General features: G+C 60.7%; 103 protein-coding genes, 1 tRNA gene and 3 pseudogenes (1 of these 107 only partly in view). 47 read left to right on the top strand and 60 right to left on the bottom strand.

Translation table 11 applies throughout. The features are described from left to right. Nucleotides 1–44: 44 nt before the first annotated feature. The 6 genes from QMX89_RS06715 to QMX89_RS06690 form a co-directional block, all read right to left on the bottom strand. Nucleotides 45–779 carry an amino acid ABC transporter ATP-binding protein gene (locus QMX89_RS06715; protein ID WP_043185416.1) on the bottom strand — a complete coding sequence of 245 codons (735 nt, stop codon included), beginning with the start codon at nucleotides 777–779 and terminating at the stop codon, nucleotides 45–47. Beyond that, nucleotides 776–1,444, bottom strand: coding sequence for an ABC transporter permease subunit (locus QMX89_RS06710; RefSeq protein WP_049862144.1), 669 nt, complete (start codon nucleotides 1,442–1,444; stop codon nucleotides 776–778). Before QMX89_RS06710 ends, QMX89_RS06715 begins: the two co-directional genes overlap by 4 nt. Beyond that, the gene (locus tag QMX89_RS06705) at nucleotides 1,441–2,187 is read right to left on the bottom strand and encodes an amino acid ABC transporter permease (protein ID WP_282347553.1); all 747 of its coding nucleotides are present in this window, start codon (nucleotides 2,185–2,187) and stop codon (nucleotides 1,441–1,443) included. Before QMX89_RS06705 ends, QMX89_RS06710 begins: the two co-directional genes overlap by 4 nt. An 84-nt stretch (nucleotides 2,188–2,271) precedes the next feature. Beyond that, nucleotides 2,272–3,186, bottom strand: a complete 915-nt coding sequence (locus QMX89_RS06700) for a glutamate/aspartate ABC transporter substrate-binding protein (RefSeq protein ID WP_056843762.1) — start codon at nucleotides 3,184–3,186, stop codon at nucleotides 2,272–2,274. 348 nt (nucleotides 3,187–3,534) lie between these two features. Further along, nucleotides 3,535–4,809: a glucarate dehydratase family protein gene (locus QMX89_RS06695; RefSeq protein ID WP_282347552.1), complete on the bottom strand. Its 1,275-nt coding sequence runs from the start codon at nucleotides 4,807–4,809 to the stop codon at nucleotides 3,535–3,537. 60 nt (nucleotides 4,810–4,869) lie between these two features. Next, nucleotides 4,870–6,174 carry an MFS transporter gene (locus QMX89_RS06690; RefSeq protein WP_282347561.1) on the bottom strand — a complete coding sequence of 435 codons (1,305 nt, stop codon included), beginning with the start codon at nucleotides 6,172–6,174 and terminating at the stop codon, nucleotides 4,870–4,872. Between the two features lie 139 nt (nucleotides 6,175–6,313). Between QMX89_RS06690 and QMX89_RS06685 the strand changes: the two genes are divergently transcribed. Beyond that, on the top strand, nucleotides 6,314–7,225 hold the full coding sequence (locus QMX89_RS06685; RefSeq protein WP_282347551.1) for a LysR substrate-binding domain-containing protein: 912 nt from the start codon (nucleotides 6,314–6,316) through the stop codon (nucleotides 7,223–7,225). A gap of 271 nt (nucleotides 7,226–7,496) precedes the next feature. Here the strand turns inward: QMX89_RS06685 and QMX89_RS06680 are convergent, their stop codons facing one another. Further along, entirely contained in the window at nucleotides 7,497–7,664 is a 168-nt protein-coding gene (locus QMX89_RS06680; RefSeq protein WP_082223724.1) for a DUF2897 family protein, read from the bottom strand. A 206-nt stretch (nucleotides 7,665–7,870) separates the two neighbouring features. On the opposite strand from QMX89_RS06680, the gene pyrF reads away from it, so the two are divergent. Further along, on the top strand, nucleotides 7,871–8,572 hold the full coding sequence (pyrF, locus tag QMX89_RS06675; protein WP_282347549.1) for an orotidine-5'-phosphate decarboxylase: 702 nt from the start codon (nucleotides 7,871–7,873) through the stop codon (nucleotides 8,570–8,572). On the opposite strand, the gene QMX89_RS06670 is transcribed toward pyrF, so the two are convergent. The 7 genes from QMX89_RS06670 to QMX89_RS06640 form a co-directional block, all read right to left on the bottom strand. Further along, nucleotides 8,573–9,337 (bottom strand): SDR family oxidoreductase, encoded by a 765-nt coding sequence (locus QMX89_RS06670; RefSeq protein WP_056843758.1) that lies wholly within the window; start codon nucleotides 9,335–9,337, stop codon nucleotides 8,573–8,575. It abuts the gene before it with no gap. A gap of 98 nt (nucleotides 9,338–9,435) precedes the next feature. Further along, the gene (locus QMX89_RS06665; protein WP_282347547.1) at nucleotides 9,436–10,629 is read right to left on the bottom strand and encodes a benzoate/H(+) symporter BenE family transporter; all 1,194 of its coding nucleotides are present in this window, start codon (nucleotides 10,627–10,629) and stop codon (nucleotides 9,436–9,438) included. Nucleotides 10,630–10,738: 109 nt separating this feature from the next. Further along, nucleotides 10,739–11,110, bottom strand: coding sequence for a glutaredoxin (locus QMX89_RS06660; RefSeq protein ID WP_282347546.1), 372 nt, complete (start codon nucleotides 11,108–11,110; stop codon nucleotides 10,739–10,741). Between the two features lie 28 nt (nucleotides 11,111–11,138). Continuing rightward, a complete protein-coding gene (gene folE / locus QMX89_RS06655) occupies nucleotides 11,139–11,684 on the bottom strand; it encodes a GTP cyclohydrolase I FolE (protein ID WP_043185450.1) in 546 nt (181 codons plus the stop codon). A gap of 72 nt (nucleotides 11,685–11,756) precedes the next feature. Next, nucleotides 11,757–12,314, bottom strand: coding sequence for a Smr/MutS family protein (locus QMX89_RS06650; RefSeq protein WP_049862134.1), 558 nt, complete (start codon nucleotides 12,312–12,314; stop codon nucleotides 11,757–11,759). 36 nt (nucleotides 12,315–12,350) lie between these two features. Beyond that, on the bottom strand, nucleotides 12,351–12,671 hold the full coding sequence (locus QMX89_RS06645; RefSeq protein ID WP_049862133.1) for a hypothetical protein: 321 nt from the start codon (nucleotides 12,669–12,671) through the stop codon (nucleotides 12,351–12,353). A 34-nt stretch (nucleotides 12,672–12,705) separates the two neighbouring features. Next, nucleotides 12,706–13,296 (bottom strand): cysteine hydrolase family protein, encoded by a 591-nt coding sequence (locus QMX89_RS06640; RefSeq protein ID WP_282347545.1) that lies wholly within the window; start codon nucleotides 13,294–13,296, stop codon nucleotides 12,706–12,708. Between the two features lie 137 nt (nucleotides 13,297–13,433). On the opposite strand from QMX89_RS06640, the gene prmB reads away from it, so the two are divergent. Beyond that, nucleotides 13,434–14,342, top strand: a complete 909-nt coding sequence (prmB, locus tag QMX89_RS06635; protein ID WP_282347538.1) for a 50S ribosomal protein L3 N(5)-glutamine methyltransferase — start codon at nucleotides 13,434–13,436, stop codon at nucleotides 14,340–14,342. Nucleotides 14,343–14,372: 30 nt separating this feature from the next. Here prmB and QMX89_RS06630 read toward each other — a convergent pair whose 3' ends face one another. Then, nucleotides 14,373–15,155 (bottom strand): hypothetical protein, encoded by a 783-nt coding sequence (locus QMX89_RS06630; protein WP_282347537.1) that lies wholly within the window; start codon nucleotides 15,153–15,155, stop codon nucleotides 14,373–14,375. 74 nt (nucleotides 15,156–15,229) lie between these two features. After that, a complete protein-coding gene (locus QMX89_RS06625; protein WP_236707091.1) occupies nucleotides 15,230–16,195 on the bottom strand; it encodes an alpha/beta fold hydrolase in 966 nt (321 codons plus the stop codon). A gap of 127 nt (nucleotides 16,196–16,322) precedes the next feature. Here QMX89_RS06625 and aroC point away from each other — a divergent pair, with 127 nt between their 5' ends. The 3 genes from aroC to QMX89_RS06610 are packed head-to-tail and all read left to right on the top strand — an operon-like array spanning nucleotide 16,323 to nucleotide 19,164. Beyond that, entirely contained in the window at nucleotides 16,323–17,414 is a 1,092-nt protein-coding gene (aroC, locus tag QMX89_RS06620; RefSeq protein WP_056843750.1) for a chorismate synthase, read from the top strand. A gap of 5 nt (nucleotides 17,415–17,419) precedes the next feature. Further along, entirely contained in the window at nucleotides 17,420–18,598 is a 1,179-nt protein-coding gene (locus tag QMX89_RS06615) for an MFS transporter (protein WP_282347560.1), read from the top strand. Nucleotides 18,599–18,618: 20 nt separating this feature from the next. Beyond that, nucleotides 18,619–19,164, top strand: a complete 546-nt coding sequence (locus QMX89_RS06610; protein ID WP_282347536.1) for an acireductone dioxygenase — start codon at nucleotides 18,619–18,621, stop codon at nucleotides 19,162–19,164. A gap of 136 nt (nucleotides 19,165–19,300) precedes the next feature. Here QMX89_RS06610 and QMX89_RS06605 read toward each other — a convergent pair whose 3' ends face one another. After that, on the bottom strand, nucleotides 19,301–19,579 hold the full coding sequence (locus QMX89_RS06605; protein ID WP_043185483.1) for a DUF3509 domain-containing protein: 279 nt from the start codon (nucleotides 19,577–19,579) through the stop codon (nucleotides 19,301–19,303). Between the two features lie 355 nt (nucleotides 19,580–19,934). On the opposite strand from QMX89_RS06605, the gene QMX89_RS06600 reads away from it, so the two are divergent. The 10 genes from QMX89_RS06600 to QMX89_RS06555 all read left to right on the top strand — a co-directional run bounded on the left by QMX89_RS06600 (nucleotide 19,935) and on the right by QMX89_RS06555 (nucleotide 29,450). Further along, nucleotides 19,935–20,456 carry an ankyrin repeat domain-containing protein gene (locus tag QMX89_RS06600; protein ID WP_049862127.1) on the top strand — a complete coding sequence of 174 codons (522 nt, stop codon included), beginning with the start codon at nucleotides 19,935–19,937 and terminating at the stop codon, nucleotides 20,454–20,456. A gap of 64 nt (nucleotides 20,457–20,520) precedes the next feature. After that, entirely contained in the window at nucleotides 20,521–21,051 is a 531-nt protein-coding gene (locus QMX89_RS06595) for a hypothetical protein (protein WP_192067617.1), read from the top strand. Nucleotides 21,052–21,141: 90 nt separating this feature from the next. Beyond that, nucleotides 21,142–21,333: a PLDc N-terminal domain-containing protein gene (locus QMX89_RS06590; protein WP_043185491.1), complete on the top strand. Its 192-nt coding sequence runs from the start codon at nucleotides 21,142–21,144 to the stop codon at nucleotides 21,331–21,333. 199 nt (nucleotides 21,334–21,532) lie between these two features. Further along, nucleotides 21,533–23,632 (top strand): LTA synthase family protein, encoded by a 2,100-nt coding sequence (locus QMX89_RS06585; RefSeq protein ID WP_282347534.1) that lies wholly within the window; start codon nucleotides 21,533–21,535, stop codon nucleotides 23,630–23,632. A 177-nt stretch (nucleotides 23,633–23,809) separates the two neighbouring features. Further along, on the top strand, nucleotides 23,810–24,046 hold the full coding sequence (locus QMX89_RS06580; RefSeq protein WP_049862124.1) for a hypothetical protein: 237 nt from the start codon (nucleotides 23,810–23,812) through the stop codon (nucleotides 24,044–24,046). A gap of 220 nt (nucleotides 24,047–24,266) precedes the next feature. Next, complete coding sequence (locus QMX89_RS06575; protein WP_049862123.1) at nucleotides 24,267–24,608, top strand: ribonuclease E inhibitor RraB; 342 nt, start codon at nucleotides 24,267–24,269, stop codon at nucleotides 24,606–24,608. A 376-nt stretch (nucleotides 24,609–24,984) separates the two neighbouring features. After that, the gene (locus QMX89_RS06570) at nucleotides 24,985–26,394 is read left to right on the top strand and encodes a circularly permuted type 2 ATP-grasp protein (protein ID WP_049862122.1); all 1,410 of its coding nucleotides are present in this window, start codon (nucleotides 24,985–24,987) and stop codon (nucleotides 26,392–26,394) included. A 12-nt stretch (nucleotides 26,395–26,406) separates the two neighbouring features. Continuing rightward, on the top strand, nucleotides 26,407–27,357 hold the full coding sequence (locus QMX89_RS06565; RefSeq protein ID WP_049862121.1) for an alpha-E domain-containing protein: 951 nt from the start codon (nucleotides 26,407–26,409) through the stop codon (nucleotides 27,355–27,357). Beyond that, the gene (locus QMX89_RS06560) at nucleotides 27,354–28,187 is read left to right on the top strand and encodes a transglutaminase family protein (protein ID WP_282347533.1); all 834 of its coding nucleotides are present in this window, start codon (nucleotides 27,354–27,356) and stop codon (nucleotides 28,185–28,187) included. The genes QMX89_RS06565 and QMX89_RS06560 overlap by 4 nt, the downstream gene beginning before the upstream one ends. A 537-nt stretch (nucleotides 28,188–28,724) precedes the next feature. After that, entirely contained in the window at nucleotides 28,725–29,450 is a 726-nt protein-coding gene (locus QMX89_RS06555; RefSeq protein ID WP_192067628.1) for an amidotransferase, read from the top strand. Between the two features lie 37 nt (nucleotides 29,451–29,487). Here the strand turns inward: QMX89_RS06555 and QMX89_RS06550 are convergent, their stop codons facing one another. The 3 genes from QMX89_RS06550 to QMX89_RS06540 form a co-directional block, all read right to left on the bottom strand. Next, nucleotides 29,488–30,459 (bottom strand): magnesium and cobalt transport protein CorA, encoded by a 972-nt coding sequence (locus QMX89_RS06550; RefSeq protein ID WP_056843743.1) that lies wholly within the window; start codon nucleotides 30,457–30,459, stop codon nucleotides 29,488–29,490. A 60-nt stretch (nucleotides 30,460–30,519) separates the two neighbouring features. Continuing rightward, entirely contained in the window at nucleotides 30,520–31,242 is a 723-nt protein-coding gene (locus QMX89_RS06545; protein ID WP_056843742.1) for a 1-acylglycerol-3-phosphate O-acyltransferase, read from the bottom strand. Between the two features lie 84 nt (nucleotides 31,243–31,326). Next, on the bottom strand, nucleotides 31,327–32,016 hold the full coding sequence (locus QMX89_RS06540) for a crotonase/enoyl-CoA hydratase family protein (RefSeq protein ID WP_282347532.1): 690 nt from the start codon (nucleotides 32,014–32,016) through the stop codon (nucleotides 31,327–31,329). 212 nt (nucleotides 32,017–32,228) lie between these two features. Here QMX89_RS06540 and QMX89_RS06535 point away from each other — a divergent pair. Next, nucleotides 32,229–32,318 (top strand) — tRNA-Ser (locus QMX89_RS06535). Between the two features lie 141 nt (nucleotides 32,319–32,459). Here the strand turns inward: QMX89_RS06535 and QMX89_RS06530 are convergent. Next, nucleotides 32,460–33,080, bottom strand: coding sequence for a methyltransferase (locus tag QMX89_RS06530; protein ID WP_282347531.1), 621 nt, complete (start codon nucleotides 33,078–33,080; stop codon nucleotides 32,460–32,462). Between the two features lie 203 nt (nucleotides 33,081–33,283). Here QMX89_RS06530 and QMX89_RS06525 point away from each other — a divergent pair, with 203 nt between their 5' ends. Next, nucleotides 33,284–33,814 (top strand): helix-turn-helix domain-containing protein, encoded by a 531-nt coding sequence (locus QMX89_RS06525; protein ID WP_049862114.1) that lies wholly within the window; start codon nucleotides 33,284–33,286, stop codon nucleotides 33,812–33,814. 37 nt (nucleotides 33,815–33,851) lie between these two features. Further along, nucleotides 33,852–34,550 carry an SDR family NAD(P)-dependent oxidoreductase gene (locus QMX89_RS06520; RefSeq protein WP_282347530.1) on the top strand — a complete coding sequence of 233 codons (699 nt, stop codon included), beginning with the start codon at nucleotides 33,852–33,854 and terminating at the stop codon, nucleotides 34,548–34,550. 14 nt (nucleotides 34,551–34,564) lie between these two features. Here the strand turns inward: QMX89_RS06520 and QMX89_RS06515 are convergent, their stop codons facing one another. The 4 genes and pseudogenes from QMX89_RS06515 to QMX89_RS06500 form a co-directional block, all read right to left on the bottom strand. Continuing rightward, nucleotides 34,565–35,530 carry a DMT family transporter gene (locus tag QMX89_RS06515; protein WP_282347529.1) on the bottom strand — a complete coding sequence of 322 codons (966 nt, stop codon included), beginning with the start codon at nucleotides 35,528–35,530 and terminating at the stop codon, nucleotides 34,565–34,567. 361 nt (nucleotides 35,531–35,891) lie between these two features. Continuing rightward, nucleotides 35,892–36,191, bottom strand: coding sequence for a HigA family addiction module antitoxin (locus tag QMX89_RS06510; protein ID WP_043185531.1), 300 nt, complete (start codon nucleotides 36,189–36,191; stop codon nucleotides 35,892–35,894). Between the two features lie 8 nt (nucleotides 36,192–36,199). Next, nucleotides 36,200–36,478: a type II toxin-antitoxin system RelE/ParE family toxin gene (locus tag QMX89_RS06505; RefSeq protein WP_192067679.1), complete on the bottom strand. Its 279-nt coding sequence runs from the start codon at nucleotides 36,476–36,478 to the stop codon at nucleotides 36,200–36,202. A gap of 91 nt (nucleotides 36,479–36,569) precedes the next feature. After that, a pseudogene (locus QMX89_RS06500) lies at nucleotides 36,570–36,740 on the bottom strand (isochorismatase family protein); the annotation flags it as partial. 154 nt (nucleotides 36,741–36,894) lie between these two features. Between QMX89_RS06500 and QMX89_RS06495 the strand changes: the two are divergent. Next, a complete protein-coding gene (locus tag QMX89_RS06495) occupies nucleotides 36,895–38,883 on the top strand; it encodes a methyl-accepting chemotaxis protein (RefSeq protein WP_282347559.1) in 1,989 nt (662 codons plus the stop codon). Between the two features lie 44 nt (nucleotides 38,884–38,927). On the opposite strand, the gene QMX89_RS06490 is transcribed toward QMX89_RS06495, so the two are convergent. Beyond that, on the bottom strand, nucleotides 38,928–40,493 hold the full coding sequence (locus QMX89_RS06490; protein ID WP_282347528.1) for a sensor domain-containing diguanylate cyclase: 1,566 nt from the start codon (nucleotides 40,491–40,493) through the stop codon (nucleotides 38,928–38,930). Between the two features lie 416 nt (nucleotides 40,494–40,909). On the opposite strand from QMX89_RS06490, the gene QMX89_RS06485 reads away from it, so the two are divergent. From QMX89_RS06485 to QMX89_RS06470, 4 genes are read left to right on the top strand one after another with little or no spacing between them, the layout of a single operon-like run. Continuing rightward, entirely contained in the window at nucleotides 40,910–41,344 is a 435-nt protein-coding gene (locus QMX89_RS06485; RefSeq protein WP_049862110.1) for a hypothetical protein, read from the top strand. After that, nucleotides 41,341–42,825, top strand: a complete 1,485-nt coding sequence (locus tag QMX89_RS06480) for an ATPase domain-containing protein (protein ID WP_282347527.1) — start codon at nucleotides 41,341–41,343, stop codon at nucleotides 42,823–42,825. The genes QMX89_RS06485 and QMX89_RS06480 overlap by 4 nt, the downstream gene beginning before the upstream one ends. A 9-nt stretch (nucleotides 42,826–42,834) precedes the next feature. Continuing rightward, nucleotides 42,835–43,857, top strand: a complete 1,023-nt coding sequence (locus tag QMX89_RS06475) for a HAMP domain-containing sensor histidine kinase (RefSeq protein ID WP_282347526.1) — start codon at nucleotides 42,835–42,837, stop codon at nucleotides 43,855–43,857. Nucleotides 43,858–43,903: 46 nt separating this feature from the next. Continuing rightward, nucleotides 43,904–44,095: a hypothetical protein gene (locus QMX89_RS06470; RefSeq protein WP_282347525.1), complete on the top strand. Its 192-nt coding sequence runs from the start codon at nucleotides 43,904–43,906 to the stop codon at nucleotides 44,093–44,095. 39 nt (nucleotides 44,096–44,134) lie between these two features. On the opposite strand, the gene pobA is transcribed toward QMX89_RS06470, so the two are convergent. Then, the gene (pobA, locus tag QMX89_RS06465; RefSeq protein WP_282347524.1) at nucleotides 44,135–45,319 is read right to left on the bottom strand and encodes a 4-hydroxybenzoate 3-monooxygenase; all 1,185 of its coding nucleotides are present in this window, start codon (nucleotides 45,317–45,319) and stop codon (nucleotides 44,135–44,137) included. Between the two features lie 157 nt (nucleotides 45,320–45,476). Between pobA and QMX89_RS06460 the strand changes: the two are divergent. The 5 genes and pseudogenes from QMX89_RS06460 to QMX89_RS06440 all read left to right on the top strand — a co-directional run bounded on the left by QMX89_RS06460 (nucleotide 45,477) and on the right by QMX89_RS06440 (nucleotide 52,399). After that, nucleotides 45,477–46,381: pseudogene (locus tag QMX89_RS06460) on the top strand (helix-turn-helix domain-containing protein). A gap of 41 nt (nucleotides 46,382–46,422) precedes the next feature. Next, entirely contained in the window at nucleotides 46,423–46,932 is a 510-nt protein-coding gene (locus QMX89_RS06455; protein WP_282347523.1) for a sigma-70 family RNA polymerase sigma factor, read from the top strand. A gap of 5 nt (nucleotides 46,933–46,937) precedes the next feature. Then, nucleotides 46,938–47,936 carry a FecR domain-containing protein gene (locus QMX89_RS06450; RefSeq protein ID WP_282347522.1) on the top strand — a complete coding sequence of 333 codons (999 nt, stop codon included), beginning with the start codon at nucleotides 46,938–46,940 and terminating at the stop codon, nucleotides 47,934–47,936. 97 nt (nucleotides 47,937–48,033) lie between these two features. After that, on the top strand, nucleotides 48,034–50,550 hold the full coding sequence (locus QMX89_RS06445) for a TonB-dependent receptor (RefSeq protein WP_282347521.1): 2,517 nt from the start codon (nucleotides 48,034–48,036) through the stop codon (nucleotides 50,548–50,550). Nucleotides 50,551–50,779: 229 nt separating this feature from the next. Continuing rightward, a complete protein-coding gene (locus QMX89_RS06440) occupies nucleotides 50,780–52,399 on the top strand; it encodes a PQQ-dependent sugar dehydrogenase (RefSeq protein WP_282347520.1) in 1,620 nt (539 codons plus the stop codon). Nucleotides 52,400–52,423: 24 nt separating this feature from the next. Here the strand turns inward: QMX89_RS06440 and QMX89_RS06435 are convergent, their stop codons facing one another. Next, nucleotides 52,424–52,942, bottom strand: a complete 519-nt coding sequence (locus QMX89_RS06435) for an arginase family protein (RefSeq protein ID WP_282347558.1) — start codon at nucleotides 52,940–52,942, stop codon at nucleotides 52,424–52,426. A gap of 243 nt (nucleotides 52,943–53,185) precedes the next feature. Further along, nucleotides 53,186–53,983, bottom strand: a complete 798-nt coding sequence (locus tag QMX89_RS06430; protein ID WP_090362295.1) for a phosphodiesterase — start codon at nucleotides 53,981–53,983, stop codon at nucleotides 53,186–53,188. A gap of 242 nt (nucleotides 53,984–54,225) precedes the next feature. On the opposite strand from QMX89_RS06430, the gene QMX89_RS06425 reads away from it, so the two are divergent. The 3 genes from QMX89_RS06425 to QMX89_RS06415 all read left to right on the top strand — a co-directional run bounded on the left by QMX89_RS06425 (nucleotide 54,226) and on the right by QMX89_RS06415 (nucleotide 57,473). Then, nucleotides 54,226–55,218, top strand: coding sequence for an AraC family transcriptional regulator (locus QMX89_RS06425; RefSeq protein WP_056843695.1), 993 nt, complete (start codon nucleotides 54,226–54,228; stop codon nucleotides 55,216–55,218). A 132-nt stretch (nucleotides 55,219–55,350) separates the two neighbouring features. Beyond that, nucleotides 55,351–56,385, top strand: a complete 1,035-nt coding sequence (locus QMX89_RS06420; protein WP_282347518.1) for a histone deacetylase family protein — start codon at nucleotides 55,351–55,353, stop codon at nucleotides 56,383–56,385. Then, the gene (locus tag QMX89_RS06415; protein ID WP_282347517.1) at nucleotides 56,382–57,473 is read left to right on the top strand and encodes a polyamine ABC transporter substrate-binding protein; all 1,092 of its coding nucleotides are present in this window, start codon (nucleotides 56,382–56,384) and stop codon (nucleotides 57,471–57,473) included. Before QMX89_RS06420 ends, QMX89_RS06415 begins: the two co-directional genes overlap by 4 nt. 249 nt (nucleotides 57,474–57,722) lie before the next feature. On the opposite strand, the gene QMX89_RS06410 is transcribed toward QMX89_RS06415, so the two are convergent. Continuing rightward, complete coding sequence (locus QMX89_RS06410; protein ID WP_282347557.1) at nucleotides 57,723–58,616, bottom strand: LysR family transcriptional regulator; 894 nt, start codon at nucleotides 58,614–58,616, stop codon at nucleotides 57,723–57,725. 94 nt (nucleotides 58,617–58,710) lie between these two features. Here QMX89_RS06410 and QMX89_RS06405 point away from each other — a divergent pair, with 94 nt between their 5' ends. After that, complete coding sequence (locus tag QMX89_RS06405; RefSeq protein WP_282347516.1) at nucleotides 58,711–59,877, top strand: MFS transporter; 1,167 nt, start codon at nucleotides 58,711–58,713, stop codon at nucleotides 59,875–59,877. 101 nt (nucleotides 59,878–59,978) lie between these two features. On the opposite strand, the gene QMX89_RS06400 is transcribed toward QMX89_RS06405, so the two are convergent. Both QMX89_RS06400 and QMX89_RS06395 read right to left on the bottom strand, forming a co-directional pair. Further along, the gene (locus tag QMX89_RS06400; RefSeq protein WP_090359476.1) at nucleotides 59,979–61,265 is read right to left on the bottom strand and encodes a citrate:proton symporter; all 1,287 of its coding nucleotides are present in this window, start codon (nucleotides 61,263–61,265) and stop codon (nucleotides 59,979–59,981) included. Between the two features lie 104 nt (nucleotides 61,266–61,369). After that, entirely contained in the window at nucleotides 61,370–62,296 is a 927-nt protein-coding gene (locus QMX89_RS06395; RefSeq protein WP_282347515.1) for an SMP-30/gluconolactonase/LRE family protein, read from the bottom strand. Between the two features lie 305 nt (nucleotides 62,297–62,601). Between QMX89_RS06395 and QMX89_RS06390 the strand changes: the two genes are divergently transcribed. The 4 genes from QMX89_RS06390 (at nucleotide 62,602) to QMX89_RS06375 (ending at nucleotide 67,027) form a co-directional block, all read left to right on the top strand. Then, nucleotides 62,602–63,543, top strand: a complete 942-nt coding sequence (locus QMX89_RS06390; RefSeq protein ID WP_282347514.1) for a hydroxymethylglutaryl-CoA lyase — start codon at nucleotides 62,602–62,604, stop codon at nucleotides 63,541–63,543. Continuing rightward, entirely contained in the window at nucleotides 63,540–64,739 is a 1,200-nt protein-coding gene (locus tag QMX89_RS06385) for a CaiB/BaiF CoA-transferase family protein (RefSeq protein WP_282347513.1), read from the top strand. The genes QMX89_RS06390 and QMX89_RS06385 overlap by 4 nt, the downstream gene beginning before the upstream one ends. 87 nt (nucleotides 64,740–64,826) lie before the next feature. After that, complete coding sequence (locus tag QMX89_RS06380) at nucleotides 64,827–66,146, top strand: MFS transporter (RefSeq protein WP_282347511.1); 1,320 nt, start codon at nucleotides 64,827–64,829, stop codon at nucleotides 66,144–66,146. Between the two features lie 116 nt (nucleotides 66,147–66,262). Then, a complete protein-coding gene (locus QMX89_RS06375) occupies nucleotides 66,263–67,027 on the top strand; it encodes an IclR family transcriptional regulator (protein ID WP_282347510.1) in 765 nt (254 codons plus the stop codon). Nucleotides 67,028–67,229: 202 nt separating this feature from the next. On the opposite strand, the gene QMX89_RS06370 is transcribed toward QMX89_RS06375, so the two are convergent. Then, nucleotides 67,230–68,171 (bottom strand): DMT family transporter, encoded by a 942-nt coding sequence (locus tag QMX89_RS06370; RefSeq protein ID WP_282347508.1) that lies wholly within the window; start codon nucleotides 68,169–68,171, stop codon nucleotides 67,230–67,232. 80 nt (nucleotides 68,172–68,251) lie between these two features. Next, a complete protein-coding gene (locus QMX89_RS06365) occupies nucleotides 68,252–68,980 on the bottom strand; it encodes an AraC family transcriptional regulator (protein ID WP_282347506.1) in 729 nt (242 codons plus the stop codon). A gap of 207 nt (nucleotides 68,981–69,187) precedes the next feature. On the opposite strand from QMX89_RS06365, the gene QMX89_RS06360 reads away from it, so the two are divergent. Then, entirely contained in the window at nucleotides 69,188–69,637 is a 450-nt protein-coding gene (locus QMX89_RS06360; RefSeq protein ID WP_282347505.1) for a hypothetical protein, read from the top strand. Between the two features lie 251 nt (nucleotides 69,638–69,888). On the opposite strand, the gene QMX89_RS06355 is transcribed toward QMX89_RS06360, so the two are convergent. Then, nucleotides 69,889–70,146 carry a type B 50S ribosomal protein L31 gene (locus QMX89_RS06355; protein ID WP_049858980.1) on the bottom strand — a complete coding sequence of 86 codons (258 nt, stop codon included), beginning with the start codon at nucleotides 70,144–70,146 and terminating at the stop codon, nucleotides 69,889–69,891. 239 nt (nucleotides 70,147–70,385) lie between these two features. On the opposite strand from QMX89_RS06355, the gene QMX89_RS06350 reads away from it, so the two are divergent. Beyond that, nucleotides 70,386–70,712, top strand: coding sequence for a DUF2845 domain-containing protein (locus QMX89_RS06350; protein ID WP_282347502.1), 327 nt, complete (start codon nucleotides 70,386–70,388; stop codon nucleotides 70,710–70,712). Nucleotides 70,713–70,794: 82 nt separating this feature from the next. Here the strand turns inward: QMX89_RS06350 and QMX89_RS06345 are convergent, their stop codons facing one another. Next, nucleotides 70,795–71,526, bottom strand: a complete 732-nt coding sequence (locus tag QMX89_RS06345; RefSeq protein WP_049858965.1) for a carbon-nitrogen hydrolase family protein — start codon at nucleotides 71,524–71,526, stop codon at nucleotides 70,795–70,797. 194 nt (nucleotides 71,527–71,720) lie between these two features. On the opposite strand from QMX89_RS06345, the gene QMX89_RS06340 reads away from it, so the two are divergent. Further along, on the top strand, nucleotides 71,721–73,346 hold the full coding sequence (locus tag QMX89_RS06340; protein WP_282347501.1) for a methyl-accepting chemotaxis protein: 1,626 nt from the start codon (nucleotides 71,721–71,723) through the stop codon (nucleotides 73,344–73,346). Nucleotides 73,347–73,357: 11 nt separating this feature from the next. On the opposite strand, the gene QMX89_RS06335 is transcribed toward QMX89_RS06340, so the two are convergent. Next, the gene (locus QMX89_RS06335) at nucleotides 73,358–74,689 is read right to left on the bottom strand and encodes a PLP-dependent aminotransferase family protein (protein WP_282347500.1); all 1,332 of its coding nucleotides are present in this window, start codon (nucleotides 74,687–74,689) and stop codon (nucleotides 73,358–73,360) included. An 88-nt stretch (nucleotides 74,690–74,777) separates the two neighbouring features. Between QMX89_RS06335 and QMX89_RS06330 the strand changes: the two genes are divergently transcribed. Further along, the gene (locus QMX89_RS06330; RefSeq protein WP_282347499.1) at nucleotides 74,778–75,692 is read left to right on the top strand and encodes a DMT family transporter; all 915 of its coding nucleotides are present in this window, start codon (nucleotides 74,778–74,780) and stop codon (nucleotides 75,690–75,692) included. Here QMX89_RS06330 and QMX89_RS06325 read toward each other — a convergent pair. Beyond that, nucleotides 75,670–75,894, bottom strand: coding sequence for a YgdI/YgdR family lipoprotein (locus QMX89_RS06325; protein WP_049858979.1), 225 nt, complete (start codon nucleotides 75,892–75,894; stop codon nucleotides 75,670–75,672). The two genes, QMX89_RS06330 and QMX89_RS06325, sit on opposite strands and share 23 nt — an antisense overlap. A 147-nt stretch (nucleotides 75,895–76,041) precedes the next feature. On the opposite strand from QMX89_RS06325, the gene QMX89_RS06320 reads away from it, so the two are divergent. Then, the gene (locus QMX89_RS06320) at nucleotides 76,042–76,893 is read left to right on the top strand and encodes an AraC family transcriptional regulator (protein WP_282347498.1); all 852 of its coding nucleotides are present in this window, start codon (nucleotides 76,042–76,044) and stop codon (nucleotides 76,891–76,893) included. Here the strand turns inward: QMX89_RS06320 and QMX89_RS06315 are convergent. The 3 genes from QMX89_RS06315 to QMX89_RS06305 all read right to left on the bottom strand — a co-directional run bounded on the left by QMX89_RS06315 (nucleotide 76,844) and on the right by QMX89_RS06305 (nucleotide 78,793). Then, a complete protein-coding gene (locus QMX89_RS06315; RefSeq protein WP_282347497.1) occupies nucleotides 76,844–77,431 on the bottom strand; it encodes a LysE family translocator in 588 nt (195 codons plus the stop codon). The two genes, QMX89_RS06320 and QMX89_RS06315, sit on opposite strands and share 50 nt — an antisense overlap. A 151-nt stretch (nucleotides 77,432–77,582) precedes the next feature. Further along, nucleotides 77,583–77,969, bottom strand: coding sequence for a hypothetical protein (locus QMX89_RS06310; protein WP_056843676.1), 387 nt, complete (start codon nucleotides 77,967–77,969; stop codon nucleotides 77,583–77,585). Between the two features lie 257 nt (nucleotides 77,970–78,226). After that, nucleotides 78,227–78,793, bottom strand: a complete 567-nt coding sequence (locus QMX89_RS06305; RefSeq protein WP_282347496.1) for a nucleotidyltransferase family protein — start codon at nucleotides 78,791–78,793, stop codon at nucleotides 78,227–78,229. A 153-nt stretch (nucleotides 78,794–78,946) separates the two neighbouring features. On the opposite strand from QMX89_RS06305, the gene QMX89_RS06300 reads away from it, so the two are divergent. Both QMX89_RS06300 and QMX89_RS06295 read left to right on the top strand, forming a co-directional pair. Continuing rightward, nucleotides 78,947–79,498, top strand: coding sequence for an AAA family ATPase (locus QMX89_RS06300; protein WP_282347495.1), 552 nt, complete (start codon nucleotides 78,947–78,949; stop codon nucleotides 79,496–79,498). A gap of 49 nt (nucleotides 79,499–79,547) precedes the next feature. Continuing rightward, nucleotides 79,548–79,982 (top strand): VOC family protein, encoded by a 435-nt coding sequence (locus QMX89_RS06295; protein WP_282347556.1) that lies wholly within the window; start codon nucleotides 79,548–79,550, stop codon nucleotides 79,980–79,982. 81 nt (nucleotides 79,983–80,063) lie between these two features. Here QMX89_RS06295 and QMX89_RS06290 read toward each other — a convergent pair whose 3' ends face one another. The 3 genes from QMX89_RS06290 to QMX89_RS06280 form a co-directional block, all read right to left on the bottom strand. After that, nucleotides 80,064–80,411 (bottom strand): type II toxin-antitoxin system ChpB family toxin, encoded by a 348-nt coding sequence (locus QMX89_RS06290; protein WP_282347494.1) that lies wholly within the window; start codon nucleotides 80,409–80,411, stop codon nucleotides 80,064–80,066. Further along, nucleotides 80,408–80,662 (bottom strand): AbrB/MazE/SpoVT family DNA-binding domain-containing protein, encoded by a 255-nt coding sequence (locus tag QMX89_RS06285; protein ID WP_192137988.1) that lies wholly within the window; start codon nucleotides 80,660–80,662, stop codon nucleotides 80,408–80,410. Before QMX89_RS06285 ends, QMX89_RS06290 begins: the two co-directional genes overlap by 4 nt. A 169-nt stretch (nucleotides 80,663–80,831) precedes the next feature. After that, on the bottom strand, nucleotides 80,832–81,443 hold the full coding sequence (locus QMX89_RS06280; RefSeq protein ID WP_056843659.1) for a LysE family translocator: 612 nt from the start codon (nucleotides 81,441–81,443) through the stop codon (nucleotides 80,832–80,834). 233 nt (nucleotides 81,444–81,676) lie between these two features. On the opposite strand from QMX89_RS06280, the gene QMX89_RS06275 reads away from it, so the two are divergent. After that, on the top strand, nucleotides 81,677–81,946 hold the full coding sequence (locus QMX89_RS06275; RefSeq protein WP_282347493.1) for a ribbon-helix-helix protein, CopG family: 270 nt from the start codon (nucleotides 81,677–81,679) through the stop codon (nucleotides 81,944–81,946). Between the two features lie 97 nt (nucleotides 81,947–82,043). On the opposite strand, the gene QMX89_RS06270 is transcribed toward QMX89_RS06275, so the two are convergent. The 16 genes and pseudogenes from QMX89_RS06270 to QMX89_RS06195 form a co-directional block, all read right to left on the bottom strand. Next, nucleotides 82,044–82,826, bottom strand: a complete 783-nt coding sequence (locus tag QMX89_RS06270; RefSeq protein ID WP_282347492.1) for a class III extradiol ring-cleavage dioxygenase — start codon at nucleotides 82,824–82,826, stop codon at nucleotides 82,044–82,046. Nucleotides 82,827–82,840: 14 nt separating this feature from the next. Further along, nucleotides 82,841–83,377, bottom strand: coding sequence for a hypothetical protein (locus QMX89_RS06265; protein ID WP_282347491.1), 537 nt, complete (start codon nucleotides 83,375–83,377; stop codon nucleotides 82,841–82,843). Between the two features lie 248 nt (nucleotides 83,378–83,625). Next, complete coding sequence (locus QMX89_RS06260) at nucleotides 83,626–84,777, bottom strand: iron-containing alcohol dehydrogenase (RefSeq protein ID WP_282347490.1); 1,152 nt, start codon at nucleotides 84,775–84,777, stop codon at nucleotides 83,626–83,628. A 21-nt stretch (nucleotides 84,778–84,798) separates the two neighbouring features. After that, a complete protein-coding gene (locus QMX89_RS06255) occupies nucleotides 84,799–85,440 on the bottom strand; it encodes an ANTAR domain-containing protein (protein WP_282347489.1) in 642 nt (213 codons plus the stop codon). A gap of 16 nt (nucleotides 85,441–85,456) precedes the next feature. Next, a complete protein-coding gene (locus QMX89_RS06250) occupies nucleotides 85,457–86,581 on the bottom strand; it encodes a transporter substrate-binding domain-containing protein (protein ID WP_282347488.1) in 1,125 nt (374 codons plus the stop codon). After that, nucleotides 86,578–88,098, bottom strand: coding sequence for an amidase (locus QMX89_RS06245; RefSeq protein ID WP_282347486.1), 1,521 nt, complete (start codon nucleotides 88,096–88,098; stop codon nucleotides 86,578–86,580). Before QMX89_RS06245 ends, QMX89_RS06250 begins: the two co-directional genes overlap by 4 nt. A 12-nt stretch (nucleotides 88,099–88,110) precedes the next feature. Continuing rightward, nucleotides 88,111–88,815, bottom strand: coding sequence for an ABC transporter ATP-binding protein (locus tag QMX89_RS06240; RefSeq protein WP_282347485.1), 705 nt, complete (start codon nucleotides 88,813–88,815; stop codon nucleotides 88,111–88,113). Beyond that, the gene (locus QMX89_RS06235; RefSeq protein WP_282347484.1) at nucleotides 88,808–89,533 is read right to left on the bottom strand and encodes an ATP-binding cassette domain-containing protein; all 726 of its coding nucleotides are present in this window, start codon (nucleotides 89,531–89,533) and stop codon (nucleotides 88,808–88,810) included. Before QMX89_RS06235 ends, QMX89_RS06240 begins: the two co-directional genes overlap by 8 nt. Next, nucleotides 89,530–90,561 (bottom strand): urea ABC transporter, encoded by a 1,032-nt coding sequence (locus tag QMX89_RS06230; protein ID WP_049858946.1) that lies wholly within the window; start codon nucleotides 90,559–90,561, stop codon nucleotides 89,530–89,532. The genes QMX89_RS06235 and QMX89_RS06230 overlap by 4 nt, the downstream gene beginning before the upstream one ends. Further along, nucleotides 90,561–91,430, bottom strand: a complete 870-nt coding sequence (locus tag QMX89_RS06225; protein WP_056843649.1) for a branched-chain amino acid ABC transporter permease — start codon at nucleotides 91,428–91,430, stop codon at nucleotides 90,561–90,563. The genes QMX89_RS06230 and QMX89_RS06225 overlap by 1 nt, the downstream gene beginning before the upstream one ends. 10 nt (nucleotides 91,431–91,440) lie before the next feature. Further along, nucleotides 91,441–92,679: a transporter substrate-binding protein gene (locus tag QMX89_RS06220; protein WP_056843648.1), complete on the bottom strand. Its 1,239-nt coding sequence runs from the start codon at nucleotides 92,677–92,679 to the stop codon at nucleotides 91,441–91,443. A gap of 490 nt (nucleotides 92,680–93,169) precedes the next feature. Beyond that, nucleotides 93,170–94,822, bottom strand: coding sequence for an AMP-binding protein (locus tag QMX89_RS06215; RefSeq protein ID WP_282347483.1), 1,653 nt, complete (start codon nucleotides 94,820–94,822; stop codon nucleotides 93,170–93,172). Continuing rightward, the gene (locus QMX89_RS06210; protein ID WP_282347482.1) at nucleotides 94,819–95,559 is read right to left on the bottom strand and encodes a nitroreductase; all 741 of its coding nucleotides are present in this window, start codon (nucleotides 95,557–95,559) and stop codon (nucleotides 94,819–94,821) included. Before QMX89_RS06210 ends, QMX89_RS06215 begins: the two co-directional genes overlap by 4 nt. A 12-nt stretch (nucleotides 95,560–95,571) precedes the next feature. Next, the gene (locus tag QMX89_RS06205) at nucleotides 95,572–96,960 is read right to left on the bottom strand and encodes an MFS transporter (protein ID WP_282347481.1); all 1,389 of its coding nucleotides are present in this window, start codon (nucleotides 96,958–96,960) and stop codon (nucleotides 95,572–95,574) included. Nucleotides 96,961–97,214: 254 nt separating this feature from the next. Beyond that, nucleotides 97,215–97,502, bottom strand: a complete 288-nt coding sequence (locus tag QMX89_RS06200) for an AraC family transcriptional regulator (RefSeq protein ID WP_282347555.1) — start codon at nucleotides 97,500–97,502, stop codon at nucleotides 97,215–97,217. Nucleotides 97,503–97,631: 129 nt separating this feature from the next. Beyond that, nucleotides 97,632–98,234: pseudogene (locus tag QMX89_RS06195) on the bottom strand (AraC family transcriptional regulator); the annotation flags it as partial. A gap of 212 nt (nucleotides 98,235–98,446) precedes the next feature. Between QMX89_RS06195 and QMX89_RS06190 the strand changes: the two are divergent. Together QMX89_RS06190 and QMX89_RS06185 are read left to right on the top strand one after the other, a co-directional pair. Further along, a complete protein-coding gene (locus tag QMX89_RS06190) occupies nucleotides 98,447–99,421 on the top strand; it encodes a quinone oxidoreductase (RefSeq protein ID WP_282347480.1) in 975 nt (324 codons plus the stop codon). Next, nucleotides 99,418–99,964 carry the 5' portion of a LysR family transcriptional regulator gene (locus tag QMX89_RS06185; RefSeq protein ID WP_282347479.1) on the top strand. It continues 380 nt past the right edge of the window, so 547 of the gene's 927 nt are visible here — the first part of the coding sequence; the start codon lies at nucleotides 99,418–99,420; its stop codon lies beyond the right edge, outside the window. Before QMX89_RS06190 ends, QMX89_RS06185 begins: the two co-directional genes overlap by 4 nt.

Below are 99,964 nucleotides of genomic sequence, written 5' to 3'. Positions count from 1 at the left end.
CCAGCGTCCCGCGCCCGACAGCGCGGGCGCGGGACGGCCGGTCATCAGTGCTGCAGGATCTTGGCGAGGAATTGCTGAGCGCGATCGGAGCGCGCGCTGACATCGCCGAAGAACTCTTCCTTGGGGCAGTCTTCGACGATCTGTCCCTGGTCCATGAAGATCACCCGGTTGGCGACCTTGCGCGCGAAACCCATCTCGTGGGTCACGCACATCATGGTCATGCCTTCGTGGGCCAGTTGCACCATCACGTCGAGCACTTCGTTGACCATTTCCGGGTCGAGCGCCGAAGTCGGCTCGTCGAACAGCATGACCACCGGATCCATCGCCAGCGCACGGGCGATCGCCACACGCTGCTGCTGGCCACCGGACAGTTGGCCGGGGTGCTTGTGCGCGTGGGCCGACAAGCCGACGCGTTCGAGCAGTTGCAGGCCCTTTTTCGTGGCTTCTTCCTTGCTGCGGCCCAGCACCTTGATCTGCGCGATGGTCAGGTTTTCGGTGATGGTCAGGTGCGGAAACAGCTCGAAATGCTGGAACACCATGCCCACTCGCGAGCGCAGCTTGGGCAGGTTGGTCTTGGGGTCGGCAATGGAGGTGCCGTCGACCACGATGTCGCCCTTCTGGAAAGGCTCCAGGGCATTCACGCACTTGATCAGGGTCGATTTGCCCGAACCCGATGGCCCGCACACCACGACCACTTCGCCTTTCTTGACCTCGGTGCTGCAATCGGTGAGCACCTGGAAGTCGCCATACCACTTGTTGATGTTCTTGATGGAGATCATACGGCTAACCTTTTTTGCAGACGCTTGACCAGAAGGGAGGCGCTGAAACTGATGACGAAGTACACCACGCCGGCGAAGATCAGGAACTCGTTGGCCCGACCGATGATGTCGCCGCTGGCACGCGCCGAGTTGAGAAAGTCCACCAGGCCGACGGTGTAGACCAGCGAGGTGTCCTGGAACAGGATGATGCTTTGCTGCAACAGCAGCGGGGTCATCTTGCGAAACGCCTGGGGCAGGATGATCAGGCGCATGGTCTGACCGTAGTTCATGCCCAGCGCTTGCGCCGCGCCCATCTGGCCCTTGGAAATGGACTGCACACCGGCGCGCACGATTTCACAGAAGTACGCGGCCTCGAACATCATGAAGGCCACGAGGCATGAGGTGAAGGCGCCCACCGGCGTGTCTTCGCCGGTGATCCAGCGCAGCACGAAAGGAACCGCCAGGTAGAACCAGGTGATCACCAGCAGCAGCGGAATGGAGCGGAAGTAGTTGACGTAGGCGCCGGCAAAGCGCGACAGCAGCTTGTTCGACGACAGGCGCATCAGGGCCAGCACGGTGCCCAGCGCAATGCCGCCGATGACGCCCAGCACCATCAGCTGCAAGGTCATGACCATGCCGTTCCACATGCCCGGCAGGGCTGGAATGATTCCACTGAAGTCCATCATTTACCTCCCAGGGAGATCAGCCCAGGCACGGCGAGCTTGCGCTCGAACACCCGCATCAACAGCATCAGGCTCATGTTCAGGGTGAAGTAGATCAGCGTGGCCAGGGTGAAAGCCTCGAACAGGTTGGCCGAGAACTCCGCGGTCTGCTTGGTTTGCGCCAGCAGCTCCATCAGACCGATCAACGAGGCCACCGACGAGTTCTTGAACACGTTGAGGAACTCGGAGGTGAGCGGCGGAATGATGATGCGGTAGGCCTGGGGCAGCAGCACGTTCCAGTAGATCTGCGACAGGCTGAAACCCATCGCCCGGGCGGCCGATTCCTGGCCGCGCGGCAGTGCCTGGATACCGGTACGCACCTGCTCGCAGACCCGTGCGGCGGTGAACAGGCCCAGGCAGACCACCACGCTCAGGAACGCCGAGGTGGTCGGATTGAGGTCCTGCTTGTACCACTCCTGCATCCCTTCGGGCAGCAGGTCGGGTACCAGGAAATACCAGATGAACAGCTGCACCAGCAGCGGCACGTTGCGGAACAGCTCAACGTAGCAGGTCGCGATACCCGAGACCCAGCGGCTCGGCACGGTGCGCATGACACCCAGTGCCGAGCCCAGCAGCAGGGCGATGATCCAGGCGACCACGGCAATGGCGATGGTCCAGCCCAGGCCGGAGATGTACCAATCCAGGTAGATCTCGCTGCCGACGCCAGTGGACTTGAAGAAGACGCTCCAGTCCCAGTTGTAATTCATGGGGAATACCCCTCGGAAATTGATTCACGGGCACAGGCTTTCACCCGAGCGCCGGGCGGCGTTCGGGTGAAATCAGGGTGGTGCTTACGACTTCTTGTCGGGAGCCGGCTTGTCGTTGGGGTTGGCGATCAGCGCCTTGAGCTCGTCGCTCATGGGAAAGCCCAGGTTCAGGCCTTTTGGCGGGATCGGCTGGTTGAACCACTTGTCGTAGATGCCGTTGATGTCGCCCGAGGCGAAGGTTGCCTTGATGGCATCGTCGACGGCTTTCTTGAACGGCTCGTCGCCCTTGCGCACCATGCAGCCGTAGATTTCATAGGACTGCGGTGTGCCAGTGACTTCCCAGTCGGTCGGCTTCTTGGCCTTGGCCATTTCGCCGGCGAGCAGGGCGTCGTCCATCATGAAGGCGACGGCGCGCCCCGATTCGAGCATCTGGAAGGACTCGCCGTGGTCTTTCGCCGAGACGATGTTCATGCCCATCTGCTTGTCGGCGTTCATCGACTTGAGGATGCGCTCGGAGGTGGTACCGGCGGTGGTGACGACGTTCTTGCCTTTCAGGTCGTCGAAATCCTTGTAGGACGAATCTTTCTTGCTCAGCAGACGGGTGCCGATCTCGAAGATGCCGACGGAAAAATCCACTTGCTGAGCGCGTTCGGCGTTGTTGGTGGTGGAACCGCATTCCAGGTCGATGGTGCCGTTCTGCACCAGCGGGATACGGGTTTGCGAGGTCACCAGGTTGTACTTGACCTTCAGGTCCGGCATGTCGAGGTCTTTCTTCAGGGCCTCGACCACCTTGAGCTGGATGTCATGGGAGTAGCCGACCGGCTTGCCGGACGCGTCGGCAATGTACGAGAAGGGGATGGAGGCGTCGCGGTGACCGAGGGTGATGGTGCCCGAATCCTTGATTTTCTTCAGGGTGCCGGTGAGTTCGGCGGCCAACGCTGGAGTACTGATCAGAGCGGCGGCAATGGCGGCGCTCAGGAGTTTTGGAACGATGCGCATCAGTGAATCCTCGACTTTGTTTTTTTTATCGAGCCCGCAGGCCCTCGGGGTACGGCGAAGCTCGGCGGCTGGTATGCGCCGGTTTCGTTGAAGAGTGTAGAGCATGAGTCATGCCAAGGCGGGGGATGTGGCTCAGAGCCAGGTCGGCTGGGGCAGGTGGGCGGGTAGCAGGGGTTTAGGGGTCAAAATTTCGTTCGGAAATCCGAATATCCAAGGGTGCCATGGACGGATTTCCGAGTCGCTGCAAGCATTCGCGGGCAGAGGGCTCGCCGCCCGCCCCGCTCCCACAGGATGCCCGCCGTCTGTGGGAGCGGGCTCTGCCCGCGAAGAGGCCCTTGGATCAAACCCTTAAAACCGCGGCTTCACCGCCTTCCAATCCGGCTTGTACCGAGCCATCTGCCGCACGTCGTCCCGTGAACGAATCCCGCAGCGCAAAAACTGCTCATGCAGCATGCCCAACTGGTCGCGATCCAACTCCAGACCCAACCCAGGGGTCTTGTTGATCTTCACGCAGCCATCGACGATCGGCAGCTTGCCGCCCTTGATCACCTCTTCGTCCGGCTCCTGCCACGGATAATGGGTGTCGCAGGCATAGTCCAGATTCGGCACCGATGCCGCCACATGCGCCATGGCCATCAGGCTGATACCCAAGTGCGAGTTCGAGTGCATCGACACGCCCAGCCCCCAGGTCTGGCACATGCTCGCCAATACCTGGGTATCGCGCAGTCCGCCCCAGTAATGGTGATCGGCGAGTACGATCTGTACGCTGTTGCGCTCGACACTGCGGCGGAACTCGGCGAAGTCGGTCACCACCATGTTGGTCGCCAGCGGCAGCCCGGTGCGTTTGTGCAACTCGGCCATGTCGTCCAGGCCGGGGCAGGGATCCTCATAGTACTGGAGACTGTCGCCCAGTAACTCGGCCATCCTGATCGACGTCTCCAGCGACCAGTTGCCGTTGGGGTCGATGCGCAGGGGATGGCCGGGAAAGGCCTTCTTCAACGCCAGAATGCAGGCCACTTCACGCTCGGGTTCCAAGGTCCCGGCCTTGAGCTTGATGCTCTTGAAACCGTACTGCTCGATCATGCGCCTGGCCTGGCCGACGATCTGCTCCTCGTTCAACGCCTCGCCCCAGTTGTCAGCAGGGTAGGGCGAGTCGACGTGCTCGGCGTACTTGAAGAACAGGTAGGCGCTGAAGGGCACTTCATCGCGCACCGCACCGCCGAGCAGGTCGACCAGTGGCCGATTCAGCGACCGCGCCTGAAGATCGAGCAGCGCCACTTCGAAGGCCGAGTAGGCATTGGTCACAGCCTTGCTGGCATGTGAACCGGGAGCCAGTTCGGCACCGCTCACGCTGGCCGGCTTGTGCCGGGCCACGGTGCTGGCGACGATCTGGCGCAGGCCATTGAGGTTGAACGGATCCAGGCCGGGCAGTTGATCCTTGATGGCCATCTGAATGGCCAGGGCCGGGGCATCGCCATAGCTTTCACCCAGGCCGACGTAGCCGTTGTCGCTTTCCACCTCGATGATCGAGCGCAAGGCATAGGGTTCGTGGATACCGCTGGCGTTGAGCAATGGCGGGTCGCGGAAGGCGATGGGGGTGACGGTGACACGTTTGATCTTCACAAGCTTCTCCTCGGGGTGCAGGCCCGCCAGCGCGAGCCGTTCCTTTCTAGTACACGGCGGTCAGTGTGCGGCGGCAGGTTGCAGTGGCTTGTCATCGGGCTTCCGCCCGCGAGGCCGGGTGCGGGCGAAGAACACCACGATCGCGGCCAGCACCGAGGTCGCGGCCAGGCCGTAAAGACCGCCCTGTATAGAGCCGGTCTTCTCTTCCAGAAAGCCGAACACGGTGGGCGCGACGAAGCCGCCCAGGTTGCCCACCGAGTTGATCAGCGCCAGGACGGCGGCGGCGATCCGGGCGTCCAGATAGGCCTGCGGGATAGGCCAGAACAGCGCCGATGCCGCCTTGAACCCCACTGCAGCGAAGCAGATGGCGACGAAGGCGAACACCGGGCCGCCATAGGTCGACATGAACATCCCCCCGGCCGCGATGATCAGCGTCGTCGCCACCCACGCCTGCTGGTGCTTGAAGCGGGCGGCGAGGGCTGCAAAGCCATACATGGCGGCAATCGAGATGATCCAGGGGATGGAGTTGAACAGCCCCACTTCAAAGTCCGAGACGTTGCCCATTTTCTTGATCATGCTCGGCAGCCAGAAGGTCGCGCCATAGATGGTCAGCGCCACCGAAAAGAAGATGAAGCAGAACACCAGAATCTGGGTGTCGGCGAGCAGCTTGAAGATCGACGGCTTGACCACATGCTCGGCTTCACGAGCGCGCTGTTCCTCGGCGATCACCCCGCTCAGGGTCGTCTGCTCGGCAGGGGTAAGCCACTTGGCCTCATGGATGTGCGATTGCAGCCAGTAGTAGACGAACCCGCACAGCGCCACCGATGCGCCGCCTTCGATCAGGAACATCCACTGCCAGCCATGCAGGCCCAGCCCGGTCACGCTCAGCAGGGCGCCGGTGATGGGGCCGGAAATGATCGAGGCGATCGCCGAGCCGCTGAGGAAGATCGCCATGGCCTTGCCGCGTTCGCTGGCAGGCAACCACTGGGTGAAGTAGTAGAGCACGCCGGGATAGAAGCCTGCCTCGGTGACGCCGAGCAGGAAGCGCATGACATAGAAACTGGTCTCGCCTTGAACGAAGGCCATGCCCATGGCCACCAGGCCCCAGGTGAACATGATCCGGGTCAGCCAGGCACGGGCGCCGAAACGTTGCAGAAGCATGTTGGAGGGCACTTCGAACAGTGCGTAGCCAACGAAGAACAGACCAGCGCCCAGACCATAGGCCGCAGCGCCGATGCCCAGGTCGGTTTCCATGTGGGTGCGGACGAAACCGATGTTCACCCGGTCGATGTAGTTGACGATGAACATCACGACGAACAGCGGCAGCACGTGCCGCTTGACCTTGGCCACTGCGCTGGCGAGCACGCTGGGGTCGACGGCACCGGATTGAACGTTCAAGGGCGACACTCCGATCATTGTTTTTTTTGGAGGGCTCGATCATGAACTTGGGGTATTGTTTCAGTCCAATTCAAGTTGGCACTTGATTGATACCGAGGTTGAATCAATGTTCGAACTCAGCCAGCTCCGTTGCTTCACCACCGTGGCCACGGAACTCAACTTCCGCCGGGCCGCCGAGCGCCTCAACATGACGCAGCCGCCGTTGAGTCGGCAGATCCAGCTGCTTGAGCATCACCTGGGCGTCGAGCTGTTTACGCGTAGCACGCGCAGCGTGGCGTTGACGGCGGCGGGTCGGGCCTTTTTCATCGAGGCGCAGAATCTGCTGGAGCGTGCCCAGCAAGCTGCGGTGTCGGCACGCCGCTTCGCCGATGGCGACATCGGCTCGGTGAACATCGCCTTCGTCGGCAGTGCGGTGTACGAATTTCTGCCCAAGGTCATCGCCGAAGCGCGGCTCAAGCAACCGCAGGTGAAGATTGACCTGTCGGAAATGAACACCTACCAGCAGCACGAGGCCTTGCGTGCCCGGCGTATCGATCTGGGCATCGCCCGCGCGCCGTTGCTCGACAGTGGTTACCTCACCGAATGCCTGGTGCGCGAACCGTTCGTGCTGGCAACGCCGGCCACCCATCGGCTGGCCAATGCAGCCCAGGTACGTGTGCAGGATCTGGACGGCGAACCGTTCCTGATGTACTCGCACGCCGCCTATCCGCCGTTCAACGAATTGCTCACCGGCATGCTGCGTTCGGCTCAGGTGACCCCGCAATACGTGCAGTGGCTGGGTTCGTCGCTGACTATCCTGGCGCTGGTCAACGCTGGCATGGGAGTGGCGCTGGTGCCGCGCTGCGCCACCAGCGTGGTCTTCAAGAATGTGGTGTTCCGCGATATCGATCTGGGGGAGGGCGTGCAGAGCGAATTGCACCTGATCTGGCGCGAGAGCAATGACAATCCGGCGTTCGCCATGCTGCTTAAGGCAATCAAGGGCGCAGCCAAAGATGGATGGGGTGGAGAAAATAGCTGATCAAAAAATGATCATATTTCGCTGGGCTCTGTGGCCCGTGGCCTGCAGCGTGTTCTCCCAAGCTTATCCACAGGCAGGTGCACGTCGAATGTGTACAACCCCTTGAAACTGCTCGTTTTTTAATCGACGGCTGGAAACGCTGACTGGCCGTGGCCTGCAGGGTATTGCACCCAGCTTATGCACAGCCTCATGCAGCTTTTTCTTGGATAACCCATGAGAGTGATTAGCCAGCCTCCCGAAGCGCAGAGACACCCGGGAGGCTGAGTACCTGTCAGCGGTTTCGTGCGTCCTTGGCATCCATTTCGGCGTTGCGTTCGTGTACCTTCTTGAGCTGCTCGTCGGTCAACGGCAGTTTCTGCGCGCTTTGCTTGAGCACCAGTAATCCACCGACGATCGAGCCGATGGCCACCAACAAGATCAACCAGGCATACCAGGGCATGAGGACACTCCTTGAACGGTGCGCCGAAGATGCGCGGCGCTTGTAGAGATTGGAGCGACAGGGTGTCGCAGTGGTTCCATCATAGCCCGTTCCTGCCCTGTGGCGACGCCGCCCGATGGCGACGTGGACAATCGTGGCAACGCCCCTGAGCCAGCAAAATCCGCTACAATGCGCGCCGATTTCGACCCGCCTTCAGAGAGCCCGCCATGTCCTCCTGCCAGACTCCCATCATCGTCGCCCTGGATTACCCAACCCGCGAGGCGGCTCTGAAGCTGGCCGATCAGCTGGATCCCACGTTGTGCCGGGTCAAGGTGGGCAAGGAACTGTTCACCAGCAGCGCGTCGGGCATCGTCGAAACCTTGAATGACAAGGGCTTCGAGGTATTCCTGGACTTGAAATTCCACGACATCCCCAACACCACCGCCATGGCCGTCAAGGCTGCGGCGCAAATGGGTGTCTGGATGGTCAACGTGCATTGCTCGGGCGGCCTGCGCATGATGGCGGCGTGTCGCGAAGTGCTGGAACAGCGCTCCGGTGCCAAGCCATTGCTGATCGGCGTGACCGTGCTGACCAGCATGGAACGTGAAGACCTCGCCGCCATCGGCCTGGACATCGAACCACAGGAGCAGGTGCTGCGTTTGGCTGCGCTGGCGCAGAAGGCCGGCATGGACGGTCTGGTCTGTTCGGCACTTGAAGCTCAGGCCCTGAAGGCTGCGCATCCCGCGCTGCAGCTGGTCACTCCCGGCATTCGCCCGGCGGGCAGTGCCCAGGATGACCAGCGCCGTATCCTGACCCCGCGCCAAGCGCTGGACGCCGGTTCCGACTACCTGGTGATCGGCCGTCCGATCAGCCAGGCCGCCGATCCTGCTCAGGCGCTGGCCGATGTCGTGGCGCAGATCAACGCCTGATCAGGCCTGCTTGGGCTGACCGTTGGAGGCGTGCAGCCCGCCGTCAACGGGTAGGTTCACACCGTTGACGAAACGCGCGTCGTGGCTGGCCAGGAAGGCGATCACGTCTGCCACTTCTTCGGCCTCGGCAGCGCGGCCCATGGGAATGCGCTCGGCGAATTTGTCCATCAGGGCCTTGTCGTCGGCCATGCCTGCTGTGAGCTCGCTCTTGGTCAGGGCAGGGCATACGGCGTTCACGCGTACACCCTGGCCACCGTATTCAAGGGCCAGGGCGCGGGTGAAGTTCGTGACCGCACCCTTGGCGGCGTTGTAGAAGCTCATGCCCCAGTCGCCGCCTAAGCCCGATACTGACGACACGTTGATGATGCTGCCGCCGCTCTTGAGCAAATGCGGCATGGCGGCGCGGCAACCGTAAAACACCCCGTCCACGTCGATCGACATCACACTGCGCCAGTCGTCCAGCGAGGCCTCGGTCAAGGCGCCCGACGGGGCCACACCAGCGTTGTTGACCAGCACGTCCAGTTGGCCGAAATGCTCGACTGCACGCTTGACCAACTGCTGCACGTCTTCCCACTTCGAGACATCGGCGCTGACGACCAGACTCTGGCCGGGGCCGATGCCCTTGGCTACGGTTTCCAATTTTTCAGCGTTGCGCCCCACCAACACGACGCGTGCACCTTCCTTGGCGAAGCGCAGCGCGGTGGCCGCGCCAATGCCGGAGCCCGCACCGGTGACGATCACGACTTTGTCCTGGAAACGATTCATGCCTGTGTCCTCTGTGATGTGGAGTTACAGGTGTGAAAGCGTCGCCGCAGGTGCGGTTCATTCGGCTTGATGACAATCCTTTAATGATGCTTCAGGTATCAGGCTTTGCGCGCATTGAGGATGAGCAGCGTCAGGACCCCGGCGATGATGCCCCAGAACGCCGAGCCCACCGAGAACAGCGTCAGCCCTGAAGCGGTCACCATGAACGTGACCAAGGCCGCTTCGCGCTCCTTGGGCTCGCTCATGGCTTGAGTCAGGCCGTTGATGATCGAGCCGAACAGCGCCAATGCAGCGATCGACAGCACCAGCTCCTTGGGCAGTGCGGCAAACAGCGCGGCCAGCGTGGCGCCGAATGTGCCGGCAATGGCGTAGAACACACCGCACCAGACCGCCGCGGTGTAGCGCTTGGCCGGATCTTCGTGAGCCTGTGGGCCGGTGCAGATAGCTGCACTGATGGCAGCCAGATTGACGCCGTGGGAACCGAATGGCGCCATCAGCACCGAGGCGATGCCGGTCACCGAAATCAACGGCGAGGCCGCCACCTGGTAACCGTCGGCGCGCAGTACGGCGATACCGGGCATGTTCTGCGAGGTCATGGCAACCACGAACAGCGGAATGCCGATGCTGATGGTCGCGGCCAGGGAGAAGGACGGGGTGGTCCACTGCGGTTGGGCGACTTGCAAGCTGAAATGGCTGAAGTCGAGTAGGCCGAGCAGCCCGGACACCAGCGTACCGATGACCAGCGCTGCCAGCACCGCATAGCGTGGCGACAGGCGCTTCACGATCAGGTAGGTGAAGAACATGCACAGCACCAGGGCGGTGCGGTGTTGCGCGGCGACGAAGATTTCGCTGCCGATCTTGAACAGGATGCCGGCCAGCAGCGAGGCGGCCAGCGATGCCGGCAGGCGCTTGAGCAGGCGCTCGAAACTGCCGGTCAGGCCACAGATCGTGACCAGCACCGCACAGGTGATGAAAGCACCGATGGCCTCGGCATAATTCACGCCGCCCAGGCTGGTGATCAACAGGGCCGCGCCCGGCGTCGACCAGGCCACCGTGATGGGCGTGCGGTAACGCAGGGAAAGGCCGATGCTGCACACTGCCATGCCGATCGATAGGGCCCAGATCCAGGAGGATATCTGCGCGGTGGTCAAGCCTGCAGCCTGACCCGCCTGGAACATCAGCACCAGGGAGCTGGTGTAGCCGGTCATCATGGCGATGAAGCCGGCCACCACCGCGCAGGGGGCAGTGTCGGCCAGCGGGCGCAGTGGGGCAGAGGTGATGGGATTGGGCATGGCGGTCGGATCCTTGTCCTGAACAGCGTCGGTCAAGGGTAAGCCAAGGTGTCCGGCCAGCAGCGGTACAGCGGCGCGATCAATCGACGATACAGCTGGGCGACAGCGATCAGGCTGCCGCGAAGCGCTCGTTCAGGTAATCGATGATCACCTTGGAATCGTACATCCAGGTAACCTTGCCGGCTTCCTCGATGCGCAGGCACGGGACCTTGATCTTGCCGCCTTCGGCCAGCAGGGTTTCCCGAGCCACGCTGTCGTTCTTGGCATCGCGCAGACTCGCCGGCACATTGAGCTTGTGCAGTGTGCGGCGGGTCTTCACACAGAATGGGCAGGCGTGGAACTGATAGAGCGTCAGCCCGCTGGCTGCGCGGTCCACCTCGGCCTGGGCCTCGGCGGTGCGCTTGCGCCGCGGTGGACGGGTGAGCAGGTCGCCCGCCACGATTACCTGGCCCAGTCCGATACGCAAGGCTTTCATCAACATGTGGCAGTCCTCGAGATTGGGGTACGGCTTATTTGATCAGGCTGAGAAACTCGCTGCGGGTCGCCGCGTTGTCACGGAACTCGCCCAGCATCACCGAGGTGATCATCGAGGAATTCTGCTTCTCGACACCGCGCATCATCATGCACATGTGCTTGGCTTCGATGACCACCGCGACACCCAGCGCGCCGGTGACCTGCTGCACTGCATCGGCGATCTGCCGGCCCAGGTTCTCCTGGATCTGCAGGCGGCGGGCGTACATGTCGACGATCCGCGCGACCTTGGACAGCCCCAGCACCTTGCCATTGGGAATATAGGCGACATGGGCGCGCCCTATGAACGGCAACAGGTGATGCTCGCACAACGAATACAGCTCGATATCCCGGACCATCACCATCTCGCTCGCATCGGAGCTGAACAGGGCACCATTGGTGACCTCGTCGAGGGTCTGCTCGTACCCGCGGCACAGGTACTTCATGGCTTTGGCAGCGCGTTTGGGCGTGTCGAGCAGGCCTTCGCGGGTGACGTCCTCGCCCAGCTGGCCAAGGATCTCGGTGTAATTCTGTTCCAGGGACATGATCAAACCTGTGGGGAAATATTTCGCAGACGCGAAGGGTACGGCTCCGCTCGCACGGGTGCAAGCGAAGCGTTATTCGTCACGCCCTTCGAGCATGGTGCGCTTGAGCATCACGTAAACCGCGCCGGCGCCGCCGTGGCGGGGCTGGCAGGAGGTGAAGCCGAGCACCTGCGGGTGCTGGCGCAGCCAGGTGTTGACGTGGCTCTTGATCATCGGCCGCTTGCCGTCCAGGCGCACGGCCTTGCCGTGGGTCACGCGTACGCAGCGGATTTCGAACCGGGTGGCCTCGGCGAGGAACGCCCAGAGGGTTTCGCGAGCCTTTTCCACGGTCATGCCGTGCAGGTCCAGGCTGCCTTCGAAGGGAATCTGGCCGACCTTGAGCTTGCGCATCTGGCTTTCCTGCACACCATCGCGGGCCCAGTGCAGGTCGTCCTCGGGGCCGACGTCGATGACGAACTGATCGGACAGGCCATCGACGGTCGTGACGTTGGTCCCCACCGTCGCAGCCTGACGCAGCGCTTGCAGCTTGGCCTTGTCGGCCTTGGGCTTGCCGGTGTCGGCACGGTCGTGCCGGATCGGCTTGACGCCGCGCATCTGGTCCTTGAACAGGGAAAATTCGTCGTCTTGCATGAGGGCCTCCACCACGGGAGCGCTAGTCTACGCGACTCAATCGTGCTTTTTCATCAGGTGCGGGGCCAGATCGAGTTCACGGCTGCGGCGCATCCCGCGGCGGCTGCGCCGCCAGAACCACAGGCCCAGATACAGAACCAGCACGCCGATGCCTGCCAGTATGGCCGCGCCGGTGGTCGTGGTGTCCAGTCCGGTCACCTGGGGCGGATGCCCCAGCAAGGTAGCGATGCCGGCCATGGCCAGCAGCAGGCCCAGGGTCAGTAGCACGGCACCCAGCGCTGCGCCGAGACGGTAACGCCAGCCACCTGAACTGCGCTTCCTGAGCCTGCGCGCATTGAAACCTTGGGATGACTTCATTGATTCCTCGATGGCGATCGGGCCGGCTTGAAGGTCAGAGCAGATCGCCGGTCATGGCGACCGCAGCGAAGTTGTCGCGCATGATGGCCATTTCGGCTTCCTGCACCTTGGCCGCAGCCAGCACGCCATCGCCCTGGGGCAGGTCGCGAGTGGCGCAGGCATCGGCCACCAGCGTGCAGCGATAGCCGTAGTCCTTCGAGGCGCGCACCGTGGTGCTGACGCTGGAGTGGCTCATGAAGCCGCAGACGATCAGGTCCAGATGACCGTAGCTCTGCAGCAGTTCGTGCAGGCCGGTGTTGTTGAAGGCATTGGGCATGCGCTTTTCGACCACCGCTTCGTCGCCCTGGGGTTCGAAGCCCTTGATGAACTCGCCACGCTCGCCCTGGGGGTCGAACAACCCACCCACAGTGCCCAGATGGCGGATGTGCACCACAGGACGCTTGGCTGCGCGTGCCGCAGCCACCAGTTTGGCGATGTTGGCCAGCGCCGCGTCCATGCCCGACAGGGCCAGGTCGCCACTGAGGTATTCCTTTTGTGCATCGATGATGATCAGGCTGGCGTTGGCGATCCGCGTGGGCGGGAAACCGCGGCCGCTGAGTTGGAACATCGTCTTTGGAACGGACATCGGGGGCTCCTTTGGCTAGGGCTTTTGCCGCATTGTCCTCTGCTGGAGCCGTTCTGTGAATCGGATTGAGCGAACATAGCGAAAATCGCCTGCGGCCCTCTGTTAATATCCCGGCTTGATTCGACCGAGGAGCTTTTGTGATCACTTCCCGCTTGCGCACCGTGCGCGACCACATCCGTTGGGCCGTCAGCCGTTTTCATGGCGAAGAACTGTTCTTTGGCCACGGCACCGATAACGCCTGGGACGAGGCCCGCCTGCTGGTGCTGGGCGCGTTGAACCTGCCCTACGAAATCGCCGACAGCTACCTGGATTGTCGTCTGGAAGAGGACGAGATCGTACGTGTGCAACACCTGCTCAGGCGGCGCATCGAAGAGCGCGTGCCGGCCGCCTACCTGATCGGCGAAGCCTGGTTCTGTGGCATGTCGTTCATCGTCGACGCACGGGTGCTGGTGCCCCGTTCACCGATCGGCGAGTTGATCGAAAACGGCTTCGAGCCATGGCTGAGCCAGCCGCCGGCGCGGATCCTCGACCTCTGCACCGGTTCGGGCTGCATCGGTATCGCCTGCGCCGATGTCTTTCCGGAAGCTGAAGTCATTCTGGCCGACCTGTCCTTTGAGGCGCTCGAGGTGGCCAATCAGAACATCGAGCGGCACGGTCAGGAAGAGCGCGTCTACACCGTCCAGGGTGATGGTTTCGAAGGTTTGCCGGGGCAGCGGTTCGACCTGATCGTGTCCAACCCGCCCTACGTCGATGCCGAAGACTTCGCCGACATGCCGGCCGAGTATCAGCACGAGCCGGAACTGGGCCTGGCCTGTGGCGACGATGGCTTGAACCTGGTGCGACGCATGCTGGCCGGGGCGGCGAATCATTTGACCGACAAAGGCCTGTTGATCGTCGAGGTCGGCAACAGCCAGGTGCACGTCGAGGCGCTCTATCCGGAAGTGGATTTCGCCTGGTTGGAGTTCCAGCGCGGTGGGCATGGCGTGTTCATGCTCAGCGCCGAGCAGTGTCGCGAGCACCAGGCGCTGTTCGTTTCGCGGATCTGATCGCGTTCGCCCACTTCACTGCGGCTGATGCTAGCGGTGAGTGGCGATCCAGATCAGCAACCCGGCCTGGAACACGGCGAACGCGATCAGGCAGGCGATGGTGAAGCGCAGGCCGCCCTCTTCGCGCGAGAACTTGCCGATCCGCTCCTGTTGGGTGTGCAGTTTCAGCTCCATTTCCTGCAATTGCTGTTCGGCCAGCTGCAGCATCTCGCTGGCCGCCAGCACCTCGACCACCTGGACCTTTTCCGGATTCCAGGTGCTCAGCAACTGGCTGACGGCAATGGGGTGATAGCGCCCCTTGAGGCGTTGCACGTCGGCGTACTCGACATTCAGGCCTTGGGTGCGCAGGGCGTGATCGCGGCGATCCAGGCCTGCCGGTTGCAGCGCTTCCTTGCTCGACAGCGCTGCGCCCTGCAGGGTGTAGTGCGGCCAGTGACGCTGCAGCCAGACGGTGGCCTGGGCCATGACGAAACGGCCCAGGCCGCGGTTGACCGGCTCCAGTTGCAGACCCGCTTCGCTGCCCAGAGTGACCTGCTTGAGCTGGTGGTCGACCCATACGTCCAGCTGGTTCTGTTCCTTGCGCACACGCTGGCCGGGCAGTTGGATGTCCAGCCGCAGCAGGCTCAGGGCCGGGTCGTGGCGCTCGGCCAGGCCGAACTGCACGAAACGCAGCGGCCGCGGGCCGGTCGCCCGGTCGGCGGGCAGGGGCGCCAGGCGCAGCATCCTGAACTGCTCGGTGGTGACCTCGGCCCATGGCCGCGGCACCTGTGCGGGTTCATCGATGTCGGCGTTTGGCGGGTCTTGTTCAGTCATGGCGCGATCCTCTTCACGCAGCTTGTATCGGCTACCTCGACCCACTCTTGAGTGCGCCCGGCGCAGAGCGCCGCTCAAAGACCCTGAATGAAGGGCACGACGACGCGGCCCAGTTCTGCAGCCAGCGGCCGATTGTGGTCACGGTACGATTTGAGCTGGGACGGCAGGTCCATCGGCACGATGCGCAGCACATGGTTCATGCCGGGAATGATCGCCAGCTGCGCGTCCGGCTTGGCGCGCTGCAGTGCCTGCGCATCGCCGACGCCCACCTGGATGTCGTGGCTGCCCTGCACGATCAGCGCCGGGATCTTCAATGCAGCGAAGGCTTGCGCAGGGTCCTGGCGCAGCAGCGAAATCAGGTAGGGCTGCACGCTGGGGCGAAACAGCACCTGCAAGGGCTGGGGTACGTCCGGGTCGTATTGTCCTGCCTCCAGGCGCTCGATCAGTTGATAGCTGCGCGGCTGCAGTTCGGCCGGCAGACGCTCGCCGATCTGTTCGCGAAGCACTTCACCCAGGGGCCGGCCGCTGCCCGACAGCGATACCACCGCATTGGCGCCGGCACGTTGGGCTGCCAGGGTGGCGATCAGCGCACCCTCGCTGTGACCAAGAATGACCAGCGGGCCGAAACGCGGATCGCGCTTGAGCTGCGCGCTCCAGGCCACCGCATCGTCGACGTAGCCCGCCACGCTCAGGTCGCGTTCATCGGGCGTGGCCTTGCGGCCGGTTGCCACACCGCGTTTGTCGTAGCGCACACTGGCGATGTTGTTCTGGGCCAGAAGCAAGGCAAGCTTCTTCAGACTGTCGTTGCGCCCGGCTTCGGGATTGTTGCCGTCACGGTCGGTAGGGCCCGAGCCGGAAATCATCAGCACAACAGGGACCGGCCGGTCGGCGCGGGGCACCAGCAGCGAGCCGTACAACGTGCCTTGAGCCGTCTGCAACTCGATCGGGCGCCTGGCGATGTCGGGCGTGGCGGCCAGTGCAGCGGCGCTGCTGGCGAACAGGAACACGGCAAGCAATCGGAACATCATCTGCAACATCATCGAGCCACTATCCAGGGAAGTGCGATTTGGACTGGGGCGTCTGGCTAAGGTTCAGGGATGAACTGGCCGTCGACCCTGCGTATACTGGCGCCCTGTCTGATTCGGTTGATTTCGCGGAGCGCCCTGCATGTCCGGCAATACCTACGGCAAGCTGTTCACTGTCACCACCGCTGGCGAAAGCCATGGCCCGGCGTTGGTCGCCATCGTCGACGGCTGCCCGCCAGGCCTTGCGATCTCCCTGGACGATCTGCAGCGCGACTTGGATCGCCGCAAGCCGGGCACCAGCCGGCACACCACCCAGCGCCAGGAGCCCGACGAGGTCGAGATCCTCTCCGGCGTGTTCGAAGGGCGGACCACCGGTACCTCCATCGGCCTGCTGATCCGCAACACCGATCAGAAATCCAAGGATTACTCGGCAATCAAGGACCTGTTCCGTCCCGCCCATGCCGACTACACCTACCATCACAAGTACGGCGAGCGCGACTACCGCGGCGGTGGCCGCAGCTCGGCGCGCGAAACCGCCATGCGCGTGGCGGCCGGGGCGATCGCCAAGAAGTACCTGGCCACCCAGGGCATCCTGATTCGTGGCTACATGAGCCAGCTGGGCCCGATCCAGATTCCCTTCAAGAGCTGGGACGGCGTGGAAGACAACGCCTTCTTCAGCCCCGACCCGGACAAGGTGCCGGAGCTGGAGGCCTACATGGACCAGCTGCGCCGAGACCAGGACTCGGTCGGCGCGAAGATCACCGTGGTCGCCGAAGGCGTGATGCCCGGCCTGGGCGAGCCGATTTTCGATCGTCTGGACGCTGATCTGGCCCATGCATTGATGAGCATCAACGCGGTCAAGGGTGTGGAAATCGGCGCCGGTTTCGCCAGCGTGGCCCAGCGTGGGACCGAGCACCGCGACGAGATGACGCCCGAGGGCTTCCTCAGCAATCACGCAGGTGGGGTGCTGGGCGGTATTTCCTCGGGGCAGCCGATCGTCGCTCATCTGGCCCTCAAGCCTACGTCGAGCATCACCACGCCAGGACGCTCGATCGATGTCCACGGCCAGCCGGCCGACATCATCACCAAGGGCCGCCACGATCCGTGCGTGGGCATCCGCGCCACGCCGATTGCCGAAGCCATGATGGCCATCGTTCTGATGGACCACTTGCTGCGTCATCGTGGGCAGAATGCCGACGTCAAGGTCGACACCCCGGTGCTGGGCCAGCTTTGAGCGTGGTGCCGTCGCCTGCGGGACATGCAGTCCCGTATTGGCGACTGTCCACCTTCTACCTGTTCTACTTCGCCCTGCTAGGGTCGACGGCGCCGTTCCTGGCGCTGTACTTCCATCACCTGGGCTTCGACAGTGCGCGTATCGGTGAGCTGGTGGCGATCCCGATGCTCATGCGCTGCGTGGCGCCCAATCTCTGGGGCTGGCTGGGCGACTACACCGGTCGACGCCTGGCCATCGTGCGCATCGGCGCGGTATGTACGCTGGCCAGTTTCTCGCTGATCCTGCTGGACACCAGCTACGCCTGGCTGGCGCTGGTCATGGCGCTGCACGCTTTTTTCTGGCACGCGGTGCTACCGCAGTTCGAAACCCTGACGCTGGGCCATCTGCAGGGGCAGACGGCGCGCTACAGCCAGATCCGCTTGTGGGGCTCGATCGGTTTCATCCTGACCGTCGTTGGCCTGGGCCGGGTGTTCGAAAGCCTGAGTCTGGATGCCTACCCCTATACGCTGCTGGCGATCATGGCCGGGATCGTCGCGGCCAGTGCCTGGGTGCCCGATGCACCGGTTGGCGACGGCCCGCGTCGAACGCCGGGGGACGGCTTCATGAAGCAACTGGTTCGCCCTGGCGTCTTGGCGTTCTACGGGTGCGTGGGGCTGATGCAGCTCAGCCACGGTCCGTACTACACGTTTCTGACCCTGCACCTTGAACAGTTGGGATACAGCCGCGCGGTGATCGGCATGCTGTGGGCGGTCGGCGTGGTGGCCGAGGTGCTGATGTTCCTGGCCATGAGCCGGATCCTGGCGCGGTTTTCCTTGCGCCATGTGCTGGTCGCCAGTTTCCTGTTGGCTGCGGTGCGCTGGCTGTTACTGGGCAGTTTCGCCGAGCACCTGTGGCTGCTGGTGCTCGCCCAACTCATGCACGCGGCCACCTTCGGCAGCTTCCATGCCGCGGCTATCCATTTCGTGCAACGCAGCTTCGGCATCCATCAACAGGGGCAGGGGCAGGCCCTGTACGCAACGTTGGCCGGTGTCGGTGGCGCTCTGGGTGCTCTGTACTCCGGTTACCTGTGGCAACCGCTGGGCGCCACGGGGACGTTTGCTCTGGCTAGCCTCGCCGCATTCGCCGCCGCCCTGATCATGCTCAAACGCTCGCCTGCAAAGCTCCCGCCCGCAGCCAGCCACTGACACCCATTCGAGGATTCTGCATGAGCCGCTTGACCGTCTATCACCGCAGCACGCCCGACATCCCCAACAAAGTGTTGAGCCACCCTGAAGACATCGCCGCGACCCTGGCCGAGCTGGGCATCGGCTTCGAACGCGCCGAAGCGACGCTTCCCGTGTCCTGGGAGGCGAGCGCGGAAGAGGTCATCGCGACCTGCCGCAGTGAAGTGGATGCCTGGATGGCCAAGGGTGGCTACATGAGCGTGGACGTCGTCAGCATTGACGAAGATCACCGTCCGCGGGCCTCGAACCAGGCCGAGCTTCTGCGTGAGCACCGGCTGGAGGGAGAGTGGGTCCTGTGCGTGGCGGCCGGGCGTGCCCAGTTGAGCGTGCACGCCGGTGACTACGTGTATGCCGTGCTCTGCGAACGTGACGACCGGATCACTGTACCGGCAGGCGTAACGCATTGGCTGGACCTGGGCGAACGTGTACGGTTCGTCGGCCTGCGTATCCTCACCGATTCCCATGGCTGGCGACCCGATTACGTGGATCAGCCCGTGCACGACCTGTTTCCACGGATGGATGACTGATTCCAGCTTCGTCCAGGCGAAAAAAAACCCGGTACCAGGATGCGCCAGGTATCGGGTTTTGCAAGAAACAGAGCAGAGGAAACAGGGTGTATCAGTCAGGCCAAGCCAAGCTTGCCAGATAGATCAGCTGCGCTGATCAGGCCGAATGGTAGGTCGGCAGGGCAAAGCGGTTCTGACTTTGCAGCATGTTGATTGCTGGCAGCTGACTGGCTTCACCGGCCAGATCGCGGCGGATGGCGCTGATAACCCAAGTCAGTTGCTCAGGGGTGTGCAGTTGAGCGTAGGAAATCGAACGCTTGATCTGTTTGCCATCGGTGTCACGCAGGGTCAGCAGAACGGCACCATCCGGGCGTGGCTGGGTGGTCACTTCGTACTCGGAGAAAACGGAAACGAATTTTTCGTGGAGGAAGTTCATGTGCAGCTCCTAGCAAGTTGGCAGGCATGTCTAGGTAGTTGCAGCGAGTGTGCCAAGTCTCTTTAAAAATAAAATCCTTATAAATCAGCAGCTTGAGGATTAGGCTTATTTTGCCCTCCGTGCAATTTGCATGAACGGCCATTTGACATGCTGCATTTTGCGCGGCGGAGTAAGGCGAGCGATGAGTCGTTGCGAGGGAGTGAGGCGCGCGCAATGGATTTTTTCCCATGGCGCTACTGTCTATGACCACAAATCGCCAATAAATTCCCGATTCGCGGGTGATAGCCAGGCTCTGTTGCAGGCTTGAACCCAAGCGGGAACACTGTCTACCGTGATCCATTGCCAGGAGGTTTCCATGACCCAGCCCGAAGCTCGCCAAATGAACGATGAAGAAGCCGCGGAGTTCGCCGAACAGGTGTTCGATGTTGCCCGCAACGGTGACGCGCAGATGCTCGAGCGTCTGCTGGAAAAAGGCCTTCCGCCCAATCTGCGCAACCACAACGGCGATACCTTGTTGATGCTGGCGACCTATCATGGTCACCTCGATGCCACACGGGTGTTGCTCAGGTACAAGGCGGATCCGTTGATTGCCAATGACAAGAACCAGTTGCCCATGGCCGGTGCCGCCTTCAAGGGTAACCTGCCGATCGTGCAGTTGCTGATAGAGGAGGGCGCCCCCGTCGATGGCGCTTCGGCTGATGGACGCACGGCGCTGATGATGGCGGCCATGTTCAATCGTACGGAAATGGTCGAGTACCTCTTGGCGCAAGGGGCCAACCCGGCTGCGGTGGATGCTCAGGGCATCAATGCATTGGGCGCCGCACGTGCCATGGGTGCCAAGCTGACCATCGAACAGCTGGAGAAGCTGGCCGCCTGATACCCGTCTGGCTGATTTGCGGCTATCCTTGCGGCCATTTTTCCAGCGCCGCAGGGGTTGCCTCATGAAACAGTCACTTGTCGAACTCATCGGCAAAATCAGTTCCGGCTGCATGCGCGATGACGACATCGATCGCATCGCCAATGAGGCCGCCCAGGCCTACGCCGACCCCCAGGCGTTCCTCGCTGCCAATCCCGACATCAATTACGACGACAGCTTTCCGATTCCCCTGGGCGAATGGGTCGTGGTGGGCAGCCTGCCCGACACGGTGATCTTCCAGGCCGATACCTACCCCGAGCTGCTGCAGCAGATCATCGATTCGTTCGGGCCCGACGTCACGTTCAACATCAAGCCCAAGCAGCTGAACAAGATCGACGCGTTGACCGCACTCAATCGTATCCAGGTGCAACTGGCTGCCATGAGCAAGGATCAGGGAGGGTACGTGCTGTTCGATTTCAGCCAGCCACTGGATGATGAATTGCAGATGGTGCTGGTGTACGGCAAGGATGCCGATCGGGTCGCGGCACTGGGGGCCGAGTTGCACATCAGGGCCGTGCCCGCCCTGGAAGCGTTGCGCGTGGCAGTGCACGTCTGAACGCAGCCTTCACCTTTCGCACGGCGACCACGGAACCCCTGCGACACGCCGCTATCCTAGTTGATGCATGCCATCCACAAGGAGTATCACATGGGTTCCACTTTCAATAGCCTGATCGGCCTGATCATCCTCGCGCTGGACATCTGGGCGGTCATCAACGTCATCAAGAGTGGTGCCTCGACCGGGGCCAAGGTCCTGTGGGTACTGCTGATCATCCTGCTGCCGGTACTGGGCCTGATCATCTGGGCCATCGCCGGTCCACGCGGCAACGTGCGGGTCTGAATCAAACAGGTCGAACCTGCAACGGGTTCGACCTGCCTGCCCCGGCGACGTATCATCCTCGGCCCGACCGCCGTTTCGCGGCCGATGCGTAGCATCTGAACGGAATTTTCACCTGTCTTCACGGACAATCCGCGCCCAGATTTACCCTACGCACTTCCAACAGATCCCAACAATAGACCTCAACGGACCTTTCCTACACATGGCTACTCCGGACGCCTTGAGTCAAAAGCAGGCCGCGCGCGGCAAACTGCAACCGACCGTCAAATCGCACCTGGCTTACACGCTGCTCAGCGGCCTGGCGATCATGCTGATGCTCAGCGGATTGCGCCTGGCATTGCTGATGTACAACCGCGAGATGATCGGTGATACCCCAACCAGCACCTTCGTCGAAGCCTTCTTCAATGGCTTGCGCTTCGACCTGCGCCTGGTGGTGTACCTGCTGATTCCTCTGCTGCTGGCCGTGCTCAGCGCCCGCGCCATGCGCTGGCGCGGGCTGTTCCGGGCATGGCTGACCATCGCGTCCAGCGTGGTGCTGTTGTGCGGCCTGATGGAAATGGACTTCTACCGCGAGTTTCACCAGCGCCTCAACGGCCTGGTGTTCCAGTACGTGAAGGAAGACCCCAAGACCGTGCTGAGCATGATCTGGTACGGCTATCCGGTGGTGCGCTACCTGCTGGCCTGGGTCTTCGTCACCTGGCTGCTGAGCCTGGTGTTCAAGGGCTTCGATCGCCTGACCCGTCCGCGGGTCGCGGCGCCCGCCAATGTCGGCCGTTCGGTTGCACCGTGGTACGCACGAGTGGGCGTGTTCGTGGTGATCCTGCTGATCGCCGTGGTCGCCGCGCGCGGCACCTTGCGCCAGGGGCCGCCGCTGCGCTGGGGTGATGCCTACACCACCGATTCGAACTTCGCCAACCAGCTGGGCCTCAACGGTTCGCTGACGCTGATCGCTGCCGCGAAAAGCCGCATGTCCGAAGACCGCGACAACATCTGGAAAGCGACCCTGCCGCAGGATCAGGCGCAGAGCACCGTGCGTGACATGCTGCTCACACCTCATGACACCTTGGTGGACGACGACACTGCCGCCGTGCGTCGCAACTTCCAGCCGCCTCAGGCCAATACGCTGCCGATCAAGAACGTCGTGGTGATCCTGATGGAAAGCTTCGCCGGTCATTCGGTGGGCGCGTTGGGCGCCGAAGGCAACATCACGCCTTACTTCGACAAGCTGGCCCAGGAAGGCCTGTTGTTCGACCATTTCTTCTCCAGCGGCACCCATACCCATCAGGGCATGTTCGCCACCATGGGTTGCTTCCCGAATCTGCCTGGCTTCGAATACCTGATGCAGACCCCTGAGGGCAGCCACAAGCTGTCCGGCCTGCCGGAGATGCTCAGCGCCGCGCGCGGCTACGACGACGTCTACGTCTACAACGGCGACTTCGCCTGGGACAACCAGTCCGGTTTCTTCAGCAACCAAGGCATGACCACGTTCATCGGCCGCAACGATTACGTCAACCCGGTGTTCTCCGATCCGACCTGGGGCGTGTCCGACCAGGACATGTTCAACCGTGGCAACGAAGAACTGGCCAAGCGCGGCGCTGCCGGCAAGCCGTTCTATGCACTGCTGCAGACCCTTTCCAACCATGTGCCCTATGCCTTGCCGGCCGAACTGCCGGTGGACAAGGTCACCGGTCGTGGCAGCCTGGACCTGCACCTGACCGCCATGCGCTACTCGGACTGGGCCCTGGGCCAGTTCTTCGAGAAGGCCCGCAAGGAGCCGTACTTCAAGGAAACCCTGTTCATCGTGCTGGGCGACCATGGCTTCGGCAACGAGCAGCAGATCACCGAGATGGACCTGGGGCGCTTCAACATTCCGTTGCTGCTCATCGGCCCCGGCATCCAGGAGAAGTTCGGCAAGGTCAACCACACCGTCGGCTCGCAACCCGACGTGGTACCGACCATCATGGGTCGCCTGGGCGGCGCCAGCCAGCACCAGTGCTGGGGGCGTGACCTGCTCAACCTGCCGGCAGGCGATCCTGGCTTTGCCGTGATCAAGCCTTCGGGCAGCGAGCAGACCGTGGCCATCGTCAAGGGTGACCGTATTCTGGTCGAGCCGCGCGACATGGACACACGCCTGTATCGCTACCAGCTGGGCCGCGAGTTCGGCGCCCAGTTGATTCCCGATACCGACGCCAACGCCGCCGATGTGCCGCAGTTGCGGGCCAAGCTGGACTCGTTCATCCAGACCGCGACCAAGAGCCTGCTCGACAACACCGCAGGTGCCGTGGAGAGCAAGCAGGAGTAAGTACCCGACGCTCTGTGAAAAGGCCCTTCGGGGCCTTTTTTCATGGGGTGATCGAGCCCGTTCCGGCACACCTCCGGCAATCTGCCGTCCGGAACGAATGCCGGGCGTTGCGAGTCAACGTTGAGTGAGCTTATCCAGCAGCTTCCTGCCTGAATTGCGTCGAGGAGATGTACAACAATGAAAGAGTGGAAAATCAGCTTCTTCAACAAGGATGGCGTACTGGACAGCATGGCGATCAATGCTGACACCTGCCCGTCGATCGAAGAGGCGGCGACCCTCGTGCGCTCCAGGCTGTACCCGGTCGCCGCCGAGCTGGATGAAGTCAACCTTCCCGATACCGTAGCCTCGCCGGTCGCCAAGACGCTCAAGTCCCAGCACAGCGTGGAAATCACTGCCATTACCGAAGTCGTGTGAACCGCGAGTGATCCGGGCCATTGGCACAGGCCCGGCCTTCGCGTTACTCTGCGCTCGAGGTCCTTGAGGATCTCGCTGCTCGTCTTTGCATCCCGCTTCTTGCGACACGCTCGATTCCAGGCGCTGCGTCACTGACGCCGCACCGCACCCATTCCTTGTCCCGAGGAGGTTCTGGAAGTACTGAAAGTCTATCCGTCGTTATTGCTGAGGGAGACGATTCATGAGCACAACCTATCAAGAAGACATCAGCAGCAATGTACTACGCCGCATGAAAGAGGGCGGCTTCGATTTCGCCCGCATCCATCCCATCGAGTTCTACGCGGTCTTTCCCGATGAAGACCGGGCGCGCACGGCTGCCGGCAAGTTTCGCGGCGAGTCGCTCAACGCCCAGATCAGTGAGCGCGACGACGGTGCCTGGCACCTGGAATTGAGCAAACTGATGTACGCCACCCACGGTGGCATCGGTGAATTCGAGCAGGATTTCGAAGCCGTCGTCGAACCCCTGGGCGGTGAGATCGAAGGCTGGGGCGTCAAGCACGAAGTCAGGCGTCCGCAGGCCTGAGCCGGAGTGAACCACAGCGGCATGGTGGTTCACGCTTCCCACCGAATGACAGGCAAAAAAAAGCCGCTCTCAAGGGAGCGGCGAATGGGAATTCGATGGATTCCAGCAAGCGCCAAGCTTTTGCCGGTTTCGATGAAATAATTATCAGCTAACGCCGCAAGCTATTGAATTCAACTCTGTCTATGCTGGTCATAGAGTCAAGCCGCTTGAACAATCCGCTTCGCAATGAAGCGTATGTCATCGGCGTTCGGACATTGCCGCACAAGAACGGTGCACGGTTCTCGATCAGGGATCCCAAGCACTTGATTTAATGGCACATATGCCGATGGCACGGGCCTTGCGAAGGCTCTTGGGTCCGGGTGACAAGGAGTACGGCATGAGCCGCACCTATTATGATGAGATGTACGATGCCGACGGCCAGGTTCGCCCGCATTACCGGGAGTTCGCCCGTTGGTTGGCCGAGACGCCGCAGGAATTGCTTGCCCAGCGTCGACGCGAGGCCGATTTGTTGTTTCATCGCGCCGGTATCACCTTCACCTTGTACGGCGACGAGCAGGGCACTGAGCGGCTGATTCCTTTCGACACCATTCCGCGCAGTATTCCTGCCAGCGAATGGCGGATCGTGGAGCGTGGCTGCATTCAGCGCGTCAAGGCACTGAACATGTTTCTGGCGGACCTGTACCACGACCAGCGCATCATCAAGGCCGGCATCATTCCTGCCGAGCAGGTACTGGCCAACGAGCAGTATCAGTTGGCGATGCAAGGCCTGGACTTGCACCGCGACATCTACTCGCACATTTCCGGGGTCGACCTGGTGCGCGACGGTGATGGCACCTATTACGTACTCGAAGACAACCTGCGCACGCCCAGCGGTGTGAGCTACATGCTCGAAGACCGCAAGATGATGATGCGCCTGTTCCCCGAGCTGTTCGCGGCGCAGCGCATCGCACCCGTGGATCACTACCCCAATCTGCTGCTCGACACCCTGAAAAGCTCGAGCGCCATCGACAACCCCAGCGTGGTCGTGTTGACGCCGGGTCGCTTCAACAGCGCGTTCTTCGAGCACGCCTTTCTGGCGCGCGAGATGGGTGTGGAGCTGGTGGAAGGGGCGGACCTGTTCGTGCGTGACGACAAGGTGTTCATGCGCACCACCGACGGACCCAAGCCGGTGGACGTGATCTACCGCCGCCTGGACGATGCCTTCCTCGACCCCTTGGCCTTCAACCCCGATTCCATGCTGGGCGTGCCTGGTCTGCTGGCTGCGTATCGCTCCGGCAACGTGGTGCTGGCCAATGCCATCGGCACCGGCGTAGCCGACGACAAGTCGGTCTACCCCTTCGTGACCGACATGATCCGCTTCTACCTCGACGAAGAGCCGATCCTCAAGAACGTGCCGACCTGGCAGTGCCGCAAGCCCTCGGAGCTTTCCCACGTGCTGGCCAATCTGCCGGATCTGGTGGTCAAGGAAACCCAGGGTTCGGGTGGTTATGGCATGTTGGTAGGCCCGTGTGCGAGTGCCGCGGAAATCGAAACCTTCCGGGCGCGCATCAAGGCCCGGCCCCATGCCTACATCGCCCAGCCCACGTTGTCGTTGTCGACCTGCCCGACCTTCGTCGAGAACGGCATAGCGCCACGCCATATCGATCTTCGCCCCTTCGTCCTCGCCGGCCGCGAAACCCGCGTGGTGCCCGGCGGCCTGACCCGCGTGGCCTTGCGTGAAGGCTCGCTGGTGGTGAATTCGTCGCAGGGCGGCGGGACCAAAGACACCTGGGTGGTCGAGGATTAAGGATGCCTGCCAATGCTAAGTAGAACTGCCTCTGATCTGTATTGGATGTCGCGCTATCTGGAGCGCGTCGAAAACCTGGCGCGCATGCTCGATGTCAGCTATTCGCTGTCGCTGATGCCCCAGGACGGCCGGGGTGACGGCCTGGATGAAATCGCCATGCCGCTGTTGATCACCGGCACCCTTGAAGACTACCTGGCGCGCCACGGCAAGCTGCACGCCGAACGCCTGCTGCATTTCTTCGCCCTGGATCCGGCCAACCCGGCCAGCATCTACAGCTGCCTGGGGGCGGCGCGTGCCAGCGCCCATGCGGTGCGCGGACGCATCACCGCCGACATGTGGGAGAACATCAACTCCACCTGGCTTGAGATCCGTGGCATTGCCGAGCAGGGCGTGGGTCGCTACGGCATGAGCCGTTTCTGCGACTGGGTCAAGGAGCGTGCCCACCTGTTTCGCGGAGCGACCTATGGCACCCTGATGCGCAACGACGCCTTCCGCTTCATCCGCCTGGGTACCTTCATCGAGCGTGCCGACAACACCCTGCGTCTGCTCGATGCACGTTACGAAATGCTTGGCGATGAAGCCTATTCGGTCGACGACAGCTCGGCACGTGGCTACTACCAGTGGAGCGCGCTGTTGCGCGCGTTGTCGAGTTTCGAAGCCTACACCGAGATCTACCGCGACGCGCCGGCGGCCAAGCCGGTGGCAGAGCTGTTGCTGCTGCGTGCCGACGTGCCGCGCTCGTTGCGCGCCTGTACCGAGGAGATCAACCAGATCCTCGCCGACCTGCCCGGTGCCAACGGCCGTCCGGCCCAGCGTCTGGCGGCCGAGCTGGACGCGCGTCTGCGCTATACCGGCATCGGCGAGATCCTCGACGAGGGCCTGCATGAGTGGTTGAACGAACAGATCCCACTGGTGCGCCAGCTGGGTAACGCGATTCACAGTTCCTATCTGGAGGCTGTATGAGGCTCAACATCAGTCACGAAACCGCCTATCACTACGATGATGAGGTGCGGGCCAGCATCCAGTACCTGAGGCTGACACCCCACGACAGCGAGCGCCAGCGCATCCTGAGCTGGCAACTGGACCTGCCGCGTCCGGTACGGGCCCAGCTCGATCCGTTCGGCAACATCCTGCATGTGCTGACTCTGGACGACCCTCACGATGCAATCATCATTGCCGCGCGTGGCCAGGTCGAAATCGATGAGACCCGTGAAGCCGAACACGAAACGCAATCACCTCTGCCGTTCCTGCGCTTCACTCGGCTGACCGACGCCGACGATGCCCTGCGTGCCTTCGCCGCCCAGCAGTGTCCCACCCGGCGCGACCGCAATGGCCTGATCGACCTGATGCAGGGCCTGCACCAGCGCATCGCCTACACCAGCGGCGCAACGGCCGTGGACACCAGTGCCGCTCAGGCCTTTGCCAGCGGTGCCGGAGTCTGCCAGGACCACACACACGCGTTTCTTGCCTGCGCTCGCAGCCTCGGCATCCCGGCGCGCTATGTGTCTGGCTATCTGTTCACCGAGGACACCGAGCACATGGCCAGTCATGCTTGGGCCGAGGCCTGGCTGGACGACGCCTGGTACAGTTTCGACGTGACCAACCAACTCGCGCGGCCCGAACGTCATCTAAAGCTGGCGGTTGGCCTGGATTACCTGGACGCCTGCCCGGTACGCGGCATGCGTCGCGGTGGCGGTTTCGAACAGATGCACGCCAAGGTCCTGGTCGCGCCGAGTGCGCCCGTCGTCAGCGTGGCTGTCCAGCCCCAATCGCAGAGCCAGACCCAAGGCTAGGCGTTCAATCTGCGCCATCGCTGGGACTGCGGGCCTGATGATGGTTTCATGCCTGGCTCCCACCGTTCAACTGAACAACCTGCCCAGATTGGGCAGGATCAGTACCAGGGTCATGGTGAACACGATGAGTCCGGCCTGACGGATTTTCGGATGTTTGAACATGGCAGACTGCCTATGAGTTATGTTCTTCCTGGCGCCAACGCGTGCTACAACCTGGGTTGAGCTTGGCGAAAAGGTGCACCCCCACGACTCGATGCACCCAATCGGCGGCATCAATAGTCATGCTTTTACCTTAGAACCCTTGATTGGCGCGGCTTAGAACGCTTTGCTGCAATTCAACGGGTTTTTCGAATCGAGTTCGACTAAGGAACTCTTCCGCTAAATTCGAACATGCCGGGCTAGACAGCCAAGACCGGGAATGCCCGTCTGCAGAGGCAATCTACCGTTCATCGGCTAAATTCGAAGCGGCTTCACTTGCCAGCGGAATCGATTAACGGGCAGGCTTGTCACCTGCGTTCCCTCTTCTTCGAGTGACCTATGACCCTCAACATCTGCATTCTGGAAACCGACGTCCTGCGGCCCGAACTGGTCGAGCAATACCATGGCTATGGACGCATGTTCGAAAGGCTGTTTGCCAGCCAACCCATTCCTGCCCGGTTCACCGTGTTCAACGTGATGAATGGCGAGTATCCGCCTGCCGATGCCCAGTACGACGCGTATCTGGTGACGGGCAGCAAAGCGGACTCGTTTGCCACCGACCCCTGGATCGAGACGCTGAAGGCGTTCTTGCTGGAGCGCTACCAGCGTGGCGACAAGCTGCTGGGCATCTGCTTCGGTCATCAGCTGCTGGCGCTCCTGTTGGGCGGCAAGGCCGAGCGCGCCACCCAAGGCTGGGGCGTGGGAACCCACGAGTACAGCCTGGCCAATCGCGCGCCCTGGATGACGCCGGAAATCGAGACCCTGACCTTGCTCATCAGCCATCAAGATCAAGTGACTTCGCTGCCCAAGGACGCCTCGGTGGTGGCGTCGAGCGAATTCTGCCCATTCGCGGCCTACCAGATCGGTGATCAGGTGCTGTGCTTCCAGGGTCATCCGGAGTTCATCCACGACTACTCCCGCGCGCTGCTCGACATCCGTCAGCAGCACCTGGGCGAGCCGGTGTACCAGCAAGCCATTGCCAGCCTCGACCGCGATCATCACGGCATCACCGTCGCGGAGTGGATGATGCGTTTCGTGGCGCAGGGTACCCAGCCCGCCCAGTGAAGGGGAACCGGATGCGGTAATGGCTCTGCGCGTCTGGCTACAGCCAGCCGGCGCGCTTGAAGCCGGCGAACAAACCGCTGCAGCCGGACACGATCACACCCAGCACGATGTAGTAACCGTAGTGCCAACTCAGCTCGGGCATGTTTTCGAAGTTCATCCCGTAGATGCCGGCAATGGCCGTGGGGAAGGCCAGTATCGCAGCCCAGGCGGCGAACTTGCGCTGGGTAATGCTTTGCCGCGACGACTCCAGCAGCAGGCCGATCTCGATGGTTTGCGTGGCGATGTCGCTCATGGTGCCCAGGTCTTCCATCTGCCGCGTGACGTGAATCTGCACGTCGCGGAAGTAGGGGCGCATGTTCTTGTCGATGAACGGGAAGTCCAGCCGTTGCAGCTCCTCGCTGATCTCGACCATGGGCGCCACGTAGCGCCGCATGCGCAGCAGCTCGCGGCGCAGCCCGTGCAGGTGCTGGATGTCGGCCTCGTTGAGCGAACCCCCGAGCACCCTGCGTTCCAGTGCTTCGATCTCGGCGTGGATGGTCTCACTGACTGGCTGATAGTTTTCGGTCACGAAGTCCAGTAGCGCATAGAGGACGAAATCCTCACCGTGATCCAGCAGCAGTGGTCGGGCCTCGCAGCGCTTGCGCACCGAGGCATAGGACGCCGAATGGCCATTGCGGCAGGTGATGATGTAGCCACGCCCGGCGAAGATATGGGTCTCGACGAACTCCACCTTGTCGTCGCGGCGAATGGGCGAGTAAGTGACGATGAACAGCGCATCGCCGAAGGTCTCCAGCTTGGGCCGGCTGTGCACCTCCAGGGCGTCTTCGATGGCCAGTTCGTGCAGGTCGAACTGCTTCTGCAACTGGCTCATCTGCTCGGCGCTGGGCTGCTCCAGGCCGATCCACACGAAATGCCCCGGGCGCCGTGCCCACTGCGCGCCTTCGTCGAGGTTGATATCGGTAATCTTCTTGCCCGCGCTGTATACGGCGGCGGCGACCACTCGGCCCATGATGTTCACTTCTTCGATTGGCGGGGCGGCCCGGTATGGGCCCGCTGTGGATAGGAGTGTCTAGGCGCGGCGCAGTTCGTGGTCCAGTTCATCGATCGTCTGCTGCATCTGGGCGCGGCAGCGTTGCAGCAGCTCGGCGGTGTCCTTGTGCGTCAGGCCTTGGGTGGCGATGGGCGCCAGCGCCCGCACACGCACCTGGCCACTGCGCCAGCGGCCCAGGCGCAGGGTGCGCCGATAGCGGCTGATGCACACCGGGACGATAGGCACGCCGGCATCGATGGCCATGTGAAAGGCGCCTTTCTTGAATGGCAGCAGTTCATCGGTGCCGTTGCGGGTGCCTTCGGGAAAGATCCAGATGGAGGTGCTTCGGTCACGCAGGGTTTTCGACGTGAGCTGCAACGAGCGGCGAGCCTCTCGGGCGTTCTCGCGATTGACCAGGATGTTGCCGCCCAGCCAGAACAACTGACCGAACAGCGGGATCAGCCCCAGGCTCTTCTTGCCGACCGCCACCGTGCGCGGCGGCACGATACCGCCGAGCAGGAACAGGTCGTAGTTGGACTGATGATTGGCAACCATGACGAAACCGGGCGGCTGCGCGTTCAGCGAATCCACTTGCGCCTCGACCTTTACACCCAGCACCCGTCTGGCGGGCAGTGAATAGAGCCTGGCAAACAACCGGGTGTTGTCGGGATGAAACGGTCGACACAGCCCGAGCAACAATCCCAGCACACCCACTGCAATGAAATGCAGCCCCAACAACACGAGACGAACGGCGTAGAGCATCCTGCGCAATACCTTCAACGGAAACCATCAGTGTACGGTCGTGCACCCCTATCGGCAATTGCGGGTCTGGCGTGCCGGTCGCTGTCAGAAGCCTTGCTCCTGATCGAGCAGGATCGCTTCGTCGAGGGTTTCCAGAAACGCGCGACGTGCCTTGAGCTTGGTCTTGGCGTGAGCTTTCATGTTCAGCTTCTGTAACCGCTGCGCGGCGGTTAGCGCAGCTGCCTGCAACTGCTCGGGCGCGACGATCTGATCGAGAAAACCGGCCTGCAGCGCGCCGGCCGGGTCGAACATTTCCGCGCCGATCACCGAGCGCTCGAAGGCCGCACGTCCCAGGCGATCCCGCGCCAGCTCGATGCCGGCATGGTGCATGGTCATGCCGATCTGCACCTCGTTCAGACCAATATGGAAAGGCCCCTCGACACCGATCCGGTAATCGGCCGACAGCAGCAGGAACGCACCCTTGGCCACCGCGTGCCCCGGGCAGGCGACGATGACCGGAAACGGGTGGCTCAACAGCCGGCGGGCGAGGGTAGAGCCCTGGGTGACCAGGCTGATCGCATTCTGCGGGCTCGAGGTCATGACCTTGAGGTCGTAGCCGGCCGAGAGAATACCGGCCTGCCCGGTGATGATCACCACCGCACGCGCCTGCACGGCCTGGTCCAGAGCGTCGTTCAACGCCGCAATGACCTCGGGCGAGATGGCATTCACCTTGCCGTTGTTCAGGGTCAAGGTGGCAATGCCGTCCTCGAATCGGTAATCGACCAGCTCGTTCATGCGCTATTCCTTATCATGTTGTGGCGCCGACGTTACCCAGCCTTGTCGGCCGGGTAAAGCGCCGTGACTGACTGACCAGTCACGCCAGCACCTGCGAAGAAATCCAGGGCTTTGCTTAAGCGCATGAAAATCTTGCAAAAAAGCTTTGCCATCACGAGCGCTTTCGACTACATTAGCGCGCCTCGACAGACCGAACAGGTTTGCAGAGAAACGGTGAAGTGTCCGAGTGGCTGAAGGAGCACGCCTGGAAAGTGTGTATACAGGAAACTGTATCAAGGGTTCGAATCCCTTCTTCACCGCCATATTCGATACGTCAGAAACCCCCGGAGCGCTTAGCGTTTCGGGGTTTTTTGGTTTCCAGGGAAATGATTCAGGTTATTCCCATGGCGAAGAATGCAGACCCAGGACCGCTACGACTGCGGCCCCGTTCAACGCACGAATCATCACTGCGGTTTGCGAAACCTCAAGGTCATTCGATCGCTCTCGCCAATCGCCTGGTATTTCTCGACGTCACCTGACATGAGCAACGGCGGGAGGGACCATATCCCCTTGGGATGATCCTTTGTGTCCTTGGGATTGGCATTGATCTCGCTCTTGGCCTCGAGAACGAAACCGGCGCGCTCGGCCAGCTCGATCACGTACGCTTGCGTCACATAACCCGTGGTGCGCATGCTGTGCATGTCAGCATGTTCTGGAGCCCTGTGTTCCTCGACGCCAAAGATGCCTCCGGGTTTGACCGCCTTGAAGAACGCGGCGAAATACTCATGCTCCTGGCCCGCCATTATCCAGTTGTGCACGTTACGAAAGGTCATCGCCAAGTCAGCCTTCCCGGCAGGCGCCACACTGATCTCCCTTGGCGGGTTGATATGCCGAACGATGACCTTGCCGAAGGTTTCAGGCTCGTTGACCAGCCGATCCTCGAACATCTCCAGAATTACGGGCATGTACGACTCGACGCCATCGGGTGAGAAATGCGCCGCATACAGCCGGCCATTCTCGGCCAGATAGGGCGCCAGAATCTCTGTGTACCAACCTTTGCCCGGCAGTATTTCCAGCACGGTCATGTCCGGTTGCAGACCGAAAAACTCCAGCGTTTCAAGCGGATGGCGTGCGGCATTGCGTGCGATGTTGTCTGGGCTTCGGTGGCTACCAATGACCAGCGACTCAAGCGTAGTACACGGCATAGAACATACTTCCATTTGATTTAGTTGTTTGACAGGACTGATCCTAGTAGCATCAAAGGACTAAATCAACCAGGGTCCCTCCGGTGAAGTTGAAATCCTTCGAGCAATTCAATTGCTCCCTTGCGCAAACCCTGTCGGTGATTGGCGAGCACTGGACGCTTTTGATCATCAGGGATGCGTTCTTCGGTCTTACCCGTTTCGATCAGTTTCACAAGAGCCTGGGGATCTCACGAAACGTGCTGACCCTGAGATTGAAAAAGCTGGTCGATGAGGGCGTTCTTCAGAAATCAGAGGGTCCGGGCCATCCGGAATACCGGCTTTCAGAGAAGGGCGCAGCGCTGCAGCCGATCCTCGTTGCCATGACGCAATGGGGCGAGCAGCACATGCCACACGCCGATGGTGAGCGAATTGTTTTCACGGATTCCCAGAACGGCAAACGTATCAGGCCAGTGTCCATCTGCGCCGACGACGGCCGCGTGCTCGGCCCCGGCGACTTGCGAGCCCAGTTCGGTCCTGGGGTAGGGAGTGGCGAGTCTGTACCCCGTCGACCCGTGACCCCGGCGGCCGTCTTGGGCGGCTTGATCGGCACCCGTAGCGACAGTCCGAAGCATTGAGCACCCCCATTTCACTTCCCTGCAAAAGGAGCTACTCATGAGCAATTCGAACAAGCCATTGGCCTTGGTGACCGGGGTCGGCCCTGGTACGGGAGCGGCGATTGCCCGACGCTTCGCCGAATCGGGTTATCGCGTGGCCATGCTGGCGAGAAATGCGGAAAGACTGGCGCAGTTGGAACGCGAGATCCCACATTCCATCGCGGCCCCCTGCGACGTGACCAATCACGAGGACCTGGCGAGTGCGATCCAGCGGATCGGAAATCCCGATGTAGTGATCCATAATGCGGTAGGCGGGGCTTTCGGCACATTCACCGAGGTCGATGCAGACGTCTTGCAGCGCAACTTCGAGATCAACACCATGGCGCTCTTTCACCTGGCACGACTGACGACACCGGCCATGATCGAAGCAGGTCGGGGTGCTCTGATCGTCACCGGCAATACCTCTGCGCTGCGTGGCAAAGCAGCCTTCGCAGGTTTTGCGCCAACCAAGGCAGCCCAACGCATTCTGGCCGAGTCCCTGGCCCGCGACCTGGGGCCCAAGGGAATCCATGTTGCCTACCTGATTATCGATGCCGTAATCGATGTGCCTTGGCAGCGCGAACTGCGTCCCGAAGCCCCGGATGATTTCTTTATCTCCCCGGCGTCGATCGCCGGCGAAGTCCATCACTTGGCTCATCAACCAAAGGATGCGTGGTCGTTCATAGCAGAGGTACGCCCCTTCCACGAGCCCTGGTAACCACTGCTTCCCTACTAGCTCGCCTTGGATGCCACGACACTGGGCATTTGTGCCCGTGTCACCAGTGCGATACCGGCGCACACGAGCACCAAGGCGGCCAGGTTCTTCCATTCGAAAATGCTCTCGCCCAGAAACAGTGCCGAGAGCGCGGCGCCGAATACCGGCACCAGAAACGCGAACACGCTGACCCTGCCAACCGGATTGTATTTGAGCAGCAGGCTCCACAGCGTGAATGCCACCGCCGACAGGAGGGCCAGGTAAACGAGCAAAAGGGTGGAGGCTGGTGTCATGTGACCCAGAGTGCCGCCAGTGGCATAGCCGCCCACGAGCAAAGCCATGCCGCCAATGGCCAGTTGCCAACCGGTCATCACCATCGCATCCATGCGGTGGGAGACGTATTTCCCATAGATGGACGCGGCCGACAGCACGAACGCGGCGATCACGATGAAGCCCTCACCGTGCAGCGACGGCAAGGCATCGAGCGGACCCACGCCGGCGTTGACGGTCAATACACCGGCAAAACCGAGCAGGCAGCCCACGCTTTTGCGCGTGGACAGCTTGTCGTTCTGATAGACGAAGTGCGCCAGCAGCACACTGAAAAAGGTGGTGGTGGCATTCAGAATCGACGCGCGCAGGCCCGTGGTAAAGGCCAGGCCGATGTAGAAGAACACGTATTGCAGGCCCGTTTGCAGGATACCCAGCAGGGCCACTTGGCCAAACGTGTGTCGGCTCAGGCGCAAGACCGGCTTGCCCATGGTGGCGGCGAGCAGCAACAGGCACAGGCCGGCCAGCAGAAAACGATAGCCGGCGAAAATGAGCTTGGACGACACGTCGTGCGGAGCGATCTGGAGCATCTCGTAACCGTTCTTGATCGCCGGATAAGAGCTGCCCCACAGGGCACAGCACAGCGTGGCCAGAAGCAATACGATTTTAGGGTCGGAAAGAAACTGCGATACGTTGCGTGCGGTAGGTGCGTTCATGGGGTGACCCACAATTCGACGACGCAAGAGGTGTTTTCTTCGCGCAGAACACACGGGCCACTGGCGTGTTCGCGTTCAATCGAAAAGGTTTCGGGGCAGGCAGGCAGCGATGAGTCCATCCGGGCGATCTCCATGATCTTATTTTTATGGAGGTGCAGTAATACCCTCTGATAAGACATCGTACAAGTAGGTCGAGGTCCGTATGCTTGATGACGGTGCGCACAGATGTGCCGGAATAAAAAAACCAGATCTACAGGCTTGCGGTCCGGGGATCTGGTTTATGTCGGGCTTTATCGACAATCCGTATCTTGCGTAAGGTTATGCGCAAAACGCCCACACTCGGCGGGCAATGAGTTCGCGCTCAGGCAACCAGGCGATGTACCGCAGCGGCGATCTCATCTCCGTGCTCTTGCTCAGCCTTGCGTAGCTCGTACGCTGTTTGTAGGTTGAGCCAGAACTCTGGAGTTGTATCCAGGCAGATGGCCAAGCGCAAAGCCATGTCAGCAGAAACGCCGCCGCGCTCAAGTAATATGTTATTTACGGTGGGCGTGGAGACATTCAAAGCACGGGCCAAGGCAGCAGCGCTAAAGCCCATCTCGCTCTGGAAGTCCTCGCGAAGAACCTCGCCAGGATGTACCGGTCGCATGCCATTCTTGAACATGATGCACCTCAGTGATAATCGACAATTTCAACGTTTTCGGGGCCGCTTTCGGTCCACGTGAAACAGATTCGCCATTGCATGTTGATACTAATGCTGTGCTGTCCCCGTCTGTCACCCTCCAGGGAGTGAAGTCGATTTCCAGGCGGTGACCGCAAGTCTCGAAGCTCGTTTGCCGCATCCAGTGCAGCCAGTTTTCGCTCTGCGACTTGCTTGATGTCGGGCCAGCGCCTGGTTCTGCCAGTGGTGAAAAGCGCTTCCGTGTCGGCACATGCAAAGCTTCGGATCATGGCTTGAATGCTTAACGTTATTCGTTAAGGTCGAGTGTACGCCCTTCATCGTTATATTCAAGTGATCGTTGACTGAGCAGGTGCTCCTGCGGGCCCAGGCAGCCTGTTGCACGGTGGTATTGAAAGTACCGGAGGCATCGGTGACCACGAACACCTCGAAACCTTCAACCAGCGCCGACAAGGTCGGGAGCGCCACGCACACATCGGTAACCACGCCGGCGATGATGATCTGCTTGCGGCCCGTGGCCTTGATCGCCTTGACAATAGTGGGCGCCTACAAACCCTCATGGGTTCTTGCGCAATCATTCGGTAGAACACTTTCGACACCAGGGTATTTCTGAAAACTGGCCCTCATGCAGCAGCACTCCGCGCCGATAAAGTCTTACAAGACCAACAATTCCAAACATCGCGGATGCATCCCTATGCTGCAGACCATTCAAGCTCGCTATACCGCTACCTTCGTCGGCTTCGTGCTGCTGATCGCCGTGCTCACGGCGGTCGGTATCAACTACTTGATCACGCCCAGCCTGACGAGCACCGATGAACGCAAACTGGTTACTGAAGCGGGGGAAATCAGTGCCGTGATCAAGGGTGAACTGGCACGGGTGCAGGCGCAGCAGCGCGTGATCACCGAAACGGTTCCGCAACTGGACAGCGACAGTATCGACCGCCTGCTACCCAGCATGGTCAATCAGTACGGGGAGTCGAAGGTATTCGGCGGTGGCATCTGGCCTCTGCCGAACAAGCGTACCGAGGGCCGGGCCAAGCACAGTACGTTCTATCATCGAGATGCCAGCGGCAAGCTCATCGTCAACACGCACTGGAACTCGCCGGAATCGCAGAATTACTTCGAGCAGTCCTGGTATCTGGGTGGGCTCAAGGCGCCCGCAGGGCAGTGCAATTGGGCGGCGGCCTATCAGGATGACGCCAGCCCCGAGCCGCGCACCAACTGCGCGATGGCCATCACCAAGGAGGGCGCCGCCTATGGCGTGGCGACCGTCGACGTGACCCTGGGCTTCTTCAATGACCTGATCGCCCAGAAAGAACGCGAGATCAACGCTGAGCTGATGATCGTCGAAAGCGACGGCAAGGTCCTGAGCAACCAACCAGAGATCCCCGGCAACATCGTACTCAAGAACCTCGGCGACCTGGCTGGCCAGTATCCTTTCGCAGCGGCCTTGCAAGGCTTGCTGAAAACCCAGGGTGCCACGCGCTCGACGTTCACGGGCAGCAGTGGCAAGGAGTACACCCTGTTCCTCCTGCCTGTCGAAGGCACGCCATGGAAGATGGCGGTGGCGCAGCCCACCGAGGTGCTGACGGCGCAGAGCAGCCATGTGCTCAAGACCCTGGCGATGCTGCAGATACCGATGGTGGTCATCATGCTGCTGGTGATCGTCTTTGCCCTCAGGCAACTGATGAACCGTTTGGCGGTGCTCAAGACCAATATCGATACGTTGTCGGCGGGTGATGCCGACCTGACCAAGCGCATCGTGATCCGCGCCGAGGATGAAGTGGGCGCGGTGGGCCACTCCATCAACCGCTTTATCGTCTATTTGCAGAAAATGATCACAGAAGTGTCGGACTCTTCTTCGTTGATCGCCGAGGGGATCGAACAACTGCGCGGGCAGTCCCGTGGCACCAACAGCATCCTGACTCGCCACGCCAGCGAAACCGATCAGGCCGTGACCGCCATCACCGAAATGAGCTCGACCGCTGATGACGTCGCCCGTAATGCGGCGCAAACGGCGAGCATGACGCAGGTCGCGAGCGAAAAGGCCCGCCATTCCAAGGTAGTGGTGGAGGATGCGTCCAGCAGTGTTCGCGAGCTGATTTCGGAGGTGGAAGAGGCGACCAGCAAGGTTAGGGCGATGGAGCACGATGCCCAACGCATCAACTCCGTGCTCGGCGTCATTGGCGATATTGCAGGGCAGACCAACCTGCTCGCGCTCAACGCGGCAATCGAAGCGGCACGGGCGGGCGAACAGGGTCGCGGTTTTGCCGTGGTTGCGGATGAAGTCAGGGCGCTTGCAGGGCGTACCCAGACCAGCACCTCGGAGATCAACGAAATGCTCACTCGTCTGCAGCACGGTGTGAGTGCCGCAGTGGTGGCGATGGAGAACACCAAGGAGCGTTGCCAGGCCACGGTCGACAAGACGTCCAGGGTCAACGAAGGCTTGGACGGGATGACCGAGTCGGTGGTGCGCATCAATGACCTGAGCACTCAGATAGCCACGGCGGCTGAAGAGCAAAGTGCCGTCAGCGAAGAGATCAACCGCAACATGGTAGCGGTACGCCAGATCGTCGATGAATTGGTCGCCGGTGGCGCGCAGAGCGAGAGCAGCACGTCGGCACTCGCCGCGTCCAACGCCAATCTCATCGCGGTCGTTCGACGCTTCAAGGTGTAAAGGTAGGGCCTGCCTCCGTGGGGGCAGGCCGCATCCTCGAGTATTCAGATCACCGGGCTGGTCGTGTAGGGGCTGCTTGCTTGCATACCGAGCAGCTCGTTGGCCTCGACGCAGTTTCGACCTCGTTTTTTGGCGCGATAAAGCAGCCGATCCGCCTCTTTCAGGGCCGCGGTGTAGGCGTCTTGTTTCGGCGCAGTGATTGCCACCACGCCCAGACTCACCGTGACGTTGCCCAGCGGGCTGGCAGAATGCGCTATGCGGGCATCGACGATGGACTGCCTGACCTTTTCGGCCACGCTGAGCGCGCCGGCGAAATCCGTTTCGGGCAAGAGAATCACAAACTCTTCGCCACCATACCGCGCTGCAAGATCGCCCGCTCGCTGCACGGCGGCGCCGATAAGGCTGGCCACCTCCACAAGGCAGTCGTCACCCCGGACATGCCCGTAGTGGTCGTTGTATTGCTTGAACCAATCGATGTCCAACAGGATGATCGCGAGCGTCGACCGATTGCGGCTGGCCCGTCCCCATTCCTGTTGCACAGCGACGTCGAAGCGGCGCCGATTGGCCAGGTGCGTCAGGCTGTCGGTCTGCGCGATGATCTCCAGTTCGTTCTGGGCGCTCTGCAACTCGCTTTCCGCGGTGATCAGTTGCTGGATCTGCTTGTACAACAATACGCTCAACACGATCAGCGCCAGGCAGATCAGGGCCAGTATCCCCACCGATCGATAGGCATATGCCCACCAGGGCGCGAATACGTGGTGAGAGGACACGCCAGCAGCCGCGACCATGGGCAGGCCGGCAACGCGTCGGTAGGCATAGATCCTTTCCACGCCATCCACCAGCGATTTGGTCACCGCAATACCGCTGTTGCTCTGGGGAAGGTAGCGCGAGAAAATCTCGCCTTTGGCCAGATTGGTGGTCATCAGCGCGGTCAGGGTCGGGCGTCGAGCCAGCAGATCGCCGTTGTTGAGTGCCAGGAAAATAACGCCCTGGTCGTCTACGTCCATTCGCTCGAAGAAGTTCTGGAAATAAGCCACGGGCACAGTGGCCAGTACCACGCCGGCAAAACTGCCGTCCGGACCATCGATGCGTCGGCTGATCGGGATGACCATGTCACCGGTGAGGCGACTTTTCACGATGGAGCCGATTTGAACCGACCTGTCCGAATGGTCGCGGTGATAGATGAAATACGGTCGATCACTGTTGTCGTTGCTTTGCAGTCCTTGGGAGAACGAATTGACTATCCAGTTGCCTTGGGCGTCGTAGATGAAAAGCCCCTGTATGGCTTCCATGTCCGCCACGTCCTGAGCCATCAGCTTTGCGAGGCGATCTCGCTCACCAATGGCCAGGCCGTCGTGCTCCACGCGTTCCACAAGGTCGCGCAGGGTATTGTCGGCCTGGCGCACCGTATCCTGTGCTTGCTGTTCAGCGGCACGAACGACGTTCGACACGGCCACCTTGGCGGTCGCCACACGTTCCTGCCTGGACAGGTTCATTTGCCAGGCCGTCGCCAGGATCAAGGACAGGCACACCAGCGCAATGAAACCGATCAAGGCTTTGGTCAGCGACGACGGCGAAAGTCTGGCGGGGGTGAAGTGACGTAATTTCATATTGATGTCATAGGATTGGCGGCGAACCGGACCGATGCAGTTTTCGTACCGATTGGCCGAGTTCATGCGAGCGGTTGATTGAAATGGATGGCCATGCGCAAGACCTTGTGTTGCCTGGCATACGCCTGAAACCGGTACTGTCGACCAACGCCCGGTGCCATAGGGTCATGCAGTACCGCTAATGATTGCGTGGGCGGTACAATCATTTAGAAGTACGACGCTGTGCACTAAGTTGTTCAGCCATGATTAAACTGTAGAAGAGCTTGTATAGGAATTTGTATTGAAGTTGTTACATGTCAAGAACGATGCGAACAGCAATCAACCCGTCGGGACTTTTCATCAGATAGAATTCGTTTATTCAACTCTGGTGGCCTGAAAGGTGTACCCTTAACACACATTTATCAGAATCTACACTCATGTCACCTGAAACCGGAGCGAGCCAGAAGATCTCAGCAGCCTTGGCGCATCGGGTTGGCAGCCTCGTTGACAATTTTCAAATCGCCGATGCGATCATTTCCATGTTCGAGGATATCGATGCCACCCTCACGCCAATCATTGGGCCGAAAGGCGTTGCTGCTTTATACCGTCGCAGCCTTTTCTTGTGCATGTCGACGCATCCGGATTATGCAGAAAGATACAAGGGACTCGCTGCTGCGATGAACCTGACGCAACTACGTTCACTCCTGAGCGAGCAAGAAAAGACCGATGCAGTCATGTTTAGCGAGCAATTGCTGAAGACATTCTACGAGCTCCTCGCCACCCTGATCGGACGATCACTGGCTGCACGATTGCTACTGGACGTGTGGGGAAATTTTCTGAGCGGCCCAGCTCCGCAGGACACACCACAATGAGTACCAAAGTCACCATCAACCGCCTCAAGACCGGCGTGCCAGGCTTCGATGAAATCCTCGGCGGGGGGCTACCCGAGTTTTCGTTCAACCTGATCGCAGGTCCACCTGGATGCGGGAAAACCACGCTGGCGCATCACATGATGTTTGCCTTGGCGACGCCTGAACGTCCGGCCATTTTCTTCACCGTGCTGGGCGAGCCGCCGCTCAAGATGCTGCGCTATCAGCAGCAGTTCGATTTCTTCGACGAGGAAGCGGTCAATACGTCGATACGCTACGTCAACCTGGCAGACGATACCCTCGCCGGTGACCTGGACGAGGTCCTTCGACGCATTGTCAGCGAGGTGGAAACCCATTCCCCTGCATTGGTGTTCGTGGATTCGTTTCGGTCGGTGGTGTTGGCCAGCGAAACGGAATGCAATCCGAACAACAACCTGCCTCAGTTCGTGCAACAGCTGGGCATGTTGATGACCACCTGGCATGCCACGACGTTTCTGCTGGGCGAGTACTTCAACGAGTTGGACAGCAACCCCATCTTCACCGTGGCCGACGGATTGATCTGGCTTCGCCAAAGCGTCCAGCGCAACTCGATGGTGCGCAAGATGGAAATCATGAAGATGCGCGGGCAACCGACGCTACCGGGTTTGCATACGTTCCGTATCGGCCAGGGCGGCGTCACTGTGTTTCCACCGGCCTCGGTAGGCAACCAGCAAAACGATGCGCTCTTCCAGGGTGGCGTCGCGCAACGATTGGGCATGGGCGTGGCCCATCTGGACGAGATGCTGGGCGGTGGCCTTCCTCAGAGCTACTCCCTGTTGGTTGCCGGCCCTTCGGGTTCAGGCAAGAGCCTGCTGGCGGCGGCGTTCCTCGAGGAAGGCGCGCGTTGTGGCGAGAAAGGTGTCATGGCGGTCTTCGAACAACGGCCCAGCCACCTGCGCAGCGCGGAACTGACTCGCCTGATCCAGAACGATCAGGTCGGCGTAGTCGATCGACGCGTGCCGGATCTGTCCATCGATGAAATCGTGCAGCAACTGTTCAGTGAGATTCAGCGGTTGGGTGCGACCCGGGTGGTCATCGACTCGTTGTCAGGGTTCGAACTCGCCGTTGCCCCGGCTTTCCGGGAGGATTTCCGCGAGTCGTTGTCGCGCATGGTCAGTACGCTCACCTCGACCGGGGTCACAGTGTTGATGACCTCCGAGCTTGAAGATCGCTACAACGATCTCAGATTCAGTCCTTACGGAACGGCGTTTCTGACCGATGCAATCATCGTGCAGCGGTATATCGAAGTCGACAGTCGTCTGCAGCGCATCATGGCCGTGGTCAAGGTCAGGGCCAGTGCGCATTCGGACGAGCTGCGGATGTATCGCATCGATGACAACGGCTTGCAAATCGGGGGTAGGGTCCAAGGCCAGGAGGGACTGCTGGGTGGCCGGCCGACTCGACGCCATTGTTCGACGTCACCTGCTGGAGAAGATATCTCATGAGAGCACCTAGTGAATGAGTCGAAGGGAGCAGACGCGCGTGAAAACAAGGACGAGGCTCATAAGCTAGCTTTCACCGATCCAAGGAAGAAGCGCCAGGTGCTTGCCCATCTGGCTGCGCTGCAGCGCGAACTTCTTGAAGCAGAAACGGTTGCTGGCAATGGCGTGCACATACAGCTGTTGGTGGAGGCCAACCAACGGCTGGTCCGCGCCGCCCTGGCAGTGCCTGATCTTCCATCGGTGCAGGAACCCGCCACACTCAAAAGCCTGCAGCAAGAAATGCAGGAAGCCAATGAACACCTGGTCCTGGCGGCGCTCAGGGCTCAAAAGCTTCAGGCCGATGCTGAACACGCATTGTCGCAACAGAGAAATGCATTGACGTCGGTGGTGCATGAAATGCGCAACCCACTGACACCGATCAGTCTGCTGGCCCAGCGCATGCGCATGACGCCCAGTTGTGATGTTCCGCAGATGGGCGTCCTGATCGAAAATCAGGTCAAGCACCTGTCACGGATGATCGAGGACTTGCTGGATATCTCCCGCGTAAGCAGGGGGAAGCTGAGCCTGAATTGCACACCGGTCGATATCGTTCCCATCCTTCAGGAAGCCGTCGACAGCTGTGCCTCCCTGATACTGTCCAAGACGTTGACATTCGATGTTTCACTTCCAGCGACGGAAGTCATGGTGAACGGCGACCGTGTCCGCATCATGCAGATCTTCACCAACATCATTACCAATGCGGCGAAATATACACCGCGAAACGGAATGATCGCGTTGATATGTACACCGGCCGAGAAAACCCTTGCCGTCGTTGTATCGGACAATGGCATAGGTATCCCGTCGAGCCTGCTGCCTCGTATATTCGATCCCTACGTCCAGGACGTGGAAGCCATCGGCTTCGACGGCTCGGGCTTGGGTATCGGGCTTACCGTGGTTCGGGAACTGGTGGATGCGCACGGTGCGCGTATAACTGCGCACAGTGACGGTCCAGGGCGAGGTAGCCAATTCACCGTTACCTTCCCGATCATCGACTGATAGCGCTTTTTCCCTTCGTTTCGATTGACTCATCAGGCAGGTTGACATGAACACAGAAACCGACAAGAACGCCGAGAACGCTGACGCGCCAAATACTCCAAACGATCCGATCGTGCAGAAGGAGGTTGGCAAAGGCCTCACGGATGATGAGCGTGTCAGTCGAGAAGCCGAATCTGAAGGGGAGGGGGCAAGGGTGGAACTCGGTCCCGCAGATCTGGACCGACTTCCAAAGAACTAGCAGCCCCCGCGTGTCAGTTCAGTGGGTGGCTCAGCGCGTTCACTCGATGTCCTCATAGGGCAGGCCGACGTAGTTTTCGGCGATGCTCTGACGTCCAGCGGCCGAGCCCACGAAGTAGTCCAGTTCGGTTTGCTGGATGCGCTGGCCGAAAGCATCGGTATCGGGAAAGCGATGCAGCAGCGAGGTCATCCACCAGGAGAAGCGTTCAGCCTTCCAGACCCGGCGCAGGCAGATCTGCGAGTATTTCTCCAGCAGATCGGTGCGCCCCTCGCCATACACCTTGAGCAGAATGCGATACAAGGTGCTGACGTCACTGGCCGCCAGATTCAGACCCTTGGCGCCGGTGGGCGGAACGATATGGGCAGCGTCGCCGAGCAGAAACAGGCGACCGTACTGCATCGGTTCGACCACGAAGCTGCGCAGCGGCGCGATGCTTTTTTCGATGGAGGGACCGGTAACCAGCCGCTCGGCGATAGGCGGTGGCAGGCGAAGCTTGAGCTCGTCCCAGAAGCGCGCGTCCGACCAGTCCTCGACCTTTTCCTCGGCGCCCACCTGCACGTAATAGCGCGTGCGGGTGGCTGAGCGCATGCTGCACAAGGCGAAGCCACGCTCGTGGTTGGCGTAGATCAGCTCATGATTGACCGGCGGGGTGTCGGCGAGAATCCCCAGCCACCCGAAGGGATAAACCCGCTCGAAAATCTTCAGCGCCTCGGCTGGAATCGCTTGTCGCGAGACGCCATGAAAACCATCGCAACCGGCAATGTAATCGCAGTCCAGGCGAACCGTCTCGCCGTTGCGCTGAAAGGTCACATAAGGGCTGTCGGTTTTCATGTCATGGGGCTGAACGTCGTCGGCATCGTAGAGCGTCAGCGCGCCCACGGCGGCGCGGGCTTCCATCAGGTCACGGGTGACCTCGGTCTGCCCGTACACCATCACCGTTCTGCCCCCTGTCAGCGCTTTGAGATCGATGCGTTCACAGCGTCCGTCGAACGCCAGCTCGAACCCATCGTGGACCAGGCCGCAGGCGTCCATGTGCGCGCCAACCCCTGCTTCACGCAGCAGATCGACCATGCCTTGCTCCAGCACCCCGGCCCGAATTCGGGAGAGGATGTAGTCGGGATTCTTGCGTTCGATGATGATGTTGTCGATGCCGGCACGATGCAGCAGTTGCCCGAGCAAAAGGCCGGACGGGCCGGAGCCGATGATAGCGACTTGGGTTTTCATAGAGAGCTGTCCTCAGGTGTGCCACTGGGGCACGAGGCCTCACAGAGCACTTTTTATTGTTGTCTCCGGTATTTTTGATGACTGAACTTGAGATAAGAAGGCAATATTCGGCATATTCCATGGACTTTCGGTGGATCGTCCCAAGGCAAAGCCCGAGATGTCGAAATCCTCAGCGATACCTGTCCCGGTGTTCAAACTGTATGGCGAAACCGGCGCCTGGCCGACGCCCGACCTGATTCACTGCGAGTCGATACCTGCGCGCAGCCAGCTTCACGGCTGGGAAATAAAGCCCCATCGACACAGTGATCTGGTGCAGCTTCTGTACGTGCAGGCCGGGCAGGCGAGCCTGAAAGTGGAGGAGGTGATCAATCACGTCGATTCGCCTGCTCTGCAAGTCGTTCCGGCGCTGAGTGTGCACACCTTCAAGTTCTCCGAAGACATTCAGGGCTACGTACTCAGTCTGGCGCAGCCGTTGGCCGAGCAACTGGGCAGCTTGCTCAACAGTCCGGTGCTGACCACTGCGGCCTGTTATCCGATCGGTACTGAACGCCCCTATCTGGACACACTGTTTGCAACCCTGGCCCAGGAGTACAGCCAACAGCAGTCCGGCCGTGACGCGATGCTGCAATCGCTGATCACCGTGCTGTCGATCTGGCTCAGTCGCCGCAAACAGGCGCTGTCCTTGTCGCACGCCGCGCAACCGGACCGGGGCCGGGAGTATCTGCAGGACTTCACCCGGGCATTGGAGCTGCGCTTTCGCGAGCATTTGCCCATCGACCACTATGCCGCCACCCTGGGGATCAGCAGCGCTCACCTCAACGCCCTGTGTCGGCGCCTTTCAGGGCAATCCGCATTGCAGATGATCAATCAGCGCCTGTTGCTCGAAGCCAAGCGCGACCTGGTGTACACCACCATGACCATCGGCCAGGTGTCCGACCGCCTGGGTTTTCCGATCCGGCGTATTTTTCGCGTTTTTTCAAGCGCGGCACGGGACAGTCGCCGAAGCAGTTTCGCGTGCGTGATCCGAGTTACACGTTGCAGCCAGCCGAGACTTATCGCTAATATTGCGAATAGTTATCATCTACGGATAGGCGTACTGGCTGATGGGGACGCACAACTCGTTCGAACAGGATGTCGAAGTCCTCTATGTGCGACATCACAGCTGGCTCAAAGGCTGGCTCCAACGCCGTCTGGGCCAGGCTGCGGATGCCGATGACCTGGCTCAGGACACCTTTGTGCGGATCATCCGTTCCCGCAATCCGGTCGATGAACTCAAGCAGCCGCTGGCGTACCTGGCGACGATTGCCAACAGCCTGCTGGTCAATCGCTGGCGACGCCTGGCTGTCGAGCGCGCTTATGCCGAAGCGCTTGCCACACAGCCCGAGCACGTCGAGCTGTCTGCCGAGCAACGCTACCTGCTGATCGAAACCCTCACCGAAATAGACGCACTGCTGCAGGGTCTGTCGCCACGTGTCCGGGAGATCTTTCTGCTCTCGCAGCTGGATGGCATGACCCACAAACAAATCGCTGCCCAGTTGGGGCTCAGCGTGAATCAGGTGCAGAAGTCCATGCTCAAGGCATTCAGTCGCTGCTACGCCAGTCTGTTCGAGTGAAGCCCGTGTCTGCACGCTGCACCTCAGAGTCGCCGATCCGTGCCGAGGTGCGAGATCAAGCACTTGCCTGGTTCACCTTGAGCCAATCCGGCGACATCAGTGAGACCGATCTACAGCAACTGCAGCGCTGGCGACAAAGCGACAGCGAGCATGAGCGCGCCTGGCAACGCATGACAGGTATGACCGATGTCATCAAGAACCGCGCCCAGGCGCTGGAAAGCCCCGTCGCGCGCCGCGCCTTGCAACAGACCCGTTACGTCAGTGGCGACCGACGCCAGGCATTGAAAATATTGATCGGTGCCGGGTTGCTGGGGGCAGTGGGCTGGCAGACCAAGGACGGCCATTGGCTGCAATCGGCTCTGGCCGATCTGAGCACGGCAACCGGTGAGCGCCGTCGCCACCGGCTGGCCGACGGGACGCAGTTGTGGCTCAACACCGACAGCGCAGTGGACATCCGCTTTGACGCTCATGAGCGGCGCATCCTCGTGCGCTACGGCGAGGTGGATATTCTCACCGGTAGCGATTCGGCTCGGCGACCTCTGCTCGTGCAAACGCGTGATGCCCTGCTGCGTCCGTTGGGCACGCGCTTCACCGTACGCTGCGACGAGGCGGGGTCAGGCACACTGTTGTCAGTGAGCAGCGGTCGCGTGGCGGCTTCCATGCCCGGGAACCTGGCGGAGCAGATCGTCGAGGCGGGTTATCAGGCCCGCATCGCTCGCGGAAGCATTTCCCACCCCCAGCCGATCAACGCGGCCAGCCTTGCCTGGATCGACGGCTTCATCGTGGCCGAGCGCATGCGGCTGGGCGATTTCGTGGCGCAATTGGCGCGCTATCGCAGTGGTGTCCTGCGCTGCGATCCACAGGTGGCCGATCTGCTGCTTACCGGCTCCTACCCACTGGACGACAGCGAACGCATTCTCTCGCTGCTCGAAGACAGCCTGCCGGTGAGCATCGTGCGCCGCACGCGCTACTGGGTCACCGTAACGGCACGGGGTTCAGCCTGATTTTTTTTTCAAACGGGAGGCAGTTTTTCGATTCTCGATTGGCCTGGGGATATCCCCGCCATGTAGGCGGCCTTTTCAGCCCTTCCGGAAACACTGCATGAAGCATCCTATCCATCACCGTCGCCCGGCCCTAGGCCACACCATCGAAGAAACCCGCGTCTGGTCTTTGCCGTTGCTGCTGGCCAGCAGTCTTTCGTTGGGCACAACGCTGGCCGCCCCTGGGGTGTACGCCCAGGAGCCGGTTGCGTTGGCCTCGGCGTTGGTAAGCTTCTCGGTCGCAGCCGGGCCGCTGGATCAGGCACTCAGCCAGTTTGGGCGTCAGGCGGCAATTCCCCTGTCTGCGGATGCTCGTTTGACCGCCGGCCTGTCCAGTCCCGGTCTGCAAGGTTCGTTCAGCGTGGAACAGGGCTTCGCCCGTTTGCTGAGGGGTACGGGCCTTGCTGTGGTGAAAACCTCGCAGGGCAATTACCTGCTGAACCAGGTCGTCGAAGAGCAGGGCGCCGTGGAGCTCGGAGCCACCAGTATCGATGCGCGAGCCCTGGGCCTTACCAGCGACGGTTCCGGGTCCTACACCACGACGGCGACCACGACCGCGACACGTTTGAACCTATCGTTGCGTGAAACGCCGCAGACCGTCAGCGTCATCACCCGCCAGCGACTCGATGACCAGAACCTCACGAGCCTGGCCAAAGTACTGGAGCAAACCCCGGGTATTTCTCTGCAACCGCTGGATTCGGAGCGGGTGAACATCTACTCCCGCGGCTATGGTATCGACAGCTATCAGTACGACGGCGTACCTACCACGTTGGTGGTTTCCACCAGCGCCACCCCGCAAAGCCTGTCCGACATGGCGATCTATGATCGTATCGAAGTGTTGCGCGGTGCATCCGGGCTGCTGACCGGGGCCGGCGATCCCTCGGGCACCATCAATCTGGTGCGCAAGCGCCCCACCGATCAATTGCAGGGCTATGTCAGCGCAGGCCTCGGCTCGTGGGATCAGTACCGTACCGAGATGGACGTTTCCGGACCCTTGACGCCCACGGGCAACATCCGCGGGCGCATGGTCAACGCCTATCAGCAAGGCAATAGCCACATCGATCACTACCAGACAGAGAAACAGATCCATTACGGCATCGTCGAAGCCGACTTGACCGACAGCCTGCTGCTGACCGCTGGCTATGACTATCAGAAACAAGACCCGCGCGGCGTGTCCTTCGCCAGTTTCCCGCTGTTCAACAGCGAGGGCGGGCAGACCGATTTTTCCCGCTCCACCAACCCGGCGTCGCGCTGGAGCAGGCGCCAGCAGGACACGCTGAATGTCTTCTACTCGCTGGAACAGCAGTTGGCCAATGACTGGGCGCTGAAGGCTTCGGTCAATCAGATGTACAGCAAGCGCGATTCGAAACTGGCTTCCGCCAGCTGGGGGTTTATCGACGAAGCTACCGGTGACGGCATGCAGCTCTATGGTGGCTCGTCGACCGGCTGGCAAAAACAGACCGGGATTGATGTCAACGCCAAGGGCCCGTTCCGGTTGTTCGGGCGTGAGCATGAACTCGTGATCGGCATGACCTACACAAAGTTCGAAGACCACAACGATCCTGCCGCGGGCGAAGATGTCGAAGGTCGCTCCATCAACTACTACACGTGGAACAACCGTACCGAGGAACCTCAGGGCAACGGCCAGATTCTGTTCGATAACGACACCACCATTCGCCAGTTGGGCACCTACGCCGCCGTGCGCCTGCGGCCTGCCGATGACGTGTCGATCATCCTCGGCGGGCGGGCCAGCAACTATAAATACGACAGCTACTACCATTACCGGGCGCCGGCAGATGCCGCCAACAGTAGCGATACCCAATACCAGGAGCACGGCGAGTTCACCCCCTACGCCGGTATCGTCTACGACCTGACCGACCAACACTCGATCTACGCCAGCTACACCAGCATCTTCAAGCCGCAAAGTGTGCATGATCGGGACGGCAAGTCCCTGGAACCGCGTACCGGCGATGCGTTCGAGGTTGGCGTCAAAAGCGAGTTTCTCGACGGTCGCATCACCACCAGCTTCGACGTGTTCATGACCAAGCAAGACAACCTGGCAGAGCTTGATCCAGGACAGATCGTCAGCGGCACCCTCAGCGAACGAGCCTACCGTGCAGTCAACGGCGCCAGGACCCGCGGTTTCGATGCGGAGATCAACGGTGAGATCCAGCCCGGCTGGAAAGTCGCGGCCAGCTACACCCACGCCGTGACGGAAAACGCCGATGGCGACCGGATCAATACCGTTGCGCCCGCCGAGCTGGTCAAGTTCTGGACCACCTATCGCATGCCCAACGAACTGGATCGGCTGACCCTGGGCGGTGGCGTCAACTGGCAGAGCGGCATCCACTTCAGCACCACGCCGTGGCAGTTGAGCAAGACGGTCAAAGCCAAGCAGGACGACTACGCGGTCTTCAACCTGATGGCCCGCTACGAGTTCACCGACAACCTGTCTGCGCTGGTCAACGTCAACAACCTGTTCGACAAGAAGTACCTGAGTTCACTGGATGAAACCTTCCTCGGCGGTTACTACGGCGACCCACGCAACCTCATGGTCACGGCTAAATACCAGTTCTGATGGGCAAGCGGTCTTGAGCCTGCAGGTTGCTACGGTCATCCAGGCCTGGGATGGTGCCGAGGCCAACGAAGGTATGTTGTTTGGGGGCGTGAAACTCCGGTGAACCGCGGGCAGTTCGTCTGTAAGAACTGGTAGCACACTCGATGAGCGAATTTTCCAGGGGAAGTGTCTCAGGTCAGGACGCGTGGGGATTCTGCAAAACGTGGAAGCCAGCCAGAGACGAAATCGAATGACGGCCATGATTCGCACCCTCAGGACGCTGCTTGTCGCCGCGCTGGCAACCGGCGCCATCGCCAGTATCGTGCAGACCCAGCTCAATCTAGGCGAGCTGCTCCGTCTCGGGGCGCCGGTAACTTCATCGGTTCGGCTCTGGACGACGCTCGAAGACCTTGCACGGTTTGGTCCGGTCATGTTTGGCATCGCTGCGGCAGCCTTATTGCTCGCGGTCTTGGCAGGCCACTGGGTGCTGCGTTTCGCTCCGCCTTCCTGGCGCCGGTTCGTGTTCATCGCGGCCAGCGTGTGTGGTCTGGCTTTCGTCTTCTGGCTGATGCGCTCGGTGATCCCCATGCCCGCACTGCCGGGCACCCGCACGACTGTGGGCCTTGTCCTGATGTCGCTGACGGGGATCGTCGGCGGGTGGCTGTATGCGCGTCTGAACAGGTCGTCCAAACGAAGTGATTCGCCAGACGGAGGAGGGCGCTGGCGCGAGGCGGCTGTCGTGGCAGTTCTGCTGGCGGCACCGGCCATGCTTTTTTTCGCCATGGCCCCAGGCGCCCCCGACAAGCCGGCGACAGTGGATCGGGCCAGCTATGAAGTGCAAACCGTCGCGACGGGGCTGAACCGCCCGTGGTCGGTGGCGTTTCTTCCGGACGGCCGTGTGCTGGTCACTGAAATGGGTGGGCGACTCTTGGTCATCGGCACGAATGGCGCCTCTTCGCAGATCAAACTTGACGGGCTCCCGCCCATCTTCCAGCAGGGCGGCACCGCAGGATTGATGGAAGTCGCGCTGGATCCGCAGTTCGAGCGCAATGGTTGGTTGTACCTGACGATGGGTTACGGTGAGGCCGCTGCGAACGGCACACGCCTGGTACGGGCCACGCTGAAGAGCGACAGGATCGAGGATGTCCGAGTCCTGTTCAGCTCCACGCTCAAACCTCGCACGGGCAACAACGGTGGGCGCATTGCGTTTCTCGGCGACGAGACCTTGGTGCTTTCCCTGGGAGACGGCAGTGAGCGACGTGAGGAAGCGCAGAACCCGGCGAACGATCTGGGTACCCTGGTCAGGCTTGATCGCGAGGGCAGGCCTGCGGCGGACAATCCTTTCATCGGCAAAGCCGGTGCGGCCCCCGAGATCTACAGCCTCGGCCACCGCAATGTCCAAGGCATCGCCGTGGATCCGACAACGGGCGACCTGCTCATCACCGAGCATGGCGCGCGCGGCGGTGACGAGATCAACCGGATCGTGCCGGGCGGCAACTACGGATGGCCTGTCGTGACCGCTGGCATCGACTACCCGTTCGCCAAGGTGACGCCGTTCACTCAGTTGCCGGGCTATCAAGATGCGGTTCTGGAGTGGACACCGTCGATTGCACCTTCAGGCCTGGCGATTTATGACGGCCCGCTGTTTCCCCAGTGGCGCGGGGATTTGCTGGTCCCGGCACTCAAGGAGCGCGCCGTGCGCCGGGTCGTGCGCAATGGGCAGCAGATCGTGGATCAGCAGTTGTTGCTGGGCGAACTGGACGAGCGCATGCGAGACGTCAAGGTGGCTCCCGATGGGTCGATCTATGTGCTTACCGATGCGGTCGATGCGAAGCTGTTGAGGGTGATGCCGGGGGCTCGTGGGGGCTGAAGGACTGGGTCTGCTCCGCCCGGATCATTGGCTCACCTGAACGGGGAACGGCAACCGTTTCAACAGATCCACGATGACTGCAGCGTAGCGACCGTCAGGGTCCAGGTCAGGGTCAAATACCGTTACGGTCATCCCCCTGCACCGCGGGTCAGCCACGAAGGGCGCCATGATGCGCGACAGGTCCGCAGCTGGAATACCCGGAGAGCCTGGACGGTCCACAGCGGGCATCACGGACTGGTCAAGAACGTCCACATCCAGGTGTATCCACAGCCCTTGCTCAGGTGTTCGGCCCAGCGTCTTGCGAATGCGTTGAATGACGGCAGCCGGTCCCAACCTCAGCGCTTCAAAGACATCGATCCGGTTGATCGCCGTATCGTTGATGTCAGGCCACGCAAAATCTGCGTCGCGATTTTCCCGTTCGCCCAGCTGAACGACATCCACGTCAGCGACCAGAGGTCCCACGACGCCCGGCCACTGTGTCGCCAATGACTCACCACGCGAGTGACGTCTGAGGGTAGCACCTGTTGTGTGGAATGGGGTTATGGATGGTGTGCGTAAATTTCAGTCATTCTTGACTTGCCGAACGGGCTGCTTTTTGCCATGAGCACTCCGTAATGTTTCCATGGCCGGAAGACCAAAAATTACGCATAGCGTATTTTATTGTTACTAATTTCGCGCGGATTAGGGTGAAGCTGCAGCCCTGTGCTTATGCGCTCCTGGCCGCTCCTGGCCGGTAGCTGCCCGTCACCAGCACTCACCCTTATACACCCCGCCAAACTTCTCCGCTCATGCAAACGGCAGTGGCCCGCGAAATGTGCCGATGGGCACCCAGTGGGTAATCAGACCGGTATCCACCTTCCAGTGATGCAGGAGTAACGCCGGCGGCTCCACATACGACGCCTCTTCAGCCTCTGCATCCAAAGCCAACCCGATGGCAGTCGTTGTGCTGGGCGCAGTGCACAGGACCGTGCCGCCAAAACGTAATTGCATCGAGCGGTGAATGTGGCCGCACACCACACGTTCGATCGCCGGATAGCGCTGCACCACTTCGCGCAGCCGCTCCGAGTTCCGGCAGGCATACGTGTCGATATAAGGAATGCCACTGAGGAACGGCGGCTGGTGCAGCATGATCAGAGTCGGGCGCGTCGGCTCCTGAGCAAGTGCCGCATCGAGCCAGGCCCCAGCCGCCTCGCTCATGTCGCCGTGATGTTCCTGCGGGACGGTCACATCCACACCAATGATCCGTACCGGTCCGAGGTCATCGGCGACGAAGTGCCACGGGTTTCCCGTTGAAGAGAGATACGGCTGGGAAAAGGTAGAACTCATTAAGTTTCGGTCATCATGATTGCCAGGAATCATCAGCAACGGCTGCTTGATCCCCGCCAGCAAGGTACGTGCCATTGCATATTCTTGCGGTAGCCCCTCATCCACCAAGTCGCCGGTGATGATCACTACATCGGGCCGCGGCATGAGGCTGTTCAGGTGTGCAATAGCCTGCTCGCACATCGTGTTTGAATCAACCAGCCCCTGATAAAGAATGCCTTGCGGCCTGATATGCAGATCGGAAAGGTGGGCAATCAGCACGGAATATTCTCCTTGGAGGACGCGGTGATCAACGGCGGGGTGAAGGTAGCATGCCTGAGCTGCAATGGATGGGTCAGCGTCCATGCGGCATGTCAGAGCGCCGAGATCTCGAAGGTCGGAACGGGCGATGGAGGTCGAACCGACTCAGGCTCGAACAGCCAGTCGCCTAAGCAAAATTAACTGGTCGGGATTCCGGCACACAACTTGCTCTTCTCGTATTCCTCGCCTCGCTGGAAGTCCCCATGCTGCACTCCCATCTCACCACCCTCAACGCTGTCTCACTGGTCCTGAGCACGTTCAAGGCGCAAGGCTGGTCCGCAGAGGCGCTGCTGGCCGGCAGTGGCATATGCGCAGCGGACTTGAACCGTGCCGACACGCGCATCGCCACGCATCAGGAGATGCAGGTGTGCGCCAATGCCGTGGCTCTGCAGCGCGACATCGGCCTGATCGTGGGGCGGCGTATGCATGTTTCATCCTACGGCATGCTCGGCTATGCCCTGCTTACCAGTGCCACTTTCGGTGACGCGCTCCGTTTGGCTCTGCGTTATCCCGCGCTGCTGGGAACACTGTTCGAGCTGAGTCTGGAGGAAGACGGCGAACGTATCTGGTTCACTGCGGGCGATTACCGCGAGAATCCGGCACTGACCGCCTTCAATGTCGAGCTGTGCCTGGGGTCGCTGAAAGTCATTTGCGACGACCTGCTCGGCCACTCACTGCCCTTGCTGGGCGCTTGCTTTGAGCACGATGCGCCGGACTATCAGACTCGCTACGCCGAATGTTTTGACTGTCCGTTGCAGTTCCAGGCCACCGTCAATGCCTTTGCTTTTGATAAACGCTGGCTCGCCCAGCCTTTACCGCTGGCTGACGCGGTAACCCATCAGGCCATGACCGAGCGCTGCCGAAAACAGAACACGGAATTTACCGGGCGCGAGGCCTGGTTGGGGCGGATCCGGCTATCGCTGGCTGCACAACTGCATGCCGCACCTAGGCTGGACATGCTGGCCCGACAGATGAACTGCTCGGCGCGCACCTTGCGTCGACATCTGCACGACCTGGGCTGCAGCTATCAGGAACTGCTCGACGAACTTCGTTTCGAACGCGCCAAGCAACTGCTGGCCGAAGATCGGTGGCCCATCTACCGGATCGCCGAGGCTCTGGGCTTCAGCGAGACCGCAAGTTTTAGGCACGCTTTCGTGCGCTGGAGTGGCGTGGCGCCGAGCCAATTTCGCGCATGACGCCTCATTGAGGAGCGAATTACGGACAGAAAATCTGGCCATATTTATCCCCTTTTGGCCGCACTTGCCGTTCTCATAAACCTCGCCCGGCGCAAGACTGTATTGACCGATACAGCCCGCGGAGAACAACAAATGCTGACAATTTACTCGGACGATCACCATCTGCACCACGGCCGCTGTGAGCTGATGGACGGGCAGTTGATGCCCTGCTTCGAAATGCCCTCACGCGCCGATCATGTATTGCAACGGGTCAGGGACCGTCAACTTGGCGATGTACAGGCGCCGCAGGACTTTGGTCTGGAACCGCTGCAACGCATTCATAGCCGTGAGTACCTCGATTTCTTCAAGGGTGCCTGGGCCCGCTGGACCGAATTCGGTCAGGACGGCGACCTCCTGCCCTACACTTGGCCCGCCCGGACCTTGCGCCGCGTATTACCCGAAAGCCTGCATGGTCAACTCGGTTATTACAGCTTCGACGGCGGAGCGCCGATTACCGCCGGCACGTGGCAGGCAGCCTACTCGGCGGCGCAGGTCGCGCTTAGCGCGCAACAAGCGATTCAGCAAGGTGCCCGCAGTGCTTTCGCCCTGTGCCGTCCGCCGGGACACCACGCAGCTGGCGACTTGATGGGCGGTTATTGCTACCTAAACAACGCCGCTATTGCTGCCCAGGCCTTTCTTGATCAGGACCACAAAAAGGTCGCGATTCTGGATGTCGACTACCACCACGGCAACGGCACCCAGTCAATTTTCTATGCGCGCAGCGATGTGCTGTTCACCTCGATCCACGGCCACCCGGAAGGGGAGTTTCCGTTTTTCCTGGGCTATGCCGACGAGTCCGGTGAAGGCGCAGGTGCCGGCTTTAACTTCAACTACCCACTGCCGGCCGGTTCCGGCTGGGAAACCTGGAGCGCGGCGCTCGAGCAAGCCTGCATAGAAATTGATCGTTATGACGCCGACATCATCGTCGTCTCCCTGGGCGTAGATACATTCAAGGACGATCCGATCTCGAAATTCAAACTCGACAGCAAGGATTATCTGGCGATGGGCGCACGCATCTCCCGCTTGGGTAAACCTACGCTGTTCGTGATGGAAGGCGGCTACGCGGTGGAAGAAATCGGTATCAATGCCGTCAACGTTCTCGAAGGCTTTGAAGGGGCTGCCCAATGAACATGTTCAAGTCACTTATCCTCTGCGCTGCCGTTATCGGTGGCATGGCTCATGCCGAAGAGAAAACCCTGCGGGTCTACAACTGGTTCGACTACATCACCCCCAAGGCGCTGGAGGACTTCAAGGCGCAGAATCCTGGCCTTAAATTGGTGTACGACATCTTCGACACTAATGAAGCTTTGGAAGCCAAGCTGCTCACCGGTAACTCAGGGTATGACGTGGTAGTGCCATCCAACGTGTTCCTGGCCAAGCAGATCGAAGCCGGTATATTCCAGCCGCTGGACCGCAGCCAACTGCCGAACTGGAACCACCTCGATCCCAAGCTGATGAAGCTGATCGAGGCCAACGATCCGGGCAATAAATTCGCCGTGCCTTACATGTACGGCACCATCCTGATCGGATTCAACCCGGACAAAGTCAAGGCCGCCCTGGGTGCCGATGCGCCAGTGGACAGCTGGGAACTGATTTTCAAGGAAGAAAACATCAGCAAGCTCAAATCCTGTGGTGTAGCGCTGCTGGACTCACCCTCCGAAATCCTGCCCCTGGCCTTGCAGCACTTGGGCCTCGACCCCAACAGCGGCAACCCCAAGGACTATGTGAAGGCCGAAACTCTGTTGATGAAAATCCGCCCCTATATCACCTACTTCCATTCGTCCAAATACATGGCGGATATCGCCAACGGTGACATCTGCGTCGCGGTCGGTTACTCCGGCAGCTTTTCCCAAGCCGCCAACCGCGCCAAAGAGGCCAAGAACGGCGTGACCGTAGACATGCGCCTGCCAAAGGAAGGCGCCCCCATCTGGTTTGACATGCTCGCCATCCCCAAAGGTGCCAGGAATCCCCAAGACGCCTACACATTCATCAACTACCTGCTACAGCCGCAGGTGATCGCGCCAATCAGCGATTTTGTCGGCTACCCCAACCCCAACAAAGACGCTACCGAACAGGTCAATCCGGCGATTCGCAACAATCCCAACCTGTACCCCACCGAGGCCGCGATGACCACGCTCTATACGCTCAAGCCTCTGGGGCGTGACGCCGAACGCGCGCGCACGCGGGCCTGGACCAAGATCAAGTCAGGCACCTGATACCTGGACGGCCCCCGGCGATCGATTAGCGGTCTCAGGTCGAGAAGGCTTAAGGTTAAGCAGGGACATGGACGTCAGCTATCGGCCAAAAGCGGTCTTTCACGACGGCCATTTAAAACGTGGACGACCCATCAATGCCAGAGCTCGAGATTGTCCCAGGAGGGCAAACCACCTATTGATAGTGCCCCAAAAATGTTTGGGTCACTTCAACATCACCGAGTACTCGGAAATATCAGCTTGCGCGTCCGCTTACATCCGGTGATGTTCCAGTAGGAAGTCCACGAACAATCGTACCCGCGCCGGCATTGCCGCCCCGCCGACGAATACCGCATGAATCGGTTCCTCGTCCCCAGGGTTCCAGGCTTCCAACAGCGAAATCAGGGCGCCGCGCTGCAGATCCTCACTCACGCTGAACTCACCGATGCGTGCAATGCCGGCACCTACTCGCGCGAGTTGTGCCAGCGCTTCACCGCTGCTGCATTCGATGTTGCCGCTGACTTTCAGGGAAAACTCTTTTCCATCGCGGATAAACGGCCAGTTGGGTTCGGCACGCCGGAAGTTGAAGCGCAGGCAATTATGCCGCAACAGGTCTTCCGGCGCCTCGGGGATACCGTGGCGCTGCAGGTACTCGGGCGATGCGACCACCACCTGACCTGTGTTGCCGATCCTGCGCGCGGTCAGCGGGCTGTCGGGCAGATGGCCAAAACGGATCGCTACGTCGGCCTGCCCACCCAGGATGTCGACCACTTCGTCGCCCAAGCTAAGGTCGACGACGATGTTCGGGTAACGGGCGCTGAATGCTGCAACCAGGGGAACAATCGCCAGCCGCCCATGGCCAAGGGCGGCACTGACCCGTAATCGTCCCTTGGGTACGCCCTGGTCGGCGATCGCTTCTTCGACCTCGTCCATGTCGGCCAGGATACGCCGGGCGCCGCGCAGGAACGCTTCGCCCTCGGCAGTGAAGGCGATCGCTCGGGTGGTACGCAGCAGCAGGCGGGCGCCAAGACGTTGCTCGGTTCGCGTGATGATTCGACTGACCGCCGAGGGTGTCAGGCCCAGCGCCCGCGCGGCGGCCGATAGGCTGCCTTCCTGCGCCACGGTGATGAAAACACACATCTCACCTGACCTGCCGTTGAAATCCACTTGTGCCTCCTGCGCATAGGTGATTGCCAAAAATGCCATCTACCGCGTTAAAAACCTGGATCGTAGCATTGGCGGCATAGATAAGGAGCCTTTCATGCGTATCAATCCACCACTTGTCGCGCTCGCCATCGGTGCTTTCGGCATCGGCGTAACAGAGTTCGCCCCCATGGGCATGTTGCCGGGTATCGCTGCGGATCTGGGCGTTTCCATTCCCGCCGCCGGTTTGCTGGTCAGTGCCTATGCGCTGGGCGTATTGCTCGGCGCACCGCTGATGACCCTGACTACCGGCAGGATTCCCCGACGCTATCTGCTGGTCGGGCTCATGGCCATTTTCACTTTGGGTAATCTGATGTCAGCCCTGGCCACCGATTACTACAGCCTCATGGTCGCCAGGGTGGTGACCTCACTGAACCATGGTGCATTTTTTGGCGTGGGTTCCATCGTCGCCGCCAGCGTAGTTGCCCCGCAGAAGCGTGCCGGGGCGGTCGCGGCGATGTTCATGGGCCTGACCCTGGCCACCATCGGCGGTGTACCGCTGGCCACCTGGTTTGGTGAACTGTTCGGTTGGCGCACTGCTTTCTGGGGGATCACCGGCCTCGGCGTGCTGACCATGGCCGCGTTGTGGTTCGCCCTGCCCAACCTGAAGACGTCGCAAAGCGTCGGTGCAATGGCCGAAATTCGGGTACTGGGACGTGGTCCGGTGCTGGGCGCGTTGGCCTTGACCGTAGTCGGATCGAGCGCAATGTTTACCGTCTTCACTTACATCGCGCCCATCCTCAGCAGCGAGACCCACGGTTCCACCGCCTACATCACCGCCATGCTGGTTCTTTTCGGTGTGGGGTTGACGCTGGGCAACATGTGGGGCGGCAAGGCCGCCGACCGCTCGGTAGATCGCACCTTGATCGTCTCGCTAGGCGTTCTGATTCTCGTCTTGCTGGCGTTCACCGTGCTGATGCGGTGGGCAGTGCCGGCTGCTCTGGCCATCCTGATATGGGGTATCGCCAGTTTCGCCCTGGTGCCGCCGTTACAGATGCGCGTCATGGAAGCAGCGAAGGACGCGCCCAACCTTGCCTCTGCGGTGAATATTGGCGCCTTCAATTTCGGCAACGCGATTGGCGCAGCACTGGGCGGAGCGGTGATCAAAGCTGGTTTGGGTTATCCGGCGATTTCCCTGGCCGGAGCGGCGATGGCCGCTCTGGGGCTGCTGATGGTGTTGGCCTATGCCTGGCGTTCCAGAAGGATTGAATCGGCAGTGGTTTGACGAACATGGCGCGACTTAAGAATTCACGCTGGCCGCTGTGGTGCTGAATCTGTCGATAGCGGCCGCTTGCAAGCGACTGCTTTCGATCCCAGTAACCTTCTTCAATTGACGATCGTAATGGCACCTACCGCGATGGCCGCGCACAGCATCACTATGACTGTGCCTACTGTCCACTTGAGTGATACGCGCTGGTTGTCGCCGTAGTCGATATCCAGAAGACCACACAGCAGGTAGGTAGATGCCACCAGCGGGCTCAGTAGATGGACCGGCTGGCCAATCAACGAGGCAATCGCCATCTCGTGCGGCCCGATGCCGTAGTGAGCAGCCGTTTCCGCGAGAATCGGTAGTACGCCGAAGTAAAAGGCGTCATTGGTCAGTACGTAGGTGAAAGGCATGCTGAGCAAGGCTGTTATCAGCGACATGTAAGGGCCCGTCTGCTCAGGCAGAAGGGTGATCAAGTTGTTGGAGATGGCTTTGATCATTCCCGTGCCGCCCATGATGCCTACGAAGATGCCAGCGGCAAATATGAGCAAGGTCACGGCCAGGACGTTATCGGCGTGGCGCGCAATGACTTCCTTCTGTTGTTTGAGTGTCGGGAAGTTGACCAGGCACGCCAACCCGAAAGCCATCATGAACAGGATCGGCAGGGGCATCAGGTTGAGCATCATTGAGGCGATCAAGGCGGTGGTCAGCACAACATTGAACAGAAACTTCGGATCACTCAGGCGGATGTGTGCGTAGCCGTCGAGCACCTTCTCCTCGCTGACACTGACCAAGCCCAGACGCCGATATTCCATGCGCCCCAGCCACCAGGCGGCGCACACTACCCATACGCCACCGGCGATCATCACCGGGATCATCTGTATGAACAACTCAGTGATGTCCACATGCATCGCGCTTGCGGCTCGGGAAAAAGGACCTGCCCACGGCAGAATGTTCATGACACCGATGGCCATCAACAAAACGGTCGCCATGACCTGCAGACGGATACCGGTCAGTCGGTAGAGTGGCAGGAAGGCAGCCGTAGCGATGATGTAAGTGGTTGCGCCGTCACCGTCCAGGCCAACGCAGAGCCCAAGCACGGCAGTGCCGACCACGATCTTGCGAGGATCGCCCTTGACCAGCCGCAGTATGACCTTGATCAATGGGTTGAAAAGACCTGCATCGGTCATCATGCAGAAGTACAAAATGGCGAAGGTCAGCATGATGCCCGTTGGAGCGAGCATCTTGATGCCGTCGTACATCATCCCGCCCAGTTGGGTGGTAAATCCACTCAAGCAGCCGAATATCACCGGTACCAGCAACAAGGCCACCAGTGGCGACAGACGTTTGCTCATGATCAAGTACATGAAGCTTGCGATCATGGTGTAGCTCAGAAATATCAACATGGGCCATCCCTTTTATTGTTTTGTAGGGGCGGGCGAGGGGTGCCCGCTTTTCTTCGGCCGAGCGAAACCCGTATGCCGTGCACACAGGGTGTCGTCGGTCGGGTCTAGCGGTGAGAGAACATCGGTTGGCCGCTGTGCTCCAGGTCGGCCACCAGGATCGTGCTGGTCGAGGAGTCGGTCATGAACAACTGCCGATTGCCTTCGCCACCAAAGGCCAGGTTGGTCAGCGTGCGTCCTTCAGTGCATGAGCGAATCCGATACAGCGGTACGGCGTGGGGATCGAAGACCCAAACGCAGCCGTTGCCGGCGTCGCAGACGTACAGGTTGCCCAGCGAATCCAGCGCCATGCCGTCTGCACCGCTGACCCCTCCAGCCATTGCGGCGAAGATGCCGACCTTGCTGGTCCCGCCATCGGTTTGGATCGGCAAGCGCCAGACTGCATTGCCGCGAGTCATCGCTACCAAGAGCGCCTTTTGCTCCAGGTCCATCACCAGGCCGTTGGGGCTTGGACCATTGGCGATCAGGCAGTTGAGCATCTGCTTGTCCAGGTCATAGCTATACACACGACCGCTGGGGTCCTGCTGGCCGGTCTGGCCTTGATCGGTGAAGTAGAGCTTGCCGGCAGCATCGAAGAACAAGTCGTTCACCCCTTTGAAGCCCTCGCTGCGGCTGTGGGTCAGCAACGGCGTCAATGCGCCGCTCTCCGGATCGAGTGTGAGGATGCCCTGCTTGTAATCGGCGATGAAGATACGACCGTCACGGTGAATTTTCAGGCCGTTGGGCCACCCATCGTACTGAGTGACCAGCGTCCAGTGACCGTGAGTGTCGATGCGGAAGATCCGTCCATACGGGATGTCGGTGACGTACAGATTGCCCTGCAGATCGAACGAGGGTCCCTCGAGAAAGCTTTTGATCTTCTGTCCGGGTTTGTTCGCTCGAACCCAGTCGGAATCGCCGTCTTCCCAAAAGGCTTCTGGCAGCTTGCTGAACACTCGGGTCGACAAATCGCGGGGCGGGGGATAGAGGCTCACAGGATCGACTCCTACGGGGTGTTTCCAGAGATCGCCCATTTTGAAGGCGAAGATCGACAGATACACCGTTATTTTTGTTCTATCTGGCAGAACTGTATATTTTCCGACAGAACAAATGTCGACCTTCTTATCGTCTCTGTCAACCCATCTCAAGGTTCTTGTCGTTTGGCAGTTAGGCGGAGAGTCAACGAATGTCGAGTATTCGAACAGATGACATTGACAAGCCCGGGACCTGGCAGGATGATAAATGCAGAACATCGTTCTGCTAGATGGAACGCTTCAAGTCCCTACCCGGAGACCCGGCGATGAATCACAACAACAACGTAGACATCCTGATCAGCGAAGTGGGCCCTCGTGATGGCCTGCAGAGCGTCGATGCGACCATGCCCACCGCGCTCAAACTTCAGTGGCTGGACGCCCTAGCCGATGCCGGGCTCAGAGAGATCGAAGTCGGCTCCTTCGTATCGCCCAAATTGCTGCCGCAGATGGCCGACGCCGCGGTCCTGGTGAAACACCTGCGCAGACGCCCGGATGTCTTCGTGACCGCATTGGTGCCAAACCTCAAGGGCGCAGAAGCCGCCTTCAATGCTGGCGTGCAGAAAATCACCTTGCCTATCTCGGTCAGTGAGCCGCACTCGTTGGCAAACATCCGCAAGACCCATCAGCAGGTGTTCGAAGAAGTGAAGGCTGTGATGTCACTGCGCAACGAGCAGTTTCCTCATGTGGAGGTTGAGTCAGGTCTGTCGACCGTCTTTGGCTGCACCATCCAAGGTGAGGTGCCAGAGGACGATGTGATCCGCATGGCATTGATCATGAGCGAGCTGGGTGTGGACGAGATAGGTCTGGCCGATACCGTGGGCTATGCCAACCCAGCGCAGGTTCGCCGTGTGTTCACACGTTTGCGCAATGAAATCGGTAGCAAGGCGGGCAGTGCGCATTTCCATAACACCCGCGGCCAGGGCCTGGCGAACGTGGTGGCCGCTCTGGACGTCGGGGTAACCACTATCGACGCTTCCCAAGGCGGTATTGGCGGCTGCCCTTACGCACCGGGCGCTTCGGGCAATATCGTGACCGAGGATCTGGTCTATCTGCTCGAGTCCATGGGGCTTCGGACGGGAATCGACATCGACAAACTCGTAGCGGCCCGGAAGTGGCTGATCCAAGGGCTGCCGGGAGAGCCGCTGTATGGGTTCATTCCTGATGCCGGTGTGGGCAAGAACTTTCACTACGCGGGAGGTGCCCGATGAGCCAGCAGAACGAGAACCTGCAGAGTCTCCCCCTGGCTGGAGTGCGCGTCATCGAGTTCGTCCATATGGTCATGGGCCCCACCTGCGGATTGGTGTTGGCTGACCTGGGTGCCGAGGTGATCAAGGTCGAACCGGTGCCCGAAGGCGATAACACCCGACGCCTGACCGGTTCGGGCGCGGGCTACTGGATGACCTACAACCGCAACAAGAAAAGCTTCGCCGTCGACATCAAGACCGATGAGGGCATGGCTGCTGTGCGCAAGCTGATCGAAAGCGCGGATGTCGTGACCGAGAACTTTCGCCCCGGCGCCATGGAAAAGCTGGGTTTGGGCTACGAGCAGGTGAAGCTGATCAAACCGGACATCATTTACAGCTCGATGAAAGGCTTCCTGCCTGGGCCTTACGAACACCGGACTGCCCTCGACGAAGTGGTGCAGATGATGACGGGCCTGGCGTACATGACCGGCCCTGAAGGCAGACCCCTGCGCGCTGGCGCGTCGGTCAACGACGTAATGGGCGGTATGTTCAGCGCCATATCGATCCTCGCGGCGTTGTGGCAGCGCAAGAACACCGGCGAAGGCCAGTTCGTACAGACCGGCCTGTTCGAGAATTCGGCATTCCTGGTAGGTCAGCACATGATGCAGATGGCGACCACTGGCAAAGCAGCTGCACCGATGCCCAGCCGACTCTCCGCCTGGGCCATCTATGACGTATTCGATACCTGTGATAACGAGCAGGTATTCATGGGCGTTGTCAGTGATAGCCAGTGGGTCAGCTTCTGTCAAAGCTTCGGATTTGCAGAGCTGGGCGCGGCTCCAGAATTGGCAAAGAATACTCAGCGCGTTCAAGCGCGCGCGCGAATCCTGCCCCAGGTCAAAGCCCGCCTTCTGCAGCTGAGCAAACAGGAAGTCATGACGATGTGCGAGGAAGCTGGCCTGCCATTTTCGCCGATTCAGCGACCGCAGGATCTTTTCGACGATCGACATTTGAACGAGTCGGGAGGGCTTGCGGACCTGACCCTGGAGAACGGCGATCAGGTCAAGGTGCCGATGCTGCCCTTCGAAATGAACGGGCACCGGTTCGCCACGCGCCTCAATGTGCCGACGCTGGGAAGTCACTCTGCCGAGTTGCTTCAGGACATGGGCTACGCGCCAGGAGATGTCGACGCGTTGCGTGCACGCGGAATCATTCGCTGACGCCGTATCGACCGCACGCTTGAGTCACGATGCTGACGGACGTTCCCGCCGTTGGTTCTATAAAAATAAAGAGTGAGGAAACCGATCATGGCGATTGTCACGACATCCCCGCGCCCTGATACCAGCGACGGCGCCAGCGCACTCAGCGCAGAACAGACTCGCGTCTTGCACAAAGCAGCCTGGCGCCTGATTCCGCTGTTGGCGCTGGCCTATTTTTTCAACTACCTCGATCGCACCAGCGTGGGCTACGCCGCATTGCAGATGACCGAGCAACTGGGTTTGACCGCAACACAATTCGGACTTGGCGCCGGCATCATGTTTTTCGGGTATTGCCTGTGCGAAGTTCCGAGCAACCTGGCCATGTATCGGTTCGGCGCTCGATTGTGGATGGCCCGAATCATGATCACCTGGGGCCTGGCCGCAGCGGCGACAGCATTGGTGGTAGGGCCGTACAGTTTCTACGCGGTAAGGCTTATCCTGGGGATCGCGGAAGCAGGTTTTTTCCCCGGCGTGATCTTCTTTCTGACCTTGTGGTTTCCGGCGCAGTACCGCACTCGCGTGCTCGCCTGGTTCACGGTCGCGACCCCGATATCGTTTCTGGTCGGTGGGCCTCTGTCGATTTGGCTCCTGCAGATGCACGGCGCCTGGGGTCTCGCAGGTTGGCAGTGGATGTTCCTGATCGAAGGCTTGCCCGCCTGCGTCCTTGGCCTGATCACGCTGAAGGTGCTGAGCAATCATCCCGCGCAAGCCAGATGGCTATCGAGCGATGAGCGTGAAGTGTTGACGGGTATGTTGGCCGAGGAACAAGGCAAGGGGCAGCATAGCCATGGTTTCAAGGCTGCCTTGGAGGATCCGCGAGTATGGATTCTCAGCTCGATTACCTTCAGCTTCACGCTAGGCTCTTACGGCATTGGCATCTGGCTGCCGCAAATGCTCAAGGCCCAAGGGGTCGAGATCAGCATGATCGGCTGGGTCGCAGCTATTCCCTACTTCTTTGCAACCGTCGGGCTGCTGGTGTGGGCCAGGCACGTTGACCGTACTGGCAAGGGTATTCTCAACCTGACCCTGGCAATGCTGCTGGCAGGCATCGCACTGTTGTTTGCCTTGCAGATGGACTCGCTGGTGCCGGCATTGGCGGGTATCACACTGGCTTTGGTGGGTACTATCGCCGGCAAGACCATCTTCTATACCTTGCCAGGCAAGTTCCTGCGCGGACAGGCGGCAGCAGGCGGGATCGCTCTGATCAACTCGATTGGTGCATTCGGTGGCTTCGTGGGTCCTTACTTGATGGGGTTCCTGAAAGATTACACCGGGTCGTTCACCGCAGGCCTGATGGTCATGGGGTGCATCCTGTTCGTGGCTGCGGCCATGGTCATGTCCCTGCGTCTGTTCTTGCGCGAAGCGTGACGAAGCGGATTCAGTTTTCCCAGTGAATGCCATGGACCTCTGATATTGTCTTGCAGGCAGTCGTGCTACCCCTTGAGCAACTGGCTGCCTGCAAGTGCAATCGACAAAGAGTGTCTATGACTACTGAATCCGACAAGAACCTTACCGACCACGCCAGTTCAGCTGAGGGTGGTGTCGCGGCAGTGGATCGCGCGTTCGCTATTCTGGCTGCTTTCAATATCGAACAGGACAGCCTCTCCCTGGCCGAAATATCGCGGCGTACCGGTCTTTACAAAAGCACGATACTTCGCCTGATCGCCTCATTGGAAAAGTCCGGGTTCATGCGTCGCACCAGTGACGGCCGCTACTCAATCGGGCCCGAACCCCTGCGCTTGTCGCAGCTCTACCAAACCTCCTTTCGCCTGCGCGACGTGATTCATCCCTTGCTCGAATCCATCACCGACGAAAGCGGTGAGACGTCTTCGTTCTACGTGATGGAAAACGGCAGTCGGGTCGTTCTGTTTCGGGTCGAGCCCAAACGAGCAGTACGGGTGTCGGTGCTCGAAGGCGCTCGGTTCCCGCTGCATGCCGGAGCCTCCGGCAAGATCCTTCGCGCCTTCTCGCGCAACGTCGATCCTGCGCTGAGTGAAGTGCGCGAGCGCTTCTGGGCCTGCTCATTCGGCGAGCGTGATCCGGAAACCACCGCGGTGTCGGTACCGGTGTTCTCCATGGGATTCGAACTCAAAGGGGCACTGACACTGTCCGGTCCCTCTGATCGCCTGCTGAAGGATCACATCGAGCATGCAGCGTCGATCCTGTTGCGTAATGCGGCGATCGCAACTACTGCGTTGGGTGGTCACGATGCAGAGATCCGTGCTGCGCTCAAGCGCTTGAACCCATGACTGTTTAGCAGACGGACAGAGGGCTGCGGACGTAGCTTGTTTGGCGATCGACCATACGCCGAACAGATATTCCGCACCATCCTTGATCAGCGCTTGCGCGATCATTTGCATGGGGGTATTCCGGGGGAAGTGCGCAATATTCCCGACCAAGATCTGGATGCGGTCGTCCAGGTCAAGATGCCTCATTGGAGCTGAGGCCGTATCAGCTTGCGAGTGTAGGGCGAGGACGATGGCAATTCAGACACCAGACAACCCCGGCGACCAGCAGAGCAATGGCCGCTAACTCGTACGTGTCAGGTAGTCGATGCTCCCATAGAAATCCAAAAGCCAGCGCTGCCAATGTTTCGATCACCAGCACTTGCCCGCTAAGTGCCAACGGCAGAAGCCGGCTTGCCTGATTCCAGCACGCGCCGCCCACGACCGAGGAAAGAAGGGCTACACCGCAGGCCACCAGGAAAAAATGCAGCCATTCTTCACTGCCATGGGCATCTGCCTGATAAACCAGGACAGGCACCGCCAGGAGCAGCGACTGAGCGCCCGTCATGATACCGGTCAGCAGTGCCCAGTCATTGGAGGAAATGCGGGTGAGCTGAATCAGCTTCCGAGCATTGCTAACGGCGAACCAAGTCCACGTTATCAATGCACCTGTGGCGCAGAAAACACCTGCAATGGCTGTTGATGTTTCAGGTGTGTTGCCATTGATCAGTGCATGCCAACTGATAATTACAACGCCGGTCATTGCGCAACATAGCGAAGGGAAGAGTCTGCGCAAGGAGACAGCATGGGTGTCGTGCCGACCTGCCAAGGTCATCAACACGGGGATGAGCCCGACGATCAGGGACGTGGTCGCAATCCCCACCAGTTGCACCCCGGTACCCACCAGCGCGTAGTAAACGAGATTTCCGATCAGGCTGAGCCAGAAGAGTGACTTCCAATCGGCTCGCGTGAGGTTGGCGCACACCCGCCGCCATCGGGGCATAAGCAGTACAGCTGAAATTGCACCGTAACAAAGAAATCGAAGCACCGCGAATTGCAGGCCGCTCAAGCCTTGGGTGAGCTGTGGCCCAAGAAAAATCACGCCCCAGCACATTCCCGCGCAAATACCATACACAATGCCCTTCAACAGCGATCGATCAGTAAACATTCCACCCGTGCTCCGCAGCTTGAACGGGGAAAGTCTGAAGCGTCGAGCCAAGAGAGTATTGTCAGTAGCTGCCGAATTTTTTACCCAGCATGTTTTTGCGCCTTGCGATACACCGCCGGAGTGATCGCGCTCACACGTTGCATGGTTCGAGTCAGCGACGCCTGATCGGAAAAACCTGTACGCAAGGCAATCTCGGCGATCGGCAAGGAAGTGCCACGCAGCCATCGTTGAGCTTCCTTTATGCGTAACTCCGTCAACCAGGCCTGAGGACTCATTCCAAACATCTGCCGGAATCGCTGGTGCAGTTGACTCATGCTCATGTTCGCAACCTGGGCCATGACTTCGTTGCTCCAGCTTGCCCCTGGGTTAGCCCGCAAACGGGCGACCAGTTGCTCGATGGCGGATGGGGAACTGTAGATGTCAGGGCTGAGAGATGAGAGAAGCAGCGAGCTCAACTGCGGCGCGTCCAAGGCGAGTTGCTTATTGCCGATGAGCTCGGCGAACTCGATCAGCCGCCTTGCCGCAGGGGAAATAGGCACGTAGGTCTTTCGAGCCAGACGCTCCATCTGGAGCGTCTCCAGGAGGGTCGGCGCACAGTCCAGCACTAGGAAACGGCTGTCTGCGTGGCTGAGCTGGGAGTGCACCGAACCCGGTCTCACCACAGCCGCCAATGACTGGTCGATGTTGCCACCGCGACCGTCTACATCGATTTCCATCTGGCCACGAACCGGCAGGACCAATTGAGCATAGTCGTGGGAGTGGTGAGGGTTTTCACGCTCATAGCTGCGGATTTCAAGATTCAGGAGCATGAGTGCATCACTCGGGCGGAGTCCAGGGACGCAGGATTCTAACACCCAGCCGAGCGATAGATTGCGCGAAAAGGAGCCGTTGACAACACGACCGCATCATATGCCGATGGTGGATGCCGATGTTAGCATTCAGTTCGTGAGAGCTACAGCCTGATCCGGAAATGGTAACTCGGCGCTCTGCTCAGTTTTGCTAACGCGGGGCTTCATATGATCCTTGTTCTTATTATCGGGATGTTGGCTTTTTGCTCGGGGTATCTGGTTTCCGTCGAGGACAGATTACAGAGGGACCATACATTTCATCCCTTCGATGTGTTCAACAATTTTCGGGCATCGCCAACGTGCCGGAAAAAAATGGCTTATGTCGGCATGTTCATTTTTGTCTTGGCTGGGGTGGTTTACTTTCTTGAGCCGGAAGTCAACTACTCCTCCAGGGACAAGGTCAAGGCATTGGGCATGGTCATGCTGCTTTGGTCATTCATGTTTTACGGCTATTGCCGCGAACTGGCGTTCACCAAGTCAGGAAGTTCTCCTGCGTCGCTGCAGTGCATGGACTGCATTGAAGGAACAGAGTGGTATTCATTGGCTTTCAAAGGGCTTTTGGCGACCTCCAAAATTCTGGCCGTTTTTGCGTTTTTGTATGCGATCAAGCGCATTTGACTGCCGCGTGCAATACCTGATCTGGAACGATACTGATCACCAACGGTGAGGCGCTCCGCCAGAGGATCGCATTGCAAACATGTCGCGCTCCACTGCAACGCGCAGCACAGCAATATGCTCGATTTCAGAACGCAAAGCCGACCGGCAATAGGTTCCAAGCGCATGACCGGCGCGGGTTTTTGCGACCGCGATTACGTTGCCAAGCGTGAAGTCAGTAGCACGCACTGACTTCACCACGCCATCGCTTGGGTTCACTTGGTGGAAGTGAAACCGGCAAAGCGCTTGTTGAAGCCGGCAATCCGTCCTTCCGCCTGTGTTTTTCGGACTTGCCCGGTGTAGACGGGATGTGAAGCGCTCGAAACGTCAAGGGCGACATACGGGTACGCTTTGCCATCCGTATGCGTCTCGGTTCGAGTCGTTTCCACGGTCGAGCCGATCAGGAAATAAACGTCGGCGGCTGTGTCGTGGAACAGGACTGTCCGATAGTCCGGGTGAATGCCAGGTTTCATGGTCGGGATCTCACTTCGTCTCTGGATGTTATACCGTAACATAATCATCTGAAATGGTCTATCGCTCTTCGATGCTTGCCGAGAGCTGCTATCGCGCACAGCGCTCGCACCAAAGATGCCTGATTGTGGGAATGACTGGTTTGGTTGTTCCACCCCAACCTCTGCCCACTCACATTTCTCGATGTGCCTGAAGGTAGGTTCCAGGCGCACGAGGCCATGTAATCGACAGGAGATACACGATGTTTATCAAGTCATCGATGGCGTTGCTGTTCGCGTGCGCGCTAATGACCGATGCAAACGCAGCCAGCCGTTGCGGAACAAAGCTGGTCAATCCCGGAGACAAGCTTGCCGACGTTTTACAGTCGTGCGGTAGTCCCGTTGCCCAAGCCAGCGACGGTCCGGTGATACGCAACAACGGTGTGCCACGCAAGGGCTCGCAGAAAACCGATGTGGTTGTCTACGGCCCGAACGGTGGTGCCTACCAGTACATGCTATTCATCAATGACGAGTTGGTCAGGGTAGATCTTCGTCGGGAGGCGCCTGCTGGAAACATCCTTAGATGGTGAGCCGTCTTGCTATCTACGCGTGAGTACGGCACTCAGGAAAAACAGTCAGTGATTCTCAGGTCGCAACGCGTACGGACCGGTTTCACAGCAAGTTGAAAACTCCTGTCTCCCCAGTCTGCGTGTCATAAGCGACCAATGCTTCTTGAACGGCATCTGCACTGCACAGGATTTGACCCTGATTGTTCCAAATGGACGAGCAACCTGCCGCAACATAGTCGTCGGCGGCCCCTACGCAGTTCGCCATCACCACGGTCATGGAATGCTTTTCAGCGATCATCGGATAATGAGCTTTCGCCAAGGTCGTACCGCGCTCAGACTTCGCCACGCTTGCCAGATACACCTGAGCACCCGACTGTGCAGCTTCTTCGGCGTGGCTTGGTTGCAGTGATTCGTAGCAAATGGCAGGGGCCAGGACAACGCCTGCGTGGTTCAGCACATGCTTTCGGCTACCTGGGGTGAAGAACGGTAATTCGTCGGCATGCAGAATCTGTTTTGAGTAGCAGGTACGCGGCTGTCCAGGCTGGAAACTGATCATGCTGATTTCGATACCCTCACGTCCCTGGGTGGGCGCACCCACGGCGATGAGCATCCCATATCGATCGCTCAGTTGCTGGAACTCATCAAGACGGCTGTCGCTCGCATCTATCGCCAAGGCATCAGCCAGCCTTGGCTCGTAACCAGTGAGCGAAAGCTCGGGAAAGAGCACGAGATTTGCGCCCAGATTTGCGGCCTGCCGGATGGCAGCCATATGTTTGGCGATGTTTGCTTCACAGTCGCCCGGTACGGGGCGAATTTGCGCGGCGATCAGCTTCATTTGCTCTTTCTCTTCAAAATGTAGTGACGGCACTGAGGCGAATGAACCTGTGCCAAGAGCGAACTCAAAAAATACAGGGCTAGCTTGCACCAAACTGTGCGCTGATCGCCCAGCTTCTCTGCAAGCCGCTCAAGTTTCAACGCCTGGCGTGGATAGCGTATTACAACAATCTATTCGCAGTCCGGAGCTTTTCCATGTTCGCCCACTTGAAAGTCCGCACAGGCATGATCGGCGTGTTGGTGTTATTTGTCATCGCGCTGATGTTCTCGATCGTCAACAGTTGGTCATCGGCGGTGCGCAGTTACGACCAGGTCGACGAGCTCAGACATACTTCACAACAGATTGACGGTATCAACAATTCGCTGCTGTTGGCCATCCGTACCAGTGCCAATGTGTCATCGGCCTTCATCGAAACCGTGGGTGGTCGATTCGAGGATGCAGAAGCCCGGCTGGTGCGCAGTGAAGGCATCTGGAACGATGCCATTGCCAAACTCAATGCCTCGACGGCCGATATTCGCGACCCGAAACTTCAGGCGCTCGCCGACGACTTGAAGGCCGCGTTCGCCGAGTACGGCACCGCCATCGTCGGCCAGCGCGCCGCCACTCGTGCACGCTCGGCGGACCAGTATTTCGTGGTCAACATCAGCGCTGGCAAGGGCATGACCAAACTTCAGGAAATCCGGGTGAATCTGGTCGGCGCCCTGGATGCCCGTGCCGCTGAGATCAACCAGGACGCCAGTGACCGCCTGGCAACCGCCAAGCGGCTATCCGTGGCACTGGCGTGTATCACTTTGGCGCTGGCGGTGATTTGCTGGATGTTCATCTCCGGCCGTGTACTGCGCCCGCTTCGTGAAGCCGGTGAGCATTTCAAACGCATCGCTAACGGTGACCTGACCCAGGAGGTCGTGTCGCCGGGCCGCAACGAGATCGGTGACTTGTTCGTCGAGCTTCAGCGCATGCAAGCCAGCCAGCGCAACACCTTGATCCTGATTTCCGGTTCCGCGACCCAACTGGCCTCGGCGGCCGAAGAGCTCAACGCGGTGACCGAAGAAAGCAACCGTGGCCTGCAGCAACAGGACATGCAACTTGAACAAGCCGCCACTGCAGTCAACCAGATGACCAGCGCCGTCGAAGAAGTCGCGCGCAATGCCGTGTCCACTTCGCAAGCGGCAACAGCGTCAAACACGCTGTCGGAGAAAAGCCGTCAACAGGTTCGCGAAAACATCGCCGGTACTCAGTTGATGACAACTGAAATCCAGGACAGCGCAGAGCGTATCCAGCACCTGGCCGGCGAAGTGCGCAACATCGGCAAGGTACTGGACGTGATCCGTGCGGTGTCGGAGCAGACCAACCTGCTGGCCCTCAATGCCGCCATCGAGGCCGCCCGTGCCGGTGAGGCGGGGCGCGGTTTTGCCGTGGTCGCCGATGAGGTGCGAACGCTCGCCTATCGCACTCAGGAGTCCACCCGCGAGATCGAGCAGATGATCGGCAGCGTGCAGACCACCGCCGAGCAAGCTGTCGACTCGATGCGCGATAGCACCCTGCGCGCGCAAGGGACTCTGGAAATCACTCAAGCCTCCGGCGCGGTACTGGAAGACATCTTTGCTGCCATCGGCCAGATCAACGAACGCAATCTGGTCATCGCCAGTGCCGCGGAAGAGCAGGCTCAGGTCGCCCGTGAAGTGGACAGCAATCTGGTCGCCATTCGTGACCTGTCCGCGCAGTCTGCGGCCGGCGCTCTGCAGACCAATGCGGCGAGTCACGAGCTGTCGCGTCTGGCGGTCGAGTTGAACGACCTCGTGTCTCGTTTTCGTACCTGAGTGAACCGAGATCAGATATAGGCTCCGACCACCCGCTTTACGGTGGTCAGCGCTTCACGCAGGGTCTCCATGCTCACCGAACCGAGCGCCAGCCGTATGGCATGAGGGACATGAGCCGAGGTGCAGAACGGCTCGGCCGTCGAAACCGACACGTGCTCGCGCATCAATTCCAGGGTGACTTGGTCCGCTCTTGCGTCCTCCGCCAGCGGCAGCCACAGAAAGTACGAAGCGGGATGACGTATCACGGGCAACCCTGACAGCAGCGAGTCGGCCAACGCCTGCCGGGCTCGGGCATCTGCGCGTTTTTGCGTTTCCAGTGCGGCGACCGTGCCATCGTCGAGCCAGGCGCAGGTGATGGCCGTCATGACGCCGGGTGTGTTCCAAGTCGTGGCCTTGACCGTGCGCTTCAAGGCGTCCAATCGGTCCATCGGCGCTGCGACGTAGCCGACGCGCAATCCAGTGGCGATGTTCTTGGAAAACCCCGACACATAAAGGGTTCTTTCAGGCGCCAACTCGATGATCGGCGGCGGAGGATCCTGCGCCAGAAACGCGTAGGCCGCATCTTCGATGATTATCAGATCATGCGCACGGGCGATCGCCACCAGGCGCTCGCGCTGATCGGCAGGCAACACCCAACCCAATGGGTTATGCAACGTGGGCATGGTGTACACGGCGCGCACCGGACGACGGCGGCAGAGCGAGGCGAGGGCATCCAGATCCGGTCCTTTGGCCGTGACAGGAATGGGCACTACTTCAAGGTGCAATGTTTTGGCCAGCAGCTTGAACCCCGGATAGGTCAGTGCATCGGCTGCAATCACGTCCCCCGGTTGCAGCAACGCCATCAGGCTCACCGCCAGACCGTGTTGGGCGCCACTGACAATCAGAATCTGCTCGGCATCGACCGTGACGCCACGCTGGAGCAGATGACGGGCGATGGAAGCCCGTTCATGCAAGCGGCCCGCATGTGGCTGATAACGCAAATGAGCTTCCAGGTCGCCGGACAGCGCCAGTTGGCGCAGGGCACTGCGCAACAGGTCGGCTTGCCCCGGCATGGCCGGATAGTTGAAGTTGAGGTCGATCACACCCGCCGCAACGTCCGGCTGATCGATGCCTTGTCCGGGCGGCAATGACGTCTCGCGCACGAACGTCCCGCGCCCGGTTTCCCCGCTGACCAGTCCCATGACCTCCAATTCCGCGTAGACCCGGCTGGCAGTGACCAGGGCCAAGCCATGGGTGGCCGCAAGTTGGCGGTGGGTCGGCAAACGCGTACCCGGCGGCAAACGCCCGGCGCGGATATCGGCTGCAAAGGTGTCCACCAACGACTTGTACCGGGAGCTAGCCATGTCGAAATGTATCCATGACAATTTTTTGATTGTCGTGATAGTCGGCCATAGGATGCCTGTACGCAACACAGCGCAGAGTGGACACACAATGAAACGCACCTCTAACCTGAACCCGGCAACAGAGAAACCCGCGAGCGGTGTGATCAATGGCCTCATCGGTGTCGTGATCTTCAGCGGTTCACTTCCCGCTACGCGTATTGCGGTGCTGGAATTCGACCCGGTCTTTCTGACCGTGGCGCGGGCAGCCATTGCCGGCGTGCTCGCGCTGTGCCTGCTCTTGCTGTTCAAGGAACGGCGACCGGCCCGTCGGCAGATACTGTCGTTGATCATCGTGGCGATGGGCGTGGTGATCGGTTTTCCGCTGCTGACAGCCTTGGCGTTGCAATACGTGACGTCGGCCCATTCCATCGTGTTCGTCGGCCTGCTGCCGCTGGCCACCGCCGCGTTCGGTGTCCTGCGCGGTGGCGAACGTCCTCGGGCGGTGTTCTGGTTTTTCTCGGTGCTGGGCAGTCTGCTGGTCGTCGGGTTCGCCGTCAGCCAGGGACTGACCGTCTCGCCGACCGGCGACATTCTCATGCTCCTGGCTATTCTGGCCTGCGGCCTCGGCTACGCCGAAGGGGCAAAGATTTCCAAAGCATTGGGTGGTTGGCAGGTGATCTGCTGGGCGCTGGTGTTGTCGCTGCCGGTCGTGATGCCTTTGACGGCGTGGTTGGCGCCCGTGTCGTTTTCACGCATCGGCACACCGGCCTGGTTGAGCCTGGCGTACGTGTCGCTGTTCAGCATGCTGATCGGCTTCGTGTTCTGGTATCGCGGCCTGGTGCAGGGCGGCATCGCAGCAGTCGGGCAGCTTCAATTGCTGCAACCGTTCTTTGGCCTGGCGCTGGCCGCCGCACTCCTGCACGAACAAGTCAGCCTCGGCATGTTCGGCGTCACCGTTGCGGTGATCCTGTGTGTCGCCGGCGCCAGGCGTTACGGCCGGATCAATCCTCTTCCTTCACGGTAGCGACTTCATCCGCCTTGATTCTTACCTGCTTGCCCGAAACATCTTCGAACTCATAGAAGCCATCTTTCGTTTTGGTGTCAGGTACATCCTTGGTGATGTACTGTGTGCCATCCTGCAACGTGACGACGGTGTTGGTGGAGCAACCGGCCAACGTGGCGGCGCAGAGAAACGCAGCGCCATAGTAAAAAGTTTTCAGTTTCATGAAGTCGACCTTGTTCTGGATGTGCGAAGTTATCTGCGTAAACACAGAGTTCGATGCTGACGCCTTGTCCGAGTTCCAGAACGACCAGCTCGTCGATGGTTCGCTCATAGCAATCGGATACATTCACGTCGCGTGACTGGAGGACCCATGTCTCACTACTGGCGGCATCCTGCGGTTCCGCATCTGGAAATCCGCAACGTCGAAGACGGTCGCCGTTTCAGCCACGCGCGCCATTCACATTCGACGTTCTCCATTGGCGCGGTTACGCAGGGGCAAAGTACTTACCTCAATGGCGACAGTAGCCGTTTGATCGGCGCCGGAAGTGTAGTACTCATGAACCCCGGTGCAGTGCATGCCTGCAACCCCGTTCATGAACAGCCCTGGGCATACCGCATGTTCTACGTGGATGCCCAGTGGCTTGCGGCGCTGCAACAGCAACAACGTTCTGGTACACAAAAAGGCTTCGTGCCTTTTGCGCAGACCTATAGCGCCGACGTCAGCCTATTCGAAGATTTGGACGATCTGTACCACACGCTCACCGCCGACGACTGCGCGCCGGATATCATGCAGAGTGCGACGCTGAGGTTTTTCCAGCAACTGATAGCAAGGCTGCAACCTGCGAGTAAGGACGCCCGGTGTGAGCCGCACAAAATGGCCCAGGCAGCGGCATTCATCCGCGAACATTGCGCCAGTGAGTTGCGTCTGGAGGACATCGCGTCAGCCGTACAGCTGTCGCCTTCTTACTTGATCCGTGCCTTCAAGGCCTGCCATGGGCTCACGCCTCATGGTTACCTGATCGACTGTCGCCTCCAACTTGCCCGCGACCATTTGCGCCAGGGGGAGGGCATTGCCCAAGTCGCCGTGCGCGTGGGCTTCGCGGATCAGGCGCACTTGCAGCGGTTGTTCAAGCGCGCCTTGGCGACCACGCCCGGACAATATCGCTGCGTGCCTACTCAAGCAGCAGATACACGGCGCAACCCCCGAGCAGCGCGGCCGTGATCAGATTGAAGCCGCGCATTCTGGTGCTGCTGTTCAAATACTCCCGCAACGAAGCACCGGCCCAGGCCCAGCTGGCCAGTGATAGCCAGCAGACCACCAGATAGATCAGCGCGAAGACCCACACCATCTGCACATCGCCATCGGCGACAAACGCGCCCATGCCCGCAAGGCACGCGAGCCAGGCCTTCGGATTGAGCCATTGCATCAGCGCGCCCGTGAAGGCAGAGGGGCGCGCTTGCGCCTGCACGGAGTCCACTCGACCATCACTGGTTGCCAGCCTGTAGGCCAGATAAAGCAGAAAGATCACACCAGCGACGCGAATGACCTGCGTCAACCATGGCCATCGGTTCAGCACTTCGTGCAGTCCCAGGCCCATGAGCAACAGCAGCAGGATGAACCCCAGGGTCGCTCCCGTGACATGGGGCAGGGCGGCCCGCACTCCGTGGCGTGCGCCACAGCTCAGGGAGACAAGGTTGACCGGGCCGGGGCTAATGGAGGAGGCCAGCGCGAAAACGGCCATGGAAACGACGATACTCATCAGGCACCTTCAATACAGGTAACGGAGCACTGACGGTAAAGATCATTGCTGGGCCCGTATTGAAGGAAATCGCCCTTGGGGGGTGGGGTGCGAGTGGTTGATTTGCTGGGTTGTGAGTTGGACGTATCTCATCCTGAGAGGGAGACCCACTTCATTTGATCGGATTTTCCGATTTGCAAAGCTGCAGGGCGATGCTGTCGAATTCCCGGTCGTAACTGGCGTTTTCCGCAGCACTCAAGAAACCCTGCTGCTGTACAAACTCGTCGGTTTGACGACGGATGGCCGCAACGCGTTCGATCATCTGGTCGGCTTCAGCTTGGGTAATCTTGCGGGCTTTACGTGTAGTGCCGATGTCCGCGCTCAGAATGTTGGCGCGTACCGAGATGTGGGCTTGTCGGGGGTCGGTGATCTTTCCGCCTGTTTCGCCCACCAGTTCGCGTTGGGCTTTGATGTTGCAGCTTGGTAGATCAAGACTCTGCTGAGCGGCCGAGGCGTTCAGGCTCAAAACCAGTAGCGAAGCCAGGATGCTGTATTTCATGAGTGTATCCAGTGTGGGCCGGTGGCTGTCGCTGCCGATAGTGCAGCTTATTTTCCCATGGACTCAAGCATTTTACCGATGCTCACAAACCGCTTTCAGACCAATTACGGTGGTCGGCGTCAAGTCAGTGATGGTGCGGATGCTGACAAGCGTATTGGCCTGGCTACCTCACTCCAAACGGTTAAGCTTGTCTTGGCACGCTTTGGCGGCTTTTTGATCAATGTTCTCAGGCAGACCTTTAGCATGCCCACGGCGGGTTAAAAAGGTTGGGGCGCCACCCGCAACCAGTCCCATCTCGCCTGATAACTCAGCGCCTTCATGCGGAACTGGTCCGGCTGAGGAAAGTTCGGGTTCTTGCGCAGAATGCCTTGCTCAAGCTCAGCCAGACCATGGGATGCATAGAGTTCTCCGGTGGCGGTATCAAGGCCGACGCAAGTCGAGCTGATCAGAAAGCGGTCGATACCCTCTTTCGCTGAGCGAAGAGGCGGATAATCTGCGCCAAACCGGTCTGCGAACCAGAGGTGCACACGTGCCTGGTTTCTCAGTTCCACCGTGACGTTCAGGTCCTGAAACAGCGTTTGTGCAGCGACAATGGCACGGTTTTCAGCCTCCCATGACACGTCTTCATCGAAGTAGAAAACATCGTAATCGTTCACGCCCCAAGCGACCGGGCGTTCGGAAACGTGATTCCAGACAGCTTGGAAAAGGCACCCGGCGGTGACCATGCATTGAGCCAGTTTCAGCGAGGGCAAGCGTTCGACAATCTGCGCAGTGATCTCGTTGGACAGAGCGATTTCGATGAAGCGTGTGGCGGTCAGTGTCATGGAGCGTTCCTGGCTGGCGCTGCTTTTGCAAAGGGTTCGTCGACCGGCCTACGACCGAGCATCGATGGCGACCGCAATGCGGTTGCGGATGACATGACTGACTGCAAGAACGGTACCTTCGCACAACGTATATATGGAGAGTAGGAAGCTCACATGCAACGCGTGATGATTATTGGCCAACCGGGTTCAGGGAAAAGCACGTTGGCTCAAGCGTTGGGCCGCCGCACCGGGCTGCCTGTTGTTCACATCGATACCATCCATTGGCAGCCTGGATGGGTGGAGCGCAGCTATGATGAGAAGACACGTCTATGTAGCGAAGTCGAAGCCCGTGATCGATGGATATTCGAAGGAGGGCACTCGGTGACGTGGGACAATCGCGTCTCCCGAGCGGACCTGCTGATCTGGATCGATCGTTCGTCAGCACTCCGGTTCTGGCGAGTACTGCGTCGTACTTGGCACCACCGCGGCAACAGCCGTGTTGATCTGCCTGAGGACTGCCCGGAACTGCTGGGCAATCTCCCGGAGTTTTTCAGGTTCATGTGGTCAACGCGTCGTTCGGCACGGGCCAAAATGAAAGAACTTATCGCGAAAGCGCCCGAGGGTTGCCAGGTTGTTCATCTGAGATCAAACCGAGAGACCAGACTGTTTTTGGAGGCTGTCTCGAAGGCTTCCAGTCTGGCGCCGCGTCCGCAGAACGAGGCCTGATACCCTGATGAGCTACCCAAGCTCAAGCTCTGCTGAAAAGGAATTCATCATGCTAGAACGTAACAAGTTGGTCCCTGAGTTGATGGTCACTGACCTGGATACCAGCTTGGCATTCTGGGTGTCTTGCCTTGGTTTCGAAGTGGCTTATCAACGTCCAGAAGATGGATTTGCCTACCTCGATCTGAACGGCGCTCAAGTGATGCTCGAGCAGATAGATCCGGACGCCGGCCAATGGCTCACTGCGCCGTTGAGCAAGCCTTTTGGAAGGGGGGTCAACCTGCAGATCGATGTCGTCGCTGTCGCGCCGATTATTCACAAGCTTCGCCAAGCGGGATACACGCTTTACCGCGAATGTGCGGACACTTGGTATCGGGTGGACCAGGGCGAGGTTGGGCAGCGAGAGTTCATCGTGCAAGATCCTGATGGCTATCTGATCAGACTGGTTGAGCATTTGGGGGAGCGGTGTAGTGCTTCGGTTGAGTAGGCATTGTCGAGCCTGGGGATGCATTGCCTGACTTGAATCGGCGCCAATAGGCGCCTTCATGCTGAAGACGTATGAGGTTCCTTACTCAATCAACACTTGAATGCGTGCCAGTACATCGTCCATTACCACCTCGGGAACCGCCTCAACGCGCTTGCCCCCACGAGCCTCTAGGTCCACGGTGCGCAGTTGATTGCACAACACCACGCCTTGCGTCTCGGTGCCGGAACCGCTCAGTGGTACGGCAAAACCGGCATGGCGGGCAAAATCCCCGCCTTGGGTAATGGGCGCGACAAGGACCAAGCCCGACACGTTGAAGGCCGCAGGCGAAATGATCAGCGCCGGACGAAAATCGCCTTGCTGCTCACGGCCAGCGGTGGGATTCAGGTTCAAGCGCACAATATCGCCACGGTTGAATTTGGCCCGCCTCACGCTTCACGCCCAACGGCTGACATGGCATTCCACGCTGCCATGTCGGCAGGTTCCGGCGCGCTCAAGTCGCACTGCGCCATCAGCTCGGCCAGCGAGTAATGCGGCTTGGCCTTCGCAGGCTTGAGGGTCATAACCTCGGCGGACACGTCGAGTTTCAGCACATCGCCACTGACCAGATTCATCATCTTAAGCACCGTTGCTGGCAGACGAATCGCCGCGCTATTGCCCCACTGCTGCACCTTGACTTCCATAACAACCTCCCAAAAAGTGTCCACATTGTAGATACTAGGAAAGTCAGCCGCAAGCGCTTTGTATAAACATAGTATCTACAATGCTGGCTCAAAAGCGCTGGCTTGGCGGACGACGCTCGCTCTTTCCACTAGCACCCAATCCGCTGTCTCTATCAGTCGAATATGCACCTCACACCGGCGCCGGGCTCTGCAGCAACGGGTACAACGACAGCACCAGCAAAGCCGCCATGCTCCAGTTGAACAGTCGCAACCAGCGCGGTACTCGCAGCACGTTGCGCAGGACGCTGCCGAAGCCGGCCCAGACGCACACGCTGGGCAGGTTGACCAGTGCGAACACCGCAGCGATGACCATCACGTTATAGACGTAGCCCTGCGCCGGCACATAGGTGGTGATGGCGCCAACCGCCATTACCCAGGCCTTGGGGTTGACCCATTGGAAGGCGGCGGCGCCGAGGAACGTCATTGGCGTGCTGTCTTGGTCTCCTGCTTCGCTCACGCTGCCTGAGGTGGCGATGCACCATGCCAGGTAAAGCAGGTAGGCCGCGCCTATCCAGCGCAGGGCAGTGTAGGTCCAGGGCACGGCGGTGAAGATTTCACCCAGGCCCAGTCCGACCGCCAGCACCAGCAGCATGAACCCCAGGCTGATGCCTAGGGCGTGGGGAATGGTGCGCAGGAAACCGAAGTTCACCCCCGAGGCCAGCAGCATGGTGTTGTTCGGGCCTGGGGTGATGGAGGACACCAGAGCGAAGAGGGCGAAGGCAGGCAGCAGGTCGATGAGCATGTCCGTATGGTCTCTGGGATGTTGTACGGGTGAAAGTACCTGAGGATTCGGCTATCGATACCGTACAGACGTTATTGGATTGACCGGTACACACTGTCGGCAGGCCGATCTTTCGCAAGGGCGACTGTTCTTCTGATTAGTCGCCAGAAGCTTTGCTGGGCAAGGGTATGGAGGTTAGTGTTTAGGTTTTGTGCGCACGTTTCACGTATCAACAAGCTCTGAGGAGTGCTGCCATGACCTCGTCCGTTCTTTCTTTCAGTGTGGAAGCCGAGTTGGTCAATCAGCTTGATCACCTCGCCGAAACCACCGATCAAAATCGCGAATACCACTTGAAACGCGCACTGGCTCGCTATGTGGACTCCGAGCTACGGTATTTTCGCGCGCTAACCGAAGGTATTGCGGATGCAGAGGTAGGCAAGTTGGTCGATTTGGATGCGGTAAAGGCTAAGTGGGTCACGCATGCCGAAAATCGCATTAACCAGAAAGGCGGCAAGCAATCTTGACCGTGTTTGTGAACACTACTAAGCGCGCCAACGGCAACTTGCACAGTGGCAGGGCCAATCATCCTGTTGGCCCGTCCCGCACATCGTGCTCGCCTCCCTACGTAAACAAATAACTGTCCATCGCCAACACCCCATACTCCACGCCACCTTCGATCACCCGCGTTTCATACTGCTCACCCGCCGCACCGACGGCGATGAACAGGGGCAAGAAGTGCTCGTCCGTGGGGTGCGCGCGCTCGGCCGAAGGTGCGTATTGCCGGTAGTCGAGCAGCGACTCCAGATTGCCCGAGGTCAGGGTCTTGGCCGTCCAGGCGGCGAAATCCTTGACGTATTGAGCGCCGTGGGGCGTGGCGCCGCGGAACTCGTAGAGGTTGTGCGTCAGGCTGCCCGAGGCCACGATCAACACGTTCATGTCGCGCAGTGGCTTGAGCGCTTGGCCCAGCTTCCACGCCTCGCGGGTGTCGAGCGACGCCGGCATGGAAACCTGGATCACCGGGATGTCCGCGGCTGGCGCCAGGTAGAGCAGGGGTACCCAGGCGCCATGGTCCAGACCCCGATCGGCATCCAGGCGGGCGTTCCAGCCGGCGGTCTTGAGCATGTCGACGATCTGCGCTGCCAGAACCGGTGCGCCGGACGCCGGGTATTGAATCTTGTACAGCGCGTCGGGGAAGCCGCCGAAGTCATGAATAGTGGCGGGAGCTGCGCTTGCGGTCACGCCGATATCGCCGCGGGTCATCCAATGCGGGGACACGATGACGATGGCCTGAGGCCGCGTCAGTTCACGCCCCAGCTCGGCCAGGTGTTTGCCTGCAGGGCCAGGTTGGACCGCGAACATGGGAGAGCCATGGGAGACGAACAGTACGGGCGATGGAATGGTCATCGGCGGGCTCCACATCAAGAGGTTGCGGTTTGAGAACTCCAGCTTTCACCAAGCCGGCATTTGACCCAGTACTCGAAGCTGGCGCAGAGCCAGATGCCATAGGCGAGCAGTTCCACGCCTTCCTCGGCGGTGGTTTTGGCCAGGCGCTGGTAGCTGTCGCCCATGACCTGATGCCAGAACGAGCCCATGCCGAAGATCCTGGAAAAGATCAGTACCGCAAAGCCCGTCGCCAACGCGGCGAACGTCGGGGTACGCATGAACGCGCCCAACGCCTGGACAGTTTGCTGTCTGTGCTTGGCGCTTATCGCGTTGCCGATGGCCACCGCAGCGATGGCCAGAAAGGGCCACAGCCAGGCGCTGTGGCTGATGGGGTCGAACAGGCCGTCCAGCTCGCGGGTCAGCAGGCAGGCGAAGAAGCCTGCAGCGAGAAATTCGAAGCCGCTTTTGCGGCCGGTTCCCGGGGCGGTCCAAAAGAGCAGGGCGCACAGCGCGAGCATCAGTTCCTGGGTGATCTCGGTGAATGACATTTCCAGAATTTCTGTATGAAACACGGCAATGTCCAGCCACACCATGGCAAAACACAAAACGGCAACCGAACATTTGGCCAGGGCGAACAGGAGCGGGTATTTCAAATCGGGGCGGGCGTACACGTGAAGCTCCAAAGCGGGACGATGTCTATAAGTCGCGCATCTAAGCGTCTGGCAAGGGGAATGTGAAGCGTTGTTTAACGATAGTTAACATCGATGTATTTGATGCGATGGACAGCGCGCCCTGCCACGGCGCGCTGCTTGCCAAGGATCTAGAACGCCGCGGTGTAGATCGCCAGTGCATCGGCTTCGCTGACCTCGCGCGGATTGTTGACCAGCAGCCGTTGCTGGAGCATCGCGCTGCGGGCCAGTTCCGGCAGGCTTTCGCGGGTCACGCCGGCTTCGCTGAGGCGCAGCGGCAGGCCGGTGGCTTCATGCAGCCTGAGCAATTCGTCGATGAATTGCTGGGCCGCGTCGCCCGATTGCAGGCGTTCGCCCAGCACCACGGGGGCAAGTTCGGCGTACAGGCTTTGGGCGGCAGAGAGGTTGAAACGCAGCACTTGTTGCAGAACCAGCGCATTGGACAGGCCATGGGGCAGGTGGAAGCTGACGCCCAGCGGATACGCCAGTGCGTGCACGGCGGCGACCGGCGCGTTGGCGAACGCCTGCCCGGCCAGGCAGGCGCCCAGCAACATGGCCTGGCGGGCTTCCAGATCGTGCGGCGTGTTGACGGCGCGTTCGAGGTTGGCCGCCAACAGGCGCAAGGCTTCACGTGCCAGCAGGTCGGAGAGGGGATTCTTGCGGTGTTTGCTGGTGTAGGCCTCGATGGCATGCACCATGGCGTCGATGCCGGTGGCCGCCGTCACCGGGCCGGGCAGGCCGATGGTCAATCGGGCGTCGAGAATTGCCAGGTCCGGCAACAGCTGATTCGCCACCACGCCGGATTTGCCGGTGGCGGTGGTGACGATGGAGATGGGCGTGACTTCCGATCCGGTGCCTGCAGTAGTGGGCACCTGAATCAACGGCAAGCGCGGGCCGGTGGCCTGGTTCACGCCGTAGATGTCGCTCAGGCCCTGTCGCTGTGCGGGGTGCGCCAGGTAGGCGACCAGCTTGGCGGTGTCCATGGAGCTGCCGCCGCCGAAGCCGACGATCAGGTCGGCGTTCATGCGCCGTGCCTGCTCGGTGGCGGCCAGCACCAACGCTTCCGCCGGGTCGGCGAGCACATCGCTGTACACCGCGTATTCGATACCGGCGCTGGCGAAGCCCGGCAGCACGCTGTCGAGCAGGCCGTGCTTGAGGATACCGGCGTCGGTGACCAGCAATACACGCCGGGCGCCGCGGCTGGCGCATTGTTCGGCCAGGCCGGCGGCGCTGCCGGTGGCGCAGATGAGGTGGGCAGTGCTGCTGAAGGTGAATCCTTGCATGGGGTTAACCTCGTATTCTTGTCATGGGGGGGAGCTGTTTTGCGCACCTGGCCGGGGCGGCTGTTCAGGTTCGGCCGGTGGATCGGCATCGATGATCTGCTGGGCGATGGCTTCCATGCTGGTCCGGCGCGTCATGGCTTCGCGTTGCAGGCGCCGGTGGGCATCGTTTTCGCCGAGGCGATGGCGGGCCATCAACAGCGCCTTGGCCATGGAGATCTTCGACACCGCCGGTTGCCGGCTTTGCAGCTTGCGCAGCTCGGCGAGCATGTCGATGCGCGCCCGCCAGGCGGCGCGCGCCATCAGCAACTGGGTCAGCAGACCGAACGGCCGCAAGGGCCGTTCGATGACCGCCGCCGGTTGCGTTTCCAGCACCAGTTGCAGCATCGACGGGTTCTCGTAGCCGACCACGGCGATGATCGGCGGCGCCTGTTCGCTCAGGCTTTCCACCAGCGTCTGCGTGTTGCTGCGCTGGCTGAGTTCCACGGCCAGCAGTACCACGTCGACCGCTTCGGGCAACGTCGTGGGCACCGGCCAGCGCTGTTCGACGATGCAGCCGATGCGCTGCAACTGGTCGAGGACGATGCGCGCCTCACCGTCCTGGGGGTGAATCACCAGCACGCGCAGGCCCTTGAGTTCGCGCAGCAGGGACGGCGCACTGGTCATCTCGGCCTCCGGCAGCTCATGGCTGTGCGTCCATCTGGTAGTCGACCATGTAGGGGCTCGGCGGCACCGCTTCGGCGCTCTCCAAGACCAGCTGGAACTGGCGTCGGTCGTCGAGCCGGGCAATGCGCGGCCACAGCCAGGTGTGCTGGGTCTGCGGATCGATCTGCACCGTGCCTTGAGGCGCATCGAAACGAGCGCCGGCAAGGGTCTCGCGCAGGGCCTGCACCGAATCGTCGGCGGCGCGGCGCGCGGCCTGGGCGAACAGGTGCACTTGGAAATAGGCCGCCTCGGCGCCGGCAGTGATGGCGGCCCCTTCGCCGAAGCGCGCGCGATAGCGGCTGACGAACGCCTGGCTGGCGGGCGTCTGCAACGTCGAGAACCAAGGTGCGGCCGAAATGTGGCCTTCGGCTTCTTCGTCGGTCATGGCCTGCACGTCGACCTCGTTGGTGGCCAGGCTGACGATGGGCAGGCGTGCAGGATCGAAACCCGCCTGGCGGTAGGCCCGATGCAACGAGGGAATGTCGCTGCCGACGATGGTCGAATAGATGCCGTCGGGTGCGGTCTCGCGCACCCGCTGCATGACCCGGTCGAAATCCTCTCCCGTGGCGTGGAACGGCAGGTAGATCTCGTCGACGATCTCGCCGCCCGCCTGCTCGAACAGTTCGCGCATGATGCGGTTCGATTCGTAGGGGTAGACATACGAACCGCCTACGAACAGCACGCGCCCGCCATAGGTCTGCAGGACGTAGCGGGCCAGTTGCAGCGAGTTCTGGTTGGGGGCCGAGCCGGTGTAGAAGCAGTACGGCGAGTATTCGAAACCTTCGTACAACGTTGGATAGAACAGCAAGCGCCGACGGCTTTCGACCACCGGCAGCACGACCTTGCGCGTGCTCGACATGTGCGTGCCGAACAGCACCTGCACCTGATGGTGGTCGCACAGGTGCAGCGCGCTGTCGCGGTAATCGTTCGGATCGGCGCCGGGGTCGCCGTCGATGGCCGTCAGGCGACGGCCACCGATGCCGCCGCTGTCGTTGATCTCGGCGATGGCCAGGTGGGTGGCGTTGGCCTGCGCGGTTTCCGACGCCGCCGTGAGGCTGGCGCGGGAGAACAGCAAGCCTACCTTGTAATCGTCGCCGTTCATGAGCTCAGGCTTTCCCAGTCGATGTGCTGTTCGAAGTGGTGCGCGGCCTGGTAGAGGGTCGCCTCATGGTAGTCACGGGCGATGAGCATCAGGCCCACCGGCAACCCTGCCGCCAGCCCGCAGGGGATGGACATGGCCGGGTGGCCGGTGACATCGAACGGGGCGGTGTTGGCGTTCATTTCCAGGGCGCGCGTGACCCAGGTCGCAGGTGTGGCATCGGCGGCCGGCAGTTTCGGTGCCTTGAGTGGCACGGTCGGCATGAGCAGCAGGTCATAGCGGGTGAACTGCTCGTCGTAGGCGGCGCGCAGCTGGCGCGCGGCGTTCTGTGCCCGGGCGTAGTACTGGCCGCCGAATCGCTGGTGGGCATAGTGGCCTGCCAGCAGGCAGGTCTTCAGGTCATGGGGGAACGCGTCGGCCTGCTGCTGCCAGTCTTGTTGCGCGCGCATCAGGCTCTCCACGTACAAGCCTTTCCAGTTGGAACCGTAATTGTAGCCGCGCAGCAGCTGCGTGGTGCCTTCCACGGCAATCGGCGTCCAGATGGCATGACCCAGCGCGTGCAGGGGGATGGAAACCTCTTCCACCTGCGCACCCCATTCGGCGAACAAGCCGGCCGCCCGGCGCACCGCGGCGTCGACGTCGGCTTCGGAATTGGCGTGGCCGAAACCCTCGCTGACCACGCCAATGCGCAGCCCTGAAACACCTGCGCCGAGCGTCTGGGTATAAGCCTGCACCGGCATCTGCCGGTCCTGGCGTGGGTCCAGGCCGTCGGCACCGGCGAGCACTTCGAGCAGCAGGGCATTGTCGGCCACCGTGGCGCTCATCACGCCGGCGTGGTCCAGGGTCATTTCGATCGGCATGATGCCGGTGTAGGGCACCAGCCCGTGGGTCGGCTTCATCCCGTAGATGCCGGAATAGGCCGCCGGAATGCGCACCGAACCGCCTTGATCGGTGCCGATGCCAAGGTCCACTTCGCCCGCGACGATCAGCGCGGCGCAGCCCGAGGACGATCCTCCGGTGGAATGTCCGGGGTTGCGCGGATTGTGCACTGCGCCCGTGGCGTTGGTATGGCTGCTGCCCGACACGCAGAAAAACTCGCAGTGGGCCTTGCCCAGAATGCTGCCGCCAGCGTCGAGCACACGCGTGGCCACGGTGGCGTCGACGTCCGGCACGTACCCTTGCAGGGTCGAGGCGCCATTCATCATGGGTACCCCGGCCAGGCAGATGTTGTCCTTGAGGGCGACGCGCTTGCCGCTCAGCTTGCCGCCCGCCGCCCCATGCAGATCGGTGCGCACGTACCAGGCGTTGTAGGGATTCTGCGCAGGCGTCGGCAGGTGCCCGGCGCTTCTGGGGTAGCGTTGCGGGACGCTGGCAGGCTGCAACTGGTCGAGGCGGTCATAGTCCTGCCAGACGGCTTCGAGGATGTCGGCGTATTGCTCGAGTAACGGTGCTTGCAGGTGCAGACCCAACTCGCGGCCGGTGTCGGCAAGCTCAGCCTGGGTGGGACGTTGAATGGACATGACGATGAATCCTCAGGAATGAAAGCCCATGAAGCGCTCGGCAAGCGCTTCGGCGGTGGTGCTGGCGGGGTCGACTTCATCGACCAACTGGCCGTTCTCGATGATCAGGATGCGATCGGCCAGCGCCGTCAGGAAGTCGATGTCCTGTTCCACCAGAATGATGCCCAGGCCTTGTTCGCGACGCAGGCGTTGCAGGGTTTCGATGATCTCGTCGCAGATGGAGGGCTGGATGCCTTCGGTGGGTTCGTCGAGCAGGATCAGCTTCGGGTTGCCGCACAGGCAGCGCGCCAGGGCCAGCAGTTGTTGTTCGCCGCCCGACAAGGCGCCACCGGGTTGGTCGAGCAGCCGTTGCAGACGCGGAAAATACGCCAGGATCCGCTCGATGGTGGCCGGGGCCTGGGCGAAGTGCTTCACGCAGCCCATGCGCAGATTCTCGCCGACGGTCAGGAACGGGAAAATCTGCCGGCCCTGGGGCACGTAGCCGATGCCGGCCCGTGCCCGCTGGCTGGCGTCGGCACGACTCAGGTCCTGGCCTGCGAACCGCACGCTGCCCGACAGCGCTGGCAGCTCGCCGATAAGCGCGCGCAGCAGGGTGGTCTTGCCCATGCCGTTACGCCCGAGCACGCCGATGCAGCTGTCGGTGGCGCCGCGCAGAGCGATGTCGCGCAGCACCGGCACGCGCTCGTAGCCGGAACACAATCCATTGACTTCAAGCATGTTTGATCTCCTGTTTGCCCAGATAGGCTTCGCGCACCAACGGATTCCGAGTCACCTCGGCAAAGCTGCCTTGGGCCAGCACCGCGCCCTGGTTGAACACGGTGACCGTGCCGGCGATGAGGCGAATGAACTCCATGTCGTGCTCGACCACCACCACCGTGCTGTGCGCGTTGATCTCCTTGATCAGGGCGGCGGTCTTGCGCACTTCCTGATAGGTCATGCCGGCAGCGGGCTCGTCCAGCAGCACCAGGGTCGGCTTCGAGGCGAGGATCATGCCCAGCTCGACCCATTGCCGTTGACCGTGGGCCAAGTCGCCTACCAGACGGTGGCGGTGTTCGCTCAGGTCGATGCGTTGCAGCGTCTGCTCGGCGGTTTGCCGGGCCTGCGCGGCGCTCTGGTTGCGACTGGCGGCCAGGCGCAGGTTTTCCAGTACATCGAGGCCGTCGAACACACTGGGTGTCTGCGTCTTGATGCCGATGCCCAGGCGCGCGATACGGTGCGGCGGCAGGCCGCTGATACGCTCGGCCTGGAAGTGGCAGCTGCCGTGGGTCGGCTTCAGCTGCCCGCTGAGCAGTTTGAAGAACGTACTTTTACCGGCACCGTTGGGACCGACGAGGCAGCGAAGTTCACCGCGGTGCAGGGTGAAATCCACCGCTTTTACGGCGTGCACGCCGCCGAAACTGACGCCCAGACCTTGGGTTTGCAGAAGCACGCTCATACGGCGCCCTCCTGTGGCACGGCGCTGGTGGAAGCGGGACGACGCTTGAACACGCGCCCGGCCAACGTGCCAAGGCTGGGCAGCAAGCCACGCGGCAGCAGCATGACGAAGGTCAGCAGAATCGCACCCAATACCAGGCCGCTGTCCACCGTCTGCTGTTCGCCCAGGCGCGCCATCAGCGCCTGCAGGCCGATGCAGGCCAGGATCGGCCCGAACAAGGTACCGCGACCGCCGACGATGACCCAGATAATGATCTGCGCCGACTGCGCCAGGCCAAACACACCCGGGCTGACGAATGCGCCCCAGTTGGCGTACAGGCACCCGGCCAGGCCGGCGATGCCGCCGCCCAGGCTGAAGACGATCAGCTTGTGCAGGCGCGTGTCATAGCCGAGCAAACCGGCGCGCTGCTCGTTTTCACGGATGGCCACTACCACCTTGCCGAAGCGACTGGCGAGCAGTCCGCGCAGGCCCAGGTAGCAGAGGATCAAGGCGCCGCCGATCACCTGAAACAAGGTTTCGGGCTCCAGCACGCGCTCGGGATCGAACGGCACGTTGAGCGTCGGGATCGCCGGAATGCCGTTGAAACCGCCAAGCAAAGCACTGCCGATGTGGTATTCGCTGCCCGAGGTGGAATTCATCACGTTGAACAGAATCAGCGTCACCGCCAGGGTGATCACGCCCAGGTACACATCGCTGATGCCGCCGTAGAACATGAAGTAGCCCATGGCCGCAGCGAACAGGGCGGGCACGGCAATGGCCAGCAATACCGGCCAGGTGCTGTCGCCGATGTTCAGCACACCGACCGCATAGGCATAGGCCCCCAGGCCGAAGAACGCGGCTTGCCCGAAACACAGGATGCCGCCGAAACCCCAGATGAACGCCAGACTCAGCGCCAGCAAAGCCATGACCAGATAGATGGTCAGCGAGAGCAGGGTGAACAGGTCCAGCCAATACGGCAGAACGCCGACCAGCACGGCGGCCAGTGCGCAGCCGAGCACCGGCAGCAGATCACGAAATGCGACAGGCATCAGAACGCCCTCCGAAAGAAACGACCGGTGATGCCCTGAGGCAACACGCGGATCAACACGATGGCGGCCAGCAACAGGGCCACCTCACCGAACACCGGGGTGCTGAAGAAGGTCACCACCTGACTGATGACGCCGAACGCACCGGCCGCACTCAGTGTGCCGGTGATGACAGCGCTGCCGCCGCCGATCACGGTGATGAAGGCCTTGGCAATGTAGCTGGCGCCCAGCGTCGGGATCACCCCGGTGAGCGGTGCGAGGACCGCGCCGCCGAGCCCGGCCAAGGCCGCACCCAGGCCAAAGGTGAGGCTGTAGATGCGTCCGGGGTTGGCACCCAGGGCGGCGGCCATCTTGGCGTTCTGCATGGTCGCCCGGGCGCACAGGCCGAACTGGGTGAAGCGCAGCAGCGCCCACATCCCCAGCAACACTGCCACGGCCACGGCGATGACGAACAGCCCGTAGCCACTGGTTTGATAGGTACCCAGGGTGATGCCCGGCAACGGTGAGCTGATGCCCACGGTGGTGTTGCCGAACAGCATGGTCGCCGTGCCGGTCAGCGCCAGGCTCAAGCCCCAGGTGGCCAGCATGGTGTCGATCATGCGGCCGTAGAGGTGGCGTATCAGCAAGCGCTCGACCAGCATGCCGAACAGGCCCACCGTCAGCGGCGCCAGCACCAGGATCGAGATCCAGATCGGCACATGCAGATGGTGAGTTGCCAGGACGGCGACGTAACCGCCGAGCATCATGAACTCGCCATGCGCCAGGTTGATGATCTTCATCATGCCGAACACCACCGCCAGACCGATGCTGAGCAGCACCAGCGTGGCGATGGCGCCGACGATCTGCAGGGAAAAAATCGCGGCCCAATCCATGTCCGTCTCCTTACAGCGCGATGCTGTATTGCTTGGCATCACGCGGGTTCTTGACCAGGTCGCAGACAGCGGCGGTGTCCGAAGGGGCCTGCTGGGCGAAGCTTTGCACCACCTCCAGGCGGCGATCGCGCACCTCAGCGATGTGCACGTCCAGAATGCAATGGTGGGTGGCCGGGTCGATGCTGACCTTGCCGCTGGGCAGGTCCAGGCTGATGCCTTTCTCCAGCGCCTCGATGACCGCCATGCGCTCGATCGAACCGGCCTGGCGAACGCCCTCGGCCCACAGCATCATGCCCTGATAGGCGCCCATCGCCAGTTCGGTGATGTACGGATAGTCGGCGCCGAAGCGGGTATGGAAGCGTTCGACGAACGCGGTGTTGAGTGGGGTCTGCAGTTCCTGCACATAGTTCTGGCAGATCAGGATGCCGTTGCACTCTTCGGGCGAGAGCACGATGTGCTCGTTGCCGCCGGCAAAGGTGGTCGAAGCGATCGGCAGCTTGCCGGTCATGCCGGCAGCCTTCCACTGGCGATAGAAGGACATGTGAGCGCCGCCGACCAGAGCCGACCAGACGAAGTCCGGCTTGGCTTCCTGAATCTTCGATATGGTGGCGCCGAAGTTGGTCACGTCCAGCGGGAAGAACTCGATCCCCACGCTCGACCCACCAGCCTGTTCGACGTACTTCTTCACCCAGGCGGTGACGATCTGCCCGTAGTTGTAGTCGGCCGCGACGATGTAGACCTTCTTGCCCCACTTCTGGGTCACGTGGGACACCAGCTTCTCCACGGTCTGGCCTGGGGTCACGCCGGTGCCAAAGAAGTTGCGATCGCACACGCCGCCTTCGTACTGGTTGTCGTAGAAGTACAGCGTCTTGTAGCGGTCCAGCACCGGACGCACCACTTCACGGGAGGCGGAGGTGATGCCCGCATGCACCACCGCCACCCGATCCTTGAGCGCCGCCTGCTGGGCGTACTGGGCGTACAGCTGCATGTTGGACTGGGTGTCGTACTTGATCAGGCTCAGCGGCCGGCCGAGCAGGCCGCCCTGGGCGTTCAGCTCTTCGGTGGCGAACGTCAAAGCATCCACGATCGGCTTGCCATAGATGTCCAGGCCGCCCGAGCTGTCGTACAGCGAGGCGATCTTGATCGCGTCGTCGGCGGCGAAGGCCGACAGGCTCTTGAAGCTCAACGCCGACAATGCGGCAGCGGAAATGGCGGACGAACGCAGGAAGGTACGACGATTGATAGCCATGCTCAGTGCTCCTGAAACCAGCCCCGTCATGCCATCGCCTGCCCGATCGCGGACAGCCGAACGGGCCGCCGTGCAAACCGGAAAAGGGGAGGAGTGGGGCTGGATGAAATGCAGGCGAGGGAAGGTGGGGCCTGATTTCACGTGACCGACGACGCTGTCGGCTGAACGGGGTGTCGAGCGTTTCGCTTGTGAACCGCAGCCGCATCGTTGGGGCCGGGTCACCCAGGGCGTGGAGGCGCTGGGGGAAACTGGTATCACGTGGGGCGCGTGACGTCAGTGCCAAAGCAATAACCAGGCCACTGAGTATAAATGATTGTTTTTACTCTTTATTTATTTGATCTCGTTTCCTCAGGGGAGTGGTGCTGTGCTCCAGGATGGGAATCCTGCACTCAAAGCGTGCAAAGGAGATTCGGATGGGTAACAGTCAGGGCAGTGCTCGCGATGCGTGGAGCACCGCCCTGTCTGTGAAGCCGCATCCGTCGACGGACCATCAGCCGCTGGACGCCAGCCGAGAAATAGCCGCCTTGCTACCGGCGCGCTCGCGCAGCACGAATTTCTGGATCTTGCCTGTGGCCGTCTTCGGCAGCTCCGTGAAAATGACCTGTCGCGGGCATTTGAACCTGGCCAGGCGCGCTTGGCAGAACCCTATGAGCTCCGCAGAACTGGGTTCTGCCGCACCCGTCTTGAGTTCGATGAAAGCGCATGGTACCTCGCCCCATTTCTCGTCTGGCTGGGCAACCACGGCGGCGTGCAGGACGCTGGGATGGCAGTGAATGACATCCTCGACCTCGATCGATGAGATGTTCTCCCCGCCCAAGATAATGATGTCTTTCGAACGATCGGTGATCTGCACATAGCCGCCCTCATGCACGACCGCGATGTCCCCCGTGTGAAACCATCCTCCCTCGAATGCCTTGCCAGTGGCTGATGCGTTCTTCAGGTATCCCATCATCACGGTGTTGCCGCGCAGCAACAGCTCGCCCGTGGTGACTCCGTCATGCGGCACCGGGACCAAGGTGTCCGGATCGGCCACCATCAACCCCTCGAACGTCGCAGCCCTGGCGCCTTGCCGGACACGCAATGCGCGCTGCTCGCTATCGCTCAAGGCGTCCCAGCCGTCTTGCCAGACACAACTAACCGGCGTGCCGGACACCTCGGTGATCCCGTACACATGATCCACATCGAAGCCCAGGGCGACCACGGCGCTGAGTACCGATGCAGGCGGAGGGGAGCCGGCTGTCAGCACCCGGACAGGGGCACGCAGTGGCGCGCGATCACGTGCGTCGGCAATCATTGCCATGACCACCGGTGCGGCGCAGAAATGATCCACGCCGTGCGTGTCGATCGCGTCGAACACGGCGTCGGCATTGACCTTGCGCATGCAGACATGGGTGCCCGCGGCAGCGGTGATCGCCCAGGTGAAACACCAGCCATTGGCGTGGAACATCGGCAGCGTCCATAGATATCGAGGAGCACGTGGCAGCGGCCAGTTGGTCATCTGCAACAGGCTCATCAAATAGGTTGCTCGATGGCTGGTGACAACGCCCTTGGGGTCTCCAGTGGTACCGGACGTGTAGTTCAGCGCCATGGGCTGCCATTCATCGACCGGCCAAACGCCCTCGAAGCCTGGGTCGCCGCCGGCAAGCAGCGCCTCATAGCTCACCACGCCGATCGATGGGCCCAAGGGCGCAAAGGGGTCATCGATATCGATCACGATCGGGGCAGGATCAAGCAGTTCGAGTGCGTCGGCCATCACGCTGGCGTACTCGCGATCGACGAGGACGGCCTTCGACTCGGCATGCCTCAAGATGAATGCCACCCCTTCGGCATCGAGCCGACAATTGATGGTATTGAGCACCGCGCCGCACAGGGGAATACCGAAATGCGCTTCCAGCATGGCGGGTGTGTTGGGGCACATGATCGAGATCGTGTCGCCGGCGCCCAGTCCTCGCGCGACCAGCGCGGCGGCCAGGCGCATGCATCGCTCTCGCGTCTGCGCCCACGTGCGAGTGATCGATCCGTACACGACCGCAGCGCGGTTCGGATGGACCCATGCCGCTCTGTCCAGAAACCCTAGCGGGGTGAGAGGGAGATGATTGGCCGGAGTCTTGTCGAGGCACTCGTAACGGTCGGCGGGCTTCATGGGGGAGTCTCTTTGTTGTTGTGATGAAAGGTCGTGAAAGCACTGACCGCTTCGCGCTCGGTGACCAGCTCGTTCTCGACACTGGAATCGTCTGCGTAGCCCAGGCTCATGCCGCACACCAGCATCTGCTCGTCGGGGATGCCGAGTACTTCGGCGATGACGTGGTGATACTTCAGAAAGGCAGCTTGCGGGCAGGTATGCAGACCACGGGCTCTGGCGGCAACCATCACGCTTTGCAGAAACATGCCGTAGTCGAGCAGGCTGCCTTGTTGAAGCACACGATCGATGGTGAACAGCAGGCCGACTGGCGCATCGAAGAATCGATAGTTGCGCCCGTGCTGTTCGTGCATGCGCTGCTTGTCGCCCTTGGCAATGCCCAGCAGCCCGTACAGCTCCCAGCCGACTTTCTTCTTGCGATCCAGATAGGGCGTCACCCACTCCCTGGGGTAATACTCGTAGGGATCGAGCAACTGGCCGGCATGTGCAGGATCGTTGTCGATATCCGCGATGGCGCTGGACAGCTGCCGCTTGGCATCGCCCGTGACCACGTGCACGCGCCAGGGCTGCATATTCACGCCCGTGGCGCAGAACCGGGCGACGTCGAGAATGCCTTCCACGTCTTCCCGGGCCACAGGGTCCGGAAGAAAAGCCCTGATACTGCGCCGTGAGGTGATGGCCCAGTCCACTGCCTGCACCAGAAGCGGGGGGCTCAAGGGGGGTTGAGACAGTCGATTCATACAGGTACCGATTCAAGTGGATTTAGAAACATCGGGATTCAATCCCGAGCTGTCCATGCTCGATTTCGACCGACTCGCCGAACGTGTCTGGGAGGAGTCGGCAAGCGACTGATTGACCAGCGAAACGGCTGCCGCTCCGATAAGTCCGGCGAGCGCAATGGCCATGAAATTCTGCTCCAGAGGCAGATGCATGGAGATCAGCCAGCCGATCAGCACCGGTGCAACGATGGCGCCTATGCGCCCCACGCCCGAGGCGAAACCCACGCCCGTGGCCCGGATTGTCGAAGGGTAGAAGTCCCCGGCATAGGCGTAGGCCAGCAGTTGTGTGCCCAAGGTCGATGCGCCTACCGCGAAAACCACCACGTAGAGCAGGGCAGGCGAGCGGGTGTAGGCCAAGGCGACCAACGCCAGTGCGCCAACGATGTAGAAACACACCAGCACACGCTTGATGTTGAATCGGTCACCCAGCCAGCCACCTCCCAGCGCGCCGGCGATCGCGCCAACGTTGAACACGATCACGAAGTTCAGAGCCGACCCCAGGCTGAAGCCGGCCATTGCCATCAACTTGGTCAGCCAGGAATTCAGGGCATAGACCATGAACAGCCCGGTCACGAAGGCGGCCCAGATCATTACCGTGCTGAAACCGCGGCCATTGGCGAACAGGTTGCGTACCGGTGAATCCTGTTTGTCGAGTATCTCGGGGTTGCCCGCCATGAGCGCGTCTTCGGGAATGGCAATGCGAGGGTCGAGTTTCCGCGCAATATCCCTGAGTTCATTCTGCTGCCCCTGTTTGAGCATGTAGCCGATGGAGTCAGGCATGGTTTTCAAAATGAACGGGATCAAGATCACAGGAAGCGCCGCGACATAGAACACCCACTGCCAGCCATGACTTTCGATCAGCTGCTTGGCGGTCAGGGCAACCATAATCCCGCCCACGGAATAGCCGGCGAACACCAGCGTGACCAGCCGTGTTCGCAGTTTCAAAGGTGAAAATTCGCCCATCTGCGCGGTGCAGATAGGCAGGACGCCGCCGATGCCCAGCCCTGCGATGAATCGCATGATGCTGAAACTGATGGGGTCGTTGGTCAGTCCTGCGCCAGCGGTGAAGAGGCTGAACAGCGCGACGCAGATGGCGGTCATCTTTGGCCGGCCGATGCGATCGGCCAGCGTGCCGAGGAAGATCGCCCCTAGCATCGTCCCGAACAGCGCCGAGCCCGCCATGATGCCCGCGCTGGTCGCCTCGATGTTCATGTCCTTCATGATGGCCGGCAGCGCGGCGCCGACAACCGCAAGGTCGTAGCCGTCGATGATAAGAATGAGCACGCACCAGAAAAGTATCAAACCATGAAAGCGGTTGAACCTTGAATCCTTGGCGAGCGCGAAGACGTTCACTGGCTGCATAACGTGTCTCCTTCGGTTTTATTCTTGTTTTGAAGTGCACAGGTGTTGTTCGACCAGGCCAAGGGCAGGAGGCCGTGGCTTGCGTTCGAATATCGTAGGCGCAGACATGGCATAGGCCCATGTCCAAAGTCATCGTTATGCGTGGGGTGTTTGGACAGTGCCAAGACAGGCATGAAGCGGGCCGGGGTGTTTCGTCAGCCCTTGCGAACAAAGCGTTCGTGGCTATCGTTCATCAAGCGTATTTTTCGTCGCGCTCATTTCTCATCAGGCCCTGCACGACGATAGAAGCCCGGACTCACCCCCGTCCATTTCTTGAAGGCGCGATGGAAGGCACTGGCGTCCTGGAAGCCGGCCTGCAGCGCTACATCGTTGACTGTGAGCTCTTCGCGACCCAGCAGATGAATGGCCATGTCCCTGCGCAAATCATCCTTGAGTCGTTGATAGCTCAAGCCTTCGGATTGAAGTCGTCGCTGCAAGGTCGAACTGGACGTGCCCAGCGATTTCGCCAGCCTGTCGAACTCGGGCCAGCTCTCCGGATCCACCCCCCGGAGCCTCTGGCGGACTTTCGCGCCGGTGCTTTCATCGTTTCGATATTTGACCAGCAAATTGCCCGGCGCCTCTTCCAGAAAGCTTGTCAGGGTTGCCGGCGTCTGAACGACTTTAAGAGCGAGCAGGGCGCGGTCGAACCGGACGGTCGTCGGTCCGACACCGAATGTCAGGGACTCGCAAAAGCGCAGGCGGTAGTCACTGTCATCCAGCGGTTGGGCTGGCCGGAAACTGATGCTGTGGATGGGCAGGCGCCGTCCACCGAGCCAGCACAGCAATCCGTGTACGAGGATGAGCCAGGTACCGTAGCTGAACAGGCGTCTTTCGATGCCTTGATCATGAATGATCAATACCGCCCAGTTGTCCTGGAAGGTCAACTCGCCGTGGATATCATCCAGCGTGGCGCGCAGGAACGATAGAATCCGACGCAGCGCTTGTTCGAGCGAATGTCATCCCAAGGCGACATGGCACATGAGACGGAAACTGCCTCTGCGCAGAGGGTGCGCGTCGATGGCGAAAAACTCGTCGTCGAGCCGATCAGCAAGGGCAACCCAGAGCCGAGAAAACGCCATGGCCGAGACCCTTGCCTGGGGGGCATCGAGCAATCCAGGGTCGATGCCTGCTTCGCGCAGCACTGGCTGAACATCGATACCGCGCTGCACTGCACCGTACAAGGCTTCGTGCACCAGGCCTATGGAAGTCGTGCCTTTGTCTGCAATCACCACCATGACGTGTCCATGTGACTCTCTCACTCAGCGCCGATCAACGGCCTGAAGGTAAACAACCCCAGTCATCCAGGCAATCGGTCCAGCAAGGTGCGCAACGTTTTCACGTCGGTATTGCTGCACCCCATGCAGGTATATACTGCAAATCCACCGTCTTGTAGAACCCCGAGCGAGTTTCCATACTCACTCGCACTACTGACCGACTGGAGAACGACATGGCCGCAGTGATTCGTTTCAATCAACCGGGCGATCCTTCCGTGCTGTGGGAGGACACTGTGGCCGAGCAGGCGCCGGGGGAGGGGCAGGTGTGGCTGCAGCAGGCGGCCATTGGCGTGAATTATCTCGACGTCACCCAGCGCAACGGTGCGGTCAAGGTGCCGCTGCCGTCCGGCCTCGGCCTGGAAGGTGCCGGCACCGTGGTGTCGGTGGGGGCTGGGGTCACCAACGTGCAGCCGGGCGACCGCGTGGCCTATGCCACAGGCCCGCTGGGCGGCTATGCGGCGCAGCGGCTCTATCCCGCGGAACGTCTGGTGAAGCTGCCCGCTGGCGTCAGCTTCGAGCAGGCGGCGGCGGTGCTGTTCAAAGGCATCACTGCGCAATACCTGCTCAAATCCACCTACCCGGTGGGCCCCGAAACGACGATGCTGCTGTACGGCGTCGCCGGTGGCCTGGGGCAGATCATGGGCCAGTGGGCCAAGCACCTGGGCGCATACGTCATCGGTGTGGTGTCCAAGCCTGAAAGCGTCGAGCGGGCCAAGGCCGTGGGCTGCGACGAGGTGCTGGTGTTCGACGCGGCCACGCTGGCTGCGGATGTGGCGAAGCTGACCCAGGGGCGCAAGGTGGACGTGGTCTACGACCCGATCGGACGGATCTCCTTCGAGGCGTCCCTGGACAGCCTGCGACCGCGGGGCCTGATGGTGTCGTTCGGCGCGTCCTCGGGCGCTCCGGCGGCGGTCGAGCTGTCCACCCTCAATGGCAAGGGCTCGCTGTTCCTGACCCGGCCGTCGATCGTGGCTCATACGGCATCCACCGCCGAGTATCAGGAGCGCGCCGCCGACGTGCTGGCAGCGGTCGAGGCGGGGATCATCACGCCGCGGATCTGGAAGACCTATCCGCTGGCCGAAGCAGCGCGTGCCCATGAGGCACTCGAGTCGGGGCAGTCGGGCGGGGCGATCGTTCTGACGCCATGACCCCGGACCTGCTCGACAGTCAGCACAGCGACGAGATCGCCGCCTTCCTGGCCGTCGCCAGCCAGGGCTCGTTCGTCGCCGCTGGTCGGTTGCTGCAGCGTCATCCCACGGTGATTTCCAAACGCCTGGCCGCCATGGAAAAGCGGCTGGGCGTGCGACTCATGGAGCGCTCGACCCGCCAGGTGCGCATCACCGACGTCGGCGCGACGCTGGAGCAGCGCCTGCGCTCGGCGCTGTCCCAGATCGCCGAAGCCGAGCAGCAGGCCACCTCGGGCGTCGCGCAGGTGCGCGGCGTCTTGCGCCTGGCGCTGCCGGCCGCCATGGGGCGCCTGTGGGTGGCGCCGTTGTTGCCCGAATTTCTAAGCGCGCACCCTGGTGTGTCGATCATCGCCGACTACAGCGAGCATGTCGTCGACATCATCGAGCAGGGCTATGACCTGGCCCTGCGCATCGGCGAGCTGGACGACAGCCGGCTGATCGCCAACAAGCTCTGCGACCATCGCCGCATACTCTGCGCGGCTCCCGCCTACATCGAACGGTTCG

The organism is Pseudomonas sp. PS01301 (assembly GCF_029960215.1).
In the GTDB taxonomy this organism is placed as follows: domain Bacteria; phylum Pseudomonadota; class Gammaproteobacteria; order Pseudomonadales; family Pseudomonadaceae; genus Aquipseudomonas; species Aquipseudomonas coleopterorum.
Note: the sequence above shows the minus strand (reverse complement) of the source record. Positions and strands in the feature narration are given on the sequence as shown.

Coding starts and splice junctions, on each gene's coding strand:
- QMX89_RS06715 (WP_043185416.1), bottom strand. CDS start 779: ATGATCTCCATCAAGAACATCAACAAGTGGTATGGCGACTTCCAGGTG.
- QMX89_RS06710 (WP_049862144.1), bottom strand. CDS start 1,444: ATGATGGACTTCAGTGGAATCATTCCAGCCCTGCCGGGCATGTGGAAC.
- QMX89_RS06705 (WP_282347553.1), bottom strand. CDS start 2,187: ATGAATTACAACTGGGACTGGAGCGTCTTCTTCAAGTCCACTGGCGTC.
- QMX89_RS06700 (WP_056843762.1), bottom strand. CDS start 3,186: ATGCGCATCGTTCCAAAACTCCTGAGCGCCGCCATTGCCGCCGCTCTG.
- QMX89_RS06685 (WP_282347551.1), top strand. CDS start 6,314: ATGTTCGAACTCAGCCAGCTCCGTTGCTTCACCACCGTGGCCACGGAA.
- QMX89_RS06680 (WP_082223724.1), bottom strand. CDS start 7,664: ATGCCCTGGTATGCCTGGTTGATCTTGTTGGTGGCCATCGGCTCGATC.
- pyrF (WP_282347549.1), top strand. CDS start 7,871: ATGTCCTCCTGCCAGACTCCCATCATCGTCGCCCTGGATTACCCAACC.
- QMX89_RS06670 (WP_056843758.1), bottom strand. CDS start 9,337: ATGAATCGTTTCCAGGACAAAGTCGTGATCGTCACCGGTGCGGGCTCC.
- QMX89_RS06665 (WP_282347547.1), bottom strand. CDS start 10,629: ATGCCCAATCCCATCACCTCTGCCCCACTGCGCCCGCTGGCCGACACT.
- QMX89_RS06660 (WP_282347546.1), bottom strand. CDS start 11,110: ATGTTGATGAAAGCCTTGCGTATCGGACTGGGCCAGGTAATCGTGGCG.
- folE (WP_043185450.1), bottom strand. CDS start 11,684: ATGTCCCTGGAACAGAATTACACCGAGATCCTTGGCCAGCTGGGCGAG.
- QMX89_RS06650 (WP_049862134.1), bottom strand. CDS start 12,314: ATGCAAGACGACGAATTTTCCCTGTTCAAGGACCAGATGCGCGGCGTC.
- QMX89_RS06645 (WP_049862133.1), bottom strand. CDS start 12,671: ATGAAGTCATCCCAAGGTTTCAATGCGCGCAGGCTCAGGAAGCGCAGT.
- QMX89_RS06640 (WP_282347545.1), bottom strand. CDS start 13,296: ATGTCCGTTCCAAAGACGATGTTCCAACTCAGCGGCCGCGGTTTCCCG.
- QMX89_RS06630 (WP_282347537.1), bottom strand. CDS start 15,155: ATGACTGAACAAGACCCGCCAAACGCCGACATCGATGAACCCGCACAG.
- QMX89_RS06625 (WP_236707091.1), bottom strand. CDS start 16,195: ATGATGTTGCAGATGATGTTCCGATTGCTTGCCGTGTTCCTGTTCGCC.
- aroC (WP_056843750.1), top strand. CDS start 16,323: ATGTCCGGCAATACCTACGGCAAGCTGTTCACTGTCACCACCGCTGGC.
- QMX89_RS06610 (WP_282347536.1), top strand. CDS start 18,619: ATGAGCCGCTTGACCGTCTATCACCGCAGCACGCCCGACATCCCCAAC.
- QMX89_RS06605 (WP_043185483.1), bottom strand. CDS start 19,579: ATGAACTTCCTCCACGAAAAATTCGTTTCCGTTTTCTCCGAGTACGAA.
- QMX89_RS06600 (WP_049862127.1), top strand. CDS start 19,935: ATGACCCAGCCCGAAGCTCGCCAAATGAACGATGAAGAAGCCGCGGAG.
- QMX89_RS06595 (WP_192067617.1), top strand. CDS start 20,521: ATGAAACAGTCACTTGTCGAACTCATCGGCAAAATCAGTTCCGGCTGC.
- QMX89_RS06590 (WP_043185491.1), top strand. CDS start 21,142: ATGGGTTCCACTTTCAATAGCCTGATCGGCCTGATCATCCTCGCGCTG.
- QMX89_RS06585 (WP_282347534.1), top strand. CDS start 21,533: ATGGCTACTCCGGACGCCTTGAGTCAAAAGCAGGCCGCGCGCGGCAAA.
- QMX89_RS06580 (WP_049862124.1), top strand. CDS start 23,810: ATGAAAGAGTGGAAAATCAGCTTCTTCAACAAGGATGGCGTACTGGAC.
- QMX89_RS06575 (WP_049862123.1), top strand. CDS start 24,267: ATGAGCACAACCTATCAAGAAGACATCAGCAGCAATGTACTACGCCGC.
- QMX89_RS06570 (WP_049862122.1), top strand. CDS start 24,985: ATGAGCCGCACCTATTATGATGAGATGTACGATGCCGACGGCCAGGTT.
- QMX89_RS06565 (WP_049862121.1), top strand. CDS start 26,407: ATGCTAAGTAGAACTGCCTCTGATCTGTATTGGATGTCGCGCTATCTG.
- QMX89_RS06560 (WP_282347533.1), top strand. CDS start 27,354: ATGAGGCTCAACATCAGTCACGAAACCGCCTATCACTACGATGATGAG.
- QMX89_RS06555 (WP_192067628.1), top strand. CDS start 28,725: ATGACCCTCAACATCTGCATTCTGGAAACCGACGTCCTGCGGCCCGAA.
- QMX89_RS06550 (WP_056843743.1), bottom strand. CDS start 30,459: ATGGGCCGAGTGGTCGCCGCCGCCGTATACAGCGCGGGCAAGAAGATT.
- QMX89_RS06545 (WP_056843742.1), bottom strand. CDS start 31,242: ATGCTCTACGCCGTTCGTCTCGTGTTGTTGGGGCTGCATTTCATTGCA.
- QMX89_RS06540 (WP_282347532.1), bottom strand. CDS start 32,016: ATGAACGAGCTGGTCGATTACCGATTCGAGGACGGCATTGCCACCTTG.
- QMX89_RS06530 (WP_282347531.1), bottom strand. CDS start 33,080: ATGACCGTGCTGGAAATACTGCCGGGCAAAGGTTGGTACACAGAGATT.
- QMX89_RS06520 (WP_282347530.1), top strand. CDS start 33,852: ATGAGCAATTCGAACAAGCCATTGGCCTTGGTGACCGGGGTCGGCCCT.
- QMX89_RS06515 (WP_282347529.1), bottom strand. CDS start 35,530: ATGAACGCACCTACCGCACGCAACGTATCGCAGTTTCTTTCCGACCCT.
- QMX89_RS06510 (WP_043185531.1), bottom strand. CDS start 36,191: ATGTTCAAGAATGGCATGCGACCGGTACATCCTGGCGAGGTTCTTCGC.
- QMX89_RS06505 (WP_192067679.1), bottom strand. CDS start 36,478: ATGATCCGAAGCTTTGCATGTGCCGACACGGAAGCGCTTTTCACCACT.
- QMX89_RS06490 (WP_282347528.1), bottom strand. CDS start 40,493: ATGAAATTACGTCACTTCACCCCCGCCAGACTTTCGCCGTCGTCGCTG.
- QMX89_RS06485 (WP_049862110.1), top strand. CDS start 40,910: ATGTCACCTGAAACCGGAGCGAGCCAGAAGATCTCAGCAGCCTTGGCG.
- QMX89_RS06480 (WP_282347527.1), top strand. CDS start 41,341: ATGAGTACCAAAGTCACCATCAACCGCCTCAAGACCGGCGTGCCAGGC.
- QMX89_RS06470 (WP_282347525.1), top strand. CDS start 43,904: ATGAACACAGAAACCGACAAGAACGCCGAGAACGCTGACGCGCCAAAT.
- pobA (WP_282347524.1), bottom strand. CDS start 45,319: ATGAAAACCCAAGTCGCTATCATCGGCTCCGGCCCGTCCGGCCTTTTG.
- QMX89_RS06455 (WP_282347523.1), top strand. CDS start 46,423: ATGGGGACGCACAACTCGTTCGAACAGGATGTCGAAGTCCTCTATGTG.
- QMX89_RS06445 (WP_282347521.1), top strand. CDS start 48,034: ATGAAGCATCCTATCCATCACCGTCGCCCGGCCCTAGGCCACACCATC.
- QMX89_RS06440 (WP_282347520.1), top strand. CDS start 50,780: ATGACGGCCATGATTCGCACCCTCAGGACGCTGCTTGTCGCCGCGCTG.
- QMX89_RS06425 (WP_056843695.1), top strand. CDS start 54,226: ATGCTGCACTCCCATCTCACCACCCTCAACGCTGTCTCACTGGTCCTG.
- QMX89_RS06420 (WP_282347518.1), top strand. CDS start 55,351: ATGCTGACAATTTACTCGGACGATCACCATCTGCACCACGGCCGCTGT.
- QMX89_RS06415 (WP_282347517.1), top strand. CDS start 56,382: ATGAACATGTTCAAGTCACTTATCCTCTGCGCTGCCGTTATCGGTGGC.
- QMX89_RS06405 (WP_282347516.1), top strand. CDS start 58,711: ATGCGTATCAATCCACCACTTGTCGCGCTCGCCATCGGTGCTTTCGGC.
- QMX89_RS06400 (WP_090359476.1), bottom strand. CDS start 61,265: ATGTTGATATTTCTGAGCTACACCATGATCGCAAGCTTCATGTACTTG.
- QMX89_RS06390 (WP_282347514.1), top strand. CDS start 62,602: ATGAATCACAACAACAACGTAGACATCCTGATCAGCGAAGTGGGCCCT.
- QMX89_RS06385 (WP_282347513.1), top strand. CDS start 63,540: ATGAGCCAGCAGAACGAGAACCTGCAGAGTCTCCCCCTGGCTGGAGTG.
- QMX89_RS06380 (WP_282347511.1), top strand. CDS start 64,827: ATGGCGATTGTCACGACATCCCCGCGCCCTGATACCAGCGACGGCGCC.
- QMX89_RS06375 (WP_282347510.1), top strand. CDS start 66,263: ATGACTACTGAATCCGACAAGAACCTTACCGACCACGCCAGTTCAGCT.
- QMX89_RS06370 (WP_282347508.1), bottom strand. CDS start 68,171: ATGTTTACTGATCGATCGCTGTTGAAGGGCATTGTGTATGGTATTTGC.
- QMX89_RS06365 (WP_282347506.1), bottom strand. CDS start 68,980: ATGCTCCTGAATCTTGAAATCCGCAGCTATGAGCGTGAAAACCCTCAC.
- QMX89_RS06360 (WP_282347505.1), top strand. CDS start 69,188: ATGATCCTTGTTCTTATTATCGGGATGTTGGCTTTTTGCTCGGGGTAT.
- QMX89_RS06355 (WP_049858980.1), bottom strand. CDS start 70,146: ATGAAACCTGGCATTCACCCGGACTATCGGACAGTCCTGTTCCACGAC.
- QMX89_RS06350 (WP_282347502.1), top strand. CDS start 70,386: ATGTTTATCAAGTCATCGATGGCGTTGCTGTTCGCGTGCGCGCTAATG.
- QMX89_RS06345 (WP_049858965.1), bottom strand. CDS start 71,526: ATGAAGCTGATCGCCGCGCAAATTCGCCCCGTACCGGGCGACTGTGAA.
- QMX89_RS06340 (WP_282347501.1), top strand. CDS start 71,721: ATGTTCGCCCACTTGAAAGTCCGCACAGGCATGATCGGCGTGTTGGTG.
- QMX89_RS06335 (WP_282347500.1), bottom strand. CDS start 74,689: ATGGCTAGCTCCCGGTACAAGTCGTTGGTGGACACCTTTGCAGCCGAT.
- QMX89_RS06330 (WP_282347499.1), top strand. CDS start 74,778: ATGAAACGCACCTCTAACCTGAACCCGGCAACAGAGAAACCCGCGAGC.
- QMX89_RS06325 (WP_049858979.1), bottom strand. CDS start 75,894: ATGAAACTGAAAACTTTTTACTATGGCGCTGCGTTTCTCTGCGCCGCC.
- QMX89_RS06320 (WP_282347498.1), top strand. CDS start 76,042: ATGTCTCACTACTGGCGGCATCCTGCGGTTCCGCATCTGGAAATCCGC.
- QMX89_RS06315 (WP_282347497.1), bottom strand. CDS start 77,431: ATGAGTATCGTCGTTTCCATGGCCGTTTTCGCGCTGGCCTCCTCCATT.
- QMX89_RS06310 (WP_056843676.1), bottom strand. CDS start 77,969: ATGAAATACAGCATCCTGGCTTCGCTACTGGTTTTGAGCCTGAACGCC.
- QMX89_RS06305 (WP_282347496.1), bottom strand. CDS start 78,793: ATGACACTGACCGCCACACGCTTCATCGAAATCGCTCTGTCCAACGAG.
- QMX89_RS06300 (WP_282347495.1), top strand. CDS start 78,947: ATGCAACGCGTGATGATTATTGGCCAACCGGGTTCAGGGAAAAGCACG.
- QMX89_RS06295 (WP_282347556.1), top strand. CDS start 79,548: ATGCTAGAACGTAACAAGTTGGTCCCTGAGTTGATGGTCACTGACCTG.
- QMX89_RS06285 (WP_192137988.1), bottom strand. CDS start 80,662: ATGGAAGTCAAGGTGCAGCAGTGGGGCAATAGCGCGGCGATTCGTCTG.
- QMX89_RS06280 (WP_056843659.1), bottom strand. CDS start 81,443: ATGCTCATCGACCTGCTGCCTGCCTTCGCCCTCTTCGCTCTGGTGTCC.
- QMX89_RS06275 (WP_282347493.1), top strand. CDS start 81,677: ATGACCTCGTCCGTTCTTTCTTTCAGTGTGGAAGCCGAGTTGGTCAAT.
- QMX89_RS06270 (WP_282347492.1), bottom strand. CDS start 82,826: ATGACCATTCCATCGCCCGTACTGTTCGTCTCCCATGGCTCTCCCATG.
- QMX89_RS06260 (WP_282347490.1), bottom strand. CDS start 84,777: ATGCAAGGATTCACCTTCAGCAGCACTGCCCACCTCATCTGCGCCACC.
- QMX89_RS06255 (WP_282347489.1), bottom strand. CDS start 85,440: ATGACCAGTGCGCCGTCCCTGCTGCGCGAACTCAAGGGCCTGCGCGTG.
- QMX89_RS06250 (WP_282347488.1), bottom strand. CDS start 86,581: ATGAACGGCGACGATTACAAGGTAGGCTTGCTGTTCTCCCGCGCCAGC.
- QMX89_RS06245 (WP_282347486.1), bottom strand. CDS start 88,098: ATGTCCATTCAACGTCCCACCCAGGCTGAGCTTGCCGACACCGGCCGC.
- QMX89_RS06240 (WP_282347485.1), bottom strand. CDS start 88,815: ATGCTTGAAGTCAATGGATTGTGTTCCGGCTACGAGCGCGTGCCGGTG.
- QMX89_RS06235 (WP_282347484.1), bottom strand. CDS start 89,533: ATGAGCGTGCTTCTGCAAACCCAAGGTCTGGGCGTCAGTTTCGGCGGC.
- QMX89_RS06230 (WP_049858946.1), bottom strand. CDS start 90,561: ATGCCTGTCGCATTTCGTGATCTGCTGCCGGTGCTCGGCTGCGCACTG.
- QMX89_RS06225 (WP_056843649.1), bottom strand. CDS start 91,430: ATGGATTGGGCCGCGATTTTTTCCCTGCAGATCGTCGGCGCCATCGCC.
- QMX89_RS06220 (WP_056843648.1), bottom strand. CDS start 92,679: ATGGCTATCAATCGTCGTACCTTCCTGCGTTCGTCCGCCATTTCCGCT.
- QMX89_RS06215 (WP_282347483.1), bottom strand. CDS start 94,822: ATGAAGCCCGCCGACCGTTACGAGTGCCTCGACAAGACTCCGGCCAAT.
- QMX89_RS06210 (WP_282347482.1), bottom strand. CDS start 95,559: ATGAATCGACTGTCTCAACCCCCCTTGAGCCCCCCGCTTCTGGTGCAG.
- QMX89_RS06205 (WP_282347481.1), bottom strand. CDS start 96,960: ATGCAGCCAGTGAACGTCTTCGCGCTCGCCAAGGATTCAAGGTTCAAC.
- QMX89_RS06190 (WP_282347480.1), top strand. CDS start 98,447: ATGGCCGCAGTGATTCGTTTCAATCAACCGGGCGATCCTTCCGTGCTG.